We start from the raw sequence: 115,343 nt of genomic DNA, 5'->3' as shown, positions 1-115,343 counted from the left end.
CAGTAAGGGATGATTTAACATTTGAATATTTTTCACCAAATACATCTACACTTTTAAGTAATATAGAAGTACCGTTTCCCCTATATGTACCATCTGCATTGAGTTCTGTAGATTTTCCAGTTATGTCATAATCTACTTTTCCTTTAATAGCCGTTGTAATAAATATACCTTCTGCATTACCTGTATCAAATTCTAATTTCATTTTTTTATCCCCAATCATTACAGGAATTGAAGGGCAAGGATTTAAAAAGCCAATCGACATATCGTGCACTTGATTTTCTTCATAGTTTAAATCTTTTATCCAATTAAGGCTTGCACTATTTCCTTTGAGATAAAACCTAAATACTACTATTGTTGTTATTATAACAATAATAGTAACACCTATAGAAAAAACCTTAGATTTCATAATAAAATACCCCCTTAATTCACAATAACTTGCAATTTTGAATTAACCTTACTATACAATATTATCACTTGATTCCATACTTTAGAATAAAAATTTTCTATCAAAAGCTTCTCATTGTTTATATATAAACAACGTTGGAGTTACCAATTTAGACTATATTTATGCATCGAAGTATAGATAACAAATTTATTACTTATTATTATCCTAAATACATCTCATGTTAAGGTTAAATTAAGATGGTATAATGACTAAAAGACTGTATTGGGAATTTAAATACATCTTATGTTAAGGTTCAACACGCGTACTATGGTTGGCGTCCCGTCCTTGAAGTTCATTTAAATACATCCTATGTTAAGGTTCAACCTTCCAGAATGGAGCTAAAACATTAAATCAAGCTATATTTAAATACATCCTATGTTAAGGTTCAACCAGATAACAATATTGAAGCCCAAGGCAGATTATTTATTTAAATACATCCTATGTTAAGGTTCAGCATAAAAATGGGAATGTACTTCCGATACCAGTGGATAAATTTAAATACATCCTATGTTAAGGTTCAGCCTTTAGTGCAGTTATAGCACCTAATTTTTCGGTATAATTTAAATACATCCTATGTTAAGGTTCAGCGAGAAACATTTGGTGCAGCGGCGGCACAACATGGATATTTAAATACATCCTATGTTAAGGTTCAGCCATATACACTGCAGCCCATCTTCTATGATTTCTTTATTTAAATACATCCTATGTTAAGGTTCAGCAGAAATAGCTAGAATTGGCACCGATATGTTTAAGCAATTTAAATACATCCTATGTTAAGGTTCAGCTAGTCCTTCAGGTATAGCTTTAAAGTTCTTATACAAATTTAAATACATCCTATGTTAAGGTTCAGCCAGAAATACTAAAGCAGAGCAGAGAAATTATAAATCATTTAAATACATCCTATGTTAAGGTTCAGCTGGACACCTATAAATAGTGACTATGCTTTTAAGGCATTTAAATACATCCTATGTTAAGGTTCAGCGAAGAGTCGCACCTATTGCTATAACTAGATGGCTTTATTTAAATACATCCTATGTTAAGGTTCAGCTCATAGACATTGCCGTTCATACCCTTGCCACTAGGAATTTAAATACATCCTATGTTAAGGTTCAGCACCTTTGCAGAAACATTTAATGGCAATACTCGTTCATTTAAATACATCCTATGTTAAGGTTCAGCGCATTTTACCTGTGTTAGTAGTTACTGGTATAACAATTTAAATACATCCTATGTTAAGGTTCAGCCGTTTCAAAAGATGGGTAGGAAGTACAGAAAATCATTTAAATACATCCTATGTTAAGGTTCAGCCTAAAGCTATGGCGGAACAATGGGGGACGGTTATAATTTAAATACATCCTATGTTAAGGTTCAGCCATTGTAAAATTAACATTCCTTATTTTTATTATATCCTTAAATCCATTGAAAATAAAGAGATTGCTTGGTTTTTTACCAGGTATCAAGTATTATCTTACTTTATTCAAAAAAATTCCTCTTAAAGCCCTATTTAAAAGGCTTTAAAAGGAATTTAAATTTTTATGAGGCTGGTAAAATTAATTTTTAGCAAAACAGTATTCATATCTGTTGAAATATAAACGTTACTGATATTACCCATCATCTTTAATCACTATTTTAGATTCATTCCTTATGAATTAACCATTAAAACTAAAGTATATCTCATGTTAAGGTTAAATGGTGGATGCTTTTTATATATTTAATTTAAAGGCGGATTTAAATACATCTCATGTTAAGGTTAAAGGAAAAAGTAAATGCCATATCTTCCTCCAAAGAGTCATTTAAATACATCTCATGTTAAGGTTAAAGACAAAGGTAAATGAATTTAGACAATTAAATGGACTGACATTTAAATACATCTCATGTTAAGGTTAAAGTAATGGCTAGAAATTGGCTTAATTACATCTATGAATTTAAATACATCTCATGTTAAGGTTAAAGTTCTTTAATTCATCTCAAAACAATTATCAATATTCTCATTTAAATACATCTCATGTTAAGGTTAAAGACCACCTCCTACTTTTTAGGAGTATTATTTTTAATATTTAAATACATCTCATGTTAAGGTTAAAGAGATGTTGTACTTTAAACTCTTCTAATGTCATACTTATTTAAATACATCTCATGTTAAGGTTAAAGTACTCTTAAAAAGCAGGAACAAAGGGATAAAAGAAGATTTAAATACATCTCATGTTAAGGTTAAAGTGAATTCTAAGGGCGGGTTATAGGGGAGAATAATAAATTTAAATACATCTCATGTTAAGGTTAAAGTTTTCATTAACATACCTTTGCGACCTCTGAGCAAAATTTAAATACATCTCATGTTAAGGTTAAAGGTCTTAAGGTAGATATACATTTTTTCCTCTATATCATTTAAATACATCTCATGTTAAGGTTAAAGTAATTCTGGAGTTAGCCTTTTAAGCATAACCCTTATTTAAATACATCTCATGTTAAGGTTAAAGTATTTAATTACATTGAAAAGTAGGTGTAATAGGCAATTTAAATACATCTCATGTTAAGGTTAAAGATACCAACCATTCAATCATGGTCGGTAAAGATGGATTTAAATACATCTCATGTTAAGGTTAAAGAATCTTTCTCCTAAAGTTGTCATATGAACACCTCAATTTAAATACATCTCATGTTAAGGTTAAAGGATTTAAGTAAAGCAGAAAGAAACGCTAATGGAACCAATTTAAATACATCTCATGTTAAGGTTAAAGATTTGTACAAGCTGAACAAACTGAAAACATGACTCTATTTAAATACATCTCATGTTAAGGTTAAAGACTTGAAAAATAGCCATTCTTTATTATAGATAATATAGTATAAACGTAGTAAAATCAATATATTACAAGAAATTTTACCAGCCTTAATGTGCTCATAAAGCATTTTTTCATTTATTAGCCCTAAGCTTGATTTTTCAAGAGCTTTGCCATACGCAGACAAAATATAGCTGGTAAATCTTATTTATATAATTGAATGATTAATTTTGCTTAAAATAAAAGCAAGTCGTAATTTCTTCTCATAAGATTACAAACTTGCTTTTTTCAGCTTTTAGAAATCTACCTTTTGTGCCTTTTCTAAGTAAATCTTTCTAAACCCCTCTCTATCAGAAACCTCTAACTTTTGATATATATTTTGAATATGTTTCTTTACGGTAGCTTCAGATATATAAAGTTGTTCCGCTATTTCTTTGTTGGATATATTCTCTAGCATTTTTATTGCTACATGACATTCTCTATTGGTAAGCGTAAATTCTCTAAATACCTTATCTGCAACTATTGTATCAAACAAATTCTTCTCTTGAACCTTGGGATTTTCATCAAATTCCTTTTTATTTTTGATTCTTTCTTCTTCAAAAATCAAGTTTAGAATTAAATACAATATAGTTCCATACAAAAGTGGCAAAAAATTCTCACCAAAAGCAGAGATATTGATATTATCCAAATTCTTCGCTGAAGTAAAAGATAGCATAGACATTAAAGTGGTAAGAAAACTTGCAAATAAAACATTCCATCTTAGGCTATGTATTACTTCTTCCTTTGCAAAAGTTTTTTTGTATTGGGAAGCTGTTAGTATTATTGCTCCAATTACTACTGAAAGAAAGGGTTTAGGTCGTATGATAATATTCCAGTCAAACTCTAGGAGCATTCCCATTACCATTAGATATAAAAGAAGTGCTCCTATGTTTTTTAAACGCCTTTTCATAGCATTGCCTATTCTATAGTTAATATTATAGCTTTAACTTTAGCTTTAATAGGTAGCAATATAATGCTAAAGAATATTGAATAGAATAAACTAAGCAAAGCTACTGCCGCCCCTCTTGCAAGCTTAATGTTATCTACTCCAATCCATGCCAAAATTAACACCATACCAATAATAGCTCCTAAAAGCCCAGATAAAATAATTAGTTCTAGCATGAGTTTTATAGCCTTTTCCGTTTTCCTAAGCTCTAGCAAAGAATATTTATTTTCTTTTTGCATCATAATCTTAAATCCTCTTACAAAATCAGAAAAAAGTCCTGAAGCCAGAAGCATGGATATACTAAAAGCTAAAATAAATATGAAATTTGATACATCTATAAATAGAGTAGCAGAAGAATAGTAGCTTGTGGATGCAAACAAAATTAATATAAAAAACATCACACCTAAAAAATACATGATAACCCTCCTAATTTTTTAGTAAGAAGTACTTCTATTACTGATAGCTTATACTATACTCTCACAAACTTCCATACTCCTTTAGGGAGTATTTTAGTATTATAGCTTTAATATAGTGAATATTAAAGCATCTATACTTTGTGATAGATGCTATTAATTACCTTTAATTCACTCTTTCAGTTTGCTTTCAAAAACAGGTTCAGCAGTATAATTCCTCATAAATGCAGGAATACTTTGGGCAAAAAAATCAACGAAGGTATCTTTAAATTTTTGGTCTTCTTGCTTTAAAACACCAAGGGAGTATTGCATTGCAACACCATCTAAGGCTGCTACCAAAATAGAAGCAAGGATTTTTTTACATTCTTCATTCTCAATACCAAAGGCATAAAAGTACATATCTGCTACCTTGTTTATTATTTCATTATAATCCTTTTTAAGCACCTCACTAAGGGTTCCGCCCTTTGATATCACATAACCTATCAACAAAACTAAAAGGCGCTGCTCATCAACCTTTGACATACGCTCCATAACTTTATTGCTAATTTCCTTTAACATATCTTTATTACTTTTCACATTACTGCTTTCATCTTTTTCAGAAAGCTTTTGAGCAAAGTACATAGCTTCCTTTACTGCGTGATAGAATAACTCATCTTTATTCTTAAAATGATGATATATAGCACCTGTAGTAAGCCCAGCAGCGGAGGATATCTCACGCATACTTGCCTCCTCAAACCCCTTTTCTATAAACACACTAATTGCAGCATCTAAAATGCGTTGTTTTCTCTGATTTTGTCCATTAGAATTCACATTCTTCACCTCATTTACAAATAGTATATCATATTTTTACAATAAATGACTAATCATCATAGGTTTAATAGCGAAGGAATGTAATATTGTATAGGAGGATGTGAAAAACATAGGTGTTCTTTTTCACGGGCCGCTCGTGGGGCGCCACGCGCGGTGTAGGGAAACCTATAGAACACCTTTTTTCACAGCCTCCTATATTTTCGGAATATTTTATACTTTTAATTGTTAATTTATTGACAATAGCATAGGGATATTATATGATAAACATAACACTTGTTATCTTTTTTATTATAGCCTAAGACTTACACATAATAGCTAAGTTAGGCATCGTAAAAAAATAACTAGTCAAAGATGCGAAGTATATTTTGCGTAAGACAAGGACACAGGTTCCATTAATAGTGGGGCTATTAGTGGGTCCTATGGACGCAGTATTACGAAAAATAGACAAGTAGACTGACTAGTTATTTTTGGGAGATGCCTTAATATGAAATGGGGGGAATTTATATGGAGACATATAAAATTTTAGAAATTAAACAAAGTGTTTTTGAAAACAATGACCGTCAGGCAGACCTGCTGAGAGAGAAATTGAAAAAAGATGGGGTTTTTCTATTAAATCTTATGTCCTCGCCTGGCTCCGGAAAAACAACCACTGTTTTGAGAACCATCGAAGCTTTAAAAGATAAGATGAAGGTTGGAGTCTTAGAAGCGGATATTGATTCAGATGTGGACGCCCACAAGGTTGCACAGACTGGTGCTAAAGTGATTCAGCTGCATACAGGAGGAATGTGCCATCTTGATGCGGATATGACTAGACAAGGCCTAGAGGGACTTGGAACAGAAAATCTTGATTTTGTAATACTAGAAAATGTGGGGAATTTAGTGTGCCCAGCAGAGTTTGATACTGGTTCTTCTAAAAATGCTATGATTTTAAGCGTACCTGAAGGAGATGACAAGCCTTTAAAATATCCATTGATGTTTTCTATAGTTGATGTGGTATTAGTGAATAAAATTGACGTAGCAGAACATTTTGATTTTGATTTAGAGGTATTAAAAGAGAGAGTGAAAAAACTCAATCCTAATATTAAAGTTATTCCTATGTCAGCTAAAACCGGGGATGGAATTAGTGAGTGGATTCATTGGCTACGTTCAGAGGTGAACAGCTGGAAAGAGAATTGATTTATAAAAACTCTCTGTTTTTGTAAACGTTTTATATAGTATTTATAGTTATTTTTAGGAGGGATATCATTTGGTAAAGGAAAAGGTACTTGATCTTGCAAATCATATCAGCAATAAGAAGCGCGGCTCAAAAAATGAGGTTAAAGCTACTGATCCAGAATATATGATTCTTGAACCCGTTGTCACGGATGAGATGGCAGAAGTAGTTCTTTGTATGAAAATTGGCAAAAGAATTACAGCTAAAGAGGTTGCTCCTTTATGCGGAAAATCTGTAGAAAGAACAACTGAATTATTGTTAGAGCTAGCGGACATAGGTGTTTGCTTTGTTAATGAAATTGATGGAGTAGACACTTTTTGGTATGAAACTTGGGTTCCTGGCATCATGGAAATGATGACTAACAATAAAAAGAATGTTGAAAAATATCCTCAAATTGCAAAAGCTTTTGAAGCTTACGGTAGAACAAGAGGACCCAAGACCGTTGGTAACTTCCCTGTAGGGGTAGGTCTTATGCGTGTTATTCCTATAGAGCATGCTATTGAAGGTGAAACTAGAAGAGCTTCCTATGAGGAGATTTCAAAATATCTCAATGATAATGACATTTTCTCAGTATCAGATTGTTCTTGCCGAACCACAAGAGAGGTTATGGGAGAAGGCTGTGGTCACTTGAAAGAGGACATGTGCATTCAGATGGGACACGCTGCAGAATATTATATTCGTACAAAAAGAGGCAGACAGATCACTCGTGAAGAAGCCTTTGAGATCATCAAAAGAGCAGAAGAAAACGGCTTAATGCACCAAATACCTAACTTAGATGGCTCTGGTAAAACCCATGCTATTTGTAATTGCTGTGGGTGTTCCTGTTTATCCTTAAGAACTGCCAGCATGTTCATTAATGCTGATATGGTGCGCTCCAATTATGTTTCCAAAGTGGATAGGGATAAATGTGTTGCTTGCGGAGAATGTGTTCAAAATTGTCCTGTTAATGCATTGCAATTAGGCCAAAAATTATGTTCAAAAACGCCAGTCACCATGGAAATAAAAAGAACTGAAACTCCAAGGGATACAGAATGGGGCTCAGACAAATGGAATGCTGATTATAGAACAAACAGAAAAAATGTAGTAGATACTGGTACAAGTCCTTGTAAAACTCAGTGCCCAGCTCATATTGCCATTCAAGGTTATATCAAGCTTGCCTCTCAAGGAAAGTACAAAGACGCTCTTGAGCTTATAAAACATGAAAACCCATTCCCAGCAGTGTGTGGACGTATTTGTCCAAGAAAGTGTGAATCCGAATGTACCAGAGGAGATATTGATGAACCCGTAGCTATCGACGAAATTAAAAAATTTATTGCTGAACAAGATCTAAATATAAATCGCAGATATGTCCCTAAGCGTAAGCATGAATATGATAAAAAAATTGCTGTTATAGGTGGTGGTCCTTCCGGGCTTAGCTGTTCCTACTTCCTAGCCGCTGAGGGTTATAAGGTAACAGTTTTTGAAAAAGAAAGAGTCCTTGGCGGTATGCTGACACTAGGAATCCCTTCCTTTAGACTTGAAAAAGAGGTTGTAAATGCTGAAATTCAGATATTAAAGGAATTAGGAGTAGAATTTAAGACAGGCATCGAAGTGGGTAAAGATATAACTCTTAATGAATTAAGAAAGGAAGGCTTTAAAGCTTTCTATGTGGCTATTGGTGCCTGTGCAGGAAGAAAACTGGGTATAGAAGGTGAAGATGCTAAAAATATCATTACCGGCATTGATTTCATGAAAGATGTAAATCTAGGCAAGGACTTAAAGCTTAAGGGCAATGTAATTGTAATTGGCGGAGGTAATGTTGCCATAGATGTGGCAAGAACCGCTGTTAGACTTGGAGATACTGAGGTTAAAATGTACTGCTTAGAAAGCCGTGAAGAAATGCCAGCTCTTCCAGAGGAAATTGAAGAAGCACTATCAGAGGAAATTGAAATTAATAATTCTTGGGGACCAAAGAGAATCATTGTTGAAAATGGTATTGCTACAGCCGTAGAGTTTAAGAAATGTATTTCTGTATTTGATGAAAATAGAAGATTCAATCCTACCTACGATGAAAATAAAACTATCATAGTTAAGGCAGATACTATATTGCTTTCAATAGGTCAAGGAATGGATTGGGGCAGCCTATTAAAAGATAGCAAAGTTCAACTTAATAGAAACAATACTGTTAAAGCAGATTCCATCACATTACAGACAGATGAACCAGATGTTTTCGCAGGTGGTGATGCCTTAACTGGTCCTAAATTTGCCATAGATGCTATCGCCTTAGGTAAAGAAGCTGCAATTTCTATTCACCGTTATGTTCAACCTGGACAAAGCTTGATTATCGGTCGTGACAGAAAAGAATATCATGCATTAAATAAGGAAAATTTAGAGCTTCAAGGCTATGATAATTCTCAAAGACAAAGAATAGATCATGTAGATGGAAGTAAATCAAGACAAACCTTCAAAGACTTGAGAGGAACCCTTACAGAAGAGCAGATGAAGAAGGAAACTGAACGCTGTCTTAGCTGTGGTGCCACAATTGTAGACGAGTTCCTATGTGTAGGCTGTGGTCAATGCACAACTAAGTGCAAATTTGATGCTATTTCCCTTGTAAGAAAATATGATGGTGAAGGGGTAGCCTATGAGGATCTTAAACCAGTGGTAATAAAACAACTTCTTAAACGCAAGGTAAAAATTGCTACTAAAAAAATAACAAGAGTCTTTAGATAATTTTGGAGGTGGATTACTTTGCATGAGCTCGGAGTGGTGATCGAAGTAGTTAAGACCGTAGAAAATTTCGCTGTAAGAAACAAATTAACAAAGATAGACACCGTTGTTTTACAAATTGGAGAGCTATCTTCCATGATTCCTAAATATATAGAAGATTGTTATCCCGCAGCTGTTGATGGTACCCTGCTAGAATCCACAAAATTAAAAGTAGAGATACTTCCAGCAAATGCGATATGCAGAAGCTGTAATAAGGTTTATAACCTTTTGCAAAATAAAAAAGAATGTCCTTTTTGTAAAAATAAAAGCTGGGAATTATTAAGCGGAAGAGAGTTTTTAATTAAGGAGATAGTTGCATATTAATAAAATTTTTAAAGAAATAAGGGGGGAATAAAATGTTTGAATTTAATTATGCTGAAGGAGCAACAATATTTACAGCTTGGGGAATGTGGTTTGTTGTATTTATATCCTTGTTTATATTCAATGAATTTTCTAGAAGACAAAAATGGGCGGGATTCTTTAGCTTTGTAATTTTACCAGTTATTTTAACAATTGTATGGTTCACCGCTTTAAAGGATGTTACTTATACGGACTGGTTTCATTTAGCTAAAGTTTATTCTGCAACAGCAGGCTGCATTGGCTTTTGGTGTATTCGTCATATTGAGAAAAAAGATAAAAAAACTGGAACGGTTATTTGGAGACTAGCGGATAATAAAATCGCTTTGTGCTTTCCACCATTGATTCTTGCCATTAATATTTTAGAAGCGGTGGCAAGAGATATTCAGGTAGGCTCCACCTACTGGATGATGAATTCCGGTGCCATTGAAGGAGAAGCCGTTGGCGTAATGGGCGGTGCATGGAACTATATGAACGCAGCTGCAGGTATACTAAACATCATTGCTATAACTGGCTGGTTTGGAATAGTAATAAGAAGGGAAACTAAAAAGGACAAAAGCAGAGATATGCTTTGGCCAGATATGCTTTGGTTCTGGATTATCGCATACGATTTATGGAATTTTGTATACACTTATAACTGTATACCCACTCATTCATGGTATGCAGGGTTTGCCTTACTTCTAGCACCAACCCTATGTGCTTTTACCCTTGGAAAAGGAGCTTGGCTACAACATAGAGCTCAAACTCTAGCTATCTGGTGCATGTTTGCTCAAACCTTCCCAAGCTTTCAGGATACCGGAATGTTTGTAGTTAAGTCCACCTATAACCCTACTATTTACACAGCTTTAGCTGCTCTATCCCTTGGAAGTAATATAGCTGTATTTATTTATATGATATATAAAATGAAGAAAACAAAGAGGAATCCATATAAAGGTGAACTTTACACTGATCTTGATAAGTTCAAGGAAATCAATATGATGGCATAGAAGTATTAAAGGTAGGGAGTAATATGCTCCCGCTTCTACAGATAATTTAGATATATCCCTATTAAGGTTCTCCGTAACTACTTAAAGTGAGGCTTTCACATTTAATTAAAACTATTCAGAGATAGTAATTCTTTTAATATAAAAGTTTCACTATCTCTGAATACTATAACTATATATTTATTGATTGATTTACTATTGCTTCTACATTTGTCCCAAATCTAGATTTTTCTCTCTTATAATTCCTTATAAATGCGTCTACGTTTCTAATTATATTTTCCTTATCATAAATAAAGAAAAATACATAATCTGCACTATAGTGAAATGCATCTGATCCTAATTCTTCTGTTAAATTTCTTTCAGTCATACTTTTTCGTGTACACTTAACCTCTATTACTATATTATATTCATCGATTTTTATATCATATCTTATAGACTTATATCCTGCATCATCTGATACTTCCAGTCTAGCTGTTGGAAATATAGGGCGTATAAGTGAATATAGAATTCTCTGTACATCATATTCATTACCAATTTGAATTGCATCTAAAGCTTCCTTTTTTATTGTTCCATTACCATGTACATCTTCTTGATACATTGTCTGAATATGTTTATAGAAATTTTGTAATATTCTTCTTATTATAATCAATATGGAGTTTTCATCCAAATAATCACTATCCTCTATATCATTAGTTTTATTATTTTTAATTTCTGCTTTTATTTGTTGAATAAAATCCACACCACTATTAAGAGCTTCTGTCAGTATACCTATAGTATTAAATTTAGAAAATTTGTTAACATCTTTATCTGTTTTAAGTAAAAATATTTTACTTTTTCTATTATCTCCATATATTTCAATTAAAACTGTTTCAGTTTCTCTTCTCCATGAAATGAATGATTTATTCATCTCTTCAATTGAATGATTGCCCTTTAAATAATTAGTAACCTCATACCCTTTGCTTATTTGTAACTCTAATTTTTTGTTAACATCATTATTATTTTCTAGCCAATTACCACACATTTTATTTTACTCCCCATCTAATATAAAACAAAAACAATGGTTCAACAATATAAATTTGATCATCCTTCCATTCAAACACTTGATATATCGCTGCACTATTAGTCATAATATCCTGGATTGCCTCTAATGTTGTTTTAAGTTTATTTTTATCAAGCTTATCATTAGAATTTTCTATCAATTCATCAACTCTATCTTTTAATTCATCAATTGTTATACTAATTAAAGGCGGATCTAATGCAATTGCCTCTAATACAATTCCATAGACATCAAGTTCATCTCCACTATTAATTTTATATTTCTTTCTTTTCTGCCCTCTAGTAGACGGCCCTGCTTGAAGCTTATTAATAACATCTTTATACGGTAAATTAACAGTAGTAGCCTTATAACTTCTTTCAATCAAAGTAGTGTCTAATTTATTAGCTTGATCTATGTTTGATAGCAATGATAAGTTTAAACATATAGACTGCATAAGTTGTGGTGATGTAAGGCTTTCAACTGCTATTCTTTCTGCAACTAAATCCTCTATCTCTATGCCTAACTCTTTAAACCCGACTACCGCAATTTCTTTTAACTCTTCCATTTTCCATGGCTCTATATTTATTAAGTTTAATCTTCCACTTAAATCTGCATTTTTCCTAATTGCATCATCTGCCCTGTGCGGTAACGAAATTACTATTGCCTTAAATTCTTTTCTAATCGCATCTTTCAATTGATATGCTATATCAAATTGTAATTCTTCTGATGCATAATGAAAGTCATCCAAAACTAAAACCAAATTATTACCCTTAAAATAATCAATAACCAAATCCTTATTTGATACATATTTTTCTCTAGATGCTGAGCTTTTTATTTGAATATTCTCATCATTAATACTTTCTTTTAAAGTATTAACCTTTGAATATTCCCCTTCAATTGCCAACCCAACTTTTATTGCTACTATATTCCAAAAATCTGTCGATTTTTTAAAGTCACTTCCTGTTATAGATACAATATTATCTATCCCTATAACCTTTTCACATAAAACAGTTTTTCCAGTTTTAGATGGTCCAATAATTGAAGTAAGATAACCCGGCGTCTTTAAAGCTTGCTCTAATCTAAACTCATAACTAAACATAACTTCTGATGACATTCTAGATACATAAGTATATTCTGGAAATAATCCTGGTTTAAATACTTCATATGACTTCAATCTATTCATTATTATCACCTCTTTTTATACCTAAAAGCTTTTATACTATAATTATAATCTAAATGTTATAATTTTGATACTTTTTATTTTCATTATTAACATTATAGAGCCTTTTTATACCTTTTAACCCCTTTATATTACTTTTTCTTATGATACAATATTTTCTCTTATAAAAACAGCCTTAACCAAGCAATATCAATGGTTAAGACTATTTTTCGCATTTACTTATGATTTAGAATGCAAAATAGCTATTTATCGATTCATTATGATTTAAATACATCCTATATTAAGGTTAAAGGAGAAGCAGCTCTCTTGGTCATGGGATCAGGATAATTTAAATACATCTCATGTTAAGGTTCAAGCCTACCTTTGCTATTACTTGGTTATAAAGTTCTTCTATTTAAATACATCTCATGTTAAGGTTCAAGCCACTAAAATCATCATCATAATATTCATCAATTATATTTAAATACATCTCATGTTAAGGTTCAAGTATATTGCTATTCTTGTATCACAAAACCTAATTACTATTTAAATACATCTCATGTTAAGGTTCAAGGAAATCTGCTTTAGTAAGTGAAGTAGAAATAAAAAAATTTAAATACATCTTATGTTAAGGTTCAAGTTATTATTATAGAGAAACCTAGTGATAAGAGTGTAAATTTAAATACATCTCATGTTAAGGTTCAAGTTATAAAGATTTAGAATCATCAATGATTATATTTAAATTTAAATACATCTCATGTTAAGGTTCAAGCAATTACTATGATTGCAATTAAAATAATTATTGTTATTTAAATACATCTCATGTTAAGGTTCAAGGGATAGTGAAAAACAATTTACAGGAGAATACTTTAAATTTAAATACATCTCATGTTAAGGTTCAAGCTTTACTGTTATGATCTTATTAACCTCATCTATATCATTTAAATACATCTCATGTTAAGGTTCAAGCAATGGGTCTCAGGCAGTAGATAAAGACTTGTTTGAATTTAAATACATCTCATATTAAGGTTCAAGAAGATAAACAAGCCATTTGAACAGATTACTTCCGAATTTAAATACATCTCATGTTAAGGTTCAAGTTTATATTGCTCCATATTTGCTGCTTGATCTAACATATTTAAATACATCTCATGTTAAGGTTCAAGCAATTACTATCCAGTTTGGATTATCTGCATCTACATTTAAATACATCTCATGTTAAGGTTCAAGAATAAAATAGCACCGACCTTCGCCAGTGCTATCACCATTTAAATACATCTCATGTTAAGGTTCAAGAACTGAAAAATAGCCATTCTTTGTTTTTATTATATCCCTAAATCCATTGAAAATAAAGAGATTGCTTGATTTTTTACCAGGCATCAGTCATTGTTTTACTTTATTCAAAAAAATCTCCCTTAAAGCCATATTTTAAAGGCTTTAAGAAGAATTGAAATTTTAATGAGGTTGGTAAATTTAATCTTCAGCAAAACAGTATACATATCCAAATAAGTTTTCGCGATATTTCCATATCTATTAAAATATAAGCCGTTACTGAGATAACCCATCATCTTTAACCACTATATTCAATTCATTCCTTATGAATTGAATACCAAAGTTTGAATACATACTATGTTAAGGTTAAAGTAGTTTTTGAATAAATTATTGTACAAGCATTTTTAAATTTAAATACATCCCATGTTAAGGTTCAATGAAAGAAGGAAGTTGAAGGCGAAACTAGATATTTATTTAAATACATCCCATGTTAAGGTTCAATTGCCTTTTACTGTGGCAAGAAGAAGAGAATAATTATCATTTAAATACATCCCATGTTAAGGTTCAATATAAACTTTCTGCCCTTCTCTGTCCAACATAAGTCATTTAAATACATCCCATGTTAAGGTTAAAGTATCTGTGCATATAAGCTCTACATTATTCAACCGAATTTAAATACATCCCATGTTAAGGTTAAAGGTTATAAACCTTGTAGAATAGAGCGTTGTGTTGTATTTAAATACATCCCATGTTAAGGTTAAAGGTTGTTATCCCTTTCTCATTAAGCATATTCCCTTGCATTTAAATACATCCCATGTTAAGGTTAAAGTTCCACCCAAACATGCACTTGTTGCAATTATTCCTTCATTTAAATACATCCCATGTTAAGGTTAAAGAGTATATATAAAAAGAGCAAAGATTAGAAAATACTCATTTAAATACATCCCATGTTAAGGTTAAAGCAATACAATGTGCTTTGAATAGAGACTTGCTTCTATTTAAATACATCCCATGTTAAGGTTAAAGTGGCAAAATACAAATTCAAAATGAACTCGAAGAAGTATTTAAATACATCCCATGTTAAGGTTAAAGAGCCAATCCGGCATTGGGAGATTTCAGAAAGGTTGAATTTAAATACATCCCATGTTAAGGTTAAAGTATTAGTATCTTTTTCACAGTTATTTAATGACCAGGATTTAAATACATCCCATGTTAAGGTTAAAGATTGGTAGGAAGCTTTATATATCTTTACAAAACAAAATTTAAATACATCCCATGTTAAGGTTAAAGGCTTGAAAAATAGCCATTCTTAATTATACATGATATAGCATAACCTAAGTAAAATCAATACAATATGATTTTTTTTACCAAGTGACCTCGAGAAAAAAATCTTTTTTAAATATCCTTTATGAGCCTTGTGTTTTCAAGACTTTCCACACTTTTCTTCTATAAGCCACTTGGTAAAATTAAATTATTAGATCTTCTCCGGTGTTATTGCTTTGATTGCCTATTATTTCTTCTCCGAAGACTTCTCCATTTATAAGTTTTACTATGCATATGAAATCTTCATCCTTATCAATTACCTTGTTTAGATCTTTTCTTAGCAGTATAAGCTTTGAGGGTGATATTTCTCCCCTAAACACTGACTTTTGGAAGTGGGATAAATATTTTTTGCATACTTTAAAAACTCTTTGTACCCTTTGTTCCTTTACATCATAGAATAGAAAAGCATAATTATAATTCATGTCCTTCCCCATATTACATACCATCCTTTAAACTAAATGGGATAAATTCTTTATCCTCTATAATAAACTTTATCAATTTGTAACAATCTAGTTTAATTGCCGTTCTGTAGGATAGCTTTCTCTTTAACTTCGGATGTGAGAATACCGATTCCATTCTTTCTTCAAAGGCTTCTATAAATATGTTTCTTCCCTCTTCATTCAATAAGCAGTAATTCACTTTTTTCTCAAAGTGCTTTTCTACTTTAAGTTTTTTATTATTTACCAAGTCAAAAATGGTTCTATAAACTATTACAGGCTTAAATACCTCGCTTATGTCCAAGCTTAATGAAAACCTTCCTTCTGAGGGTTCATGCAAAAAGCTTATTCTTTGATCTAGATGAGTTCTATATATAGCAGATATAGTCTTTGTATATAATAGTGTATTTCCAAAAGATATTAAGGCATTTATCGGATTGTCTGGTGGTCTTTTTACCCTTTTATTCATTACAAAATCTTCTGGTAGTATATACTTAAAATCCGAGTAGAATCTCTGCCACACTTCTCCCTCTACAGCCATAAGTTCCTTTATATTACTACTTCCATCCACTCTATTAAAAAACTCATTTTTAATCCAATCAATAGTTTCCTTTACCTCTTTTTTATTATGTTTATAGTAATGATATAAAACCTCGCAAATATTTACTCCAATACCTTTTACTATAGCCTTTGCTATATCTAATCTCTTTTCGCTGAAAGCTTGTACTTGTTTTACCAATAACCTTCCGCTGTTATACTTATCCCTAGGGTAAAAGGTTCCGCTATACCCCTCATGGTAATTAAAAAAGTGCACTATAATATTGTTTGAAGATAAAAAATCTAAAAGCTTTGTGTTTATAGAAACTTCATTTAAGCAATATATTTCTTTTGTTCCTTCTATGGGTATATATACATTCTTACCATCTTTTCTAAAGCACAGTGAATTATCCTTCCTTGTTAATTCGCCCATGGACGCTATATATCTCGTACTCCCCATTCCTACCTCCTAAATATAACAGTATTCATAATAAGCGCACTTCTTGCACTTAGGCTCATTTAAAACCTCTGGAATATCCTCTTCAAGCAACAAGTTCTCAATATTTTTTACATGAACTTCTAATTCCTTCAGAATATCTTCTGTGAGTTCAAAGTATAAAACCTTATTTTTTGTTTTATTCTTCTCAACAAATTCCAGCTTACCTTTTCTCTCTATGCCTTTTTCCTTTAAAACCTTTAAGTAATAAAACAACTGCCACTTGGAAGCTTCTACATCTGCATCAGATTTTTTTACCTCAACTAAATATTCACTAGTAAGCTTGTCTAGCTTTATATTATCTATGCTTATTTCTGTATTATCAGATTTCTCTTGTCTTTCCTCGTGAATGGCCTTGCCTATCTGAACAATCTCACTGTTGTCCTCAAGGTTAAGCCTGTTTCCATGAAGATAGCATTGCCTCTTACAATGGAAATAATAGTTTATTAGCGTACCGTTTACTTTCATATTAAATAAATTCACCTATCCCCTTAACAAATTTTTCTTTATTAAGTTTTCCATCTTCAAAATAAGCATCTCCGTTTTCAATAAAATATAGTTCTCCTACTCTATCGTTATATACAAAATCTTTCTTGCCTTTTATTTTATATATGAAGTTATTCATCTTTGCCCTTACCTTGGATAGCTTTACTTTCTTTTCTGCATATTCCATGTCATCCTTCATCAGCAAAGTTTTATATTCCTCCCAGATTTCACTACCATCTAGCAGCTCCCCGTCTTTCCTTGTTATTGTACTGCTTAGATAAATGGATATCTCATTTTTGTCCTCATCAATTAATTTCATCTTCTCTTCTATTGATTTAAACTCTAGGTTACCCACATCTTCACTAAAAAAGTTGACCATATTATACTCATTGGGATTGCTTTTTAAGACCTTTAATCTATCAATAACTAGCTTATAGAATAGATTAAAATCTTTTTCTTCCAATATTTTTATCATAGCTTCGTTAACTAAAGTGAGGTCTTGATCCATTCTCTTGTCTTGCTTATAAATGCTGCTAGCCTTATCTAAATTAAAAAAGAACACCTCTGCTTCTGGTTTTAAACAGGATCTGTTTATTCTTCCTAAAAACTGCTCTTCACTATCTATCATGGATATATCCTTATACCCTATATCCATATCAATATCTACCCCTGCTTCAATAACTTGGGTGGCCACTAAAATGATGTCCCCTGTTGAGGAAACTAGATCCAGTATCCTTTCTCTTTCTATGGGATTATCATCTCCCGTCATGAGCTGAATCTCTGATATTATATCTTCATCTTCTTTTAGCCTTCTATAAAAATCGTAAGCACTATTTTTGCTAATAAATTCTATAAAAAATATAGATTTATAGAAAAAGGTTTACTAGTAAAAGACCGTACTCACAAAGACGGAAACTACTATAATACAGTTATAATGAGAAGATTTGTAGATAAATAGATATTTAACATCTAAACTATTCTATTATTATTTAATAGAACTCTTATAAAAGCATCGTGTCAAATTTTTACATTGCTTTTACGCCTTAATTCAAGGGCTATTTTGTCAATTACTTTAAATACATCTTATGTTAAGGTTCATCAATGGGCTTCGTTACTCACTATCTTTGTTCCTAAGGTATTTAAACACATCCTATGTTAAGGTTCATCCATTGTAAATCAGTATTCCTTATTTTTATAACATCCTTAAATCTACTGAAAATAAAGAGATTACTTGATTTTTACCAGGCATCAAGAATTATTTTATTTTATTCAAAAAAATTCCCCTGAACCCCATATTTTAAAGACTTTAAGAGAAATTTAAACTTCAATGTAGTTGGTAAAATTAATTAGAAAATAACCGCTATAGAAATTTTACAAACCTTATGGCAAATATATAGTTTCTGGGCTGGTTTCATAAAGCTTTTTTCATAAAAAACTTTCCTTAAAACTATATAAATACATCACTCTAGCTTAACTGAAATTATATTTCATAGGTCTATAAGATGCCATTTAATTTGTGTTTTTCTCCAACCATATTTATCCGCTAATAATTTAATTTTTCAAACTCACGTTAATTATATAAATAGCTCAATATCCTCAATAACTGCGCCTACCTCATAAGTATATTTTAAACTTAAAACATCATAGTAGATTCCTTGTTTGTAATTTTTCCCCTTATACAAATGTTTCCCTTCTCCTAAATAAGCTGGTAATGATATCATATTTTCATAATCGAAACTGTCAGCCTCGTAATAATCCTCAATCAGAATATAATCCTTTTTAGGAGAGTCGATATCTCTTAAATCATACAAATCCTTACTTTGTGCTATTCCATGAAGTTTATAGATATTCTTATCAAACTCTTCATATCCTTCTTTAAATTTACACTCCAATTCATTAATAATATTCTTGTCATTAAACAAAATATCATATACTCTATTTAACCACTTTGTATATTCGCCCAAAGTGAATAGACCTTCTTCAATTGTTTCATAGGTTACTTCCAACATTCTTGAGTAATATGGCTTTATATCTGTATCTCTAAATATATATATCTGTCCTAATCTATCAATATTTTTCTTTCTGTTTACTCTTCCAAATCTTTGTATTAATGAATCAATAGGTGCGTTATCTGTATACATTACATCAAAATCTATATCTAGAGAAATCTCTACAACTTGAGTAGCAACAAGTACGAAATGTTCTTTATTTGCTAGTTTTTCATATATTTCATTTTCTTTTTCTACTCTATCTTTCTTTTTAAATTGCGAATTATAAAGTATTATGTTTTCTATTCCACTATTTTTAAGGTTTTTAAAGGTTTCCACTGATTTCTTAATATTGTTTCTAACTATTAATATATTTTTCCCCTTATTAAACTTATCAATAATTTTATCAATATTATCTTCTAATGCTTCATCAATCTTATATATATAGTTTGCTTTCTTTTCAAATAGCTTTTCTTCACTGATAACAGATAACTTATTTATATTCAATAGTTCTTTCATTTTATTTGGTATAGACGCACTCATTAAACACACAGGAATATTATAGTTATCACAAAGCTCCAAAAATCTCTTCATAAATCCCATGAGTTTAAAATCATATGAATGAACTTCATCTATTATGATAATGGACCTTAAGAAATTGAGCATTACAATATTATATCTTCCTATATTCAAAAAATATTTAAACAAGCTATCTATTGTTGATACTGTAAAGCCTTTATTAAAGGTTACGCTAAATAAAATATCGCTATCAAAATTATCATCTATTTTTCCATTCTCCAATTCATACTTTTTTTCAAGATAAATTTTAGAAGAACTATGTAAGAGGCCTGAATTATCTTCAAATATATTTACAGCCCTCTCATAAAGTTTATTTGATGTAGTCTGAGTTGGCAGTGTATATATTATTTTGCTATATACACTTTTCATATTATTTATTGCCCAGAGAAATGACCCCTCCGTCTTGCCTTCACCGGTTGGTATTTCAACCAGAACACTTCCTTTATGATTTGATAATTGTTCTTGAAAGACCTTTGGCGTAAATTTATTAATTCCAATTGCTTTAGCAAGCTTATCGCATACATCCTCTTTATTGATTAAATAATCAAACTTAATTGAAGGCATAGTATTATTAAATTTGGCCGATGCTATCCAATCTGCCAAATTAACAATTCCTAAAACGTAAGAGTACAGCAATCTTAGCGATAGATACTTCTTTTTGTTATCTACGTTGTTGATATCATCGTAAATAGTTTCAATTTCATCGCCTAAATCTTTTAAACTAATTACATCATATTTAAAATTATATTCGCATTCTTTTTTGATATATTTTTTATAAGCTTCCTTATAGCTGTAAAAAAATGTTTCTGCATAAGGCAGAAACCTAAAATTGTGCTTCTTGCTATCACCAACCGTCTTAAATGAACTTTCTTCATTAAATACAGAGTGATGCGTTAGTATGCACAGCATTAACATATTAATTCCAGATTCTTCATTAAAGTTAAAGTCTGATACACTAGAGAATAAACTTGCAGAATAAAGGGAATGAAAGCTTTTACCATCATTTTCTATGGTATTTAAAAACTCAACCGTTGCTTTACCTATATCGTGAAAATACGTACAGAAAAATATTAAATCTATTATTTTTTCTTTATTCCACCCTGTCTCATGAGAGATAAACTCTAACTCCTTATCATCAATTAAATTAAGAGCCTCTTCTATCACCTTAAATGTATGATCATTTAAAGTTTGCTTTTTTCCGTCTTTTCTTCTTTTGGCAATCACTTCATTCATCTAAACTCTGTATCTCCTTTAATAAAAAACTATTTTGTTATTTTCGCATACAAAACTTTCAACTTCCTTAAGCTCAATACAACAATTTATATATTCAACTTGTTTGTATTCATCCATAGATTTTCTCGCTACTCTAAAATCCTTGCTGCTATCTATAATGTACTTCAAAGGTACTATATTAGAGGTCGGCATTTCTACATCAGCCTCTAAATCATCCACCATAGCTTTATACTCATATCCTTTATCCATAAATACTGAATTAATAACATATGAATCATTGATATCTACTTTCAAATCTGATTCAACATCATATATCTTTACTAGCTCATCATCTAATCCGAGTGAAGGAACAGCCTTAGGACAAACAAGACAATTATAAATCTCTTCACTTAATGATTTATCATTAATCATTAAATATACTGTATATTTTGCATTAAATAATTTATCTCTTCTTATTACACTTCTACCATGCATATCACTTTTACTTTCAAAAGTCTTATATGCCCATAAGTCTTTTGCTTTCCCTTTTATTGAATCTATCACAACAGAAACTTTTATTTTATCTTCATTTAGTAATGAATAATAAAATTCTTCCGATTTACCCATTATATTATTAAGCATTCCTATAATAGTTGTTTTCGGCGGTGCTAAAAAACTTTTATGATAAGTTCTAAAGAAAGGCATCCTAAAAGAGTTAAAAATCCCTTCAACTCTAAATCTTATAACACCCATTTTACTTAGCTCCTACCTTTATAGAGTCAAATGCCTCTGTTATTGTGGAAACTTTAATGCCAGCACTCGTAAAAACTTCCTTGATTTCATTTTCATTTGCAAATACATTTCTAGAAACACCTATCATAACTTTATTAATAACAGCTTTACTATCATTAATTTCATCTATGATAGCTTTGCAATCTAGTTTATTGAATCTATCAACATAAATACTGTTTAATAAGAATGGATTCCCGGTTTTTTGTTCTACTATAACAGCAAATTTAGGTGATATATCTTCTAAATTTCTCGCTTGCTTAGCTCCACCATTAAAAAATCTTATAGCATCTATCAGATTATTAATTCTAATATTTCTCTCCTCTGCGGAAAGCATAGGCGTAACTTGGTATGTATATTCGTTTATTTCATTTCCAATTTTATTTACGTCAATAACTATATTTCCTCTCATATAATTTAGTGTATCTATTTCTATCTGTACAATATTTCCGCTTTTCTTAGACTCATTTTCAACATACTGTTTTCTTGTTAGATAATCGTATTCTCCTTTGTATGGATGTATAGAAACCATAGGGGCAACCTTAACTGGCGACCATCTTCTTCCACCCTTTGGGAGCATATATCCGAATAAGTCAAGATCACAAAATTCTCTATACATCAGTTTCTTATCTTGAAACTTTTCCCTATTTTTATCATAAATTTTTTCATTTAATTCTAAAAAATTTGGTTCACCTTTTTCATTGACAGCAGATATTTTCTCCCCAAGTTGCATCAAAGTTTCCTTAAGATATCTTCTTTGAGCCTGACCTGATATATAGGCATACTCTTCACCTTTGTTATCAGAAATCTTTTTTATTGGTGTTATATTCCCGCCCATGCCCTCGCTTCCATTTAACGAACCTAAATTTACTTTAGATATATACGAAATATTATAAAACATATTATTTTCCTCCCTTTTGTACTTGTTTTGCATATGATACAGACCTATATTTATCTATTGCGTAAATAGCAATATAATCTCTTACAACTTCCCAATTATTAGGATTGTTTTCAAGCTCTACAAGTATCTCTTCCATCACATCATTAAATTCATTGGTGAATTTTGCATCATTTTGCTTTCTTAAAACAGTAAACTTTAAATCTTTAAAATATGTAACCATCTGCCTCTGATTTTTTATGTTTCTTAGCTTAAATAATAAATCCTTATCATCCACATTAGCTGAAAAACTTCCAATTTCCTTGCCAATTTCCTTTGACTTGCTATGCAAATTCATTATCCCTTCACCTCTTTTTGTTTCTTGTAAGTATATATTTTCAAAATCGTATAAAAAACTGCCTAATCCTCTTTTGTTGTTTCTTAAAATTTTAAATGAAACTTCATAATATACTTTTCTCAAGTCCGAAAATCTAAGAACGCTCTCGCAAAACCTTTTAATATTTAAATTAACCTTTTCCTGATCATTTTTGGACAAAGTTATAGAACTAATCAAATCCGAAAAATATTTAAACAACGTAGACTCGTTAACTTCAGTCTCTATAAGTTTTTTTAAAAACATACTAATCTTATAGGTTTTTGTATACTCATCGAGAGTTGATTTCATGCTTCCATCTTCTGTATAGGTTACAAAGCTGATTTTAGATAAGCTATTATACAGTTTTTCTTTCCTTATTCTGATTCTTTCTTTGCCCTCCTTTTCATACATTCTTTCTATATGATAAATATAAGATATCATATACATTAAAAACTTTAATTGAAATTCACTTATGCTTCCTGATATATAAAAGTTATCATTTTCTATCCCATCAAACTTAAGCTGCTTAGATATTTCAACATTAGTGGGAATTGTTTTTACAGTACCTTTCTTTTCATCTTTAATCCTAACAGCTTCATCACTTATTCTATTTGGAAAGGATTTTTTCATTTCATATAGTGCATTTAAATCAAAAGAATTTAAATAAATAAAGTACGATAAATTATAAAACCTCTTCATCTTAGAGCCATACCAATATATAAGTGCGTCCCATTTATCAATAAAGTTATCTTTGTTAGAAAGCATATCTCTGAAGCAAAAACCACCATCTTCAAACTGATGTATCTTAGAATCAATATTAAGTAAATCACCTTTTGCAGAATACTGAATATAGCTTTCAACAAACTCTGATTTAGTCATAAAAATAGGTATCTTACATTGATTATTCTTTTTAAATTCAAAATCCTTTTTGAAAATTTCAGTATCCCCTTTAATGCTTACTTCTTTTAAACAATTCCTTTTAGAAAATTCCGTGTAAATATTAAACATTTCTTCAGTAGTTTTACCTAACTCCTCAGGAGTGATATATTTGTATGAATATTTAACATCATTACCAGATGATTTTCCTTGAATATCATATTTTCTATCACAAATAAAACAACTATTATCTTTATCCCAATACAACCTATCATTATCTGTTTGAAACACTATATCGTTATTAACGATGTATCCCTTGAGCAGCTCATTATAGTAAATTTCTTCTTTCTCTTTAGGAAACTTTAGAATTAACTTGTTATTTTCTAACTCATAGCAAATTTCCTTAGTTCCATATTCATCTAAATACATTTTTAGATTAACTAGTCCATTATTGTAAAAAACATCTTTTGTTTTAAATTCTTTTAAAATCGTTCCATCATTCACCCTTTAAATTCGCCTCCAATCTGGTATACAATAACCTGCTCCTAAAGCTGAATTTTTCTCTGCCAGCCCTGCTCCTAAAATTATAAATGCAAGCTTTTGTGATTTTTCATCCTCATTTACTTTAATTTTAAATTTATTACCAAGTAAACGTTTTCCCTTGAATTCGTAATACATAGGCTTTTTATTTAGAATTTTTAATTTCTCAATAAAATAGTCATCCACATGCCCTATTTCTTCACCAAAGAAAAACTTGTATTTTTTTTCTGCGTTGCTATGAATTCTCTTTACTAAAAGCAAAATATCGCCACTAGAAAGCCAAGGCTTACCATTAACAGTAACTATAGCTGGTGTTATAGTCTCGATAAATTCTATAGGCTGTTCATTTATCTCCCTAACATCCATTGCTATTATATTAAAATCATTACTCTCATAACCTTCTAAGCAAATTTTAATTTTAGATATAAAATCGTAATTGAAACTTCTTATGCTAAAAACATATACTCTGCTTGCTTTATAGATACCATCTCTCTCAGGTGGAAAAAAATTCCCGAACACATATTTGTAATTTTTTTCCTTATGATACGCTTTAAGTTCCTCATCTTTTAGCATTGCATAATTAATATTATTTCCAATTATTTCGCTGCTGCTTGTAAATATTATATCTTTTTTCAACAGAATTGTAACCTTTATTTCCCAGTATTTCATAAAATCACTCATTCCTACTTATTTTTCAATATGATTTATTTACATTATATCACCACTAACCATACTTTCAAACAGTTAATATCTAAATATTCTGTTATTTCGCCAAGGATATGCCCCTACATCTTTTATTAACGAATTTGATATAAATGCCTATATATTCTAGATCACTTATATATTTTAATACATCTCCCTTTTTTAATCTTATTAATATTATTGTATATGATATTATTATGACATATAATTAGAAAATCTATGCATTAATATATTTTCTAATTATAATTTTCTTAAATATGTTCACACATATATTTGGTTTTTATATACATCTTATGTTATGGTTAATTTTAAATTTATCTAATTAAAATGATAGTATAATTTAAATACATCAAATGTTACAGTAAAAAACTAAATATATGTGCAGAAATATAGTAATACCATTATTTTTCCCAATATAATCCAGCATTAATCATGTTAAATATTATTATTTAATAGAACACTTATAAAAGCACAGTATCAAAGCTTTATGGTGCTTTTAATTCCTTAATTCAAGGGGCTATTTTGTAATTACTTTAAATACATCCTATGTTAAGGTTCAGCTTCTTAATAGATCTATGCTAGAAGATATATGACACCAAGGCAAATTACAGAGGAAAAAATTTTACCTAGCATTGAATCATATGAAAAAAAAGAAGGGATTCATCTAGTAGCCCAAGTTGACGGCAAAGTGATCATGGCACTTCCACTTATGAGAATATATTCACACCCAGTTGGTTTTTTATTTGATAATAATTTTATGCTTACAGGAGCTGATGATGATATAATAATGGAAAAAATGCTAGATGAAATGAAGAGACAAGCTAAAATGATGGGAATGTCTTCTCTTGAAATGTGGCAGCATGAAAATAGCAAGAACACCGAAGCATTTGAGCATTTTGGCTTTACTAAAATCTTTACATCTGGTGTCATGGATTATCTGATGATGGCAATTTAACAAAATACATAAATCGAATACCGTGAGACTAATAGATTCTTCATATATCTTTAAATGAATTTTATGTAATATTTTAGTTCAGGACATTCTTATTTAATATCATAACTGAAAAATGAATAATTTACTAAAACACTGTATTATTCAAACCTGAATTTTACGGTGTTTTTGCGTAGTATTACAAAGATATTTTCTATTATTATTCTAAATACATCCCATGTTAAGGTTCAGCATCAAAAAATACAAAAGAAGCAGTTCACTCATTATAATTTAAATACATCCCATGTTAAGGTTCAGCAAAGTACGCCAGCATAAGAATTAAGGGTAGTTATTTATTTAAATACATCCCATGTTAAGGTTCAGCTTAAATAAGAAGTGGGGTTTTATAAATAGTAACGGATTTAAATACATCCCATGTTAAGGTTCAGCAATAAAAGTAAATCTGATGAGGCCGATTTAGTAATATTTAAATACATCCCATGTTAAGGTTCAGCGCCTTACTTACTTAAACTTATATATTTAGCACCTTCATTTAAATACATCCCATGTTAAGGTTCAGCGACTTAACTTACTTTATTTCCAGTATCTTTTCTTAATTTAAATACATCCCATGTTAAGGTTCAGCGATAAGGAAGAAATAGCTTTGTGGGCCGGAGATTTATTTAAATACATCCCATGTTAAGGTTCAGCATTTATTATCTAAGAGTATTAAAGATTGAAAGCCAATTTAAATACATCCCATGTTAAGGTTCAGCGAAAGCAAAATACTTCAGACAGTTTAAGAGATTGCAATTTAAATACATCCCATGTTAAGGTTCAGCCATTGCAAAATCAACATTCCTTATTTTTATTATATCCTTAAACCTATTGAAAATAAAGGAATTGTTTGATTTTTTACCAGGCGGTAAGTATTATTTTACTTTGCTCAAAAAAATTCCTCTTAAGGCCTTATGTTAAAAGGCTTTAAGAGGAATTTAAATTTTAATGAGGTTGGTAAATTTAATCTTTGGCAAGGCAGTATCCGTATCCCAATGAGTTTTTCTCTAATATTCCTGTGCTCATTGCAATGTAAGCCATTAGTTGGGACATCTCATCATTTTTAATAATTATTTCAAATTTATTGCTTATGATTATTTCATGTTAAAGTTCAGGAATCTTACCGTTATTTAGGTAAATCAATGTTTAATATTAGGCAAATCTCTTCAATCCTTTTTAATGTTTTATTTTCTTTACCTTTCTTTCCTAAAATGTATTTCCACTGCCCTGCAATTTCTAAATTTTCTTTAATTACTTCTGCTAATTTTATTATCTCTTCTTTATCTAAATTTTCACTTTGTCTATTTGTAAAAAGTCTTTTTAGCTCTTCTATTTTCTTTTCAGGATTGTCTATCTTTTCAATTAAATATAACTTTTTTTGACTTTCAGTCATTCTATTTAGTTTTTGCTTCTCCTTATGTTCCTCTGTTTCTTTTCTTCTATTTTCATCATTTTTTTGTGATTGAGACAAGCATTCCTCTTTTGTTATTTGTTGAAAATATCCATAACCAACACTTGTCTTTGCTCCTACTCCATGAGTGGTGAGCATTTCAACCATTTCTTCTATAATAAAATCTCTAATATTTTTCTCTTCTACTTTAACTTCTAAACCATCATCATTTAAAAAACGTTTTTTGTTTATTCGTAATACAAATCTAAAAGAAGTATTTTCCACTGTTAGGATTTCTATTGGGTTTATACTTCCATCATCTTTATATCCTTGTTGATAATGTGGAGTCATAATATCTCTACATATTTTATATGTACCTTTTGGAAATGCATCCATAAATATCACTCCACCTTGATATGTTTTTTGATTTAAAATGCCACCAAAAATACTATTAAACCATTTTCCTTTTTCTATTTTTTCTATATTTTCTTCTTTGCATTTAAAATACTTTTGAATAATATGTGTTCTAAAACACCCTTTTAATGTAGATCCTGGAATATATGGAACACCATATGTATGATGCAATTTAATATCTGTTTCAAAAACTGTAGATTCACCTAATCCTACTATAAGTCTATTAAGAACTTTAACCTCAAAATCTATATTGTAAAATAAATTTCTACTTTCTTTTAAATATTCGTCGATATTATTATGAACAGCATTTTCTATTTTATTTTCATTCTTACCTTCTCTGCCATTAAATATATTGGACAATTTATCTATTTGCAGCCCATAGTGGCAGCTACTTTCTTTATGCTTTTCCCACTGATCATAAACATCATTCCCATTTCTATCCTTATAAAGCATCCACGATAATACTTTTATACTATCTTGATCTATACTACAAAACACATAATCTTCTTTTCTAGGTCTTTTACCTGCTTTTTTAAATTCTTTAGAGATGTCACCGTATTTTAACAATCTAATCATCCTGCTCATCTCCCTCAATCATTCCATCCGCAAATCGTTTAATCCAGCCAAATAAATTCATTATTTCTTTTGTCACCAATCTATATTCTTGATTTGAGATTGTAGTAATACTTTCAATAAAACTTTGATTATCACAGAATTTTAATTTATCTCTTAAAAATTCTAGTTTAAAATCTTCTTTACACCAGCTTCTTATATGTTTTAGAATAAATTCATGGCTTTTTTCCTTATTTGCTTTAGATAATACAAATACCAATGTTCCTATCAATCCATTTTTTTGTATTAAAATAGTCATTTTTTTTGAAACAGTTTTATACTTTTTAGAAATTAATTTTTGCTTATCTTTATTATCGCTCTCAAGTTCTATATCATACTCTAAAATTTCTTTTACACTTTTTAAAGCAAATCGAGCCACCTGAAGGTTAACATTCTTAAAATCACTCATTATCTGCTACCCCCTCTAACGAAGCATAATTAATAATCTTTACGATACCTTTTCCTATTGTTTCATTTCCACCAACTTGAAATACTTTTCCAATATTCTTATTAAAATATTGCTTTGCGCTAGTATCTTTTCCTTTATTTTTATAAAAGGCTGATTCTAATACCGAAAAATACATTATTGTTTCTGCTGGCAAATACTCTTCTGAAAATAATCCTGTTCCCTGTGCTGTTCCTGTCTCAACATCTATTCTATTTCTAGTAATAATTTCAGTATACATTGTCACCATGTCTATAAAATCACTATCAGATAATATAACTATCTTCTTTTCTATAAAATCCTCTTCAATAATTTCCTTAAACAAAGTACTTAAATCTTCTTTATTTGTTTCAAATATATATTCTTCTAACATCAACCTACCATCAGTTAATAGGCTTGATTTTGTATCTATAATACATTCTCCATCTTCCACATTAATATCTTCAAAAGTTTGATTTGTTTCTTCTTTCCATCTCTTAAGTATATAAGGGCATGTTACTAATTTATATATATCCGTTGCTGAACGCATAGGAAATAATAATAATTTAGCATCTGTGATAGCTATAGCACTAGCTGATTTTTCACCATTTTCCTCTGACCCAAATATTTTTTCAAATATTGTATATTCTTGTTTCTTCTCTCCTTCTATAGCTTGTTTAGTAAACCCTAATTTATGATAAATGTGATGTTTAATAGAACCCTTTAAACTTGATCCTTCAATCTTAGGTATATTGCTATGTCTCTCTCTTTGAATTGGCATATCTACACTAGTTAATGATTGTCCACTTCCTGAATGAATTGAACTAATTGCCTTGATGTATATTGTCTCTATATCTTTATACATATTAATCCCTCCCATTATCCTATTAACTTTTTAATTTCACATTCTATTTTTTCTAAATATATTATTTTTATCTTTGCTTTTTTTGCTGTGCTACAAGCAGCAATTAGTTTTTTATCTGTATCTCCTTTTAAATCTTTTTTTATTAAAGGAGTCATAAAGATTGGTGCTCCAAACACACCTGAAAGCACATAAGTAGTAAAATGATGGCTTTTAGCATTGTCTCCTCCTAGACTTCCAGATTTACACTCAAAGTTTAATATTCTACCTGTATTAGTTAACAAAACAATATCTAATTCATCAATACAATGATTAGATTCATCCTTAAATACTTTCAAACTCATCTCCATGCCTAGGATTTTATGATTATCTTTTATAACATCATATATTTTATATCCAACTAGTTTCTCAAAAATATATCCTGCTGGAAAACCCATTTTCATTTCTCTTGAATTTTTAATATCATATTTACCTAATTTATTACACTTGTTTTTCACTTCATCAAATAGATTGTTTAAAAATTCTTGTCTTATTTTTCTGCTTTTATTTTTATCTTTTTTATATTCCTCTTCACTAATAAACTTACTTGTTGAATTTGATAATAATAATAGTTCTTTAAAAGTTCCCTTTTCTGAATCTATTTCAAATTTTTCATTTTCCCCCTCATTTAACATCCACTGATATAAAGCATTATAGAAGTTTACTTCATCTAAATTAATATTTTCTGCTTTTATGCCTTTTTCCTTTAATTTTTGTGTGCTTCTAATCTCTTTAGTATCATAGCCCATCAGTTGAAATGCTATTTTAAAATCCAAATCTCTTAATTCATATTTCACTTTTGAATTAAATTCATCTTTATCTTTTCCCTCAGAAATAATTTTTTCACTATTTCCTTCAAGATAAAATAAAATATCATTAGGGCGATTTTTTACTATGTCATATATAGCCATAGCAAATACTCTCTGTCCCCCTGTAATATGCCAATATATAGGAGTGCTTTCATCAATATGTTTTAAACGTTCTAAAATGAAACTTTTAAATTTTTCTAAATCTCCATACTCATTCTCCGTAATTTTTAAATCATTTATTTTCGCATCTATATCCTTATCAATTTTTAATACTGCTTCTAAGTTTTCATCCCATTCACATGGTTTTATACCATATTTGAAATCCTCACTTAATCCTTCACTAAAAGTTATATTATAAATATTTTTAGGCTTTAATGATTTAATTGCTATATAATTAGTAATTTGATTTAATGTTGAGAATATAACTAAATGTTCTATATTGTTAAATTCCATTTTTATTCTCCTTTTACATAAATATATTGATTAAATCCATTGGTAAAATCAGCTGTGATTTTTTTAGATAAATATTCATTAATGTTTACATCATTATTTGATGTGTTTTGCAATAAAATTACAGTTCCAGCAGAATAGCCTTTATACATAACTTTTTCTTTATTCTTTACTAAATCAAATCCTCCTATGTAAATAGGCTTATCATTAACTAATGCTTGGATTTTTATTTCATCATTAAAACTTTTCTCGAGACATTCCTTAAAATAGCTATCACTAGTAAGTACTACCTTTACCTTTTCTTCTGGTTTTAAAATTTCATCTCTTTGTTCTAATCTAAAACTGGCTATACTTTTGTTGTCTATAATTTCATAGCTGCAAACTTTTGACTCTCCTCCAAGTTTTAAATGTCCCTTGTCTAAATTTTTTATTTCAATATTATCGTAATATTCCCTTACGAAATCATTATTTATGTCATATTCAACAACAAAATTCCAATGGTTTTCTTCTGAATCTTTAAATTCAGTTTGTTCAATAGTATATATACAGCTTTCTCTCACAGTGCCTGTACCTTTATCTAGTGCTATACCTGTTTTAAGGTTTTTTATAAATATATCATTCTCATGTTTTAAATCTCTCTTTTGTAAAATCTTATATCTATACTTTGGAAAAAAATCTTTTATATTTACATAATAATTATCTGTACGTTCTAATTCATCACCTTCTGGCTCTTCAAGATAAGATGAATATAAAATGGATGCCTCATTTTCTTCTAATCTTTTAAAACTACCATAGCTTATATTGTTGCCAATAAATAAATCTTTTGGTGCTGAAATATATGCTGTCCTCTGTTTTTCATCATATAAATAAATTTGTTTAATACTTAGTATTTTGAAATGGTCATTATTAGCTTTTTTGCTTAAAAATTTTTCTCTAAAAACATCATTATTAGCTAAAATTGCAGTGAAAATAGCTCCAAAAAAAGTTGAAGGATATGCTATATTTTTACTTTGTATAACAGTACTTATCCTCATTTCAAAATTATTACCTAATCTAAAAAAAGTATTATCATAAGGCTTTATTTTTAGCAGTTTCATTACTTTCACCACCTTTGCTACTAAAATCAAACTCTGTTAGTTTCTCATAAATTCTATAGCAATTAATAATATTTGAAAAATCAAATTTTTCATCAATGATATTTTCCCTAATAATATTTTTAAATAATTCTATGTGCAATTTAGAGTACTCTTCAAAATCTTCGGTATTATTTTGGGGTTTATTTTTACTTAAATATCTTTTGAATTCCAGCTCCATCATCTCTATTATAGACATTGATTCCTCTATTTCTAATTTTTCAAACTTAATTTTGCTAAACTCATTTTCTATGGCATCAATATAAGCAAATGATGTGTTATCCTTTATATTTCTCCAACGCTCAAGATTGTTTACATATTGTTGAAAATAAGGCTTTGATAGGTACATATTCACTATCTTATTGCTATTAACTATATAGCTTATACCTATACTATTTTTAGAAGGTTCAATATCTTTAAATCGTTCTTTTGCCTTTTCTAAAGTCATACGATTTTGTCTTAAAGCTAATGCCATATCATCCTTACAGCTTATCAATGTTATTCCAGCAGAATAAGTTATTTTCTTTTTATAGTTATTAGATTCTTCTAGCCTATCTTGCACTATTTCTTTAAAACCTTTTTCTATAATTCTTAATGCTTCTAATAACATTTCAACAGGTAATATTGCAAGAAAATCATCTCCGCCAGCATAAATAACAGCGATTTTACTATCTTCAAACTTTTGTCTTATCTCATATGCAAATTTAGATAAAGCTTGAGAAATTTCTTTCTGTCTATCTCTTAATTCACTATTTTCTATATTCCATTTACCACTCATCCATTTTCCTAAATCATCTACATCCATTTGGAAAAAACAATATTTATAGTGTGGTTTTATAACTGGAGTACCTTTCCTTAAATAAATTTCTTCTAATTTAATTTTGATATCCCTTAATTCTTCAATCAATTTATGATCATCCATTTCATAATCTATCAAGTCTTCATTAATTTCCTTTTCTTCTCGTATCCTTTTAAATATATTTGGCTCTGAAAGGTTAATCAAATTTGATACTGTATCCAAACTGTAATATTTTTCAGTATTTTTAAATACACTTTCTAATTTCTCAGTTACATCATTTAATTCATTTTTATTTTTGTCTTTCCATGGTGCTATGGAAATTTCATAAACTGATTTATACCTTAGATTTTTATAACTTCTTTTAAAATTACATAAATCACATAATTTATCTTTATCATTTATACGAACACGTTCACCACATAAACTGCACTTCTTCCCAGTATTTGTTTCTTCATAGTTTTTGAATTCATAAGTATTTTTAATACTTCTTAATTTTTTAACTAATTTATTATAAGTTCTATCATATGTTTCTAAAGGCTCCACTGCCCAAAACATAAAATATACCTCTTCTAAAGTTATTTTTTTAGGTTCAATTTTAAACTCATCGAAAACGGCTTTTTTCATATTGCCTAAACCCTCTTTGGTATGAATTTCGCAGATTAAGTAATTTGTTAAGTCTAAATTTATATCATTATTTATATCTGGATAAATAATTTCTATTTGTTTATCCACATTGTTTTTTAAATATTCTAACACTTTTATCATTATGTCAGAAATAATCCTACTGGAATTACGTAAATCTATTAGTTTTTTAGACTTTTGAATATTAGACTGCACTGGTCCAACTGTTACCCCCAATAGATATGTCATCATCTTTTCCCCCCGCAACATTGTAGAATTTCATTAATATATCCCGCAATATACTTTGAGTCTAGGTCTAGTTCTTTTTCCTTTATTTGTTCATGTTCATATATATATTTATAGTTTAATTCCTTTATAATGATATAGGGATCGTTCCCCTCTTCATGTAGAGTTACATAAACAGGTGATGCAAATCTTAGCAGTTTACCTCCCTTAAAGTTTCCTAATACTTCTTTATTTAAGTTTTCCTCTTTTAACTTAAAGTTAGTTTCTTTTGATATGAATCCTTCACAATCTTCCAATCTTTTATGAGTTAATTCGGAAATATTTTTTAATATATTCATTATGTTCTCATTCTCAATTTTAATTTTATGTAGATACTTTGCATAATGAATATTAGGCATGTTATTGCATTCTATTATATATTTAACATAACTATCTTTCTTAAGTTTATCTATTGAAAATTTTCTTATTTTAAAAGCATAAGTCTTTTTAAATCCTTTAGAATCTGTTGTTTCAAACTTTCTTTCTTCTGATAATTCTTTTAAATTTTCAAAGCAATTGGTACTAATAATTTCTCCATCTATACTTTTAATTTTAAATGAACCCATACCTTTTCTAGAACGCTTTCCCAAACCACCTGTAATAGCAGCTAACTTTAGAATATCTATGTATAATTCTAAAAATTTTATATTTCTACATTCAAATACAATATTTATTTCTGTTCCACTTAAAAGCGCTGGTATTTTTTTTATATTTTCTTTATGTAATACTAATTTTTCTTCGATATTTCTTCTAATATTTCCTCCTGTCATCCTCATCATAACTGGCGATTTCCTCTTTGTACTACCAAATAATATAGCTTCTTTCTCATTTAAATCCTCTAAATTAGTATATTCAAAAAATTCCCTAAAAGTTGAACGCATTAATGCTTTTAATTCTGTAATTCTGAATTCAGCTGTATGCCCATCTGCTCCTGCACTAAACATGTTGGTAATTAATTCTAGTATTATATTTTTTCTATCCATAAAGTCACCTCTTGTTCTTAAATCTCTTAACTCTCAATAATTTTGTTACATTATAATCTCATTTTCAAATAGCAACCTACTTTCGAGTTTACTCAAAAACTCACATTTATTTTACTTACAAAATCCCGCTCCTATTGCAGAATTTTTCTCCCCTAGTCCAACAGCTCTAGCTAAAAAGGCTGCTTTCTGAGCTGCTTCATTATCTTGAACTTCTATACTTACCTTATTAGCCAACAACTTTATCCCCTTATAATTAAACTGCATTGGCTTTCTATTTTTAAACTCTATACTTTTAATGAATTTATCTCTCACATCTATATCTTCATTAAAGAAGCTTTTATACTTCTTCTCTATGTTATCCTCTAACCTATGTATAAATAAATCTAAATCTCCACCTTCCTGAAGCCAAGGTTTATTGTCTACAGTTATTATCAATGGAGTTTCAGTGTATAATCGTTCAATATTTTCTTGTTCTATTTCCTTTTTAGAAATGGATATAATATTAAAATCATCACTATTCAAATTTAAAATGCAACTCTCTAATCTTTTAATAAACTCACCACTTAAAGATCTAATATTGAATACATATACCCTATCTTTTTTATAGAATTTATCTTTTTCTATAGGATAAAAATTATTGAATATATAACCTTTATATTGCTTTTGGGGATGGATTTCCTTCAAGTGATTATCTAATAACATGCTTTTATTTATATTTTTTCCTATTATATATCCACAGTCTTGAAAATATATATCTTTTTTCAACATTACTGTTATAGTCATTTCCCAAAGTTTCATTTATACACCTCTTTATACAATTTTATCTATATTATAACATATATATGTATAATAAAGAAATTATATACAAATTTCGATGCGATAAATTAAAAATAAATTTATACGAAATACTTATATTGTTTGGAGTGCTTATTTGAAAATGCTTCTATTTTTATGTAATAAAGAATTAAAAAAGAAGGTCAACAGTAGAGAAGCTCTTTACAGAATTGATAAACATAATATGCTAAAACTCAATAGAGTTATTAACTCAATTAGGTCCTAAATTTAATATTATTATAGCTATTTACTTACTACCTATACTAAGCTTTGGAGAACTCTCTTAAGACAAGGAATCATATCTAAAATTAATGCACATTAATTACTAGCTAGCTACTGTGTAGTGAATTAAGAATATTTAATATAGGAAGGTGGTCATAATTTAATCAGCTTAATCAACATTAATGGACATCCCATGTTAAGGTTCAACCAGGCTAATGATATTTGATGGAACAATAGTATGGTTATTTAAATACATCTTATGTTAAGGTTCAACTTCCATTTCCATTGTTTCTCCACAATACCCTTATTATTTAAATACATCCTATGTTAAGGTTCAGCTCCTGTTGAAACTATAAAAAAGTTATTGCTTCCTGGATTTAAATACATCCTATGTTAAGGTTCAGCGTTATTATTTTATTCTCGGTCATACTACTTACTTTAATTTAAATACATCCTATGTTAAGGTTCAGCTAATGTTTTATTTATCTTAATATATTCTCTACTATATTTAAATACATCCTATGTTAAGGTTCAGCCATTGGAAATTATAACTTTCAGAAAGGTATTGAAATATTTAAATACATCCTATGTTAAGGTTCAGCCCACTATAAAATCAACATTCCTTATTTTTATTATATCCTTAGACCCGTTGAAAATAAAGAGATTGCTTGATTTTTTACCAGGGGCCAAATACTATTTTAATTTGTTCAAAAAAATCCCACTTAAACCTCTATTTTAAAGGCTTTAAGTGGATTTCAAATTTCAACAAGGCTGGTAAAATTAATTTTTAGCAAGACAATATCCGTATATCAATGAGTTTTTTCTAATATTTCTATGCATAACTGAGATGACTCATCATCTTTAATCGCTATTTTAAATTTATTTCTTACGAGTTGAACACCAAAATTTAAATACATCTCATGTTAAGGTTCAGCGCTAAAAGTGCAAAAGTTGGACAAGCAACTATAAGATTTAAATACATCTCATGTTAAGGTTCAAGGAAATTACCCATATATTATTAGAATCTCCCTTTTGAAATTTAAATACATCTCATGTTAAGGTTCAAGTTAAGTAGTATTTAACTTTACCTTTGGACCTACTTATATTTAAATACATCTCATGTTAAGGTTCAAGTAGTTAAGCTTCAGGAAGATGAAGCTCTTATTGAATTTAAATACATCTCATGTTAAGGTTCAAGCACATGATGAGGCCTTGGGTCAATACCCTTACTCCCATTTAAATACATCTCATGTTAAGGTTCAAGTCTTGCCGTTCAGTTATCGTGTAACAATACCCATATTTAAATACATCTCATGTTAAGGTTCAAGAATAATTGTCCAGGGAACATACACAATTACACACAAATTTAAATACATCTCATGTTAAGGTTCAAGACTATTTGAAGTGCTTGGATTTACACTGAAATTTGCATTTAAATACATCTCATGTTAAGGTTCAAGATCGTAAGAATAAAAAAGGAAAAAGATTATTCCAGATTTAAATACATCTCATGTTAAGGTTCAAGTCATCAACTCCCTATTAAACAATATTCCACAGGATAATTTAAATACATCTCATGTTAAGGTTAAAGAAGGGAAGATAAAGGACTCAATCAAGACCAATTGGCATTTAAATACATCCCATGTTAAGGTTAAAGATTTCAGAAACTCTCTTTAACGAAGCTTCCAGGCTATTTAAATACATCCCATGTTAAGGTTCAACAAGTTTAAAGAATTAGCCATAGACACTAAATCTGTACATTTAAATACATCTTATGTTAAGGTTCAACAGGCTAATGGGGGAAGAACTAGAAACCTTCCTGAACAATTTAAATACATCTTATGTTAAGGTTCAACGAATGGTGCAGAAAAAACAAGTGCCTGCCTTATGTAAATTTAAATACATCTTATGTTAAGGTTCAACAAAGAACCCAAAAGACTAAGAGAAGCTCTAACAGAATTTAAATACATCTTATGTTAAGGTTCAACCCTGCTTAGCCCTTCCATTGGCGTCCTCCTTCCCTTCATTTAAATACATCTTATGTTAAGGTTCAACCATCTCTAGCTTCATTTAGTTTTTTTATGTTCTCATTTAAATACATCTCATGTTAAGGTTCAACGTCTGTCTCTATTCCTAAATCTGCGGTTTTTATTGGATTTAAATGCATCTCATGTTAAGGTTCAACGTAATAGCTTGTATAGAGCTGTAGGAATGACCCAATTTAAATACATCTTATGTTAAGGTTCAAGAATAGCATTGGGTAGTTGCCTTCACTTCCACCCTTTAGATTTAAATACATCCTATGTTAAGGTTCAAGCGGGATAAATCGGTAACCCGCCGAGATGTAACTTTATTTAAATACATCCTATGTTAAGGTTCAACTGTAATTAACAATTAAATTATATGGAGGTTATTACAAATTTAAATACATCCTATGTTAAGGTTCAACCAGACGGTAAAGCGACGGTCTTGCACTCAGTAGCATATTTAAATACATCCTATGTTAAGGTTCAACAACTTCTTCAGATTCTTCAGAGGAAGAGTATGAATAATTTAAATACATCCTATGTTAAGGTTCAGCTGTTGCCTAGTTATAGGTTTATTTGCACCTTTCTTATTTAAATACATCCTATGTTAAGGTTCAGCACAAGTTCTAGAAAACAGATCTACTGAGCTAAATGAATTTAAATACATCCTATGTTAAGGTTCAGCTTTCGATTATTGCGTTTTTACCTCTACATATGTCGATTTAAATACATCCTATGTTAAGGTTCAGCGTTTTACACCTACTGTAATGCAATTAGCAATAGCATTTAAATACATCCTATGTTAAGGTTCAGCTCGTAAAAGAATGGCTATAGGGGAAGGCGGAAAACTATTTAAATACATCCTATGTTAAGGTTCAGCCATATTCTGAAGACATAACAATAAAAGAGAATGATTATTTAAATACATCCTATGTTAAGGTTCAGCTTTTATTCGCAAAAATATTGTCGTAAAATGTAATTAATTTAAATACATCCTATGTTAAGGTTCAGCAGAAAACAAAAGTCATTTATTGATAGTATAGCTGAATTTAAATACATCCTATGTTAAGGTTCAGCGAAGCGATTTGACACCGGTTGGGGAGGGATAATCTTATTTAAATACATCCTATGTTAAGGTTCAGCGTGCTTTAGACTTCAAGGGTGGTCAGATGAATACTTATTTAAATACATCCTATGTTAAGGTTCAGCCATTGTAAAATCAACATTCCTTATTTTTATTATATCCCTAAACCCGTTGAAAATAAAGAGATTGCTTGATTTTTTACCAGGAACCAAGTGCTATTTTAATTTGTTCAAAAAAAATCCCACTTAAAGCTCTATTTTAAAGGTTTTAAGTGGATTTCAAATTTCAACAAGGCTGGTAAAATTAATTTTTAGCAAGACAATATCCGTATCTCAATGAGTTTTTTCTAATATTTATATGCATAACTGAGATGACTCATCATCTTTAATCGCTATTTTAAATTTATTTCTTACGAGTTGAACATCAAAATTTAAATACATCCCATGTTAAGGTTCAACAGCATAGCAACTTACACCAGGGAGTGCTAGTAAATAATTTAAATACATCCCATGTTAAGGTTCAACCATGAGAACCTCTGAACCTATTAGCATGGGAACAGAATTTAAATACATCCCATGTTAAGGTTCAACTTAATGCTATCATGAATGTATAAACCTTAATATAATTTAAATACATCCCATGTTAAGGTTCAACTTAACTTTAATTTCTTCTTGGAGTTTCTTTTCTTCTATTTAAATACATCCCATGTTAAGGTTCAACACGCAAATATATGCAAAGACTAGCAGAGAAAACAATTTAAATACATCCCATGTTAAGGTTCAACTATATGAGCCTGTTATAAATAGATATTGTACAATTCAAGCATTTAAATACATCCCATGTTAAGGTTCAACTGTGTCCATGTCCTCAAGCTCCAGCACCTGATTGGGATTTAAATACATCCCATGTTAAGGTTCAACTAGCAGCCATTATTATGAATTATGAAAACCTGTAATTTAAATACATCCCATGTTAAGGTTCAACTCTGAAGAAGATAAAGAGATAGCCCAAAATGTTGCTAAATTTAAATACATCCCATGTTAAGGTTCAACGAAACTTTGAATTTCTATAAGGGAATATTAAATAATAATTTAAATACATCCCATGTTAAGGTTCAACACTTATAGAAAAACAAAATAGCTTAATTAATAATAATTTAAATACATCCCATGTTAAGGTTCAACTAAAAATTGTATTTATATCAAGTGTATGTTACGTACATTTAAATACATCCCATGTTAAGGTTCAACAAAATAATAAAATACTGCAGCTTAAAACTTATATGAATTTAAATACATCCCATGTTAAGGTTCAACGGATGGATTATAGACTTTGATTGGTTATTCCAAGAATTTAAATACATCCCATGTTAAGGTTCAACCACTGTAAAATCAGCATTCTTTCTTTTTATTATACCTTTAAACCCATTGAAAATAAAGGGATTGTTTGATTTTTTACCAGGCATCAAGTGCTATTTTAATTTATTCAAAAAAAATTCCCTTAAAGCCCTATTTTAAAGACTTTAAGAAGAATTTAAGTTTCAATGAGGCTGGTAAAATTAATTTCTAGCAAGACAATATTCGTATCCTAATGAGTTTTTTTCTACTTTATTAATAACATTTTCAACCCTTTTTCTTTTAATTTATCTGATGCTTTATATACGAGCTCTACTTCAGAACCTGATTCCATGGGCATTACGTTCGATGTTTCCTTTTCAGAGTCTTTGAGTATATAAGCCCCTTCACTGCTTATCTTCCTGAGTTTTCATATAGCGGCAGTGCCTGTCTTGTACAGGTTAATATCTTAAGTTACTTATATCTAACTTATCATATTTTTTTAAAAATGGTTTTAACTTATTTAAAATTGTTTGAACTCCGCCTTTTACATCTGATTCAACGTTTAGGGGTAGCGTTGGCTCATGTAATGACAGTCTTAGCAAAAACCAACCAGTGCCATTTTCAGTGTTACAGGATACCCTAATTCCTTCAAAGTTATTGGGTACTAGACTCCAAGATTTTTCTTTTCGCACAAGCTCTATTAGGTCATTTAATATAACTGCTCCGTATTCCTTAAAGTCTTCAGCAAGAATTTTAATTCTGTATTCTGAACTCTCATAAGGAACTTTTAAACCTTCGATCAGACTTTCAATAGTTTTTCCCTGGCCATGAAGCTTAGCCATTTTTATTAGTATTTTTGCAATTAGGCATGCACCATCATCCAAAAAGTAGTTTTCTTTTAGTGCGGCGTGTCCTGAAGTCTCTATAGCTAAATAACATTCCTTACCTATACTATTAAGCTTAAGTGCTTCATTTATAACATTTCTATAACCTCTCTTAAACCTATGATGAATTCCGCCCAGCTTTGTTTCTATAAACTCTTTAAGCCCTGTTGAGGTTACTGAATCAGTTACAATTATTGAATTTGGATGTTCTTCTAAGACAATAGAGGAAATTAAAGCTATCAGTGCATTACGGTTGATTTCAATCCCATTTAAACCCACGATGGCTGCTCTATCCACATCTGTATCAAAAATTATCCCTAAATCTGCATTATTATTTATTACAGCATCACGTATTGATTCCATAGCCTCTTTATTTTCAGGATTAGGAATATGATTAGGAAATCTACCATCTGGATCAGTAAATTGACTTCCAGAAGTATCTGCTCCCAGGCTTTTTAGAACTTTATGAGCAAAAAATCCACCTGCTCCATTACCGGCATCAATAACAATTTTAAAACCCAATAGCGGCTTATCATAATTGATATCTGAATTAACCCCATGTCGTATTAATTTTATCAATAAGTCCGAGTATTCTTTAATAAAATCAATTTTAGATACTTTTCCTTTTATATCTAAGTAATTAAAGTCTTGTTTACCCGCTATAGTTAATATATCTTTTATGTCTTCCTTTTCGCAACCGCCATCTTCTGTAAAAAACTTCAATCCATTATAGTAGTATGGCAGATGGCTGGCTGTAATCATAATTGCTCCATGGCATTTATAGTTCTCCAATACAGTAGTCATAAACATTGCTGGTGTAGTGCACATACCGCAGTCATATACATCACAGCCCAGGCTGGTTATTCCACCTATTACTGATGATTTTAAGCTCTCACCAGATAGCCTGGAATCCATTCCTACAGCAACCTTAATACTCCCTGTTTTAATATCTTTTTTATTTCTTAACCAAACTGCAAAACCAGAAGCTATGGCGTTTACGGCCTCATTTGTCAAATTAGCCTTAAAATCTGGTTGTTCAATTGCAACGCCCCTAATATCAGTACCATTTTGCAATTGAAATAATTTAAAATCAATATTCTTTAAATAGTCTCTGACTTCTAGCAAATTGCTACATATTTTATAAGCAAGTCTCTCAACTTTCTCATCCGGTTCCTTTAAATCTGGAATATTAATGCTCATCATTCCTCCATTATGGGCTGCTTCTATACCTACTGGAGAATCTTCCAAAACAATACACCTTTCAGGAGCTACCTTTAATTTTTCTACAGCTTTTAAAAATATCTCAGGATCAGGCTTAGAATTTTTCACATCATCTCCACAGATTATTGCATTGAATTTGTCTCTTATACCAGCCCTCTCCAATAAGGCAACTGCTCTTTCCCTGTGTGTGCAGGTTGCTACTGCTATTTTATATTCCTTTTCAACTAAATAGTCTAACAATTCATATACCCCTGGTTTAATAGGTGGACCATTCTTATATATAAATTTAAGCGTATCCATATCTTTTTCTGCATAAATATTTGTTATAGGTAAGTCTTGTCCATACTTATTAATAAGTATTTGGCTAATACTTTCACGAGTTCTACCTATTAATGAGCAATAATCTTCTTTATTCATGTCATATCCATACTTTTTTAAAACTTTCCTATAAGATTCAAAGCCTATCCTCTCTGTGTCAAATAATATTCCATCCATATCAAAGATAACAGCTTCTATTTTTTCCATAATATCCTCCTCAGTATTTAATCTATTTTGAATAGTTCTAGTAAAGATAAATTTTTTTATTTTAGGATGTAGCTATAATTCAGTAACAGATATCGCTGGCATGCTGTTTGAGAAGCTCGTCTGATATTGGATTTATTAAATCATAAAGATTGGGGAAAAAGCTACTGACTATCGTTAAGGATGTGATGATAGATGGCAGTGTTCTCACTCTAGAATTGGGAGGCAGCGCTACTACAAGTCAAATAAATGACCTTGTTTTGATCCGCTTAGGCTAATCACAAAACAGCAAGCCCTTTTCGCCTTAAAACTCTAAGAGCTTGCTATTTACCTTAGCAAATCGCAATTTATATAGTCAAATTTTATTTTGTAAAAACTGAATACTCTTTATTATCTAATGGTGCTGTTTGAAAAAAAAGTTTAATACCTTTATTTTGAATAAAGCGTATGCATTCAATTTCCTCTTCATTAAAGAAATCCGAAAGCTTCTTAATCACAATACGGCTAGCTGGATAAGGTATTTGAATCTCTCTTGCTTTAAATCCTGCTTCCACTGCCTTTTTAGCTATGGTTAGATTTTTAAAGATAACCATTAAATTGCGCTTTGTTGTACTATCTTCATTTATGAAAGCTATTAATTCTTCAACAGAGAAAATTTTAACCTTCATAGGTTCAGGGAGACATAATTGCATCACTTTAGTAATAAATGGATCATTACTATAAGTTGGATCCACTATTATCGCATAATTAGCATTTACAAATTGATTCCAATTTAAGGCTACAGTTGCATGCAATAATCTTTTATCAACACGTGCGAGCTTAATTGTTGTACTCATACTTTTTCACCAACCTGTTTCTGTCTTTGATATTCGCTTAAGGTACTAGCAATCAATGCCAATAAAACTTTTCCTTGAAAGCTTCCTCTAATATCGATATTGAAAATCTCTTCATATTTCTTGAGTTTATAAATTAAAGTATTCTTATGCAAATATAGATCTTCAGCAGTCTGTGTAATATTGTAATCATTTATAAACAATTGATTCGCAATAGTAGTAAGCTCATCAATATCAATACCTTTGCTTCGATCTTTATAAAAATCAAATATATTTCGAACATCATCACTAGGGACTTTAGAAGCAAAATACTCAAATAAATAATCCATGAAGAACAATGGTTCATCAATAGAAAACTGCACATTATTTTTTAACCACAAACAATTCTGATAACTGATAATATACTGCTTTAATTTATTCTGCATTGAACCTATCAGATAGGAACAGCTTTGCAATCCCCAGTCTTGTAAACTTCTAATATATTTTCGAAAGTACCTCTTTATCCCAGTATTTTCTAAATCATCAGGTATATCTTTAAATAATAATAAACTATTATTGTCTAATAAGGAATATATCAACTCTTTACTATCAGGTTTTAATTTTAAACGCACAATTTCTTCTGCATTAAATCCTTCATTATTAACAATATATATAGCTACTCTGGTCTTGTTTTTATCAACACCTAATTGATTTATTAGATCTAAAATATGATTCAAATCAAAATGCTCGGCGTTAAGTAAATACTTGATTAGTTCATCATCCTTCGTTACCTTTTGTTTTAAAGAACTCGTGTTTATCTCATACATTAATCGTGTTTTTAAAGAATCAAGTAATAAACTACTAATCATTTTAAGATTTTCATCATCACCACTAACCCATATATATCCATAATCTTGATTTCTAACTCTGATTTCATAAAACATATTATCAGCGTGACAATCTTTAATATCAAATTTGTATCCTATATATTCTTCTTTACTACAAGAGATAACATATCCATCTTGATTCAACAAACCAATAATATATTTTTGATTTTCTTTTACAACATTAATGAATTCTTTAAAAATCTCAACTAACATCATATTTTTACCTTTCCTGTTCTGAACAACTAGAATTTTAATACACTTACTAAAATCAAAGTAATATAAGTTATTAACACTATTTATATAGTATGTGTTCACAGGGGCTTGGACTAACCGTGTGCAATTATGCAGATTTTATCGATTAGTTCCCCTTCTATATCAATGAAAAGCAGACTTAAAATTCCACTAAAGTTCAATTAAGAACAGCCTTTCTACAATATACTTTTTCAAAGATTTTGTTAATAACAGTATAGGGTTTCTAACTCAACTATTAACTTATACATGCGCCATAATCACTTAAAGCCGTAATTTTGGAACACGTATAAGCTAAGTTTCGATACAGAAACCCTATAGTTAGCTATCACACAACAAGAACAGTACCTTGCTAGATCGCAAATACTCTGATGCATTAATTATTGTCCATTTTTAACTTTATCTTATCATATCGTGTAATAAGCATACAACTTGCTATAGCATACCTATAGAGCTACTTACTATAGGAAAAAGAATTATAGATATTCTGCTGATATTAAGTTAAGATTATTATTTTTTATTTAATGTTTATATTAATTGATAATGCTTAAGCATTTCTTTAATCTTTTCATCAACCTCGAGCGTTGTTTCTCTAACCGGTTTTCTAGCAGGTCCCACAGTTGCAATATTAGCCAATTCTAATGATCTCTTTATGATTGAAGGAACCGTACCATATTTTAAGACACCTCTCAACACATCAATATCTGCTTGTAAAGCACTGGCAGTTTCTGTGTCCTTTGTTTTGAGAGCTTTATTCAATTTTACTAAAACATCTACAATAACATTACTTGTGCCGGCGATTGCTCCTACTGCTCCTAAGCTATAGCCAATAGAAATTTTAGAATCTGAACCAACCAATACACTTAAGTTCTTACCCCTGCCAGCTTCAATATAACCCTTTAAGTTATCTACATCACCGCTGCTATCCTTAATGGCTTGAATATTATCAATCATGGCTAAACGCGCCACAACTTCTTTAGGAATATTGCAGCCAGTAGATTTAGGGATATTATACAAAACAATTGGAATTTTAACGCTGTTTGCAACTTCTTTAAAATGCTCAAAAAGCTCCTCATCCGTAGGTTTAATGAAATATGGAGTAATAACAGATAATGCATCTGCACCTAATGCTTCCATTCTTTGAGATAAACGCACAGTTTCTTTGGTTGAACATGCACCTGTTCCTACAAAAACCGGAACGCGATGATCAACAATCTCTATTACTTTTTTAGCAAAAGCAACCTTTTCATCTTCATCAATCACATGAAATTCACCATTGCTACCTAGGATAAAAATACCACTAACACCTTTTTTAATTAAATGGTTGATTAATTGCTCAGCAGCTTCATAGTTAATAGATTGTTCCTCATCACGATTAAATGGTGTAACAATGGGTGTAATAATTCCCTCAAACATAATATTCCTCCTTGATTTAATCATTTAAAGCTAATATATTATCGCACTGACTCCCTAATTATCTATTTTTAACTGGTAAGTGATAATACTACTGATGAACTATTCTAGCATCATATTCGTATGCACTCCACTTGCTTTCAAGCTATCAATACAGTTTTTAATTACCTCATCCATATCTAACGCTTCATCATTAATACTATTAAGGTACAGATCTACCAACATAGGTAAATTCACACCAGTTATTACATTATGATGATATTTCTTGGTTAAAGCTGTAAGCACATTACATGGTGTACCACCATACAAATCCGCTAAAGCCAAAACCGGGCCTTCCAAATCACTAAATATAGCATCGACCTCATGCATAAATTCTTCAAAAGACATCACTGGTAATAAGGACACTGATTTAACATTTTCCATCTTTCCAACGATCATTTCCGCCGACCTAATAAGTTCTTCACCAAACCTTCCATGGGTTGCAATTACAATATTTAACTTTGACATAATATTCCTACTTTCTATGCATTTCTTTTATACTTTTACCAAGACTTCCTCCTGGATGCCATTTCACATATTGATTCAAATTCAATTTTTTTTCATTCTGTAAGACAACACTCAAACATTGAAGGATTAAAATCTCAGATAAAATTGAAGCACGTGGAGGCTTGTTTAAATCATCCCCTTCAACATCTACATGGGCCAGCAAACATACTTCAGAGTGTTTTGCCAACCATGATTCAGCATTACTTGTACAACTAATAATACGCGCTCCGTTAGTTAATAGAGTTTCTAAAGTCGCTTTTAATTCTACTGTTTCGCCACTATTGGATATGGCAATGACCACATCCCCCGGCTTCACTTGACCACTTGAACCATGCACAGCTTCTGTTCCATGCAGTTCATAAGCACTAGTACCTGTACTAGATAATAAAGAAGCAATATATCCTGCCACATGCCCTGGTTTACCAATTCCAGTCACATGAACACGACCACCTTTTTTTTCGCTGTCTAATATGATTTCAGCAGCTTTTTTCACACTTTCTATATCAGCACTTTCAATATTTTTATCAAGTTCTTCCTTAACATTGCTTAAAAAGCTTTGTAATTCTTTATCCATAATATTACCTACTATCCTAACAAATGTTCAACAATAATTTCTGTTGACATTTGGCAAGTTCTTTTTTCTGATTCTATCGTTCTTGCGGCAGTATGAGGTGTTAAAAAGAAATTATCTAACTTAATTAGTCTATCATCAGCTGCTGGTGGTTCCGAACTGTAAACATCAAAATATGCTGAACGGATATCTTTGTTAACCAAAGCTTCATATAAAGCTTCTTCATCAACAATGCCTCCTCTTGCTGCATTAATCAAACAAGCATCTTTTTTCATTTTTTTGAATTCCTCTGTGGAAATCATATTTTTAGTAGAGTCTAGTAGTGGTACATGCAAAGAAATATAATCACTTTCACTAATAATTTCTTCCAAGGACTTTTTCTCTACATGATATTCTCTGGCAACTTCATCAGTAATTTCAAAAGCATCATATGCGTATACTTTCATAGACAACCCATTTGCAAAAGTTGCAATATCTTTACCAATCATTCCAAAGCCGATAATACCTAATGTCTTACCGCTAACTTCTTGTCCTGTTGGCTTATTCCATTGGTGCTCTTTAACTTCTGTAATAGTACTATAGACATTCTTTGCATCTGCAAACATTAAAGCTACAACATGCTCTGCAACTGCTTTAGAATTAGAGCCCACTGTCCTGCCAACAAAAATCCCTTTTTCTTTTGCACAATCTAAATCAATATTATCTGTCCCGACGCCAAATTTACAGATAACTTTTAACTTAGGACATTTGTCCATCAACTCACGGTCAACTATATCAACACCTACAATAATAGCATCTGCATCAGCAGCCAATTTGTGAAATTCTTCTTTTGAATATGCCTTACCAGTATTGTTATAATGAACAGATATCCCTTTAGATTCCATATATCTAACTTGTTCTAACCCATAATTTGCAAATCCTCTTGGTGTAATTAAAACTTTCAAATTCTTCCCCTACCTTTCTAATAATAGCCATTATAATATAAGGTTATACAAAACAAATCCATGACTCCCCATGGATTTGCCTTGTATACAATACAGATTTATATAATACCAAGGAATGTTAAAGCTAAGGCAAAAATCATTGTATAAACAATTATGCGTAAGTATTTTGGACCTTTCTTTGTAATATATAAATACATTCCCATAACTAAAGCGAAAGGCAACATTTTAGGCAACATACCGTCTAGAATGCTTTGCAAAGCTACTTTCGACGCTGTACCTGCATTAAAGACCCAAACAGTTTTAAATGAAACATAGGCTGATGATAAACATCCAATCATGAATAGGCCGACAATACTGGCAACATCAACAACTTTCTTAATCTTACCAGAATGTAGAATTTCTAGAACAGCGTTCTTACCTAAGGAATAGCCTTTGTTCATCAAGAACCATGAAAATCCAAATGACCATGCTAAATAAATTAGAGCTGGCATAAAGGCGGCAATAACTGATCCTTTAAGCGCCATGGGAACAAAGATTGCAAGTGGAATGGTGGCCACAATCCCCTGGTCAACACTATCACCAATACCAGCTAATGGCCCCATAAGACCAATTTTTAAGGATTGAATAACTTCAGGCGTAATATTCTTATTACCTAAAGCCCTTTGCTCCTCAAGTGAAATTATAATACCGTGAATAATACTTCCCCAGTCACAGTTCGTATTAAACATTGAAGTATGACGTTTCATTGCTTCTTTCAACTCTTCTGGATCATCTTTATAAACTTTTCTTAGAATTTTATTCAATGAATATCCAAAAGCCAAAGCTTGCATTCTATCAAAACTTACAGGAACCTCAACTGCTAAACACCATTTCCACCAAGCTTTAAATAAATCAAACTTAGTTACAATATTCCCTTTTTCTTCTACTGCTTTTTCACGAATTTCTTTTTCTGCAATTTGACTCATGATAATTCTCCCTCCTGATTTTGTTTAAATAGCGAAACTATTAAAGCTATACATAGGGCAATAACTGCGCCAGTTAACATTGAGAATCCTGCAATAGCATGGAAGAAGAATCCTAAAACAAAGAACGGAATATACTGTCTCTTACCAATAACTACTAGTGTTAAAGCAAATCCTAGTGCTGGCAGCATTCCTCCGGCACTTGCAAGTCCATTCATAAACCAGGTTGGAATAACCTTAATGAAAGCTTGTACTACACTTGGTCCATATAAAGTAGCAATAAACACTGGAGTGAAATATAACACCCCGTTTGTAAGCCATGGTAATAAAAATGAGAATGTAGATAATTTATCGTATTCACCTTTTTCCACAAATGAATCCGCTTTTGTGTTGTAAAAAGAATTAATTGTACGACGAAGGTTGTTAATTAAAACACCTAACACTCCAAATGGAACAGCAATTGCTACTGCTGCCGCTGGATTAAGATTGTTAATCATAGCAGCTGGAATAGCAATACAAGCAGCTAATGCCTGGTCACTAGGAATATTACCACCCGCTTCAATTCCTCCCATATACATCAATTGGATTGTTGCTCCATATATTAGGCCTGTTGTGACATCCCCAAAAATTAGTCCAACAAAAACACCTATTACAACTGGTTTACGAAATGCAAATGAGAAATAATATTGCGCTCTACCCATGGTAATCCAGTAAAGCAAACCGACTAATGCAGCTTTTATAATCATTTCTTATCCCCCTTATTTTATTAAAGTTTTGCAACAGCTCTTTGTAGTGTTTCGGATGGGTAATCAGGAGTTGTTTGAAAATAAATATTAATCCCCATACTTTCAAGAGCTAATAGAGTATCCGCATCTTTACGATCTAACGTAATCGCATTATTAACTGCTTTTCTTCCAGGACCTCCTCCTAAACCTCCAATTTGAACTTCCTCAAGTTTTAAACCAGCTCTTACAGCATTATCTAATTCTTGAACACTCTTGAACAAAATCATTACTCTGCTATTTTCAAACTCATTATTTTGTTGTGCCTTAACTGCCCCCTCTACGGATACAATTCGGATTTTTACTCCTTTTGGTGCAGCCATCTTGAATACATCTTGCATAAAATCATCGTTACTTAATGCTGTATCCACCGTAACGATTTCATTGATATGACATTGAGTGAGCCATCTGGTAATTACCTGCCCATGAATTAATCTAAAATCTACTCTTGTTAAACCGATACTCATTGTATTCCTCCTCTCTAGTATTTATAAGCAAATTATAATATAACCGTTTTCAAATAGAAATGTTCGAGGGACACAAAAAAAGGAACACATTTTCATTCAAACTACTAAATGACTTACGTTAACTGGCTTGTTATCTACATACATAAAGCTTTTGCTAATACCTAGATTCTTTGTACATACTACTATTCCAAGGTGTTTATGATCAAAATAGTATTTTACTTCGTCCTCTTTAAATTCTTTTCATGAATAAAAGAATTCCTTCTAACTGCAAGTATTCATGACAATACCTGCATTAGAAGGAATCTATAAGATATTTTTTTACGATGCCTAATTATTTTTACTACGATACTCAGTAATAATTTTTCGAATTTTAGCAGCATTTTCTGCAATCTCATCAGAACTACCTTTAGTTAATAATCCACCAAAACCACAAATGTCAACACCATTTTCCAACCATTTAGATAAGTTATCTAAATTAACCCCACCACTAGCTAAAATAGGCATGTCTGGGATTGGGGTTTTAAAAACCTTAGCTAGCTTTGGTCCATAAAAATCAGAAATAGGAAAAGCCTTTATAAAAGCTGCCCCCATACTTAATGCATTAACAGCTTCTGTAACAGAAGTACATCCAGGCGCATATGGAATTTGATATCTATTGCAGATTTTAGCAACTTCTGGGCAATAGGTCGGCGCAATAATAAATTTAGCCCCTTTCAATATGGCATATCTAGCAGTTTCACTATCTAAAACCGTACCTGCACCTACACATAGATTATCACCATACTTTTTAGATAAACCATCAATAATGTCAGCTGCATTGTTTAATGTAAAACTCATTTCCATTACAGGAATACCGCCCTTTATGCATCCTTCCGCAATCTCACAGGCTCTTTCAAAGGTTTCAACCCTAACAATTGCAAGCGCACCTGATTCATACATTCTTTGTGTAATATTCATCTTTTTCATCATTTTCACCTCTTACTTATTATTCTATAGTTTTAATTAAAATTCTCAATGGTACAGTGGACTAATAATTTCTCATTATTTTGTTATAACAAACGAATCATTACCCTATGATTAAAATTGCCCTAAAGAAATAATACTTAACTATAGAAAGACCTGTTCCGTCTAAAAGTTTCATTATAAATTAGTAATAAGATTAGCTAAAGATACGTCTTTAGCATGTGGACTAAATCCGCGATAATAAAAAATTTGCATTGTATTTTTAGAGAGCAACCGTTAAACCGCTAGATGATGATTATGGAATAGAGGCTCTTTTAGAAGTAGTTGAAAGAAAAGAGGTAAAAGAAAATTTAATAAAACATCAGGAAAAGATTCATTAAGAATAGAGTTATTAGACCAAGAAACGAGTGTAGAGAAAATTCAATTGATTTCTTCGGCCTATCAGTATTAGTCTAAAAAACTGAGCCATAAAAGTGCCCACATAAAAACCGAATGATCTAAAATTAAAGTACCACTAAGTGAAAAAACAAATTCTTTGCAACAGTCAATTATATTACACTCTCACTTTAGAGGAATGTAATTTAAATACATCCTATGTTAAAGTTCATCGATAAATGTTCTTAACACTATAAAGACACTAGCTAGATTTAAATACATCTTATGTTAAGGTTCATCGGGGGATGTTGGTATATGAGAATAAAGGTGGTTATAGTATTTAAATACATCCTATGTTAAGGTTCAACTAAAAGAAAAATACAACTCGAATGGACACAAGTAAGATTTAAATACATCTCATGTTAAGGTTCAACATTTTCTAAGAACTTATCAAGTTCTGCTGGTCCTCGATTTAAATACATCTCATATTAAGGTTCAACATAAGAAGCTGTAAATTGTCAGATAAAGAGTGGAAATTTAAATACATCTCATGTTAAGGTTAAACAATATATTTAGCAGTTAAGAAACTAGATGGATTGAGATTTAAATACATCCCATGTTAAGGTTAAACTATTTTATTCCTTTCTAGTACATAACCTTGGTGCAAGATTTAAATACATCTCATGTTAAGGTTAAACTCGGGCAATATGCTTCGAGGCGAAATATACAACAACATTTAAGTACATCCTATGTTAAGGTTCATCCAACTTTTCATTTACAAATAGGGATTTAGCAACAAAATTTAAATACATCCTATGTTAAGGTTCATCGGCAATTAAAGCATACTCAAAACTCATTAAAAAGTAATTTAAATACATCCTATGTTAAGGTTCATCTCATCTATAGCAGTAAATATTTTATTTAATTCCTCATTTAAATACATCCTATGTTAAGGTTCATCATTAAACTTTCTCAAAAGGAGCTTGCCGAAAGGGTATTTAAATACATCCTATGTTAAGGTTCATCGGTAAATATTGATTGCACATTTGAAACTATCTACGGATTTAAATACATCCTATGTTAAGGTTCATCAAAGCGCAATAATTCTGTTGGAAGTGGTTTAATGGCATTTAAATACATCCTATGTTAAGGTTCATCAAGAGCATAATGGAGCAATACCTAAAAATTACAATGATTTAAATACATCCTATGTTAAGGTTCATCAAGCAGTGCCATAAGATACTCTCCTTTTCTCATGATTTAAATACATCCTATGTTAAGGTTCATCATAAATTACATCATTCTTTTTAAAAAGAACTATAATTTAAATACATCCTATGTTAAGGTTCATCCATTGTAAAATCAACATTCCTTATTTTTATTATATCCTTAAACCCATTGAAAATAAAGAGACTGCTTGATTTTTTACCAGACACCAAATGCTATTTTAATTTGTTCAAAAAAAATTCCACTTAAAGCTCTATTTTAAAGGCTTTAAGTGGATTTCAAATTTCAATAAGGCTGGTAAAATTAATTTTTAGCAAGATAATATCCGTATCCCAATAAGTTTTTTCTAATATTTCTATATACATTAGGAATAAGTCATTACTGAGATGACTCATCATCTTTAATGGCTATTTTAAATTTATATCTTATGAGTTGAACACCAAAATTTAAATACATCCCATGTTAAGGTTAAGCCACTGTAAAATCAACATTCTTTCTTTTTATTATATCTTTAAACCCATTGAAAATAAAGAGATTGCTTAATTTTTTACCAAGCACCAGGCATTTCTTTACTTTATTCAAAAAATTCCTCTTAAAGCCGTATTTTAAGGACCTTAAAAGGAATTTTAATGAGGTTGGTAAAATTAATTTTTATCAAGACCGTATTCATATATTAATGAGTTTTTTCTAGTACTTATATATATTAGAATGCAAGCCATAGCTGAGACGACTCACCACCTTTAAGTACTATTCTAAATTTATTTCTTATGAGTTAAATACCAAAGTTTAAATACATTCCATGTTAAAGTTCAGCAAAGATGGACAAGAATAGAGCCAGACCATATAAACACTTTAAATACATCTCATGTTAAGGTTAAACTGGTGCTATAAAAGTAGACAACTCAGCATTAAATGGATTTAAATACATCCTATGTTAAGGTTCAACATAAAGTAATACTTGAGGCTTTTAGCATAAGAAGAAAATTTAAATACATCCTATGTTAAGGTTCAACCCATTGTAAAATCAACATTTCTTATTTTTATTATATCCTTAAGCCCATTGAAAATAAAGAGACTGCTTGATTTTTTACCATGCACCAAATGCTATTTTAATTTGTTCAAAAAAAATCCCACTTAAAGCTCTATTTTAAAGCCTTTAAGTGGATTTCAAATTTCAATAAGGCTGATAAAATTACTTTTTAGAAAGACAATATTCGTATCCCTATGAGCTTTTTTCTAATATTTCTATATCTAATATTTCTATGCACATTAGGAATAAGTCATTACTGAGATAACTCATCATCTTTAATCGCTATTTTAAATTTATTTCTTACGAGTTGAACACCAAAATTTAAATACATCCTATGTTAAGGTTCAACATTTGTTGAAGGGCTGCTTCTACATTCATTGCTTCTTATTTAAATACATCCTATGTTAAGGTTTAACTGGTTAAGAATGTTTGTATAAGTATATCCCCTTCTTATTTAAATACATCCTATGTTAAGGTTCAACTTAAAACAGTATGGTCAAATGCTAATAATCTCTTTGGATTTAAATACATCCTATGTTAAGGTTCAACAGGAAAAGCTTGGGTTAACGGTTATTTTTATGTTAAATTTAAATACATCCTATGTTAAGGTTCAACTATAAAAGATTCTTCAAACTTATTAAAAGCTTTTACATTTAAATACATCCTATGTTAAGGTTCAACGATAGAAACACAATATCTATCTAAAGAGAAATGCGAATTTAAATACATCCTATGTTAAGGTTCAACAAAACATCAAAGGTACCGCCATGATGAAGTTACCTGATTTAAATACATCCTATGTTAAGGTTCAACTGACTTAAAAGAAAAAATAGGAGAATGTACTAATGAATTTAAATACATCCTATGTTAAGGTTCAACGAAGAGATACAAGCAACTGGAGAAGGATTTAATACTATTTAAATACATCCTATGTTAAGGTTCAACGCATGGAAAGAAGAATGGGTAAAAGTAAAAGATATATTTAAATACATCCTATGTTAAGGTTCAACAATTGCAGACCTGGTTATCCCTAACATATACGCTAATATTTAAATACATCCTATGTTAAGGTTCAACGCTTAGTTAAAATAGGTTTATAGCAGAGGTGAAGAAAATTTAAATACATCCTATGTTAAGGTTCAACAAGGAGCCTTTAGAAAAACATATAAGTAGGTGTGAATTTAAATACATCCTATGTTAAGGTTCAACTAGAACTTAAGAACACTTAGAAAGGAAGTATTAGCAATTTAAATACATCCTATGTTAAGGTTCAACCACTGTAAAATCAACATTCTTTATTTTTATTATATCCTCAGATCCATTGAAAATAAAGAGATTGCTTGATTTTTTACCAGGCACCAAGTGCTATTTTAATTTGTTCAAAAAAAATCCCACTTAAGCTCTATTTTAAAGGCTTTAAGTGGATTTCAAATTTCAATAAGGTTGGTAAAATTAATTTTTAGCAAGATAATATCCGTATCCCAATAAGTTTTTTTCTAATATTTCTATATACATTAGGAATAAGTCATTACTGAGATGACTCATCATCTTTAATCGCTATTTTAAATTTATATCTTATGAGTTGAACACCAAAATTTAAATACATCTCATGTTAAGGTTAAACTCTAAGTCAATTAGATACAGTCATGTTTCTGCAATATTTAAATACATCTCATGTTAAGGTTAAACCTGTAATAATTCTATAGGTTGAGCATTTCTACCCAATTTAAATACATCTCATGTTAAGGTTAAACCCTTCGCTTTTTTTCACTACTTATTTTTACAGCAACATTTAAATACATCTCATGTTAAGGTTAAACTTATAAAGTAATATTCTAATGTTAAATACTTTTCGTAATTTAAATACATCTCATGTTAAGGTTAAACTTAAAAACAGAATTAAAGACTAGAGCTGAAAATGAATTTAAATACATCTCATGTTAAGGTTAAACGATCTTTAGTGCTTGAAGCTAAAAGAATGATGGAATTTAAATACATCTCATGTTAAGGTTAAACCGGAGCGAGGATATAATACCTCATTAGTAAATATAGAATTTAAATACATCTCATGTTAAGGTTAAACACACTGAGCAGGTACTGCACCAATCATTAAATAAAATTTAAATACATCTCATGTTAAGGTTAAACATTAGAACAAATAAAAAATAAACAATAGTATAAAAAATTTAAATACATCTCATGTTAAGGTTAAACGTACTAATTCATCACCTTATTGCTAAAGGTACCGTATTTAAATACATCTCATGTTAAGGTTAAACATTTTGGTCTATATTTACTTATTAAATATCTTTCTAATTTAAATACATCTCATGTTAAGGTTAAACATGGCGGGGGAACTTTAGAAGGCCCCAATAACTGCATATTTAAATACATCTCATGTTAAGGTTAAACCCTTTATCTAAGCTGCAAGAAATGTTAGGTGGAGGATTTAAATACATCTCATGTTAAGGTTAAACAGCTAGGCTAAGCGAGATAGTAAGTGTTAATAAAGAATTTAAATACATCTCATGTTAAGGTTAAACAAGATACCAACCATTCCATCATGGTTGGCAAAGATGGATTTAAATACATCTCATGTTAAGGTTAAACTATCTCAAGGTAGTAAGAATGCTGGCAAGCTATACAATTTAAATACATCTCATGTTAAGGTTAAACTACTGAAAAATAGCCATTCTTTATTATAGATAATATATCATAAACCTAGTAAAATCAACATAATATAAAAACTTTTACCAATCACAACGCATTTTCAAGAAATTTTTCTATTCATTAGTTGAAACCTTGATTTTTCAACTACTTCAATCTATCCCCCACAGAAAACGGCTGGTAAATTATATTTACATATAGCTACACCTAATTTAATAAAATAAAAACTATTTAAAGCTTATTTACTATATCTATAAAAGTGATTATCTTGGTTATATGTAAATCCAAATTTTTTATAAAATTTATCAAGTTTGCTTATGGCAATAAGACCAATGATAGCATCATCTATACAATTATCATCAATGTAATACATCAACTTTTCCATAATTAGTGTTCCAATATTTTGTTTTTGGTATGATGGTTTAACCATTATGTCTTGTATATAGAAGACCGTTCCTCCATCTCCAACAATTCTACCAAACCCTATCAGTTTACCCTGTTCCTCTACGCAAACACAGTAAATCGAATTATCCAACCCCTTCTTAATTTTATCGTATTGAAGTATTTTCCAACCAATAGAATTTCTTAATTGAATATATTCTTCTACTAAGGGTTTTCTTTCAGTTATTATAATATCCTTCATATTTTAATCCTCTCCATATAAGGCTTCAATTTATAAACTGGTTAATGCATATTTCGTAATTTCATATGAACTAATACCAACATATCTATGTACTAATTATTTGTCAAGCTATGTGCTTTAAAACTAAATAATATAATGTTTTAAAATTATTATAGTTTTATAATCATCGAATATATGTAAAATATGGTATAATTTTTATATCCATTAAATCACAATAATAAATATCGTGATGCAACCTAAATATCTACCTAAGAGTTATTAATTTCAAGGAGGAGGACTAAGTGTTAATACAGGTATTATCAACTTTGTCAGTAGTAATTGCTTTTATTTTTATTTATAGGAAATACAGAACTGATCATGAAGATTTTCTACTACTCAAATTAATTAGTTATTACTTATTATGTAGTTTTAGGTTTAACTTTAACGATCTAGCATTACCAGCAGGGTTTATTATTTATTTAGCTTTCTTAAAGCCACAGATTAACAAGCCTGTAAAAAAAGCCATAGCGCATTTAGGCTTATTCGTATTTATTTGGGGTGTATTAACTCCTATTATTCAAAACTCTTATTTCGAAAGGCAAAGAGTAGTAAATGCCTCTAGTAATAATATATATACAATTGATTTAAACGAAGATCATAATACAATAAAGCAAAAGTTAGGAATCAGTGAATATACAAAGATAGAAAATTTTGCTGCTAGCTTTGAGGATTCAGGAGAAATAAAGGAATTAAAATATTCGTTTCTAACTAACGATAATAAAGGAATAGTTTTATATAAGATAAACTTCTCTTCTAATAAAAATAAGTATATTATAAAGCCAATGAAAGTTAGTGAATGGATGCATTATGATGATGGATTAATCAATGAGGATCAATTTTTTTATGCTCTAAGCTATTTAGATTTAGAGAAAGCAAAACCTCAAGAGGAATATCCATATTATACTGTTAAATATGATGGAGGTTGCGCAAATTGGGGAGTAAAAGATTTTGAAAACTTCTTGATTACAGACAATGGATTTAATAAGCTTAATAACGATGAATTGCCCGTTAATGGATATGTTTTTTGGATTTTTGGTAATAAGAGAACTGGTGAAAGCAGCTACTATAGTAATAGTAACAGAGCATATATTCTACCTATCCATAAATAATGCAAAACATTATATAATAAAAAGTCTCCACCACTCTAATGAATTATCCAAGCATGTATCACAGAAGGTATTTAAAAAAACAAATATTATAAATCACGGAGGTTACTATGACAATTAGAGAGAAAATGAAGAATGGTATGCTATATACAGATATGGGAGAGGGCCTTGAAGAGGAGCGTAGAAGGTGTAAAGAATTATTATATGATTATAACCTTACACGTCCAAGTGAAGAAGCAAAAAGGAAAGATTTATTAAAAAAACTATTGGGCCATATGGGTGAGAATACTTGGATTGAACCGCCATTACACATGGCATATGGTACAAATGTACATATTGGCCATGATTTTTATGCTAACTTTAATCTTGTAATTGTAGATGATGTTGATGTTTATATAGGCGATCATGTAATGATAGCACCTAATGTGACAATAACACCTACAGGTCATCCTGTTGACCCGGAGCTTCGCAAACTTGGTACTCAATTTTCAATTCCCGTAAGAATTGGTAACAATGTGTGGATAGGTTCTAATGCAGTGATTTTACCTGGGGTTACCATAGGCGATAATTCGGTTATAGGCGCTGGAAGTGTTGTTACTCACGATATTCCTGCAAATGTAGTAGCTGTAGGAAATCCCTGCCGTGTACTAAGGGAAATAAATGAACATGATAAAAAATATTACTATAAAAATAGGATGGTTGAATAATTTTATTTTTGAATCATCAATAACTCAAATAAAATATTTGATTATGTAGGAAAATACATCGTAAAAATAATTTATATTTGGATTATAGCCTAAAAGTTGGGAGTGTCGCAAAACTACTTTAAAAAGTAGTTTGCTCCACTCCTTTTTTGTATTCAGATAAAAATCGATTATAAAAACGGGGCCATTACTCCAAGTTTTCATGAATTCTTGATTTTTTGACGCACTTAAATAAGCCTAACACTTTTTTGAGAAATTTTGTCTTACTCTTAGGCTATTTTTGCTTCATGAAGATGTTTTTTGCACCTATCATTTTGTATTTTTGAATGCAATTTATTTATATTGAAACCAAAACAAAGAAGAAGGAACTCATTCTTAACACTATTTTTGCCACGTGTTAAGAAACGATTGAATTGGTAGTCATTTTTTAGTACTCCAAAAGCTCCTTCTACTTGAATTGAACGGTTTATCCTTAACATAATACCCTCTGAGGATGTTATGTTTTCAAGGGATATCTGACGCTTTGCTACAAATGTTTTAGATACCTGCATTTTCCTATTTCCTCGTGCTTTTGTACATTTTGCTTTAAACTGGCAGTTACTGCAATCTTCACATTCATAAACAGTTGTCTCTGAACTATAGCCAGTAGCTGAAGTTCTATGGGCTATACCTATCTTTTTCAAATGCTTCCCATTATGGCAGGTATACTCATCTTTTTCTTCGTTATAGGTCATATTTTCACGCTTGCTAATATCCTTCTTAAAGCTTTTCTTCTTCCACTTTTCATAGGTCTGAGGTTTTATGTAGTATTTTTGCCCTTGATTTTCTAGGTAAATATAATTCTCTTCACTTTCATAACCAGAATCAGCAATGATATTTTTATATTTAACTCCTAAGTTTGATTTCATATCATCTAGAAATGGTATTAGTGTAGTAATATCAGCTCTATCCTGAAATATACCAACACCAGTTACATATTCACTTTCTACTCCTATTTGAACATTGTAACCTGGTTTTAGCTGTGAGTTGCGCATATGATCATCTTTCATGTGCATAAAAGTTGCATCATGGTCAGTCTTCGAATAACTATTTCTTCCATTGAATATCCCATTATGCATGTTGTATTTCTCTTGACGCTCATAGTAACATTCTAGCTCCTCTTTGAATTTCTGAAGCTTTGATTTGCGCTTACCAATACCATGAACTAGCTCTATATTTTCTTCATTTATCTTTTGATTAATAAAGTCAAGTACTTTCTTAATATCCTGAGCAGTGTTATCCTTTGCGACAGCAAAGTTTGTCATAAAGCTTAAGTTAACAGCTTCAATGCAAGACTGTATCTTCTCAAACATCTTGCTTTCATTTTTATTAACAACTTTTTTCCATACAAAAGTGTAGCGATTAGCATTTGCTTCAATTTTCGTTCCATCTACAAAAAGATTCTCAAAATTGATTTCTCCTATACTATGAAGATATTGAACTAGCTGATAAAACAAGTCTTCCACTGCTTCTGATAAATATTCTTTTCTAAACCTAGCAATTGTAGCGTGATCCGGTGCTTTCGCGCCTTGAAGTAACCACATGAAGTTAATATCCCTTCTGCATGCTGTTTCAATCTTTCTACTCGAATATATGTTGTTTGAATAAGCATATGTTAATACCTTAAATAGGATTTTAGGTTCCACTGCCGGTTTTCTTCCAACGGAAGAGTACGCCTTGTATAATTTTTCGTAACTTAATCCCTCCAATATTTGGCTAAGCAGGCGGACTGAATCATCCTCAGGTATCAACATTTCAAAATCAAATGGAAGAACCAGTTGATAATATCCATTTGATGAAGTATAATTTTTATGTTGATAATTTGGTTTTTGCATACTATAATTATACAACATTTGCGGGGCTTTCGAGCCCCGCATTTTCTATATCTGAAATAAAACAGGGCTGCTACACAGCTAACTATTTAGTTAGTTGTGCAACAGCCCCATCTATATTTGTTTTGGATAACTTGTTAGTAACTATGTTATAATTTTTTGATTCGTCATATAAGAAAATGGTGTACTAATTCTGATAAATAATTAGGTTATTTTGTATCTTGTCAATAGTTATAACAAAATGATTACATTTTAATAAGTCTGAATTGATTGCTAATCTTAAAGGATATTCAAATTTATATTTAAATCCAATTTTATCATGTTTTAAATTCTTAAATTTATATTTTTTATCTCCTAATTTTACTTCTACAGTAGTAGCCTTATTATTATCTTCAAGATTGATAAATGAACGATTTGAACCAGTATCTAAATATATAGTACTTTTTTTCCCATTTACTTCTCCTTGGAAAAACAATAAATCCTTATCATTACACATATTGAGACTTTCAAGTGGTAATAATGTATATTTATCATTTTGTAGTTTACTATAATCTATAGGTTTATCACTTATTGCTATCTTTTTATTCTTATAATCTAAAGTTACTACCTTGTTCTTAAAATATTCTAAGCCAATTGTTCCATTAATTTTGAAAAATCCATACATTCTCCAATCAGTAAGGGATGATTTAACATTTGAATATTTTTCACCAAATACATTTACACTTTTAAGTAATATAGAAGTACCGTTTCCCCTATATGTACCATCTGCATTGAGTTCTGTAGATTTTCCAGTTATGTCATAATCTACTTTTCCTTTAATAGCCGTTGTAATAAATATACCTTCTGCATTACCTGTATCAAATTCTAATTTCATTTCTTTATCCCCAATCATTACAGGAATTGAAGGGCAAGGATTTAAAAAGCCAATCGACATATCGTGCACTTGATTTTCTTCATAGTTTAAATCTTTTATCCAGTTAAGGCTTTCACTATTCCCTTTGAAATAAAACCCAAATACTACTATTATTGTTATTATAACAATAATAGTAACACCTATAGAAAAAACCTTAGATTTCATAATAAAATACCACCTTAATTCGCAATAGTTTACGATTGCGAAGCAACCGTTTTATAAATTATACCAATATCTACTATATATTTATATATATTTATATATTTTTATAAATATCGGCATAACTAATTTTAACCTTCACAACTGTTTACATCTATATAACCCAATTCTTAAAAACTAATCAGTTACCAGCATTAGTTTAAAACAAAGCCAAAAATAAAAATCTGCCACTAAAAGGTGGAGCATATCATCTTAATTTTATGGTGCTTTTAAATTTATATATTTTCTATCCAACTATAAAGTATATAGAAAATATGGTATAATTTTGATATTAATTAAATTCTTCAGGAGGTATTATATGTTAGGTCATTTAGGATTTTCATATGTAGGTCTCATATATTCATTGATGTTATTTATTCCAAATATCATTTGGAGCAAGAATCAGCCAATAGATTATAACACTACCCAAGAAAACAAAATATTATTATTATTTGAACGTGTTGGACAGGTATGCTGCACATGCAGTGTATTGATTTTTAGTGATTTTAACATTGGTGCCTTTTCAGCCTGGAGTTTGTGGCTAATAGCATCATTTTCATTGATGATTCTTTATGAGATTTGTTGGATTAGATATTTTACTAACGAGTATACAGAAGAAAATTTTTATCGTAGTTTTTGTGGGATTCCCGTGCCTCTTGCCAGTCTCCCTGTCATGGCTTTTTTACTATTAGGCATTTATGGTAAGGTTATTTGGCTGATTGCATCTGCTATCATAATTGGTATAGGACATATAGGAATACACCTTCAGCATTTAAAAGCCATAAAATAAATTTAGTATGTAAAGGAAGGTAGTAGAATGGAAGCATCAAAGTTTAAAAAAATTAATCTATTGATTAACATCCCTCTTATGTTAATATTTTTTATATTATTTATAACACCATTCTTTATTGGTAAAGGTATTGAAGTATATTATATTGGTATAATTTGTAGAATAATTATGGGAGTATGGTGTATTTTTAATGGCATATGGAATGCATTTACTGATTATTATTCTATTTTAAAGAATAATATATTTCAGAAGAACAAAAACACTCCTAAATGGGCATGGCTTATACTTTTAGTTTTAGGTGTCGGATGTATTATTACCGCTTTTATGGGATATGGCTTTAATAATGTTAAAAAACCAATGTGAGTAAATACCTATAGATAAACAATACGTAAACTTAACTTATACATGTTCCAAAATGGTATCTTCAAGCCATTATGGTGCATGTATAAGTTAATAGTTGAAGTTGTTTATCTATCTTCTCTTGATAAGAACTTTTATTTATTGGAGGTTACTAAATGGAACTTTGGGACATACTTGATGAAGCTGGAAACAAAACAGGAAAAACTATTGAACGTGGAAAACCTATGGGAAAAGATGAATACCATCTCCTTGTGCATGTTTGGATAAAAAATAGCAATGGAGAATATTTAATCACAAAACGTGCAGCAAACAAGGCACACCTTCCCAACCTGTGGGAACCCACTGTTGGTGCAGCAGTCATTGGAGATGATAGTCTAAAAGCTGCATTAAGAGAAGTAAAAGAAGAAATCGGTATTAACTTATCCCCTACAAAGGGTAAATGTCTCTTTAGGTTAAAAGGACAACACTATGATTTTCATGATCTTGTTGATGTGTGGCTGTTCAAGGAAGAAGTAGATATTTCAGAAGTTATTTATCAGCCTGAGGAAGTATGTGGAGCGAAATGGGCAACCCCAGAGCAGATTAAAACATTAATAGAATTAGGTGAATTCGCTGATACATTTTCTTACCTTGGGGACCTATTTAAAATAGCATAGTTGTCTAAATATAAATGTGAGGTATAACATCATGGATAGATTTAGAAAAACGGAAATATTATTGTTAGGGAGTTTTCACTTTTTTGAACAAAAGGATATTGATTTTTACTCTACAAAAGTTCAAGGGGAAATACAGGAATTAGTTTATAAGCTTTCGAAGTTTAATCCAGATAAGATTATTATTGAAGCTCCCATGGACTCACAACAAGCTATCACGGAAGCTTATGCTTCTATCTCCTTGGAAGACTTCTCAAATTATGAAAAAATGAAAACAAGTCTCCTAGGTTATATTAACTTTGCTGGAGATAAGTATCCAATAACATACAATAATGAATCAATTCAAATTGGGTTTAGGCTTGCTAAAATGCTGAAAAAGGACAATGTATATGCTATAGACTATATAACATTATCTGAAAACAATACAATTCTTGAAATAGCCCAAAAAGAAATCCCTGGATGGGCTAAGATAAACTCTGAATTTTGCAATAGCCTTAATAATGACGTTTCTAAAGTCAAAAAGACGGGCACCATAACTGACCTATATAAATATTTTAATGGTGATTGGTCACTAAAACAACATAATATATGGTACCTACTTCCTAATCAGCTTGGAGCCGGCAATGATTATATTGGTTCTGAATATTTATCTCGTTGGTATGAAAGAAATATTAGGATTTTTGCTAATCTACAGAAAGTTAGTATGGGTTGTGAACGAGTTTTTGTACTTTATGGTGCTGGTCATCTACCAATATTGATGAATTTAATCAACCAATGTGAAGATATGAAATTAGTGAATGTTTTTGATTACTTATAATATATAACAGATACTGTGTTATTAAATACACAGCATTTTTAGTTTGTCTTTGTAGAGTATGGTTTTTTTATTAATTAATATATATGGAGGGTATAAAATGGGGTTATGTACTATTAAGGAAAGTACAAAAGATGAGGAGGATTTAGTGTGGAAAGGAATTATTAAATATAATTCTGCAGTAATTCATTTAAAACAAGATGTCCCCTCAATTCCAATTAATAGAGTATTGAAGGATACAGAGGATAATGTCATAGGAGGCATTAACTGTATTTTATATTATTGCTGGAATACTATGTACATAGATATGCTATGGGTTAGTGAAAACTATAGAAAAAATGGACATGGTTCAAAACTCCTAAATGAAATAGAGAGGATTGCAAGAGAACAAGAATGTACTCTTATTCATTTAGAAACAATGGATTTTCAAGCAAAAGATTTTTATATTAAAAATGGGTATGAAATATTCGGAGAATTAGATAACGTTCCTGCTGGGCATAAACGATATTATATGAGAAAGATTTTATAGAATGAATTAGCATCTAAATATATTCAAGTTAACTATCAAAAATCCATGGAGGATATAGTATGAGCACATTTAGTGGTGTTAATAAAATTAAAATTGCATTCTTTTCTGGTACAGGCGGCACGGCAAGAGTTGCCAATACTTTTGAAAAATCTTTAGAAGCAAAAGGCAAGATTGTTATAAAGCATGAATTAAATAGTAGAAACAAGATAATAAACGACTCAGAAGATATGCTTATAATTATATATGCTGTACATGCTTGTAATGCTCCTGAATCAGTTTATGAATATATCGATGCTATTCCTAAAGTGGATAATAAACTAGCTGTGGTAATATCTGTATCAGGCGGTGGGGAGATTACTCCTAATACTGCTTGTAGATTACACTGTATTAAGCGTCTAGAGAAGAAAGGCTTTAATGTCATATATGAAAAAATGCTTATAATGCCATCTAACTGGATCATTCCCACTATCGATGGCCTCGCAGTAAGATTGCTGGAAGTACTCCCTACTAAAATTGATAAGATAATTGATGACTTATCCTCAGATATTACTTTTAGAACGAAGCCAAGTTTACTAAATAGATTTCTTTCTTATATTGGCGAATTTGAAAAAGTTGGTGCTAGATCCTTCGGTAAAAGGATTAAGGCTAATGAAAACTGTAACGGATGTGGATGGTGTGAAAAAGCTTGTCCTAGATCAAATATTACATTAGTTAACGGTACTCCTGTCTTTAATAATAATTGCTTACTTTGCTTAAAATGTATTTATGGATGCCCACAAAGGGCCTTAGAACCTGGTATTGGAAAATTCATAGTTATTAAGCAAGGATACAATTTAAACGCTATTGAGAAAAACAATCAGATAGATAGATTAGATTCTGTGGAGAAGCTTGCGAAAGGTTACCTATGGAAAGGTATAAAGGAATATTTGTTGAATGATAATTAAAATAATTGTTTTAGAATATCGTATTATTCAGTAGTTGAAAATATATTAATATTTATAGGGAAGACCTTTTTTTGGCTTCCCTATATTCACTTTTTAAGAATATTATTACTGATTATTATATAATTTATAATAATTAAACTTACACATATTACCATCATATGGTATTACCTTGGTATCAACATATTCAAAACCAAGTTTTTCGATTGTAATTTTAGATGAAACATTTTCTGGTTTTACGATTGCAGTTAGGGACTTTAGCTTAGTATTCTTAAAAACCCACTGAATTAGTGCTTTAGATGCTTCAGTTGCATATCCTTTCTTTTGATAATTATCAGAAATACCATAAAGGATTTCAAATTCATTATCTAGTTCAGCTTTCGGATGAACACCCACAACACCAATACATGTACCTTCAATTTTATGTTCAATTCCTAATATTATAAAAGGCTCAGTAGCATCAAATCTTTCATTCACCCGATTTATCCAAGAAAGTGCCTTGGACTCGTTATGTAACACCATATCAGACATCCAGTATGCTACATTAGGTTGCTGACTATAATATGCTACATCTTTTGAATCGAAGGGTGAAAACTTTCTGAGAATTAGATTAGGTGTTTCAATACGAAAATCTTTCAATTTTATATCCCCCTTATATTTTACAAATGTGTATTAAATTACAGTTTAACTATATACCAATTATAACATTAATTACAATATGATTTTACCTCTCTTGAAAGATTATCTCGGCATTTTAGAAGATCTTGTACCTTTGAAACTCTCTGTATTCTGTCAATATTTTGCTATTTTTTTAATCCAAACATAAATCTTGCCATTGGTACTGGCCTTATAATCTCATAGGTTAAAACACTTGCTATAAAAGTTAAAATCATAATAATGCTAAACTGTATTAGACCATTATTAATGACATTTATAACATAATAACCAATTGCTACTAACCAAGTTTGATGAAAAATGTATATGGGGAAAGAAGCTTTAGAAAAGTAATCTAAAATACTGTTAGAAAAATCTAAGTAGCATTTTCCTAAGCCAAAGATGGCTAAGATTATAACCCATGTAGTTAAATGATTAAATGCCGAAGATAAGAAATTAATTGCAAATGAAACATTCTTAAAATTTATCCTATAAATCATAACCATACGGATAATCGAAAACATAATTGCCAAAGTAGTTAAAATTAAGCGTTTATTTTCTAATAGTTTTATAGCTCCATTGGTACTTAAAATTAAATAACCTAATAGAAAAAATGATAGATATTTACCAAAACCTTGTCCACCAATTTCAAAAGCACTTAGAAAAAAGTTAAACAAAAATAATGAAAGTATTATCCATAGATTAAACTTGCTTTCGTTTATTTTTTTGTGTGATTTTTTATATAGAATTATTAGAGGTAATGATACTAAAGAAATAACAAATAAAAATAGTAAAAACCATAAATGTGCAGGAGTAAAGCCACCACTATATCCAGTTAAGTCAGTTCTTTTAGTAAAAAATAATATGTACTGCTGAAAATAGTTTCCCGTGTACCCATTATGCTGTTTTTCTGCAAAAAAAGTTTGAATAGGAACTGTTAAAATAACTCCAAAGATAAATGGAATAAAGAGTTTTAAAAAACGTTCCTTAATGAATTGTTTGATCGAATATTTCTCCATGGCTAATGAAGCACTAACTCCTGCAATCGCAAACAATAGTGGCATAAACCACTCTGAGGAAATTCTTATAAAATTATCACAAATAATATTTGGTTTCCCAACTACATAAAAGCTTTCAAATGAGTTAAATATACGAGAGGTATGAAATGGAAATAGTAATAAAATCCCTAATGTTCGTATATTGTCAATATAATGTTTTCTCAAATAATGTCCTCCTTTTAGATAAATTTATTTTCATAGTCAACAATTGCAATAAATAATAACTACATGCTAAACTCTAGCGTTTTAACATCCTGATTATAACATTAATTGTAATATAATGTATATAACTAAACAAATATCGGCTCTCTTTCTTAAAATCAGTTGTTTTTGTATAAGTATCGGTGAAAGTCTTATTGTAATACTTACAGATATATTGGCTTTCCTTTGTACCTTACGTTTCTTAATAAAATTTTAGCCTTTAAAATTTGTAAGTTTTCTATATAACTATAGGATATATAGAAAATGTGGTACAATTTTGATATTAGTTAAATCACACTTGTTAAATGAGTCCAAACACAGGTTATTCATATGATGTTTAAGAAATTGGAGGAGTAATAATGTCAATTCAGCGAAATAAAGATGGAAGTGTCACGATTAAAAGCAATGATGGTGTAACTACTATTGGGAAAATAATAAAAGTTTCTGTTGATAAACAAGAAGAAAGATTTCAGCAGTGGGTGGATGACTGTGCTAAGCTGGTAACCGCTTGTGCTCATACACTTAAGGAAACAGAGCAATATTTTTTAAATCACTGTGATGCTCTACCTCTTAAATCGGATGATAAGCGTATGAAGAGTTTTCAGTGTAATGTGATTATGAACTATTGTAAAGATAAATTGGAACATCAGCCATCACAATTTTCATTTGATATGACAGATGAGGAAATAGAAAAATGGCACAAAGAAGACAATGCCATGCATGAGGAAGCAATGAACTCTTCTCCTGAACATTTTGGGCTAAATATACGTGGATACTATCTACCTCATACTGAACGCAACTCAGTTTTTTATGAGCAGGCTTATATAAAAATACAAAAATTCATGGAACGTAATAATTCCGCCCCCGAGCAAATAAAAATGCAGGATATTTGCTTATTTTTTGAGGAAACTACAGGACACTGGCAATGTAGCGGCGGTGGAGATAGTCTAATGAATCAATTATTAGTTTTTAGAGGTATAAGCCAAGATGATATAGAAAAGCGCACCCCACGATTTCTCCAATATATCACTACATTGCGTGACATGGGGAATTTATCCAGCATCATAGAGGAAGGATAAACTTCAATATAGCTTTCGTAATTATAAATACATGTAGCATACCTATAGTTGGTTCACATTTTGAAGAAAAAGCTAAGTAATTATTAAGTTTAAAATGTGAATGATGATCTTTGAAAATTGAATAATGCAGTATTAAACGATAAAGCTAGTTCTATTCATTCTACAGGAAGAACGCATATATATTTTCAATGTATGAAATAATTTCACATTATAGTATAATTATCCTTAAGTTAAGCAGAAATTGTATAATATGGAAACATACAAATTAATTTTAACTAGGAGGTGGGATTATGTGTAACTATTACAGACAGAACTTAAACTCTACGAAACTCTTTCAGGTTTACCAGACAAAGTATCCAAGGATTAAGCGTTATTTGGATAAAGAAATCGATTTTGTGTGCCGGAATTTGCATGGCAGCGAGAAAGTGCTGGAGGTTGGAGCCGGATACGGACGTATTATCAAGAAATTGGCCCCTTTCTCAGCCAGCGTTGTAGGAATTGATATCTCAGAGTCAACAGTGAATCTTGGCAAGGATTATATAAAAGAATGCCCGAACTGTAACATTCAAGTGATGGATGCCTATAACCTTGCGTTTGGTGAAGAATTTGATGTGGTATTGTGTTTGCAAAACGGTTTATCAGCGATGAAGGGACAACCTATTCATCTGATTGAACAATGTATGAAGGTACTGACTCCTAGGGGAAAGGCCTATTTCAGTACATATAGTCCGAAATTTTGGAATCATAGGCTGACCTGGTTCCATGAGCAAGCGAATAATGGTTTACTTGGAGAAATTGATTTGGAAAAAACGAAGGATGGCACAATCGTATGCAAGGACGGGTTTATTTCTATTACCTTTTCAGAGGATACACTTAAAAAACTAGGAGAGGAGTCAGGGTGTTATTATCGCATTGAGGAAGTAGACGAGTCAAGTCTCTTTCTTATCCTTGAAAAGGCAGAATAATATCTACAAAAATACTCCCCTTTATAGTGACAGCTCTTTCTTATTTAATGTAACAACTAAAGAGCGAACAATTTTCCAGTGCACTGCATTATTCAAACTTGAATTTTGTGATGTTTTTTATGTCGCATTTCAAATATATTACCCGTCACTAATTTAAATACATCAAATGTTAAGGTTAAACCACAATCTTCTAAATATTATAAGCTTAAAATACTATATGTTAATATTTCCACTAATAAAGTAGTTTGCATCTACAAAAGCTTAAAAGTGTAAGTGTTACTTATTAAAGGAGTGGATTTATTATGAAAAGTATTTATAAATTTGCTACAGCCATTTTTATTACAATATCATTAAGTAATATAAACTTAGAGCACTTTCAAACACAAGCATATTCATCTAAAAGCAATACGCCTTCTAATGAATTTCTAGATTATTATGCAAATATAACAGATGAACAAAGAAAAAGTCAAATTCTTTTTTTTCAACAGGCTTTAGATGAATTAGGAGCAACGTCACCTGAACAAGTTGTTAAAATTTGGGCTAAAGCAGAACTTACAAGAAATGGAATCTTTCATTATGCCGTTGCTTGTGACGAATTGAAAAGTGACCTTATCAGAAAATGGGGCAACCCTGAAGAGAATTTTTGGAATATTGGCGCCTCAAGTCCTTGGCTTGATAAATACGAAATAATTTCTAATAAAAAACTAAGTGTCTCTGCGTTTGAAGTGAAAATAAAATTTTATTGGGCTACTTCTTATACCCCTATAGAAACTACAGAAACTACATTGACAATTATTAAAAACGGAAATATTTGGTGTGTAAAAGAAGTAAAATAAAATTTAGTTTTTATCTATCTTCCATTGAAAAAAGGCTCAAGTATCACCACTTAAGCCCTTATAATAATTAACAATTACGTTCAAGAATTTGGAAAGCCCTAGCAACTTTTTCAGCAAATGAAATTGGATTATCTATAGATTCAAAATGAATATACATTAATCTTGGTCTATCAAATAGCCAATGATTATGAAGTGCAGTAACTAAAATGCCTTCTGCTCTAAGTGCACTGATAAATGGGTTAATTTCCTCTTGAAGAATGACAGTTTCACCTAAATTTAATGCTTGACCTCTCTCGTCTATATCTTCAAAAGAGAATAGAGCATTGAGAGCAAGAGGACTTCTTGTTGGTCTTCCTAAAATTTCAGCATTAATATTTCTCATACGGGTAACTGCACAAAGATTTCTTTCTGATTGAAGAATTTGGCTTTTAAGAATAGTAGCAAATCTTTGGCACAAATTACAATCATTAATATTAGTATTAGCGTTAGCATTATTCATCGAGTTATAGCTATCATTATCATACATCGAATTGTATGGATTATTATCATACATTGGATTATAGGGATTCTTATCATACATATTGAACACCTCCATAGTAACATTGTATGAAAATCATCGAAAAATGTTCTTGTTTAAATGCATATTTCTTACATGAATCATGATAAAGCAACAAATTATATAAATTTTCAATTAAATACTACATTAATATGAAACAGAATATTAAATTATTGTGTCACAATACAAAGATATTGCCTATCACTAGTTTAAATACATCTCATGTTAAGGCTAAAATGTTTAAATAAGAAGCTTATGTGAAAAATAATACAAAATATGGATATATAAGGAGTAATAAGATGAAAGATTATTTTGATAATGTAAATTGGCATTTTGATGATGCCTATAATGAATATTGCAAGCGCTTTAATTTTGAAGAGGATAAAGAAAATAGCAAGCATATTAAAGCTGGACTAGTGTATGCCGCGGCTCATATGGGAATGTATATAGCATGGATTATTAAACATAACTTGGAAGGAAGTATTCATAAAAAATATTCTAAGGAAGATTTGGAGAAAGTAAGAAATGAACAGATGACAGGAGTGGAATTTTTACTTAAAGATTGTGATGGCAAGCTGTGGGGTGAAGATTTTAATCAGGAGGGACTCGAATTTACAAGGAGTTATTATGAGCACTATTTAAGAGATTATTCAGATTTGGTTTTATGTGAGTTTGATATAGAAGACAGCATATATGAAGTAGAAGATAAATGGAATAACTACAAAAGTATTACCATCATGTTAGATACTGCTTATAGTAACTTTAAAAAAGGAAAAGTAGGACGTGTGAGATAGAATAATTAATATCTATAATTATTATTTAACGTAGCAACTGAAAAAGCAATAATTTGCGTGGACACCGCGTTATTTAATGTTTTGAGTTCTGCGGTGTTTTTTGCGTCTCAATGCATTAATTTTGATATAAATCAACTCATTATAGTAAACTAATCTAAAGTAAAGATTATTTATATAGCCTTCACTAGTTAAGGTGAAGAATGCTCTTAAAAATTCTCGGCATTTTATTCCATATATGTTTATACTATAATTTAATTGTAAGTAAACGGCCGCTGCTTAACTCTATGTGAAAGGTGATTTTACTATGAAAACTAAAAACGAAAAACTACTCAACTGGGCGATTGACAAAATTCTAAAAGAATATAAAGAAGATGTATGCTTATTGATAGGGACTGGGCAGTTTAAACTTGAGCAGGATAAAGATGTCGCATCCTTTGACTACTTCATCCCAGCAAACGAAAAAGCACATAATCTTGCCAAAACATTTATCGTTGAGGGAATAGGTTACGACCTGTATCCCAGGTCCTGGGAACGAATTGAAAAGATGGCGAACTTAGATGATTATAATACCACTTGTTTAGGCTATGCACAAATTCTTTATTATCGAAATGAAGAGGATAAAAATCGTTTTCTTGCTATGCAAGCAAAGTTACAGGCAAATCTTAAAAACCCGGAATTCATGTTCAAAAAAGCACTTGAAAAGCTTAATATAGCCATGGAGATTTATCAAACAATGATGTTCGAGGATAGGTTGGGCAAGGTTAGAATGGCTTCTGGATTTATCGCTGACTACCTCTCTGTTGCAGTTGCTTTTGTAAATCAGACATATTTTAAATACAGCCAAATCAATCAGATATCCGAGCTATCAGTTATGAAAGAGATACCCCAAAATTTTATGCAGTATTATACGGCAATCATCCATGCTGATTCTGTTGATGAACTTAAAAATTTGTGTCATGTAATGATTCTTTCTACACGTAAATTCATGAGTAATAGGAAACCTAAAAATGAAAATAAGATTTATAATGAGGATTTTCATGATCTGGCTGACTGGTATCAGGAACTTTGTTATACTTGGAGAAGAATTTATTACTGGTGTGACCAAAGAGATGCTGAAAAAACCTTTGTTTGGAGCTGTTATTTACAGCGTGAGCTCGATATTGTAAAAGAAGAATTTGGGCTTAAGGAAATGGATTTATGCGGCAAGTACAGTTCAGAAAATTTGTTAGATTTCCGTAAACGTGCTGAGGAGTTGGAAAAGTACATTATAGACGAAATTCATAACCATGGTGTAGCCATAGATGAGTATAATTCTATTGAAGAGTTCATGGCGAAAAATTCATAGGAAAGGTCGGATTTCCTATGAAATGTAGAAATGCATCAGATATTCTGCCTGACGAGCTTTTAAAGGAATTACAGAAGTATGTTTCCGGTGAGACATTATATGTTCCATCAGATAAAGAAAGGAAAAAGTGGGGAGCCGATTCTGGAGCAAGAAAATTCTATGCACAGAGAAATGATGAAATCAGATATAAGTTTTTTCATAAGGTGAGTATTGAACAACTTGCTGAGGAATATTGCCTTTCAACAGAAACAATTCGAAAAATCGTTTATAAATAATTTTATTGGATTGTACTAACTCCTATTTAAGTTCATAACTAAAAAATAATAATTTACTAAACACTGTATCATTCAAATCTGAATTTTACGGCGTTTTTAAATTTGTATGCTTTCTATCCAACTATAAAATTTGTAGAAAATATGGTATAATTTTGATATTAGTTAAATGGCACTGATTTGAAATTGCATATTTTCCAGCCTCTGCATTTGAATTTGCAGCGCTATGGAGTCAATCAATATATCTGGGGATTGTAGTTGTTCTCTTTGCAATCGGTCATTTTACGAATAGTTGGTTCACTTATAAACTCACAACATGAACATAAACTTTATCGTATAGTATAAGTGTTTCGCAAATCTCTTAGTATAGTAAGCTAAGAGCTATGTTAGTTTTGTAATTTATTCTGAATGCATAGACTTAAAGGCTTTTCAATGTAAATAGAAGGAAGGTTAGTTCTTATGAATTATTTTTATGCTTTTTTAGCAGTCTATTTAATCGTTTATTTTATTACTCCATTTTTAATAAAATTAGCTGTTAGATTTGATTTTCTTGATAAACCTACTAAAAGGAAAAATCAAGAAAAGCCTATGCCTTTAGTAGGTGGAGTCGGCGTATTTATAGCATTTTTTACCGGTTATCTTATTTTTATACGACCCATTCAGAAAGAGTTCACATACATATTAGTCTCATCTCTTCTTGTTTTTATAATTGGTATAGTTGACGATTGGTATAAAAGTAAAGGTAAAGAGTTTGCTGTACTTCCAAGATTAATAATACAAATGATATCAGCTTTCATGATTTACCATTCAGGAATTGTTTTTAATGGATTTACTAATCCATTCACAAATGAGTACATTATATTATCAAAAGGAGTAGGTCTTTTGCTAAGCATTACATGGATTTTGGGCGTTACCACTGTAATAAATTGGTCGGATGGTGTAGATGGGCTTGCAGGTAGTTTATCAGCTATTGCAGGTTCTACTCTTTTTGTAGTTGCCTTAGCAAAAAATCAAACTGATTCAGCCATGATGTCTATACTACTTGTAGGTTCATTGATAGGATTTCTAAAATATAATAAATATCCTGCTCAGACTTATATAGGCGATTCTGGCGCAAATTTTTCGGGATTTATTTTGGCTATAATTGCACTGGAAGGTGTCTTTAAGCAGGCTACAATTATTTCTCTCGCTGTCCCCATATTGGCTTTAGGAGTGCCAATCTTTGATAATGTTTATGTAGTCATTAAAAGAATTATAAAGGGTAAGCCTATTTATGAGGCAGATGCAAGTCAAATACATCACAGACTATTGTCTACGGGTTTGAATCAAAAGCAGGTTGTTATGTTTATATCTTTAATAAGCGTATGCTTAAGTCTTTGTTCAATTATTATATTGTTATTAAAAGTTTAAGATTAAAGAAAAATTCTCTTATTTAACTTTACACTAAAAAGAGAAATAAATTCTTAGGGCACCGTATTATTCAAATATGAATTCTACGGTGTTTTTGCATGATAGTACAAAAACATTTCCCATCATTAGTTTATTATTTTAAAAATGTCCTAAAAAGCAACACCTCATATTTATAATGAAAAAAATCTTAGGTACTTATATCTACAACATATAATTCAAAATCAAAATTAATTAAATTAATATATACAAATATTTCATTTTTCTACATTTTTCTTCATTTAAACCTGTTATAATTGTATCTGGAAAAAATATATGACAATGTAACCTAAATACTAGATAGTTAAAATTATATAAAAAAAAGGGTGAATTTAATGGATATAAGCTCAGAAGAGTATCAGGCTAAAAATAATATTCTATCCTTTAAAGGACTAATATTTTCTTTGTTAGCTACTCTTGGAATTTTAGTAGTTCAAGAGATTGTAAATATATTTATGGAAGTTAGATATTTAGACGTTTATTTTGTTATAGGTTGGGGCGTTTTCCCATTTGCTTCATCTGTCATATACTCAAAATTTGCTACAGGCAGAGAGAATTTTGCATGTATATTATTAATTGCATTTTTAAACTTTTCATTGCCTCATATCTTCTATTACTTTGCAGATGTATTTATGTTTTCAATGAACAGTGGAATTAGTTATTACGAGGCCTTATTATCAGTACCTATTTATAGTTATATGTCTATATTATTTTACTATGATGTCATAACTATTGCTGGCTCAGAACTAACTACTATTACTCTTTTAGCTTTTAGATTATTAGGTTTTTGTTTTTACATATATTTTACCAAAAGAGAAATTTATAAAGTTAAGTATAGTAAAATGGAGAATTTTAAAGCAATCATTGAGAAAATGGGCGACAAAATGACACTATAAATCTGAGATATTAATAAAATTAAAGACTGTTAAGTTCAATACATAATACAAGTAGGGGGAAATAAAAATGTCAGAAGATACAATTTTAAGAGATGGTATGATTAGAAAAAATATTGAGACAAGTATCAAGAGAGGTGCAAAGTCATATAAGTACTTAATTTTTATATTTATTGCACTTTTAGGAGGAGCAGCATATATTAACTATTTACAAGATCCAGAGTTTTTCATTAAGCCTACTTTGTTTGTAGCAATAATTTTTGCACCCTTTATAATTTTCGCAATAGTTTCCATGGTTAAAAACAAAAAATATTCAATGGATTTTGAAACTCATCCAAAATATCTAGGTTTAAAGGAAAGATTCAATTTAAAGGATCTTAATGATTTTGACGCTTTTGATAGTAAGATTTCTAAAGAATATAAAGAAAATAAATTGTTTGAAGATAAAGCACTAAACGTTGTTGGTACTGACTCCTACATTATTGAAGGAAAACTAAGTACCCTTAACTTTAGTGTTTATGATGCAAGTAAGTTATTGCTAGTGGTGTTTAAACCAAAAAAGATCACTGAGACATTGGTGCTCTTAGCCTTTAAAAAAAGAAGATCAAACTACATTGCTTTATATTTTGAAGATCATGTAACTGCAATTGAAGTGCTTAGCAAAAAGAATGGTAGAGAACTTACTAATAAAATTGCAAGCACCTATAAAGTGATAAGTGGTGTTGATGAAAATCTTGTGGGTTTCTATGATACAGACAGAGATAAATTTATTGAAATTTGCAGAGCGGAAGCTAGAAAAGTTTACGGAAATACTCCAGCTTATAAATAAATTAAATATTAAAGAAATGACTATTAATTTCTAATGAAATTCTAATGTTTCCCTAAAGTTTCTCTAATAATTGCCTCCTATAATAAAAACATAAGATAAGTATTAAATTTTAGGAGGAATTAAAAAATGAATATAACTTTAGAACAAATTGAAGAATTAAGAAAAAGAGTTAATGTGAGCTATGGAGATGCAAAAGAAGCCCTTGAAAATTCTAACGGAGATATGCTTGAAGCACTAATCTATCTAGAAAAGAACCACAAGTTTAAAGAAGATAAGGCTGAGGGAACCTTTGAGAGCCTATGGGATAAGATTAAAGCCCTAGTGAACAAGGGTAATAACACAAGATTTATCATAAGGAAAAGAGATAAGGATGTTATTAATGTTACGGTTACTTTAACCGTCATAGCTGCTGTACTAGCTATGCCCGTATTCCTTGGCGGCTTGCTCATAGCCCTTATTACTGGTCACAAGATTAGAATAGAAGGAAATAACGGAGAGGATATGAAGATAAACGATACTTTGGATAAGGTATCTACCGCGGTTACTACCGCTAAAAGAAAGCTTGCAGAAACTGAATAGGCATAAATACACAAAAAATAACCTACTAAAATAGGTTATTTTTATTTACCGCTATTGTATAATTAGAAATATAACTAGTGTTAAAGACATGTTGGATTAGGCATCGTAAAAAAAATAACTAGTCAAAGATGCGAAGTATATTTTGCGTAAGACAAGGACACAGGTTCCATTAATAGTGGGGCTATTAGTGGGTTCTGTGGACGCAGTATTACGCAAAATAGACGAGTAGACTGACTAATTATTTTTTTGGAGATGCCTTATAGGGATTTTTATCCTATATCTAACATGCATACATTGCTGAGGAGGAATCCCTATGTCCACTAAAAAAATACTCATAGTTGAGGATGAAATAAAGATAGCGAGGTTTATTGAGCTGGAGTTAAAGTATGAGGGCTATGAGGTTCATCAGTGTCATGATGGCCGTGAAGGTCTTAATACTGCCTTAGAGGGTGATTTTGATCTAATCATTTTAGACATAATGCTGCCTTCTATGAATGGTATAGAAATATTAAGGAGATTAAGGCAGCATTCTGAAGTGCCTGTAATTATGCTAACTGCCAAGGATCAGGTTATGGATAAGGTCATGGGCCTAGATATGGGTGCAGATGACTACTTAACAAAACCCTTTGCCATAGAAGAACTGCTAGCTAGAATAAGGGTTGCCTTAAAGAAAAATAAAGCAGTGATAGATACTTCTAATCTCTTAATTATGGGTGATTTAAAACTAGATTTACAAAAGTACACCCTAACCTATAGAGATGAAGCTATAGACTTAACTAAAAGAGAATTTGATCTTCTTAAATACTTATTAGAAAATAAAAATATCGTCTTATCCAGAGAGAAGCTTTTAGATAAGGTTTGGGGCTACGAGTACTTAGGTGATACCAATGTGGTAGACGTGTATATAAGATATTTGAGAAGCAAAATAGATGACAAATATAATATTAAGCTCATCCATACTGTCCGCGGCGTGGGCTATGTATTAAAAAATGAATAATAAGGATATATTAAATGACATCATAAAGCTTCTATCAGAATATCTTAAGACCTTACCTCAAACCGCAATTGAGCTTTATAAAGCCTTTGTTAAAAAACTAAGATTCTCTATTGGCTTTAAGATAACTACTTCTTTTACTCTTTCCATTATATCTTTTATATTTTTTATATGGCTTGTATCGCTTTCAGGATTTTCTTACTATCTTGTACATAATTCAAAACTGGATATGCTTAAGGATAAGGACCTTATAAACTCTTATTTAAAGGGCAATATAGATTCTACCTACGAAACCATAGAAAAGCTTTCTACAGTTAATGAACGTCAAATTTCCATATTTGATGAGAAAGAAACCCCTCTATTTTCTTCTGAAAAAAGCAAAGAGAATGTGGTTTATTTTGAGAATATAAAGGAAAAATATATACTTATTTCTGAAGACAAATTATCCTTTCACAATGTGTCCATAAATAATGCTGCAAGGTTTATTATGATTTTAGAGCATAAGCTTCAAGTGGATGGCAATAGCTACACTCTCCAAATAGTAGACCATCTTAATAAGGAGTTCTACTATGTTTCCATATTGATTATTGCTCTAAGTGTAGTGACTATTCTAGCTATTTTAAAGGCCTTAGCTACAGGAAAGAAAGCTAGCAAGACGGTTCTAGAGCCTCTAGATGAGATGACAAAAACCGTAAAAAACATCACCATAAACGCTTTAGACACTAGGCTTAACTTAAGCGGTTCTCAAGACGAGCTAAAGGATCTAGCTCATACCTTTAACAGCATGCTAGATAGGATTCAACAGTCCTATGAGCAACAAAACCAATTTGTTTCTGATGCCTCTCATGAGCTAAGGACACCTATCTCTGTGATTCAGGGCTATGCAAACCTCTTGGATAGATGGGGAAAAAATGATAAAGAGGTATTGGAAGAGTCTATTGAAGCCATTAAGTCCGAGGCTGAGAACATGAAAGCCCTTATAGAGCAGCTTTTATTCTTAGCTCGAGGTGATAAAAACACCCAGACTATAAAAAAGGTCAATTTCTATTTAAATGAGCTTATAGATGAGTTAATAAAGGAAACAAAGCTTATAGATGATAAACACAATATAAGCTGCTGCGAAAATCAAGCTGTTGAAATAAATGCAGATAGAGGACTTATTAAAGAAGCTCTTAGAATCTTTGTTGATAACAGCACCAAATACACCCCTGAGGGCGGCCTAATAAAAATAAATTCCAATGCTTCTGATGCTAACGTGATTATTTCTATAGAGGACAATGGCGTGGGGATTTCTAAGGAGGATTTACCTCATATTTTCGATAGGTTTTATAGAGCAGATAAATCTAGAACAAAGCAAAGTGGCGGAACAGGCTTAGGCCTTGCTATTGCCAAGTGGATTATTATGAAGCATAGAGGTAATATAACTGTTGAAAGCATGATTGGGGTGGGAACTAAGATAATAATTACCCTACCCAAAATATAAAGTCGCGGCTAAAGCCACGACTTTTACACTTGTTTCCCATGAAGTAAGTTTTTTAAAATCCTACCTCTTCACATATTATTATAATGGTATATCTACTCGAAAATTTTCCGCCATTATAAACCATAAGCAAATATTTAAATTTTTAACTTGTGGACTTTTTTCGCTTTCTGAAATATACTACTAAACCTATGCAAAGTATTAATCCTGTTATAGCAGGCTTTATAATTGATAATCCTGAATCCCCAGCAAACATTGCACTCCAGAGAATTTTTAGCACCGCAGCAGCAACAATCACTACTAAAAGATATTTCCAGCTGTGCTTCCAAGCAGAATAAATCAATGCTGCAAAGAAAATTGGTACAGATAATTGAATAAAGATCTTACTGGCATCCCAACTTCCTTTCAAATACTCTTGCTCAAATTTTAAAAATTCTATAACTTGAAGATTAACATTTTGGGGAGCTGGAAACCAAAACATGCTGGTGAACAAAGAAAAAATAGATGCCATAACGCCTGTCCAACTACGTTTATAGGCAAAAAATGCAATTGATATAATAAATAGTGGTCTAATATACCAGCTTAATACATTATGATGCCTATTAAATGCCCATTTGAAAAATGAATCGTTGGTGAAAAACAGCACTAAAAATAACAATGTAAAGGCACCAAAAGCCATACCAATATAGAAATCTAGTCTCTTATTGAACTTAAAATTCTTTTCCATATACCCTCCATCTTTAATCATTATATGTTTTGATAATTAAATATATGACCACCTAGTCACTTTATATTTTCATTATATGACCACCCAGTCATATTGTCAAATAGTTTTTGAAAGTTATATGGAAATAATTATTTTATTTATGCATGGATATGATTAAATTCCATTTTTAAGAATGCTAAGCAGCTCATCAACAAAACCATATAAAGCTGTCTTTCCAGAAACATAGTCCATAGCACCAAAATTTTCAATCATATAGTCATATACTGCATTATTTAGCGCATGGATAAGCATAGCAAGTGCTGCTGTATTTGTGGTTATTTTAACTGTTCCATTGGCCTTTGCCTTCTCAATTAATACTTCATAAAACACTTGAGCCTTTTGCTCATTTCCTTTTAGAATTGCCTGTCTAACCTCAGAATCCTTTTCCTTGGCAAATTCACGAGCTAGATTTGAAAGCTTAGGATTTTGGAGCGCAAACTCTACCCCACTAATATAAAGCGCTTTAATCTGTTCAATAAATCCAAGTTGATCAAGTTTATTAAGTGTTTCACTAAAATACTGCAGCTTTACTTCATTAGCCTCTGTTAATAGATAAGTATAAAGATCTAGTTTATCTTCAAAATACTGATAAAAACTTCCTTTTGCGATTTGGCAAGCTTTGCATATTCGATTAATGCTAGCTTCTGCATAGCTATTAGATGAAAACTCATCTAGAGCTGCCTCCATAATCTGCTCTCTTTTTTCTTTACCCAAATTATTAAAGGTAGATTTTGGCATACTATTCCTCCATTTCTAACCCTATAACATTACAAAAATCTCTTGCAATATCTTTCTTTATATTATCCCTAAATAATTTTAACTATTCTTTTATCATGGTAAACTATGGGTATATCTACAGGCATAAGATACTCTGTGAATTAAATAAACTCTTCCCTCAAAAGCCCCATGACATATTCATCATGATACTGTCCATTTCTAAATATCTCCTGTCTTAAGGTTCCTTCTATCTTAAAGCCGCATTTTTCATAGCTTTTTACCGCTCTTTTATTGAAGGAATAAACATTGAGCTTTATTTTGTTTATGTTCATCTCATTAAATATGAAATTAATTAGAACCTTCATGGCATCCGTGCCATAGCCCATACTCCAGTAATTCTTGTCCCCTATAAATATACCCACGGTGGCTATGCTGTTCTTCCAATCTAAGGCATTTATACCGCAGCCCCCTATATACTTATTATCCTCTAGAGTTTCAATAGCAAAGCTATACTCATTTTTGCTGGATACATTGCTCATTACCCATTTTTCCTCTTCTTCAAAGGTGATAGGAAAGGGTATACCTGGTGCAAGAAGCATCTTAATTTCTGCATCATTCATATATTTTTGTGCTAGGTATGCATCTTCCCTTCTATATTCCCTCAATCTCACTTTACTTCCTTGATACATCTTAATCCCCCTCATAACATTGTTGTAAAAATATATTTTAATATCCATTATATCTTAATAAGAAATCATTTCAACATTTAGTTTATTTTTTCTGATTTAAATTTAATAAGCATGAGCTGTTTCGCTCATGCCTATTATACTTATTTAAATTCTGGCCAATAGCCCTTATTAGCTTCAATTAAAGCATCTAGTACTTCTCTAGCCTTTTTAGCTGATACTATGGTTCTATTTAAGGTTAGCGCTTGAAGAGCTTTTTCATAGGAGCCTTCAAAGTACGCATCTACAGCTAATTTTTCATAGGCTAATTGAGATTCCATTAATCCTTTATAAAAGGTTCCTATGGTTCCCACAGCTAAAGGTCTAGGTCCATTGGAGGTTAACACTGCTGCTACCTCTACCATGGCATCATCTTGAATATTAGATATTATACCATTGTTCTCTACTATTACTATATAGATTCTGCCTTTGTTAAAGGCTATGGATTCTGCTACCTCTACTATGAATTCTCCATGAGCATCATTATGCACCATATGGCAATCCTTAGCACTACCTGCCTCTGCTACACGTCTGCATTCATCAAAGACTCTCTTTTCTCTTCCATCCATAACCTCGTTAGCACGAGTATAATTAGGATTTAAGTGAGCTACCTTATAGTCTGGGTAGTAGTAGTATTGTAAGTAGGTGTTTGGTAAGTAATCCGGAAAGTCCTTTACCATATCTTGAACCATAGCATAGGTATCTAACCAAGACTTGTCCCTTTGCTCTGCATCTACAGGTATAAAGCCTCTTTCATTTATTACCTCTTTTAATTTTGGAAGTAAATCCTTGCCTTCATCGTCATAGAGATTTGTAAACCATCCGAAGTGGTTTAATCCAAAATAAACAGGCTCAAACTTACTGGAATCCATACCTAGTACCCTTCCATAGGATCTTAATAGATTTACTGGTTGGTCACAAATGTTTAATATCTTTTTATCCTCTGGAAATACTCTTCTTAGGGCTTCTGCTACTATAGCTGCAGGATTGGTGTAATTTAGTATCCATGCATCCTTTGAGTGTTTTCTAACATCATTAACTATTTCAATCATATCTCTTATGGATCTAAGTCCATAAGCAAAACCACCAGCTCCGCAAGTTTCTTGACCTATAACTCCTAGGCTTAGAGGAACCTTTTCGTCCTGCTCTCTCATCTTATAGCCGCCAGTTCTTATTTGCATAAATACAAAATCTACATCCTTATATGCTTCTTCTTTGTTCGTAGTATAGGAAAACTCTAAGCCTGGATACTCTTCCTTTAATAATACCTTTGCAAACTCCCCTATTACTGCTTGACGCTGCTCTACTATATCGTACATCACTAACTTCTTTATAGGAAATCTGTCCTTCATTTTGCACATACTCATTAATAAACCTGGGGTCCAAGTGCTTCCTCCACCGACTATTGTCACATTAAAGCTGTTTTTCATGTTACATCTCTCCTTAAACTAAAGTTTTTTTAATGCCTTTACTACTGCCATTTTTACTTGTGAAACGGAAGGGCCATAAATAACCTGTATGTCTGTATTGCTTGGCTTTATAACACCTTTAGCTCCAGTTTTTCTAAATCCAGTTTCATCTACCAAAGACATATCTTTTATAATTACTCTTAAACGAGTAATACAATTATTCACTGATTCAATATTCTCTTTTCCACCTAAGTATTTAATGATTTCAAAAGCCTTTGACTCCATATCATCTTTTTCGCTTTCTTCTTTCTCCTCATAGGTCACATCTTCCTCTCTTCCTGGAGTTTTTAAATTCATTTTCTCTATTATAAATTTGAAAGAGAAGTAGTATATTAAGGCGTAAGCTATACCTATTAATACTGTTATAATCCATTTAGTATGAGGCTGCATCATTCCAAAAACCACTAGGTCAATGATTCCCCCTTGGGTATTTCCTATGGCTACTCCAAGCAAGTGATTTAGCATAAAGGACAACCCACTTAATACAGCATGAACCACATATAAAACTGGAGCTACGAATAAGAAGGAAAATTCAAGAGGTTCGGTTATTCCCGTTACCAAGGAAGCTAAGGCTCCAGCTAGCAGCACACCTTTTACACCTCTCTTGTTTTCAGGCTTAGCCGTTTTAAACATAGCATAGGCTGCCGCTGGTAATCCAAACATCATTACTGGTATTTTACCTTGAGCTAAGAAACGGGTAGCTTCTGTAGAGAAGCTTACGGTATCTGGTGAAGCAAGCTGAGCAAAGTATATGTTTAATGCTCCTGCAATGCTCTTTCCACCTATTATTGCTTCTCCTCCTACAGGAGTAAATCTAAACATGGCATTTAATATATGATGCAATCCAAAAGGAATCAATAAACGTTCTAAGAATCCAAATAAGAAGGTTCCAAAATAACTTAGGTTTGCAATACCATAGCCCACAGCCTGTATAGCTCCGCTTATTGGAGGCCATACTATTGGCATCGCTAATCCTAGCGCAGAAAAAACTACTGTAGTAATGATAGGAACAAAGCGAGTGCCTCCAAAGAATCCAATATAATCTGGCAGCTTTATAGTGTAGAACTTATTATGAAGAGCCCCTGCTATCATACCCACTATAATTCCACCGAATACTCCAAGTTCTAGAGTTTGAATACCCAGAGTCATACCTTGTCCTGCTTGCCTCATCAAATCAGCTTTAACTATCATCTTATTTGAGGTTAATACAAAGTTTATGGTAGTATTTAAAACTAAATACCCTACAAAGCCCGAGAACCCAGCTACTGCGGTCTCATCCTTAGCTAAGCCTATAGCAAGGGCTATGGCAAATAGTACAGGAAGATTACCAAAGATAGCTCCTGTAACAGTTTTAGAAAACTGAAAAACCATCTGTAAAATACTGTTTCCTAAAAAGGGCATCTTTACTATAACATTAGGATTAGAAAAAGCTGATCCGATACCAAGAAATATACCTGCTATGGAAATCAAAGCTATAGGAAGCATGAAGGCTTTACCTAATCTCTGAAAGTAATTGTTCAACTTTTTAACCATTACAAATCCCCTCTCCTTATGAATATAATTTTTTCAGATTATTAACTATAAATATGACACTATTTATTAAAGAGCTTGCAAAATTTTAATACTGGCCAATATTTTTGAAATTGCTGTTAGGTTTAAATCTAAGTTTATTATATAGACATTTTTCGAGTTTTGAAACCGTTTTGAAGGTTTTAGTAAATAAGTTTGCAAGTTGAATTTTTTTCAAAAATGAAATATTTTTCACTTTTCTATAACACCTCTTAATCTACTATAAAATCTATGCTTACCTTAGCTTTATCCTTTTTACAATTATTTATCAGTGTAAAAATATTCAGCCAGTGCTATACTAAGACTATCTCTAATACAACTACTTTATTTTATGGGGGTGGAACCTTGGACTTCTTTACTATAATTGAAAAGAACAGAGTTAATTTAAATAAAAATGAGGGAGAGCTTCTAAGATATTTTATTGAAAATGCTAAAGATATAAAGAAGATGAGAATACAAGATGTAGCTCAAAACACATATATGTCCACTGCTGCTATCATAAGATTTTGCCAAAAGCTAGGTTTTACTGGCTACTCGGAACTTAAAAATAATCTGGCTCTTACTATAGAGCATCAAAATAAAAAACAAACTATAGACAACAAGGTTACTACCTTTGAGGATATAGAAAAAACAAAAAATCTAATCAACGAAGCCCTCATTGATGAAATAATCTCATTGATTTTTAGCGCTAGGAGAATTGATTTTTATGGGGAGGGCTCCTCTAGATCCGTATGCAGAGAAATGGCAAGACGCTTTCAGCTTATAGGAAAGCAGTGTTATTACTTTGATGATACTACTATAATGTATTCTTCAGCCAGTACCTTACAACCTGTAGATTTAGTTTTTGCCATATCTATGTCTGGAGAGACTTCTCAGGTTATAAAAGCCTGCAGTATTGCAAAAACTCAAGGAGCCAAAATTGTTTCTATTACTAATATGAGTATGAATACTTTATCAAATCTTTCTGATAAATGCCTTTTCATCTGCTCCACAAAATATTCCTTAAAAAGCATGGATTTCATATCAAGAATTCCCGCTTTAATAGTTATGGAATATATGTTTTATAGATACATGGATAAATTTATAACTCAATAATACATATAAAAAGCTAATAGATCAAAAGCTAATGATTTATTGGCTTTTTGTTTTGCTTACAAACTGAATAATCTAAAAAATGTAGATAATAATATACTTATCATTAGAAATAATGAATTTATAAAAGAATGAGGAGTTAGCATGTTAAGCAATATATTTAGAAAGGCTAAATATTTAAAACTACTAAATGATAAGAAAATTCAAAAACCTTCCAATGCTAAAGAAACAGTCACTCCAATTTCAAAAGATATAAAAGAAAATCTAAAAGAAATTCAACAGATTTTTAAAGATAATATGGATATAAACCTACGCCAGTTTATGGTTGGTAAAAACAATATAGAAGCCTTCATTGTTAGCATAGGAAATCTAAGTGAAAAAAATGTAATCAACGAAAGCATCCTTGACTCCTTAATGTGGGATTTACGTAAGACTACCATTGATTATGATATTAACTTAGAAAATATCAAAAAATTTGCCATCAGTGGAAATGAAGTAAGGGAAATACCAACTATTGAAGAGGCAGTAGATGGAGTATTAAATGGTAATACAATTTTATTTCTTCAAGGAGAAGAGAAAGCCCTTGAAGTGGGGACACAAGCCTGGGAGCATAGGGCAGTGGAGCAACCTCAGGTTGAAAGTTCAGTAAGAGGTCCTCGAGAAAGCTTTATAGAAACCTTAAGTGTTAACACAGCTCTTATTAGAAGAAAGATAAAAGATCCTAACTTAAAAATAGAAGATATGATACTCGGCAGGCGAACTAGGACAAAAGTTTGCATTGTATATTTAAAGGGAGTTGTAAATGAAAAAATTCTAGCCGAAGTTAGATATAGGCTAAAGTCTATAGATATTGATGCTATTCTTGAATCCGGATATATTGAAGAATTTATTGATGATGCACCCTTTTCTCCGTTTCCTACTGTTGGCAATACTGAGCTGCCAGATAAACTCGCAGCTAAAATATTGGAGGGAAGAGTTGGAATTCTCACAGAAGGTACCCCCATAGCCTTAACTGTTCCTTATCTTTTTGTTGAAAGTTTACAAGCTACAGAAGATTATTATTCCGCTCCTTTTTTAGTATCTCAAATTAGATTATTAAGGCTATTAGCCTTTCACTTTACAATCTTTGCCCCAGCCATATATACAGCCATAACAACCTTTCACCCCAATGTAGTACCCGAAAGGCTTTTGCTTACCATACATGTAACCAGAGAGGCTATTCCTTTCCCTGCTTCTGTAGAAGCTTTTATTATGTTAGTTATATTTGAAGTGCTTAGAGAGGCAGGTGTACGTATGCCAAGAGCCGTTGGTCAGGCTATAAGCATAGTTGGTGCATTGATTATGGGAGAAGTAGCTGTAAATGCAGGGTTAGTAAGCCCTATTATGATTGTAATAGTATCTCTAAGTGGAATGCTGAGTTTTCTTTTACCTCCCCAGTTAGATTCCGTTACCATACTAAGGTTTCCCATACTAATATTTTCATCTATATTTGGTTTGTTCGGCGTCCTATGGAGTTACATATTTATGATAATACATGTTGCTTCACTGCGCTCTTTCGGCACTCCATACTTTTCTCCAATTATGCCCTTTAATTTGAAAGGCATGAAGGATTTTATAATAAGATTTCCATTATGGCTAATGAAGACAAGACCTAGCTCTATAACTTGGAGAGAATCTCAAAGGGTTACAGATAATAAGGATGATGAACAAAATGAAAAATAAGATTATTTTATTAATAATACTAATTTTAGTTTCAATAAATATAACAGGCTGTTGGGACTATGTTGAGCTTAACCAAAGAGAAGTAATTACGGCTATTGGTATTGACAAAGGAGAGGAACCAGGAACAATAGTAGTGACAATGCAAAGTATAATACCATATCGCATATCCACTCCTCTAAAACCTTCTACTAGTGAAACTGCCACCCATGTGGTTTCAGTAACAGGAAAGTCCTTTAGCGATGCCTTAGTACGATATAAACAGATAACTAGTAAAAATCCATATTTTCAACAAAGCAGAGTTTTTATCATAGGAGAAGAAGCTGCCAGAGATGGAGTTATTTCATTTATGAACCCTATACTTAGAAGTATTGAATATCGCACAAGAGGATGGCTTTTAGTAGCTAAAGGAAAGGCTTCGGATATTCTTCAAAGACAGGTTGATGTTTCAAAAATCTCAGCAGATTATATCCTAGATCTGATGAATTCTAGTAATTATATGGCTACTGTACCAGTAGAAACTGCCCATGAGTTTATTAAGGATGTTTCTGTTAAAACATTATCCCCAGTAACTGCAAAAATAGAAGCAATAAAAAGTGAGGATAACCATTTTGATATTGGTTATAGCGGGAGTGCTGTTTTTAAAAAAGATAAACTTATTGGCTGGTTAGATATGCATGAGACCAAAGGACTCTTATGGATTACTGGTAAATTTAAGAGAGGAATTATGGCGACTGGGTATACTAAAACAGCTAATGGAATTTTGACACAGAAGGTAATAAAGGGTAAAGCTAAAATAATACCTAAAATAACAAATGGGAAAATTAAAATTATTATAGATATTTATGAAGAAGGATTGATAGGAGAAAATGATAGCAATATAGAAATGAACTCAACGGAGGCAATTAACTCCTTCGAAAACCAGTTCGAAATGGAAATTAAAAAACAAGTAGAAGCATGCCTTAAAAGAGTTCAACAAGAGTATAAAACAGATGTTTTCGGTTTTGGAGAGGAAATTCATAAAAAACTTCCAAGGCAATGGAAGGAGATTAAAGATAGTTGGGAAGAAATATATCCAGGTGTAAACATAGAAGTAAATGCTAAGGTTAAATTAAGAGCAACGGGCAAGATTATTGATCCTATTAAACCTTAAAAGGAGTTGGGTTTTTTGTTTCAGAATGAGGAAAGAATATCTGGTCATCAGGCACTGATGCTAATAATTGCAGCTGGCTTAGGTAATATATTTGTAGTTATACAAGGACCAGCAGTTCAATATTCAGGAAGAGACGGCTGGATTTCAGTGCTTTTAGCTTATATTTTAGCTATAATAGATGGCTTGTTTCTAATAAATTTAAATCTCCGCTTTCCTGAAAAAACCTTTGTGCAATATCTTCCTATAGTCCTTGGTAAATTCCTAGGAAAAGTCGCATCCCTTTACTATATTTTAGGTTTTTGGATAATGGCCCCATTGATTATGAGAGAGATTATAGAACTAATGCGCTTTTTTCTTCCCTACACTCCGGCAATGGCTGTAAATATTTTAATGTCTATACTAATTATCTATGTAATGAGAAGTGGCTTTGAAGTATATGCTAGGACAGCAGAATTATTTTCCCTGCTTATAATTATCTTTATAGTTTTATTGATGCTTATGATTAGTCCAAATGTAGACTTTTCTAATATATTGCCACTTTTAGAAAATGGCCCTATGCCCATTTTAAAATCTCAGCTCATACTATTTCCTTACGCCGTAGAAACTGTGCTTTTTATGGCCTTATGGTTTCCTTGTTTAAGGGACAAAAAGGAAGGTAAAAAGGCATTAATTATAGGTTCCTCCATATCTGGAGTGCTGCTATCTCTTTTAGTGATTATAGGTTTAGGCTTTGCAGGAATGGATATTATAGTTAAGCTGGTTTTCCCCGTATTTTACATGTCTAGATACATCTTAATCGCTAACTTTCTTTCAGGTCTTGAAGCTGTATTTATGCTGCTTTGGATGTTATCAAGTTATTTAGAACTATTAGTTTTTTATTATCCGCCGGTTATTGGTCTAGCTCAGTGGCTAAACTTAAAAAACTATAAGACTTTAATCTTACCCGTGGTGATTATTAATATTATCCTAGCCACCTTACCAGATAATATAGTTCAAATTATAAAATTAGACATAATGAAAAATCCAATTATAATTCTACCTCTAGCTATTTTAATTCCAATTACCTGGCTTGTAGCATCAATTAGGAAGCTATAGATGTTATAAATAAAAATTACTAAGGTAATTTTTATTAAAAGGCTATTCTTTAGCCTTTTTTTAATGCACAGTGCACAATTGAGGAAATTTTTTCTCCACTGGCGCTGCGAAAAAATTGAGAATTTATAAAGCGTTGCTAATGCTTAGCTACGACTTTTTTCTAAACGGCAAAGCCACTTAAAAAATACAATTTCAGATTTTTCATAGAGAAGCGTAGAAAAATCCTCCTTCATTGTGAACTGTGCATTGAAAGATCTACTTCAAAGCTATATTTTCACTCAAAGTCTTTATAGTATATTTATCATTAATACATTGTAATTCAACATAACAATAGTTATCCTTTTTCCAATTAAATAAGGAGTTTTTCCCATTGGCCTTAATCCATTGACTATCCATTATGTCTGTTCTAACTGAATATTTAACGAAGAAGCTAAAGGCATCGGGGTAGTTTTCTAAATACCTTATCTTTTCTATTTTATCAATCTTAAAGTCCTTTAGCCTCAAATTATCCTTCACATCTTTATTTTCATAGCTTTTTAGATATTCTTCAAATACTAATCTGGCTACTTTAGAGGCCTCTTTTTCCTTAGTAATAATCTTTACGTCCTTGTAATTAGGATCTTTTATGCCTTTGTTATAAGTAACGCTTTTAAATCCCGTAAACATAAGTACAGCAAAAGAAATGGCTATAATACATAGAAGCAATCTTTTCCCTTTCATATCACACTCTCCCCTTTTGTTTATATATAATAGGATGCGAAAAACATAGGTGCTCTTTTTCACGGGCCGCTCGTGGGGCTCCACGCGCGGTGTAGCTGAACCTATAGAGCACCTTTTTTCACAGCCTCCTATAAAATATTATATTTAAAAGAGATTTGTTTTCCAATATTTTCTATATGACCTTTTATTATATATTTCTTAATATAAGAAATATGCTTACAATTTATGATTATATTTACTATAATGAATATTATAAATACAATTTTTGAACCTTTAAATTGTTGTTTGGTGTTTTAGTTTGTAATATTGTTTATATTATGGAAGGTGATACTTTGCTTTTTGACTTATTTACTAATATCTCAATTATATCCTCATTACTTTTTGTAGCAGCACAGTTTTTTAAAGATAGAGAGCTAGATAGTTCAAAGACTATTTATAAAATTTTAGTTGGTGGTGGTTGTGGTGTATTAGGCATGTTTCTAATGATTTACACCGTGCGCATAAATGATACTATTATTGTGGATTTAAGACATATTGCTATAGTTATATCCGCTTTTTATGGAGGGCCTATTTCTTCACTTATAACTGCAGCTTGCATAGCTATCTATAGAATTGCAGCCTTTGGAATTAGTAAAATTTCCTTTATCGCTGCCTGTAATGCTATAATTATGGGAACTTTATGTGCATTTTTCTGTAAATTAAAGTTAAAACCTATGTTAAAATATATTCTTCTTAATTTTATAACTCTCACTTCAGTAAATCTAAGCTTCTTAATTGTCATTAACGATAATTATAAGCTAATAAAAATAATAGAATATTTAAATTTAGTATCCATTATAGGTGCGGTGTTTACCTACTTTCTTTGTTCTTATGTCCATTCTTCTAACACCAGTTATAAAGCAATGAAATATTATCGTTTAGTTACAGATAATTTGGCAGATTCAATCTCTACCCACGACCCAGAGGGCAAGATCATATATGCTTCTCTCTCCTGCCAATCCTTATTAGGATATGACCTAAAAGATTTGCGCCAAATGGATTTAACGGAACTTATTTTTAGTGAAGATATTGAAAGAATTAATAAATTGTTTATGAGTACATCTTATCAGAAGGATGAAAGTTCCTTGGAATATAGAATAAAATGTAAGAACAACGAGTATAAGTGGATTGAAACCAGTGTAAAAACTATAAAAAATAAAGACAACTCTTTAAAAGAGTATATTTGTGTTTCTAAAGATATTTCACCAAGAAAACACATGGAAGAAATATTAGAAAAATCAAATCAAAGATTGTCTTCTCTGTTTAACTATGCTGGTATGGGCATTGTTTTAAAGGATATGGAAGGCAACATAATAGAGCATAATCCTACTTATAAAAGATTGTTGGGCAATGAAAAACTAGATTCTTTAGAGGAAAATTGCTCTCCTAGTGATCTAATTAAAGAACTGAAGGCTATAGAAAAAATAAAATCTAATGAAGCAGACCATTGCAGCTTTGAAAAAAAATACTTTACAGCTAGCGGTGAAATTATTTATACCGAAGTAACTGTGACAAAGATGCCTGCTACCATAAGCGAGCCTGCTTATTTAATCTATATGATAAGAGATATAACTCAATCAAAAATAGCAGAAATTCGTCTAGCAGAAAGTGAAGAAAAATTTAGATCTCTTGTGCACTCCATAAATGATATAATCTTTACTCTTGATGCTAATCAAAGGTATACTGGTTTATATGGGCAATGGACAGATAAGTACGAATTATCTACTAGCACTTTTCTTGGGAAAACCTCAACAGAGATTTTTGGCGATGCAGCTGGTAAAGTACATGAAGAAGCAAATGAAAAGGCTCTAAAAGGCGAAAATGTAGTTTATGAATGGAACATGGATACTAGTAAAGGTAGGTTCTCCTTCCAGACTTCTTTATCCCCCATATGTAATACCTATGGAGAAGTGTTGGGTTTAGTAGGAGTTGGAAGAGATATAACAAAGCAAAAACAGTTAGAAAGCGAACTAACAGAAGCTAATGCTAAGTTAAAGAGACTTTCTTTCATGGATGGCTTAACTAGAATCCCCAATAGGCGCTATTTTGATGAATATCTCATGGAGCAGTGGGAAGCTTGCAAAAATGACAAAAGAAATTTTTCTATGCTGCTTCTAGATATAGATTATTTTAAAGCTTATAATGATTCCTATGGCCATTTAGAAGGGGACGAGTGTTTAAAGCTTGTAGCAAAAACTTTGGTACAGTGCTTAGAAAGCAATTCAAATCTTGCTTTTAGGTATGGAGGAGAAGAATTTATTATAGTGTTACCTGGAATTTCTGCAAAAGAAAGTCTTTTTATAGCAGAGAAAATACGCAGTACCGTAGAAGCCTTAAAAATACCTAATATAAATTCTAAGGTTAATCCCCATGTCACCATAAGTATAGGTGCCTCTACCATAGTGCCCATGAATGGCCATAATTCATTAGATTTTGTGGAAAAAGTGGATAAGCTCCTATATGAAGCAAAAGCTCAAGGAAGGAATAGAGTCTGTTCTTAAACATGCACAATTATATAAGCAAAACTGTAAGTGAAATATCTTACAGTTTTTATTTTGCATATTTCTTTGATTATTGCTAATAATTTTTGTATGTATATATAAAAAATAAACATTGGGAGATGAAGCTATGAAAAGAGTATGCATAAAAGATATTGCTATGGGTAAAAAAATAGAATCTACCTTTATAATAAAGAAGATACTTAGTAAGGAAGGTAATAATGTACTTATTTACATGGGAGATATTACGGGAGATATTAAAGCTTTAGTTCCCGATCCAAAATTCCTTTTAAAGGTTGGAGATGTAATCAAGGTCATAGGGGTGTTGAGCAATTTATTCGAAGCTTCCTTCTGTTCTAAAATTAGTGAGTATAATATTGAGGATTATATTCCTACAGTGGAAAGACCTATAGAGGATATTATGAGAGAACTTGATACCATATCCAAAGAAGAGTTTAATTCTATAGAATGTATAACCTTGAATGATTACTTCTTTAAAAATGAAGCTTTTTTAAGTAAATTTAAGAAAGCCATAGGTGGTGTTAGGCAGCATCATAACTATATAGGAGGCCTGGCAGAACATACCCTAAATGTAATGTACCTAGCTAAGGTTTTAGCTCATAGATACAACTGCAGAAACAAAGAAATTGCTATACTTGCTGCTAAACTCCATGATATTGGAAAGATTGAAGAGATGTATTATGATGGGCCCTTTAATTATACTCTTAGGGGAGATATGGAAGGTCATATTGTTATAGGCATAACTATGCTAGAAGAAGCCTTTAAGGCTAACACTGATCTATATACCGAAGATTTCAAATTAAGATTAAAGGGCTGCGTAATCCAGCATCATGGCAAACCTGAATTTGGCTCACCCAAAGCACCTAATTCTGAAGAAGCATATATAGTACATTATGCAGACTATATAGATGCCACTATGAATAAAATAGAAATCATAAAAAAAGATGTACCTCCAAATAACTGGAGTGCTTATGATAGAAGGATTGAAGGCAGGATATATGTGTAAAATCCTCTAAATATTTTTTAAAAAAATTAACTTGGCTATAGGAAGATGTGAAAAACATAGGTGCTCTTTTTCGCGGGCCGCTCGTGGATCTCCACGCGCGGTGTAGCGAAACCTATAGAGTACCTTTTTTCACAGCCTCCTGTAGGAGGGGTTACTTATAATTATCTTACCATGCAAACGGAGTAATTATAGTATCTCTCTAACAACCAAGCTAAAATTATATCTTTATTATATTAAAATTTTATTATAAAATATATAGTAATTTTATTTTTTACTTTTTATATACTATATTTTGATACTATTTCTCTAAGCTTTGAAACTGCTTCTTCACTTTCATCCATTTCACCCTTTACCATATCCACATCTTTTGTTATTCCATTCATCTGCTCTACTATCACCTGGTTACCTCTAGCCCCTTCATTTACTGTAACATTTATTTCATTAATAAAGCTTACTATAGATTCTATAGAAGCAGATAGCTCTTCTGAAGCTTGAGCGAAGTCAGACATCAATGAATCAAGGGTCACTGCATCCCCTGCATATTTTTCTCCAGTTTCTAGCATAGTATTATAATCTTTAAATACTTCCTTCTCCACAAAATTAAGTATAACCTCAGAACTATCTGTTAATTTTTCTACTGCACCATATATAGTTTTCGTCACATTTTGTATTTCCGAGGCCGCCTTTTGTGAATCCTCAGCCAATTTACGTATTTGTTCAGCTACTACAGCAAAGCCTTTACCAGATTCCCCCGCTCTTGCCGCCTCTATAGCAGCATTTAAAGCAAGTAAATTGGTTTGAGAGGTTATATGCAATATAGAATCTGATAGTAAGCTTATCTTTTCAACAGCTTTAGACTCTTCTAGAGCTTTATAAAGCTTTTCCTTAACCTCTTCATATAGCTTTTCTGTTCTTTGCTTTGCTTCAAAGGCTGTACCTTGAAGTAAAATACCCTGCTCTTTTATATTTTCTGCTGCCTTAGAGGTGTTCTCTGTCTTTTCCATAATAACACTAACAGATTTTTCTATATCCTGAGCGTAAGCACTGATCTCCTCTACATGGGCCGCAGTTTCTTCAATACCTGCTGAAACCTCTTCTACGGTAGCATTAGTTTCCTCAGTATTTTGATTTAAATGAGCCATTGCTTCATGTACTTGAGAATTAGCATAATTTATCTTATCTGCACCTTTAATTACATCTCCTAAAGATTCTCTTAAAGATTTTTGCATCCTATCTAGAGCTCTTGCCAGATCTCCGATTTCATTACGAAATTTCATAGCTCTATCAGGTACTTCCTTAGAAAAATCCCCTTCTGACATATTAACAATGAAGCTTGAAGCCTCAGCTATGGTTCCAGTCATTCTCTTTAATATAAATCTTAATATACCTACAATTACCACCAGTGAAATCAATGCAATTATGGCATTGGTTTTTAGAGAAGCATAAAAGTTTTCAAATATAGCGCTCTTAGGTATAACAGATACAAAAGTCCAATAGTCATCAGATTCACCCAATTTTATAGGTTCTCCCACCCATAGCACATCCTCTTTCAATCTATTTGAATAACCATATTCTGTTTTTTCTTTACCCTTAGAGGTTTCTTCGAATAAGCTCCCTAATCCTTTATTTATATCTAGAGCCTTTTTGCCTATGTTGCCCCCATCTACTCCATCTGCCACAAATACTCCATCTTTATCAAGTAACAGCCCATAGCCTCCCATGGGTTTTATGCTCGATATACCATTTTGAAATATGTCTGAAGGCATGTCTAAAGCTACTACACCTAAAAACTCACCTTTGTCTAATATAGGCACTACTATAGAAATAATACTAATACTTTGTCCACCTATTTTAACTTCCATAGGATTAGTTATATGTACTTTTTTACTATTCTTAGTTTCCTCATACCACCTAGAATCCTCTAAAGCTGAATTTTCTTGTCCAAATTCTTGGGGAGATTTTAAAAATACGTAAGGCATAAACTCTCCATTAGGTCCGTACTCAGCTACACCTACAAATTCTTTGTCCTTCCCATCAAATTTATTAGGTTCATAGGTTATGGCTACCCCTAATATTCCTTGATGATTTTTCAAAAATTCCTTTTGCATTTCTATTACTTTATTTCTATCAACTAAGTTATTTTTTCTAAGCAGTTCTACTGACTCTGCAAGCTTAGAAGCTGAAAGCGCATCACCTTCAAATAAGCTCTGTACCGTATAAGCACTAGATTTTGATACTTCCTTTGCTATGTTTTCGCTTTGTTCAACACTGCTTTTTAGCTGAAAAATAGAACTTGCTGCAAGTAATGTTATGAACCCTAGAGTTACTACAATACCTACAGCTAAGCTCAACGCATTAGCGATTTTTAATTTTTTGAACATTATTTACCCTCCATTTATCCCATACAAATCGATTAAACTTTATACCCTTATAATATGTTAAAAATTATACTTCTTAAATTTTTAAATTTATTATATATAGTTTCATAATGCACATATCAGAACATTCCAAACAAGCATAATTTTGCACAAAAATGATTATAGCAGTATGATACACCAAAAACAAGAAGAATTACCTTAATTTAATCTTAATTATTTCTAAATTAATGGTTACAGCTATTTTTTATGAAATCAAAATTTTTAGGATAAATTTAGTAATAATTACAAAAAAATCTTGATTACCCGTTAAATAATTAACTATTTTCCAAAAAACAAGGCCTCCCTCTATGTTAATAGTCTAATTAAAATTAGAATACTAAATAAAGGGAGGCAAAATCTATGGATTGGGGGAATTAGAAATATCTATTTAGTTCTCCATTTGTATCAAGCTTATAAAGCTTGTCTGCATATCTAACAACTCTTTCATTTTTAGAGAATATAACTATAGCTTTTCCTTCCTTAGAAATACTCTTTAGAAGGGTTGCTATGCATTCTTCTTCCTCTGGCTTTAGCTCCTGAGCTGCATTATCAATCAATAATATTTCAGGATTTTTAATAAGTGCCCTTGCTAAAGACAATCTCTTTTGCTCTTCTTTTGTTAGCGCATAGGCAAAATCACTTTTTTTCCATTTTAGGTTTAGCTTATCCAATATATCTTCAATAGTTTTTTTCTTCTCATCATATCCTAAATCTCTTTCTATGTCTAAGGCCATTAAAAGGTTTTCATAAACAGTCAGATTATAAAAGAAATCTCCATTCTTATTAACAACACCTATCTTATAATTTCTTAATAAATCCTTGTCCCAAGAACTTAGAGATTTTAAGGGCCTATTAAAAAGCATAACTTCTCCTGAGCTCTGGGTCTCAGATGCTGATACAATATTAAGCAGCACTCTTCTATTAGGATTTTCACCCATTATAACTATAAATTCACCTTTATCTATATCTAAGTCCACATTCCTTAAAATCTGGATACTTTCATGCTGCACACCTATAAACTTATTTACATTTTTCAAGGTTACAATACTATTTTGCATGAAAATTCCTCCTTTATATGTATATGGAATAATTCTTTCTTTACACTAATTATGTTATAAAAAAAATTTTTATTCAATATAAAAGGTATTAATACTGATTTTAAAGGTATTAAAATACAATTTCTTATTTTAATGTCCCAAAATCACGTTTTCATGCACTTTATATTTACATTAATATGATTATATGTTATTTTTTATCTATAATTTCTAGCAAAATAATTAAAACTAATGAAGGTGATTAAATATGGTGGACAGATTAGCCTTAAAATTTACTAATTATATAGAACATAATAGCAGCATTAAATCTAAAGAGGATTTAGAAAAGATAAACTATTCTCTACGGTCCTTAATAGGTGAAGCTATTAAATTTATTCTACTATTAGTAATATTTACGCTGCTAGGTAGGACAAGCCTCTTTTTATTCTCTATGTTAATCTTTTGTTCTATTAGAGCTTTTTCTGGAGGGTTACATTTTAATTCAGCTTTTAAATGTTTTATATCATCTTTGATCATGTTTTCTTTAAGCTGTATAATAGTACCTTCATTAAATCTTTCTTTAGCAAAGCCTTATTATTGGCTCATTGGGCTCTTAAGCTTGATAATAATATTTATTCAATCGCCACGTCCAAGTCATTATAGGCCAATAAATGATGAAAAAAGAAGATGGACAGTAAAAATAATATCCACCTTTATAGCTACCTTTCATTTAGTAGCAATGTTATGCTTTATGTCCGACGTGAATTACATAAACTGCGGAATTTTCTCAATTGCTCTACAAGCAATTCAATTAATAAATTTAAAAAAGGAGTGTATTTAAATGAAAGCAAAATTATTCTTTAAAAGATCAGCATTAGACATTATGGGATTATTATTAATAGGTGTAGCTAGTTTAGTAGCTATAATTCCATCTTTCTTATTCTGGGGTGAACCAGAACCACCAAAGTCTCTTTTAAAATAGTATTTTAAAAGTAGTTTGATTGTTTTCTAATGAAATTTCAATTTTACCACCATAAAAATCCACTATTTTTTTTACATTATATAATCCAAAACCCCGTGAAAGGCTTCCTTTAGTAGAGAAGCCTTTTTTAAATATCTTGTTTATATTCTCAGGCTTAATTGTCAAACTGCTGTTAGTTACTTCTATGAGGATAGAAGATTCATCTCTAATTATACTTAGAACCACTTTCTTATATTCATCCTTTATCTCTAAAACTGCATCAAAAGCATTATCCAATAGATTGTAAATAATTTCTGAAAGCTCATAGTCTTTAACTATAATTTCTTCAATATTTCCTTGTATTAAATATTGAAAATCTATGCCTTTATCATAAGCTTCCTGAAGCTTACAAAAAATAATTCCTGATACTATTTTGTTTTCTACCTGAATGATCTTATCCATACTATGAAAAGAATAATTAAGACTCTCTATGTATTTACTTATCTTATCTTTTATTTCCCTTTCATCCGTTACCTGAGCCATGCCATAAATAGTATTTAAATGATTCTTAAAATCATGCTGTCTCCTTCTAACATCAGTAAGTAAATTTTCAGCAACCTCCGAATACCGTTCATACAATTCAATATTCTTTTTATCTTCATTTATTCTTATTATATCTTTTAGGAATAGTACGCTTAATATAAACACAGCAAAAAGAAAAATTAAAAAGAAAGCTATATTATTTAAAAAGAGTTCATTATTATATTGCCATATGAACCTAGACAAAATTATATATGCAACTAAATTAATTACATAAAAATATATTATTCTAAACTGAAGCTTATTTTTCTTATATATGTCTTCATAAGAAATATACTTATATATAAAAGAACTAAATATGAACAATATTAAATTTATAATAAATCCGCTTTTTATTTGTAATTGATTATCTGGTCCAGTATAAACCATCCCCATAATATTAGCGAGCAAGGTTAGTATTAATTGCATAAGCATTGTAATTAATATTACTATACAAAACTCAATAATACTTTCGTTTAAATCTTTCTTAAAGACGAAAAAAACAGAAAAAATTAACAATAAATAATTTATAACGAGCCCAGGTAATAATGGTAACTTTACATTTGTTGACACCACCAAAGCTATCCCCAAAATTATACCTAAGCTTTTTAATAAAACCTTTTCCTTATCCTTATGAAACTTACTCCAAAGAAGCATTACTGAAGATAATTCTAAAAAAGTAAATATAAATGTAATAAATCTATCCATACTTCAACAACTCACTTATCAATATTTTTATACGGTTCTATTTAACTTACAAAGTAGATTTTCCTTAAATCTTGGACCCATGAAAGCAATGTCTTTAGTATCTCTAAAGCATATCTTCCAACTAGTAACGGTATAGGGTTCTATCTTTTTTATATAATTTATATTTACTGCAAAGGCTCTGTGACATTGAACTATGTCTTTGTTATTTATCATATCCAAAGCTTTCATTAATGTCATTTTTGTTATCTCATAATTTCCTATGGTGGTATGTATTGTGCAATTTCTTAAGCTCACTTCTAAGAAGATAATTTCATCTACATAAATTTTTACCATTATACCTCTGCTATTAAAAACCACATGATCTCTTTGATTTTCTTTTTTGCTATTATTATTAAAAGCGTTCTTAGCCAAAAGCTTAGTCATTTCTTGCAGTTCAGATTTTTTAAAAGGTTTTATTATATAATCATAACAATGGATTTCCTTGAAAGCTTCTAGCATAAATTTTACATGAGAGGTTATAAATATTATCCAGGATAGCTTGTACTTTTCGATTTTTCTAAGTTCTTGAGCCAGTTGTAGCCCTGAAGAATTTTTTAATTCTATATCTATATAAAAAAAGCTTATATCCTGCTTATTTGCTATAGCCAAGGCTTGTTCTTGTCCGTCTGCTTCATATATATTTATATCTAACTCCATTTCTTTGATCATTTTAATAAGATTATTTCTTTGATTTATGTCATCTTCTATTACAAGTAAATTTATCATAGCTTCCTCCTGACATGTAGGCAAACATACGTAAACTTAACTTATACATACATCAAAATGTTGATCTTCAAGGAATTTTGGTGCATATATAAGTTAACAGTCGAAGTTGTTCCCTTATTATATATATTATTACAAATGTTTCCTCGATGTAAACTCCAATTATTTTAAAGTAAATGAAAATTTGTTTCTATAGAACTTCGATACCATTCCTATCTTTAAAATCAATATATTATATATTCATAACCTATTTTTCAATAATCAATTATTGGAAATTAATATTACATACAATTATACTAATATTTTGAATTCTCTTTCATCAATTCATCCATACCCTCATCATAATCTCTTTTGCTTATTAGTATTGCTAGCACTAATATTCCAATAGTTAATATTAAAGATACTACTAAGCCGCCTTCTGGGCCAAAGGCTCCACCAGTGATTATATCCGATCCAGTGGTTCTAAAAGCTAACAGGGTACCTCCTGCAGGTTCAGCTCCACTCACTTTAAAGCCAAAGATATTTCCTTGAGCCCAATTCCATGCACTGTGTAATGCACATATACCCCATAGGCCTTCTTCCCATATAGCATAAAGAGCAGCGAAAACACCGAAGAGCACCAAATTAACTAAGGATAGCTTAGAAACACCAGGATTAAAAAGATGCATAGCTCCAAATATGGTAGACGATATTATAATTCCTAAGGGCATATTATATCTTACTCCTATAACTTGCATTAACCAACCTCTAGTCATTATTTCTTCTGCGGCTCCTTGTATTATCCATCCTAAAAGTAAAATCAGCACTCCCCAAAGTACCTTCCCCCCACCTGCAGCAATCTCATCATACTCCACTGCTCCTAAAAAAACATAGATTATAGAACAAATGCTTAACATAAAAATTCCAATTAGAAAACCTCTAAGATATTTTTTTATCCATTGTTCTTTTTCAAAGCCCAAGGAGCCTATGTTTCTTCTCTCAACTAGAACCACCCATATAAATATAGATAATGTAGTAAGACCAAGGGGAATTATTAAATTCTCCAGAGAAAATATCAGGTCTCCATTTTTTAACCCCCTGACATTTAATTTAAATATATATCTCAAAACGCTTTGCAGAACATAGGGAAATACTCCTGTGAAACCAATAATAAGCAGAAATATAGAAATAAAAAAATCTGGTATAAACTTACTTTCACTAGCTAAGTAAAAAAGCCTGTTTTTCTTAGAAAAGATTTTCCTAAACACTTCCCCTTCCCCCTCATATAACTTTAAAAATTCACCCTACAATAGAGATTATATCAAATTTATCATGATTAATGTATAAAAAAATAAAATGCCACGTGCTAAGCACGTGACATTTTATTTTATAATTGTCTCATATCAAATTTTGATACATTCTTTTCAACTATTTGAGCTGAATCCTTTATCTTTAGTTCCCCGCCGCTGGAGTTAAAAATATTCTTAGCTAGGATTAAATCCATAGCTTGAGATATTTCCGCTTCAGTTAAGTTCTCCTTAATATTGTCTATTCTTAACCCTACTTTTTTACCCTCTGTATTTACAAATGTCATAAGCAAACTTTTATCTGCCATATTATTCCCTCCAATTCATAATTTTATTTTACATTGCTTTCCTCATCACTATTCATTTATTAAGTGACTTTCGTTTTCTCTGGTTACTTGAAGCACTGGATATTTAAGAAGAGTTCCTAAAGCTTCACCTACTGCAAACAGATCTTCATCAGCGGAGTTTAGTTTAATCTTATTAAACCTTCCACTCTTTATTACGTCTTTACCGTTCTTGTCCACCCCTGTCTTATACTTAATTACCATGGCGCTTTCTAACAATATTGATTTAACTGCCATATTTATCAACTCCTTTCAAGTATTAAATATGCAGCTAAAACTATTGTTGCAAAAAAAGTTTTTAAAAAACTAAAAGATTTTTCTCCGCTGCTCTATGAAAAATCTATAACTTAATAAAAAACAAAACGCGGCTAATTCTTAGCCGCGATCTTTATAATTTTCCATTTTTTCGTAACAATAGTGAAGAAAAATTTCCTTTATTGTCATTGTGAATTGAATAAAAATTACTCCATAATTTTCATTCTAACTTCCTATTTTAAAAGCTCTAGCCAGTATACTATATATGGTGATTAAAATAGTAACTATGGAAGATATTATTATAATCAATATAAATGGCCAGTTAACCACACTCTCTTCTAAAACTTCTTCATGTACTTCACTTCTGCTATAGAAGTTGTCTTTCTTTAAAGCTCTAAATAGCAGAAGCGTTAGAACTATGGATATTACTGCCATTATAGCTAAAGTTATTATAAGTCCACTACCCCCAGCCTCTTCAGCTACCTTTGAAACGTTTCTCGAATAATACATTATTAATGCTGAAGTTCCATTGTTTATTAAATGGATAAGTATTCCCGCGTAAAGGGAATTTGTTATATATACGGCGTAAGCTAATATTATTCCCATAAAGAAGGTGTATGCAAATTGCTGTAAATTCATATGAAATAATCCAAATAAAAGTCCATTGAGCAAGATCATCTTTTTATAATTTACATTTCTATAGCCGTCCATTATTACTCCTCTTAACAAGGCCTCCTCACAGATAGCCGGAGTTATAGCTATAGAAAAAAATAACATAAACAAGGACATATTAGAAGAACTTTGCTCTATGCTATCTACTACTGCAGTACCAAATAATTCTGCGGCTATAGTTGATATTAATCCCAAAAAGGGTTTCATAACCAGTGAAATACCTACCAGTATTAGTATGCTCTTTAGGCTTATTTTATTTAGCCTTAGACTTTCCTTAAAACCTCTTTTAGTAGTGATAGCATATATGATGCAAGGCAATAATATAAACAAATAATGAGGTGCTACATTTTGTAAGCTCTTTGGTACTATTTCTAAAATAACTCCACCAAAGATCATGAGTAATACGGATACAAGCATTGTAAGATTAGCTCTAAAAGTATTAACATTCCTCATAAATAAATAATCCTTTCATTCCAAGTATTTTATAACATATGTATAAAATATCATATATTTGCTTAAATTTCTATTGGAAGTTTTTGAATATACTTTAATAGGAAATACATTTTAATATATAATAAAGTATATCTTTTTAGTACTTAAGGGAGGGTATTATGGAAAATATATTTTTATTTGAAGACTTTTCATCAGAGAATCTAAGCGATGATTTTCAATGGTTTAATGAACCCCAAAATTGGGAACTCCATTCTCATCACTCAGAGCTTTTAATAAAACCAGAAGCAAAAACAGATTATTGGCAGGAAACTCATTATGGCTTTAGGGTGGATAATGGTCCTTTCCTGTTCACAAAAATAAAAGGAGACTTTGCAATCACTACAAAAGTAAGATTTAATCCTCTTCACCAATATGACCAAGCTGGACTTATGATAAGGCTATCAAGTGACTGCTGGCTAAAGACTTCTGTAGAATTTGAACCAGAGGGCTACAGCAGATTGGGCGCTGTTGTAACTAATCATGGTTTCTCCGATTGGTCCACTCAAAATTTTTTATCGGAAAAAAATGAGCTATATTTTAGAATCAGAAGAGAAGCCATGGATTACATAGTAGAATATAGTCTTCATTCAGATTTAACAAGAAAAGAAAACTGGACACAAATAAGAATGGCTAGATTGTTAGAAGACAACGGAAAAGATGAGGTTATGTGTGGAATTTATTGTTGTAGCCCCATAGGGCAAGGCTATGAGGTTTATTTTGACTTTATAATGATAACGGAAGGAAGAATTTAAAAAATACGAAGTCTTTTTAATGCACAGAGCACAATGCACAATTAAGGATATTTTTCTCAGTTGTACTGAGAAAAATTAAAGAATTTAAAACTATATTGATTTTTCGCTTTGCGAAAAATTCTCCTTCATTGTGCACTGTGAATTGTGAATTGAAATTATTGTTTGTGGCGTTTTTGCATGGCATGAAGCACCAGAGATAATCCTATAACACCATAGGATATAAACACTCTAAAGAATTCTCCTATTTGTGCATCACCAAATAAATTGTTCCCTGCCTGTGGAGAAACTATGAACAAGGTATGGAAGAGTATTACTCCTATGAAGGCTTCTCCTATAGTGGCTTTGGTTACAGTGGCTCCCCCTATGAGAAGCGCTGCTATAGAGAACATTCCTACCTGTTCGTGACTAGCATAGGTATTTAAGGTTCCTAGATTTTGAAGGAATATAATCTGCCCATAAGCTGCAAGTACTATGGAAATTATCATGGCTGTTATTCTCTTCTTGTCTGTATTAATTCCTGCTACCTTTGCTATATTTAAATCCTGCCCAAGAGCTCTAAAGTCTTGTCCAAGCTTTGTTTTTACTATATATTTTGTAGCTATAGCAAAGATGACTACTACTACCAAGGTTACCACTGGCAGCTTTATGCCCATAATATTTAGCTCCCAAATTCTATCTAAGGAATATTGAACGAACTTTAAATCTATGGCATTTTTAAGTCCGAAGCCTCTTTTTAAGATTATTTCAGGATTATTTACAGGGATGATACTTCCTATAAAGTTTAAAAATACTAGCTGCCAAAGTCCCATAGCGAAAAATCCAAGTATCATGCTAGTAATCATTTCTCTTCCCTTAGTTTTATTTAATATCTTTCCAGTTAAATATCCAAATAAAATAGCAAAGGGAGTGGCCAAAGCACAGGCTAGCAGGAATCCTGGAAATGCTCCGATATCTAATATCTTTATTATTATTAAGCCTATCTGTCCTGCCATAGCTCCTAATACTATAGCAAAATTCAGTCCCATGCCAGCAATGACAGGTATGATAAGCGAAAGAACTAATAATAGATTTCTGCCTATTCTCGTTATTATCTCATTAGTTACATAGCTTATGCTTAAATCAGAATAATAAATTCCCAAAATACAAAGCACTATAAATAGGATTGGAACGGAATTAGCTCCTATTATTCTTTTAATTTTACTTTTATTATCTAATTCTTTATCCATTGACCTCTCCACCTCCAACCTTTGTTAACGCGTATAGAATAACTCCATTACTAACTATAATCCTTACTATTTCTGATAAATTAGCACCTTCAGGTATCATTTTATTAAACACTGGCATAGAAATAGTAAGCAAAGTTTGAAATAAAACCACACCTGAAATCACATGGGATATTTTCGCTTTCTTAGCAGAGGCTCCTCCTATGAGTATGGCTGCTATAGCAGCGAAGGGCATCATAAGCGGTGCCTGATATAGCTGAAGAAAGCCAAAGCTTTGGGCATATACTAATATACCTATCCCTCCTAATACAGTAGACACTATAGTTCCTATCATTCTATACTTATTTACATTAATGCCTGAGGCCTCCGCAAATTTAGCATTATCGCCAGCGGCGGTCATGGCTACTCCAGTTTTAGACCTTAAAAATAACCACATTAAAACACAAAGTAAACCAAAGAATAAAAGAGTTCCTACAGGTATTCCTGCGTCGAAAAGCTTTATGGCTAAAAAGTCATCTAATACTTTAGCATAGCTATCAGAAAGGGCTATGGTAGTTCTTAGTCCTCTTCCTTTTATGGCCCAAACCATATAAGGGCTCTTAAAGGGTAATATGAGCCAAAAGATAGACATCAAAGATACTATTGAAAACCCAAGGTAAGTTCCTACAGTCATTTCATCTCCCTTTACCTTATTTAAAATCCATCCATATAGGTAGCCTACTAGGGTGGATATAGGTATGGATATGAGCACTGCAATAAAAAATGCACTCATTCCTTTTAAATTCATCTCTATGCTTATGCAGCCAGCCAAAAGCCCTGCTAATATTCCTAGGGAGATTCCAAAATTCAGTCCTGTACCGGATACTATGCCTGGCACCATGGCTAATACAAGTACACCATTCATGCCTATTCTTACTAATGAATCTATAATTAAATTAGGAACACTCTGTCCCTTTTGTCCAAAGGCAATACTTATTAATATTATGAGTAAAATAGCTATAGAAACCTTTGGATAACCATACCTATCTATTAGATTTTTCCAAAATTCCTTTATATTCTTCACATCTTTCACCTCTATCCACTATTAAGGGTTATATTTTCCTGCCATAGCAAGACCAAAATCTAGATCTGACCCTCTAGGGTCTAAAATTCCTTGTATCTTCCCCTCATAGACAATGGCTATTCTATCGCAAACAGCTCTTAATTCACCTAATTCGCTAGAGGTCATCACAATAGTCATACCTAACTCCCTGTTCAGCTTTACTAGCATATCTAGTACTAGCTTTTTCGCACCTATATCAATACCTCTGGTAGGCTCTGAAATAAATAATATCTTAGGCTCTAGGGTCAGCGCTCTTGCGAGGCACACCTTTTGCTGATTACCACCGCTAAGCCTTCGTGTTATTTGAGTAGGGCCTGTACACCTTATATCTAAATCCTTTATCAGCTTTAAGGAATGTGTTCTTATGGCTCTATCATTCTTCATCTTTAGGAACTTCAAATTTAGTAAAGGCTTTAAAAACTTACTCTGTATCTGCATACTTGTCATCACTATATTCATCTCTATGGAGGTATCTAATAAAAGTCCTACTCCTCGTCTATCCTCTGATAGGAAGGCTATACCACTTTCTATGGTTTTTCTTGGATTATTTAGCTCTAAGGCTTTATCTTCTACTAATACTTGCCCTTCGGCTTTAAATAATCCAGCAATGCCATTAGCTAGTCCAACTTTACCATGTCCAGCTAATCCACCTATACCGATAATTTCTCCTTTTTTAATATCTAAACTTATGCCTTTAACTAATTCTCCAGGCATATCTACCTTTAAATCCTTTATGGATAACATTATAGGGTTGTCCTTAATCTCTTCCTCATCCTTTTGATAAATTCTTTCAATTTTTCTGCCTACCATCATTTCTGCAATTTTTTCAATACTAGCCTCTTCTCTAGCCATAGCTCCCACTACCTCTCCATCTCTCATGACGGTGATATTATGTGCTACAGCTAACACTTCATCTAATCTATGGGTAATAAACAAAATTGATATCCCCTTAGCTGCCATGTTCTTCATAGCCTCTAATAGTTTATCTGCTTCGCTTTCCGTTAGTACTGCCGTAGGCTCGTCTAGGACTAAAAACTTAATATTCTTCTTATCTATCTCTCTTGCAATCTCTACAAACTGCATATAACCTACAGGTAGTCCAGCTATGGGCAGCCACTCTTCTACATTCATACCCAAGGTATCTAAGGATTTTTTAGCATCCCCTCTCATTTTAGACACATTTAAAGTTTTAAGATTTTTTCCAAGAAGTTTACTAAATATATTTTCCTTAGTATCTTCCCTATTTAGCTTTATATTTTCAGTAAGAGTAAAATTAGGTAAAAGCATAAACTCTTGATGCACCATGCCTATACCTAAATCCATAGCTTCCTTTGGAGATTTTATATCTACCTTTTGTCCCCCAAAATATATCTCTCCCTTTATGCCTCCAGTATTATAAATTACAGGCATTCCAAATATTATGTTCATAAGAGTGGATTTACCTGCTCCATTTTCTCCCACTAGAGCATGGATTTCTCCCTCTTTTATGCTTAAATTAACTCCTTTAAGCACCTTATTTCCGAAATACTCTTTCTCTATATTTTTAAGCTGAAGCACATTATTATCTCCCACTTAAACCCCTCCTTTTTTAAGGAACTCTATCTTTAAAGCCGTTCTCCTATGACTTAGGCATCTCCAAAAAATAACTAGTCAGTATACTCGTCTATTTTGCGTAATACTGCGTCCACTATTAATGAAACCTGTGTCTTTGACTAGTTATTTTTTTACGATGCCTTATTAAGAAGAACGGCTAAAACTAAAAATATATTAATAGATTATATAGTCACTTAATATCATATAGAAATTCTTAAATTCTATATCCTTACCATTCTTATCTTTTCCTTTATAGGTTTCAAATTTCATTTCTTTTCCATTGGCTATCTTCGTGCATATTCTCTTTAAAGCTTCCACATCATTTTTAGTGGTTATCTTACCCTCGCAATATTCCTTCGCATACTCTACTCCCGCCTCAACAAACATCATATTCATAGGCACTGGCCAAGTTGAAAATCTTCCCGAGCCGTTCTTAGCAGCTATTTTCTCCTTTGTTTGAGCTACTATATAATTAACATCTCCAGCGCTGTCACTAGGTATTTCTATACCTAATGCCCCTGGATATCCATGGAAAGGACTTGGACAACATTGCTGAGCAAAGATTCCTCCATTTTCTAAGGTAGCTTTTATTAAAGGTTCCTGCATAGAACAGTTAGTGCTAAAGAAGTTTACATCCTTACCGTATTCTTTTATTACTCTTGGTACATCTTCAAGAATAAATTGTTGTGCACCAGGCACTCCAGCATCTCCTAGTGGATCTGGAGCTGTAGCATCTATAAATTTCATACCGAGCTTTTCACATTCCGCCTTCATTAAGTCTCTTCTCTGTGATAATAATGGATAAGCCATATGCCTTGGGAAGGAGTAGTGTACAAATACTTTTGCTCCTAATTTTTTTGCCTGCTGAGGAATAGTATTACCCATAGCAAGCTCGTCTCCTTGCATAACTATATCAGCTTTACCGCCTATCATATCAGGGTCTTCTCCTGGAACTCCACCTATGAGAAGTATGTCAGGTCTTTTTTCCCTAACCTTTTCAAAAGCTGCACTTGCCCCTGGCACAGCTTGAACCATAACTATAGCCTTTACATTAGGATCTTCAGCTAACTGCATCATATTTGAAACAGTGGTTTCTTGTTCTTTCATAAAATTATCTGGATAGGTCTTAAATAGGATCATATCCTTGCCATACTTTTTAACCATATTTTCTGCCGATCTATATTCCTCTTCTCCTTGAGCTACAGTTCCTGTCATTACTCCTATTTTAAATTTTTTATTGTCTCCTGATGCATTATTTTTAGGTTTACATCCCGTAAAGCTTAAAGCCAGTACTCCTGCAAGCATTAATGGTATAACCTTTTTCACTATAAATCTCCCCCTTCAAATATTAATGCTTAATTATATGCTGCAATTTTATGATATATGAATTTCATTATTTTACCATCCAAAAAACCCCTTTAAACATTGGACTTTCGACGTATTTAAACGTATAATATATTATAGTTAATGAAATACAAAGATATATGTAATAAAATGCAAATTATTATGGTTTTATTACAGATATGGGGGGAACTTGATGAAGCACAAATATTACCGTTCTTTTGCACTACTTGTTGTAACACTATGCTTTATTTTTATTGGCATCACTAGCGTACAAGCCTCCTCAGCGGTCCTGAATAGCAATAATTCTCAGCAGCTCACTGTAGAAGCTAAACAAATAAACACGGATAAGGCTTCTCCTCAGGTAATAAATTCTGAAATAAACATAACCACTGAAGCCTTAGGAAATAACTTGCTATATAGGTTCTGGATTCATGACGGTATATCTTGGAAGATTGTTCAAGGCTATTCATCAAAAAATAGCTTTAAGTGGACTCCAAATAGAGTGGGAATCCACAGAATTTGGGTGGATGTAAAAGCTTCTAGCTCTTCAAAGGATGTAGACTCTTATAAAGAAATAACCTATAACATAATAGATAGTCCTAAGATAAAAGCTTTATACACTAATATGTCCTACCCTCAACCTCTAGGAAGTACCATAAAAATCACTGCTGAAGGCACTGGAGGGTTAGATCCTTTATATAGATTTTGGATAAAGGATTATACTGGTTGGAAGATAGTGAAGGACTACTCCAAAGAAAACTTTTATAATTGGACTCCTGTAAACACTGGGGATCATTCTGTATGGGTAGATATTAAGGATAGTTCTTCAAAAAATGGCTACGATAGCTATAAAGAAATTTATTACTACATAGGTCCTGGAATAAAGAGTATAAACACAGATAAACCTGCTCCTCAGGTAGTAAACAGCAGCATAAACATTACCGCAGATACCGGCGGTGGAAATCTACTTTACAGGTTTTGGATTCATGATGGTATATCATGGAAGGTGGTAAAACCCTATTCTACAAGCAACAGTTATAGTTGGAAGCCTACAAGAGTAGGAAATCACAGGATATGGGTAGATATTAAAGCCCCCAATTCTCCACGAGATGTAGATTCCTATAAAGAAATCACATATGAAGTTAGAAATTATCCCATAATAAAGGGCATAATCACTAGTCTTCCTTCTCCTCAGGGCGCAGGAAGCAATATAACCATAACTGGAGATGGTTCAGGAGGAGTAAATCCTTTATATAGATTCTGGATAAAGGACAGCAGCGGCTGGAAGGTTGTAAGAGATTATGCACCTGAAAAAACCTTTAATTGGGTACCAGAAGCAGCAGGAAACTATATTTTATGGATTGATATTAAGGATAAAAATTCTCCTAACTCCTATGACGATTACAAGGAAATGAATTATACCGTAAATCCAGCAAAGGTTATTATAAAAACCGATAAGCTTTCTCCACAAGTCATAAACTCACAAATCAACATTACAGCTAGCTATGCAGCTCCTAATACTCTATATAGATTTTGGATTTATGACGGTGCAAACTGGAAGGTGGTAAAAGATTATTCAAAGGACAATAGCTATCTATGGAAACCGACTAAAATAGGCACTTATAGGCTTTGGGTGGATGTAAAGTCCACAAATTCTACTAAAGACTATGATACCTATCATGAAATATATTATGATATAAAAAGTGAAAGCATAAAAAAGACCATAGTAATCGATCCTGGCCATAATTATGGTGGAGACGATGGCGCTTATGGTTATCATGGTGATAAGGTCTACTCTGAAAGAGACTTAAACATGCAAATTGCTACAAAGCTTAAGAAATATTTAGAGGCCTACGGCTTTAATGTAGTGCTCACCAGACAAGAAGGGGAAGTATTAAAAGATGATTTAAAGACAAGTCTACAAAAAAGAGTAGATATTGCAAATAAATTAAAGGCAGACCTCTTTATAAGCCTTCATCACGATAAAAGCTCCAATGCTTCTACCGCTGGCATAAGTGCTCACTATAGCTCCTATAGACCTACTATAGATAATGAAGGTATAGTAAATGGTACGGACCCAGGTGGTTGGAGCTATGATGGCCTAAAAGTAGACTCTACTCCTTCTATACAAGCTAAGACAAGCATGGAACTAGCTAATAAATTAGTAGAAGGCCTAAGCACTTCCCTAGGCTATAATAACCTTAAGGCTCATGACCACGGACTATTTGTCACAAGACAAATAGATGTACCAGCAGTACTTCTAGAATCTGGCTTCCTAAGCAACGTCAGCGAGGCAGAAAAATGTGCTGATGCAAATGCTCAAGAAGCTAAAACTAAGAAAATTGCAGATATAATAAATGAATACTTTAAGAATAGATAAATTAAATTGAATTGAATAAGAACATCCCTAGATTTTTATAAATCAAATCTAGGAATGTTTTTTATTTTATCACATATTCTTATCAATATAGCAAATTAAAATCATATAAAAGCAATGGCAATATATTTAAAGGGAAGAACATTTTATACAATAATTACGTATACTTAACATATATTTGAATTTACATTATTAAAATTAATCTTCCTATAACTCTATTCTTCCTGCAAACTCACTCCTGCTACATACTTTCTGCTCATAAGCTTATCCTTTTTTCTATAATCCTTGCTTTTTAATACTATATCCATATCATATTCCTCTGGGTATAGCTCTTCCTTCTCAATATAGATGGATAGTCTTTTCTTATTCACCTTTAGCTTCTTTTTCATCACCATAACCCCTACTTCACCCTTGGAGTTTTCTAGCTCGCATACTATTCCTGTTCTGTCCATGTAGCTTATATATACGCAATCTCCTATATTAAAGCTAGGCTTTGCCTTCTGCTTTTCACTTATAGCATTTTTAATATTGGCTTTTTTAAATTTCTCTACTTGAGACTCATGGCTAAGCTGAGCCTCCTCCTTAAGCTTTTGCTGTGCTATAAGATTGTCTCTTAAGGCCTTCATTTCCAATTCATAGTTTGAATAATCTTTTTTAGTCTTATAGGTTATCTCATGAGCTCTTTCTATGATATTCTTATTCATGCCTAATCTAAGAGAAATTAGGAAGGCATTGCTCTCTCCAGCCTTTCCAATACTTAATTTATATAGAGGCTTTAAGGTATTGATATCAAATTCCATGCAGCCATTGGTAAATCCCTCATGAGTTCTTGCGAAGTCCTTTATCTCATTATAGTGAGTGGTAGCAAGCAAGGTGGCGCCTTTATTATATATCTCCTCTAGCACTGCTACGGCTATACCCATGCCTTCCCCTGGTTCAGTACCAGAGCCTATTTCATCAATGATGACTAAGGTATTAGGGTCTGCACAGTCTAATATAGATATTACATTTTTTATATGAGAGGAGAAGGTGCTTAAACTTTGTTCAATGCTTTGACCATCTCCGATATCTGCAAGTATATCTACAAATATAGAAAACTCACTTCCCTTTTCTACGGGTACATGAAGGCCTGATTGTATCATCATTGTCAAAAGTCCTACGGTTTTTAAGGCTACAGTCTTTCCTCCAGTATTGGGACCAGTTATCACCAAAGCTCTATAAGCTTCTCCTATCTCAAAATCTAAAGGCACTGCACTCCTTCCTAATAGAGGATGCCTTCCTCCTAGGATTTTTATATAATGATTGGTATTTAATTTCGCTCCTCTTCCATCTATGCCCTTACTATATTTGGCTTTTGCAAATATAAAATCATAATGAGCCATGGTTTCTATATTGATAAGCAAATCCCTTTCATAGCTTATTACCATATTAGTGAGATTTGATAATACCTTAAACACCTCTTTTTCCTCTTCGATTCTTAGCACATTTAACTCATCTTGAGCCTTCTTTACTTCCTCTGGCTCTACAAAAACTGTAGACCCACTGCTGGATTTATCCTGAATAGCTCCAGAAACAGAGTGCCTATGCTCATTCTTTACAGGTATAACATATCTTCCGTTTCTCATGCTTACTACTGAATCTTGAAGGTAGCTTCTATATTTATCATTCTTCAGTACGCTATCTAATTTAGCCTTTATTCTGTCTTCTAAAATCCTTATCTTCTTTCTTATTTTTGATAAATCTGAAGTAGCTTTATCCTCTACTCTTCCTCTTAAGATACATCTTTCAATCTCCTCTATTACCTCTTGCATTTCGCATATGGATAGAGCATAGCAGCTTATATTAGGAGCTACATCCTTTTTATTATTCATGAAGTCCCTAAGCTTTCTTCCTTCTACTAAGAAGGCCGCTACAGCTTCTAGCTCCACGCCGTTTAAAACTATACCCTTCTTAACCTTTTGTACTATATTATTCATGCCCAGCAAGCTATGAATAGGTATGCTTGAGGTTATATCTGCAATGGCTCTTCCCTCATCTGTCTCTAATAGATAGCTGTTGAT

95 protein-coding genes and 11 CRISPR repeat arrays (2 of these 106 running past the window's edge) are annotated in these 115,343 nt (G+C 31.3%); of the genes, 35 read left to right on the top strand and 60 right to left on the bottom strand.

Annotation, left to right across the window (positions count from 1 at the left end; all coding sequences use genetic code 11):
• From BN2665_RS05085 to BN2665_RS05070, 4 genes are all read right to left on the bottom strand, one after another.
• Nucleotides 1-406, bottom strand: the start of a protein-coding gene (locus BN2665_RS05085; protein WP_055666037.1) for a hypothetical protein. It extends 485 nt beyond the left edge of the window; the window shows 406 of its 891 coding nt (coding positions 1-406); the start codon lies at nucleotides 404-406; the stop codon falls past the left edge of the window.
• A gap of 267 nt (nucleotides 407-673) precedes the next feature.
• A CRISPR array of direct repeats spans nucleotides 674-1,818; the repeat unit is 30 nt; unit sequence ATTTAAATACATCCTATGTTAAGGTTCAGC.
• A gap of 352 nt (nucleotides 1,819-2,170) precedes the next feature.
• A CRISPR array of direct repeats spans nucleotides 2,171-3,249; the repeat unit is 30 nt.
• A 268-nt stretch (nucleotides 3,250-3,517) separates the two neighbouring features.
• A complete protein-coding gene (locus BN2665_RS27715; protein ID WP_055666036.1) occupies nucleotides 3,518-4,171 on the bottom strand; it encodes a LuxR C-terminal-related transcriptional regulator in 654 nt (217 codons plus the stop codon).
• Between the two features lie 8 nt (nucleotides 4,172-4,179).
• Nucleotides 4,180-4,623, bottom strand: a complete 444-nt coding sequence (locus BN2665_RS05075; RefSeq protein WP_055666035.1) for a MotA/TolQ/ExbB proton channel family protein — start codon at nucleotides 4,621-4,623, stop codon at nucleotides 4,180-4,182.
• Between the two features lie 168 nt (nucleotides 4,624-4,791).
• A complete protein-coding gene (locus tag BN2665_RS05070; RefSeq protein ID WP_055666034.1) occupies nucleotides 4,792-5,430 on the bottom strand; it encodes a TetR/AcrR family transcriptional regulator in 639 nt (212 codons plus the stop codon).
• A gap of 504 nt (nucleotides 5,431-5,934) precedes the next feature.
• Between BN2665_RS05070 and hypB the strand changes: the two genes are divergently transcribed.
• The 4 genes from hypB to BN2665_RS05050 all read left to right on the top strand — a co-directional run bounded on the left by hypB (nucleotide 5,935) and on the right by BN2665_RS05050 (nucleotide 10,734).
• The gene (gene hypB / locus BN2665_RS05065; protein WP_055666033.1) at nucleotides 5,935-6,606 is read left to right on the top strand and encodes a hydrogenase nickel incorporation protein HypB; all 672 of its coding nucleotides are present in this window, start codon (nucleotides 5,935-5,937) and stop codon (nucleotides 6,604-6,606) included.
• 70 nt (nucleotides 6,607-6,676) lie between these two features.
• Entirely contained in the window at nucleotides 6,677-9,355 is a 2,679-nt protein-coding gene (locus BN2665_RS05060; protein WP_055666032.1) for an FAD-dependent oxidoreductase, read from the top strand.
• 18 nt (nucleotides 9,356-9,373) lie between these two features.
• A complete protein-coding gene (locus BN2665_RS05055; RefSeq protein WP_055666031.1) occupies nucleotides 9,374-9,715 on the top strand; it encodes a hydrogenase maturation nickel metallochaperone HypA/HybF in 342 nt (113 codons plus the stop codon).
• 32 nt (nucleotides 9,716-9,747) lie between these two features.
• Nucleotides 9,748-10,734 (top strand): DUF5692 family protein, encoded by a 987-nt coding sequence (locus tag BN2665_RS05050; RefSeq protein WP_055666030.1) that lies wholly within the window; start codon nucleotides 9,748-9,750, stop codon nucleotides 10,732-10,734.
• A gap of 169 nt (nucleotides 10,735-10,903) precedes the next feature.
• On the opposite strand, the gene BN2665_RS05045 is transcribed toward BN2665_RS05050, so the two are convergent.
• The 11 genes from BN2665_RS05045 to BN2665_RS04995 form a co-directional block, all read right to left on the bottom strand.
• On the bottom strand, nucleotides 10,904-11,752 hold the full coding sequence (locus BN2665_RS05045) for a PD-(D/E)XK nuclease domain-containing protein (RefSeq protein WP_055666029.1): 849 nt from the start codon (nucleotides 11,750-11,752) through the stop codon (nucleotides 10,904-10,906).
• Between the two features lies 1 nt (nucleotide 11,753).
• Nucleotides 11,754-12,950 (bottom strand): hypothetical protein, encoded by a 1,197-nt coding sequence (locus BN2665_RS05040; protein WP_055666028.1) that lies wholly within the window; start codon nucleotides 12,948-12,950, stop codon nucleotides 11,754-11,756.
• A gap of 259 nt (nucleotides 12,951-13,209) precedes the next feature.
• Nucleotides 13,210-14,222: a CRISPR direct-repeat array (repeat unit 30 nt; unit sequence ATTTAAATACATCTCATGTTAAGGTTCAAG).
• Nucleotides 14,223-14,539: 317 nt separating this feature from the next.
• Nucleotides 14,540-15,488: direct repeats of the CRISPR family, unit length 30 nt.
• A 176-nt stretch (nucleotides 15,489-15,664) separates the two neighbouring features.
• On the bottom strand, nucleotides 15,665-15,955 hold the full coding sequence (cas2, locus tag BN2665_RS05035; protein ID WP_055666027.1) for a CRISPR-associated endonuclease Cas2: 291 nt from the start codon (nucleotides 15,953-15,955) through the stop codon (nucleotides 15,665-15,667).
• Between the two features lies 1 nt (nucleotide 15,956).
• Nucleotides 15,957-16,955 (bottom strand): type I-B CRISPR-associated endonuclease Cas1b, encoded by a 999-nt coding sequence (cas1b, locus tag BN2665_RS05030; RefSeq protein ID WP_055666026.1) that lies wholly within the window; start codon nucleotides 16,953-16,955, stop codon nucleotides 15,957-15,959.
• A gap of 9 nt (nucleotides 16,956-16,964) precedes the next feature.
• A complete protein-coding gene (locus BN2665_RS05025) occupies nucleotides 16,965-17,459 on the bottom strand; it encodes a CRISPR-associated protein Cas4 (protein ID WP_055666375.1) in 495 nt (164 codons plus the stop codon).
• Between the two features lies 1 nt (nucleotide 17,460).
• A complete protein-coding gene (locus BN2665_RS05020) occupies nucleotides 17,461-18,246 on the bottom strand; it encodes a hypothetical protein (protein ID WP_055666025.1) in 786 nt (261 codons plus the stop codon).
• A gap of 805 nt (nucleotides 18,247-19,051) precedes the next feature.
• Nucleotides 19,052-21,277, bottom strand: coding sequence for a CRISPR-associated helicase/endonuclease Cas3 (locus BN2665_RS05015; RefSeq protein WP_055666024.1), 2,226 nt, complete (start codon nucleotides 21,275-21,277; stop codon nucleotides 19,052-19,054).
• A gap of 18 nt (nucleotides 21,278-21,295) precedes the next feature.
• Entirely contained in the window at nucleotides 21,296-22,009 is a 714-nt protein-coding gene (gene cas5, locus BN2665_RS05010; protein ID WP_055666023.1) for a CRISPR-associated protein Cas5, read from the bottom strand.
• Between the two features lies 1 nt (nucleotide 22,010).
• On the bottom strand, nucleotides 22,011-22,946 hold the full coding sequence (cas7i, locus tag BN2665_RS05005; protein ID WP_055666022.1) for a type I-B CRISPR-associated protein Cas7/Cst2/DevR: 936 nt from the start codon (nucleotides 22,944-22,946) through the stop codon (nucleotides 22,011-22,013).
• Nucleotide 22,947: 1 nt separating this feature from the next.
• Nucleotides 22,948-24,678: a hypothetical protein gene (locus tag BN2665_RS05000; protein WP_055666021.1), complete on the bottom strand. Its 1,731-nt coding sequence runs from the start codon at nucleotides 24,676-24,678 to the stop codon at nucleotides 22,948-22,950.
• A gap of 3 nt (nucleotides 24,679-24,681) precedes the next feature.
• Entirely contained in the window at nucleotides 24,682-25,383 is a 702-nt protein-coding gene (locus BN2665_RS04995; RefSeq protein ID WP_055666020.1) for a CRISPR-associated endoribonuclease Cas6, read from the bottom strand.
• 622 nt (nucleotides 25,384-26,005) lie between these two features.
• Between BN2665_RS04995 and BN2665_RS04990 the strand changes: the two genes are divergently transcribed.
• A complete protein-coding gene (locus BN2665_RS04990; protein WP_055666019.1) occupies nucleotides 26,006-26,371 on the top strand; it encodes a hypothetical protein in 366 nt (121 codons plus the stop codon).
• A 199-nt stretch (nucleotides 26,372-26,570) separates the two neighbouring features.
• A CRISPR array of direct repeats spans nucleotides 26,571-27,189; the repeat unit is 30 nt; unit sequence ATTTAAATACATCCCATGTTAAGGTTCAGC.
• A 341-nt stretch (nucleotides 27,190-27,530) separates the two neighbouring features.
• On the opposite strand, the gene cmr6 is transcribed toward BN2665_RS04990, so the two are convergent.
• From cmr6 to BN2665_RS04890, 21 genes are all read right to left on the bottom strand, one after another.
• The gene (cmr6, locus tag BN2665_RS04985; RefSeq protein WP_242865898.1) at nucleotides 27,531-28,784 is read right to left on the bottom strand and encodes a type III-B CRISPR module RAMP protein Cmr6; all 1,254 of its coding nucleotides are present in this window, start codon (nucleotides 28,782-28,784) and stop codon (nucleotides 27,531-27,533) included.
• On the bottom strand, nucleotides 28,777-29,229 hold the full coding sequence (cmr5, locus tag BN2665_RS04980) for a type III-B CRISPR module-associated protein Cmr5 (protein WP_055666017.1): 453 nt from the start codon (nucleotides 29,227-29,229) through the stop codon (nucleotides 28,777-28,779). The genes cmr6 and cmr5 overlap by 8 nt, the downstream gene beginning before the upstream one ends.
• On the bottom strand, nucleotides 29,222-30,109 hold the full coding sequence (gene cmr4 / locus BN2665_RS04975) for a type III-B CRISPR module RAMP protein Cmr4 (protein WP_055666016.1): 888 nt from the start codon (nucleotides 30,107-30,109) through the stop codon (nucleotides 29,222-29,224). Before cmr4 ends, cmr5 begins: the two co-directional genes overlap by 8 nt.
• A 14-nt stretch (nucleotides 30,110-30,123) precedes the next feature.
• Entirely contained in the window at nucleotides 30,124-31,407 is a 1,284-nt protein-coding gene (locus BN2665_RS04970) for a hypothetical protein (RefSeq protein WP_055666015.1), read from the bottom strand.
• 2 nt (nucleotides 31,408-31,409) lie between these two features.
• Nucleotides 31,410-32,501 carry a type III-B CRISPR module-associated Cmr3 family protein gene (locus BN2665_RS04965; RefSeq protein WP_055666014.1) on the bottom strand — a complete coding sequence of 364 codons (1,092 nt, stop codon included), beginning with the start codon at nucleotides 32,499-32,501 and terminating at the stop codon, nucleotides 31,410-31,412.
• Nucleotides 32,473-34,206 (bottom strand): Cas10/Cmr2 second palm domain-containing protein, encoded by a 1,734-nt coding sequence (locus BN2665_RS04960; RefSeq protein WP_055666013.1) that lies wholly within the window; start codon nucleotides 34,204-34,206, stop codon nucleotides 32,473-32,475. The genes BN2665_RS04965 and BN2665_RS04960 overlap by 29 nt, the downstream gene beginning before the upstream one ends.
• Entirely contained in the window at nucleotides 34,206-35,225 is a 1,020-nt protein-coding gene (cmr1, locus tag BN2665_RS04955) for a type III-B CRISPR module RAMP protein Cmr1 (protein WP_055666012.1), read from the bottom strand. Before cmr1 ends, BN2665_RS04960 begins: the two co-directional genes overlap by 1 nt.
• A 111-nt stretch (nucleotides 35,226-35,336) precedes the next feature.
• On the bottom strand, nucleotides 35,337-36,023 hold the full coding sequence (gene cas6 / locus BN2665_RS04950; protein WP_055666011.1) for a CRISPR-associated endoribonuclease Cas6: 687 nt from the start codon (nucleotides 36,021-36,023) through the stop codon (nucleotides 35,337-35,339).
• Nucleotides 36,024-36,459: 436 nt separating this feature from the next.
• Nucleotides 36,460-36,883: a CRISPR direct-repeat array (repeat unit 30 nt; unit sequence ATTTAAATACATCCTATGTTAAGGTTCAGC).
• A gap of 302 nt (nucleotides 36,884-37,185) precedes the next feature.
• Nucleotides 37,186-39,517: direct repeats of the CRISPR family, unit length 30 nt; unit sequence ATTTAAATACATCCTATGTTAAGGTTCAGC.
• 302 nt (nucleotides 39,518-39,819) lie between these two features.
• A CRISPR array of direct repeats spans nucleotides 39,820-40,773; the repeat unit is 30 nt.
• Between the two features lie 221 nt (nucleotides 40,774-40,994).
• Complete coding sequence (locus tag BN2665_RS27860) at nucleotides 40,995-41,123, bottom strand: hypothetical protein (protein WP_423229847.1); 129 nt, start codon at nucleotides 41,121-41,123, stop codon at nucleotides 40,995-40,997.
• Between the two features lie 64 nt (nucleotides 41,124-41,187).
• Nucleotides 41,188-43,359: an HAD-IA family hydrolase gene (locus tag BN2665_RS04945; RefSeq protein ID WP_082435800.1), complete on the bottom strand. Its 2,172-nt coding sequence runs from the start codon at nucleotides 43,357-43,359 to the stop codon at nucleotides 41,188-41,190.
• Nucleotides 43,360-43,718: 359 nt separating this feature from the next.
• The gene (locus BN2665_RS04940) at nucleotides 43,719-44,192 is read right to left on the bottom strand and encodes a PTS sugar transporter subunit IIB (protein WP_055666010.1); all 474 of its coding nucleotides are present in this window, start codon (nucleotides 44,190-44,192) and stop codon (nucleotides 43,719-43,721) included.
• Complete coding sequence (locus tag BN2665_RS04935) at nucleotides 44,189-45,271, bottom strand: PucR family transcriptional regulator (protein WP_055666009.1); 1,083 nt, start codon at nucleotides 45,269-45,271, stop codon at nucleotides 44,189-44,191. The genes BN2665_RS04940 and BN2665_RS04935 overlap by 4 nt, the downstream gene beginning before the upstream one ends.
• Nucleotides 45,272-45,832: 561 nt before the next feature.
• On the bottom strand, nucleotides 45,833-46,720 hold the full coding sequence (gene dapA / locus BN2665_RS04930) for a 4-hydroxy-tetrahydrodipicolinate synthase (RefSeq protein WP_055666008.1): 888 nt from the start codon (nucleotides 46,718-46,720) through the stop codon (nucleotides 45,833-45,835).
• Nucleotides 46,721-46,819: 99 nt separating this feature from the next.
• The gene (locus tag BN2665_RS04925; protein WP_055666007.1) at nucleotides 46,820-47,224 is read right to left on the bottom strand and encodes a PTS sugar transporter subunit IIA; all 405 of its coding nucleotides are present in this window, start codon (nucleotides 47,222-47,224) and stop codon (nucleotides 46,820-46,822) included.
• Nucleotides 47,225-47,231: 7 nt separating this feature from the next.
• A complete protein-coding gene (locus BN2665_RS04920; protein ID WP_055666006.1) occupies nucleotides 47,232-47,837 on the bottom strand; it encodes an SIS domain-containing protein in 606 nt (201 codons plus the stop codon).
• A gap of 11 nt (nucleotides 47,838-47,848) precedes the next feature.
• Nucleotides 47,849-48,778: a phosphoglycerate dehydrogenase gene (locus tag BN2665_RS04915; RefSeq protein WP_055666005.1), complete on the bottom strand. Its 930-nt coding sequence runs from the start codon at nucleotides 48,776-48,778 to the stop codon at nucleotides 47,849-47,851.
• A 98-nt stretch (nucleotides 48,779-48,876) separates the two neighbouring features.
• Nucleotides 48,877-49,743, bottom strand: a complete 867-nt coding sequence (locus tag BN2665_RS04910) for a PTS system mannose/fructose/sorbose family transporter subunit IID (protein WP_055666004.1) — start codon at nucleotides 49,741-49,743, stop codon at nucleotides 48,877-48,879.
• The gene (locus tag BN2665_RS04905; protein ID WP_055666003.1) at nucleotides 49,740-50,486 is read right to left on the bottom strand and encodes a PTS mannose/fructose/sorbose/N-acetylgalactosamine transporter subunit IIC; all 747 of its coding nucleotides are present in this window, start codon (nucleotides 50,484-50,486) and stop codon (nucleotides 49,740-49,742) included. The genes BN2665_RS04910 and BN2665_RS04905 overlap by 4 nt, the downstream gene beginning before the upstream one ends.
• A gap of 20 nt (nucleotides 50,487-50,506) precedes the next feature.
• Nucleotides 50,507-50,989, bottom strand: a complete 483-nt coding sequence (locus tag BN2665_RS04900; protein WP_055666002.1) for a PTS sugar transporter subunit IIB — start codon at nucleotides 50,987-50,989, stop codon at nucleotides 50,507-50,509.
• A 327-nt stretch (nucleotides 50,990-51,316) separates the two neighbouring features.
• The gene (locus BN2665_RS04895) at nucleotides 51,317-51,955 is read right to left on the bottom strand and encodes a beta/alpha barrel domain-containing protein (protein WP_055666001.1); all 639 of its coding nucleotides are present in this window, start codon (nucleotides 51,953-51,955) and stop codon (nucleotides 51,317-51,319) included.
• Nucleotides 51,956-52,665: 710 nt separating this feature from the next.
• Nucleotides 52,666-53,679: a CRISPR direct-repeat array (repeat unit 30 nt; unit sequence ATTTAAATACATCCTATGTTAAGGTTCAAC).
• Nucleotides 53,680-54,902: 1,223 nt separating this feature from the next.
• Nucleotides 54,903-55,859: a CRISPR direct-repeat array (repeat unit 30 nt; unit sequence ATTTAAATACATCCTATGTTAAGGTTCAAC).
• A gap of 318 nt (nucleotides 55,860-56,177) precedes the next feature.
• Nucleotides 56,178-57,260: direct repeats of the CRISPR family, unit length 30 nt.
• 229 nt (nucleotides 57,261-57,489) lie between these two features.
• Nucleotides 57,490-57,894, bottom strand: a complete 405-nt coding sequence (locus tag BN2665_RS04890) for a GNAT family N-acetyltransferase (RefSeq protein ID WP_055666000.1) — start codon at nucleotides 57,892-57,894, stop codon at nucleotides 57,490-57,492.
• A 281-nt stretch (nucleotides 57,895-58,175) separates the two neighbouring features.
• Between BN2665_RS04890 and BN2665_RS04885 the strand changes: the two genes are divergently transcribed.
• Together BN2665_RS04885 and BN2665_RS04880 are read left to right on the top strand one after the other, a co-directional pair.
• Nucleotides 58,176-59,042, top strand: coding sequence for a hypothetical protein (locus BN2665_RS04885; protein ID WP_055665999.1), 867 nt, complete (start codon nucleotides 58,176-58,178; stop codon nucleotides 59,040-59,042).
• 107 nt (nucleotides 59,043-59,149) lie between these two features.
• Nucleotides 59,150-59,746 carry a maltose acetyltransferase domain-containing protein gene (locus tag BN2665_RS04880; RefSeq protein WP_055665998.1) on the top strand — a complete coding sequence of 199 codons (597 nt, stop codon included), beginning with the start codon at nucleotides 59,150-59,152 and terminating at the stop codon, nucleotides 59,744-59,746.
• Between the two features lie 266 nt (nucleotides 59,747-60,012).
• On the opposite strand, the gene BN2665_RS04875 is transcribed toward BN2665_RS04880, so the two are convergent.
• A complete protein-coding gene (locus BN2665_RS04875) occupies nucleotides 60,013-61,617 on the bottom strand; it encodes an IS1182 family transposase (RefSeq protein ID WP_055665997.1) in 1,605 nt (534 codons plus the stop codon).
• A 184-nt stretch (nucleotides 61,618-61,801) separates the two neighbouring features.
• Nucleotides 61,802-62,692, bottom strand: coding sequence for a hypothetical protein (locus tag BN2665_RS04870; RefSeq protein WP_055665996.1), 891 nt, complete (start codon nucleotides 62,690-62,692; stop codon nucleotides 61,802-61,804).
• A gap of 352 nt (nucleotides 62,693-63,044) precedes the next feature.
• Between BN2665_RS04870 and BN2665_RS04865 the strand changes: the two genes are divergently transcribed.
• The 6 genes from BN2665_RS04865 to BN2665_RS04840 all read left to right on the top strand — a co-directional run bounded on the left by BN2665_RS04865 (nucleotide 63,045) and on the right by BN2665_RS04840 (nucleotide 66,815).
• Nucleotides 63,045-63,515 carry a hypothetical protein gene (locus BN2665_RS04865; protein WP_055665995.1) on the top strand — a complete coding sequence of 157 codons (471 nt, stop codon included), beginning with the start codon at nucleotides 63,045-63,047 and terminating at the stop codon, nucleotides 63,513-63,515.
• Between the two features lie 27 nt (nucleotides 63,516-63,542).
• Nucleotides 63,543-63,878 (top strand): hypothetical protein, encoded by a 336-nt coding sequence (locus BN2665_RS04860; protein ID WP_055665994.1) that lies wholly within the window; start codon nucleotides 63,543-63,545, stop codon nucleotides 63,876-63,878.
• A gap of 152 nt (nucleotides 63,879-64,030) precedes the next feature.
• Nucleotides 64,031-64,531 carry an NUDIX hydrolase gene (locus BN2665_RS04855; RefSeq protein WP_055665993.1) on the top strand — a complete coding sequence of 167 codons (501 nt, stop codon included), beginning with the start codon at nucleotides 64,031-64,033 and terminating at the stop codon, nucleotides 64,529-64,531.
• 31 nt (nucleotides 64,532-64,562) lie between these two features.
• Nucleotides 64,563-65,345 carry a DUF5694 domain-containing protein gene (locus BN2665_RS04850; RefSeq protein WP_055665992.1) on the top strand — a complete coding sequence of 261 codons (783 nt, stop codon included), beginning with the start codon at nucleotides 64,563-64,565 and terminating at the stop codon, nucleotides 65,343-65,345.
• Nucleotides 65,346-65,442: 97 nt separating this feature from the next.
• Nucleotides 65,443-65,871, top strand: a complete 429-nt coding sequence (locus BN2665_RS04845; protein WP_055665991.1) for a GNAT family N-acetyltransferase — start codon at nucleotides 65,443-65,445, stop codon at nucleotides 65,869-65,871.
• Between the two features lie 59 nt (nucleotides 65,872-65,930).
• A complete protein-coding gene (locus BN2665_RS04840) occupies nucleotides 65,931-66,815 on the top strand; it encodes an EFR1 family ferrodoxin (RefSeq protein WP_055665990.1) in 885 nt (294 codons plus the stop codon).
• 105 nt (nucleotides 66,816-66,920) lie between these two features.
• Here BN2665_RS04840 and BN2665_RS04835 read toward each other — a convergent pair whose 3' ends face one another.
• Together BN2665_RS04835 and BN2665_RS04830 are read right to left on the bottom strand one after the other, a co-directional pair.
• On the bottom strand, nucleotides 66,921-67,451 hold the full coding sequence (locus BN2665_RS04835) for a GNAT family N-acetyltransferase (protein WP_055665989.1): 531 nt from the start codon (nucleotides 67,449-67,451) through the stop codon (nucleotides 66,921-66,923).
• Nucleotides 67,452-67,615: 164 nt separating this feature from the next.
• The gene (locus BN2665_RS04830) at nucleotides 67,616-68,689 is read right to left on the bottom strand and encodes an acyltransferase family protein (protein ID WP_055665988.1); all 1,074 of its coding nucleotides are present in this window, start codon (nucleotides 68,687-68,689) and stop codon (nucleotides 67,616-67,618) included.
• A 395-nt stretch (nucleotides 68,690-69,084) separates the two neighbouring features.
• Between BN2665_RS04830 and BN2665_RS04825 the strand changes: the two genes are divergently transcribed.
• The 3 genes from BN2665_RS04825 to BN2665_RS04815 all read left to right on the top strand — a co-directional run bounded on the left by BN2665_RS04825 (nucleotide 69,085) and on the right by BN2665_RS04815 (nucleotide 71,605).
• Nucleotides 69,085-69,804, top strand: coding sequence for a hypothetical protein (locus BN2665_RS04825; protein WP_055665987.1), 720 nt, complete (start codon nucleotides 69,085-69,087; stop codon nucleotides 69,802-69,804).
• A 290-nt stretch (nucleotides 69,805-70,094) separates the two neighbouring features.
• On the top strand, nucleotides 70,095-70,769 hold the full coding sequence (locus tag BN2665_RS04820; protein WP_055665986.1) for a class I SAM-dependent methyltransferase: 675 nt from the start codon (nucleotides 70,095-70,097) through the stop codon (nucleotides 70,767-70,769).
• A 302-nt stretch (nucleotides 70,770-71,071) separates the two neighbouring features.
• Nucleotides 71,072-71,605 carry a hypothetical protein gene (locus BN2665_RS04815; protein ID WP_055665985.1) on the top strand — a complete coding sequence of 178 codons (534 nt, stop codon included), beginning with the start codon at nucleotides 71,072-71,074 and terminating at the stop codon, nucleotides 71,603-71,605.
• 67 nt (nucleotides 71,606-71,672) lie between these two features.
• On the opposite strand, the gene BN2665_RS04810 is transcribed toward BN2665_RS04815, so the two are convergent.
• Nucleotides 71,673-72,104, bottom strand: a complete 432-nt coding sequence (locus BN2665_RS04810) for a DUF1259 domain-containing protein (protein ID WP_055666373.1) — start codon at nucleotides 72,102-72,104, stop codon at nucleotides 71,673-71,675.
• A 356-nt stretch (nucleotides 72,105-72,460) separates the two neighbouring features.
• Between BN2665_RS04810 and BN2665_RS04805 the strand changes: the two genes are divergently transcribed.
• From BN2665_RS04805 to BN2665_RS04765, 9 genes are all read left to right on the top strand, one after another.
• Nucleotides 72,461-72,955 carry a DUF7832 domain-containing protein gene (locus tag BN2665_RS04805; protein WP_055665984.1) on the top strand — a complete coding sequence of 165 codons (495 nt, stop codon included), beginning with the start codon at nucleotides 72,461-72,463 and terminating at the stop codon, nucleotides 72,953-72,955.
• Between the two features lie 304 nt (nucleotides 72,956-73,259).
• On the top strand, nucleotides 73,260-74,300 hold the full coding sequence (locus BN2665_RS04800) for a DUF2065 domain-containing protein (protein WP_055665983.1): 1,041 nt from the start codon (nucleotides 73,260-73,262) through the stop codon (nucleotides 74,298-74,300).
• Nucleotides 74,301-74,317: 17 nt separating this feature from the next.
• Nucleotides 74,318-74,575, top strand: coding sequence for a CD3324 family protein (locus BN2665_RS04795; protein WP_055665982.1), 258 nt, complete (start codon nucleotides 74,318-74,320; stop codon nucleotides 74,573-74,575).
• Between the two features lie 456 nt (nucleotides 74,576-75,031).
• Nucleotides 75,032-75,982, top strand: a complete 951-nt coding sequence (locus BN2665_RS04790) for an MraY family glycosyltransferase (protein ID WP_055665981.1) — start codon at nucleotides 75,032-75,034, stop codon at nucleotides 75,980-75,982.
• 371 nt (nucleotides 75,983-76,353) lie between these two features.
• The gene (locus BN2665_RS04785) at nucleotides 76,354-76,914 is read left to right on the top strand and encodes a hypothetical protein (RefSeq protein ID WP_055665980.1); all 561 of its coding nucleotides are present in this window, start codon (nucleotides 76,354-76,356) and stop codon (nucleotides 76,912-76,914) included.
• A 67-nt stretch (nucleotides 76,915-76,981) separates the two neighbouring features.
• Nucleotides 76,982-77,740: a hypothetical protein gene (locus tag BN2665_RS04780; protein ID WP_055665979.1), complete on the top strand. Its 759-nt coding sequence runs from the start codon at nucleotides 76,982-76,984 to the stop codon at nucleotides 77,738-77,740.
• A gap of 126 nt (nucleotides 77,741-77,866) precedes the next feature.
• Complete coding sequence (locus BN2665_RS04775) at nucleotides 77,867-78,319, top strand: DUF4342 domain-containing protein (RefSeq protein ID WP_055665978.1); 453 nt, start codon at nucleotides 77,867-77,869, stop codon at nucleotides 78,317-78,319.
• A 313-nt stretch (nucleotides 78,320-78,632) separates the two neighbouring features.
• Entirely contained in the window at nucleotides 78,633-79,316 is a 684-nt protein-coding gene (locus BN2665_RS04770; RefSeq protein ID WP_055665977.1) for a response regulator transcription factor, read from the top strand.
• Nucleotides 79,309-80,796, top strand: a complete 1,488-nt coding sequence (locus tag BN2665_RS04765) for a sensor histidine kinase (protein ID WP_074042223.1) — start codon at nucleotides 79,309-79,311, stop codon at nucleotides 80,794-80,796. The genes BN2665_RS04770 and BN2665_RS04765 overlap by 8 nt, the downstream gene beginning before the upstream one ends.
• Before the next feature lie 142 nt (nucleotides 80,797-80,938).
• Here BN2665_RS04765 and BN2665_RS04760 read toward each other — a convergent pair whose 3' ends face one another.
• From BN2665_RS04760 to BN2665_RS04740, 5 genes are all read right to left on the bottom strand, one after another.
• A complete protein-coding gene (locus BN2665_RS04760; protein ID WP_207643671.1) occupies nucleotides 80,939-81,520 on the bottom strand; it encodes a hypothetical protein in 582 nt (193 codons plus the stop codon).
• Nucleotides 81,521-81,673: 153 nt separating this feature from the next.
• Nucleotides 81,674-82,297, bottom strand: a complete 624-nt coding sequence (locus BN2665_RS04755; protein ID WP_055665976.1) for a TetR/AcrR family transcriptional regulator — start codon at nucleotides 82,295-82,297, stop codon at nucleotides 81,674-81,676.
• 140 nt (nucleotides 82,298-82,437) lie between these two features.
• Nucleotides 82,438-82,965: a GNAT family N-acetyltransferase gene (locus BN2665_RS04750; protein ID WP_055665975.1), complete on the bottom strand. Its 528-nt coding sequence runs from the start codon at nucleotides 82,963-82,965 to the stop codon at nucleotides 82,438-82,440.
• A gap of 140 nt (nucleotides 82,966-83,105) precedes the next feature.
• Complete coding sequence (locus BN2665_RS04745; RefSeq protein WP_055665974.1) at nucleotides 83,106-84,431, bottom strand: 6-phospho-alpha-glucosidase; 1,326 nt, start codon at nucleotides 84,429-84,431, stop codon at nucleotides 83,106-83,108.
• 18 nt (nucleotides 84,432-84,449) lie between these two features.
• Nucleotides 84,450-86,003, bottom strand: a complete 1,554-nt coding sequence (locus tag BN2665_RS04740) for a PTS transporter subunit EIIC (protein WP_055665973.1) — start codon at nucleotides 86,001-86,003, stop codon at nucleotides 84,450-84,452.
• 381 nt (nucleotides 86,004-86,384) lie between these two features.
• Here BN2665_RS04740 and BN2665_RS04735 point away from each other — a divergent pair, with 381 nt between their 5' ends.
• The 4 genes from BN2665_RS04735 (at nucleotide 86,385) to BN2665_RS04720 (ending at nucleotide 91,098) form a co-directional block, all read left to right on the top strand.
• Nucleotides 86,385-87,134, top strand: a complete 750-nt coding sequence (locus BN2665_RS04735) for a MurR/RpiR family transcriptional regulator (RefSeq protein ID WP_055665972.1) — start codon at nucleotides 86,385-86,387, stop codon at nucleotides 87,132-87,134.
• Between the two features lie 141 nt (nucleotides 87,135-87,275).
• Entirely contained in the window at nucleotides 87,276-88,853 is a 1,578-nt protein-coding gene (locus BN2665_RS04730) for a spore germination protein (RefSeq protein WP_055665971.1), read from the top strand.
• A complete protein-coding gene (locus tag BN2665_RS04725; RefSeq protein WP_055665970.1) occupies nucleotides 88,843-90,003 on the top strand; it encodes a Ger(x)C family spore germination protein in 1,161 nt (386 codons plus the stop codon). The genes BN2665_RS04730 and BN2665_RS04725 overlap by 11 nt, the downstream gene beginning before the upstream one ends.
• Before the next feature lie 15 nt (nucleotides 90,004-90,018).
• The gene (locus tag BN2665_RS04720; protein WP_055665969.1) at nucleotides 90,019-91,098 is read left to right on the top strand and encodes a GerAB/ArcD/ProY family transporter; all 1,080 of its coding nucleotides are present in this window, start codon (nucleotides 90,019-90,021) and stop codon (nucleotides 91,096-91,098) included.
• Between the two features lie 255 nt (nucleotides 91,099-91,353).
• Here BN2665_RS04720 and BN2665_RS04715 read toward each other — a convergent pair whose 3' ends face one another.
• Nucleotides 91,354-91,818, bottom strand: a complete 465-nt coding sequence (locus BN2665_RS04715) for a hypothetical protein (RefSeq protein ID WP_055665968.1) — start codon at nucleotides 91,816-91,818, stop codon at nucleotides 91,354-91,356.
• A gap of 332 nt (nucleotides 91,819-92,150) precedes the next feature.
• On the opposite strand from BN2665_RS04715, the gene BN2665_RS04710 reads away from it, so the two are divergent.
• Together BN2665_RS04710 and BN2665_RS04705 are read left to right on the top strand one after the other, a co-directional pair.
• Complete coding sequence (locus BN2665_RS04710) at nucleotides 92,151-94,358, top strand: diguanylate cyclase domain-containing protein (RefSeq protein ID WP_055665967.1); 2,208 nt, start codon at nucleotides 92,151-92,153, stop codon at nucleotides 94,356-94,358.
• 127 nt (nucleotides 94,359-94,485) lie between these two features.
• Nucleotides 94,486-95,382, top strand: a complete 897-nt coding sequence (locus tag BN2665_RS04705) for an HD domain-containing protein (protein WP_055665966.1) — start codon at nucleotides 94,486-94,488, stop codon at nucleotides 95,380-95,382.
• Between the two features lie 278 nt (nucleotides 95,383-95,660).
• Here the strand turns inward: BN2665_RS04705 and BN2665_RS04700 are convergent, their stop codons facing one another.
• Nucleotides 95,661-97,763 (bottom strand): methyl-accepting chemotaxis protein, encoded by a 2,103-nt coding sequence (locus BN2665_RS04700; protein ID WP_055665965.1) that lies wholly within the window; start codon nucleotides 97,761-97,763, stop codon nucleotides 95,661-95,663.
• Nucleotides 97,764-98,173: 410 nt separating this feature from the next.
• Entirely contained in the window at nucleotides 98,174-98,857 is a 684-nt protein-coding gene (locus tag BN2665_RS04695) for an ATP-binding cassette domain-containing protein (RefSeq protein ID WP_055665964.1), read from the bottom strand.
• A gap of 244 nt (nucleotides 98,858-99,101) precedes the next feature.
• Here BN2665_RS04695 and BN2665_RS04690 point away from each other — a divergent pair, with 244 nt between their 5' ends.
• On the top strand, nucleotides 99,102-99,674 hold the full coding sequence (locus tag BN2665_RS04690; protein WP_055665963.1) for an accessory gene regulator ArgB-like protein: 573 nt from the start codon (nucleotides 99,102-99,104) through the stop codon (nucleotides 99,672-99,674).
• Nucleotides 99,675-99,815 carry an AgrD family cyclic lactone autoinducer peptide gene (locus BN2665_RS26645; RefSeq protein WP_082435794.1) on the top strand — a complete coding sequence of 47 codons (141 nt, stop codon included), beginning with the start codon at nucleotides 99,675-99,677 and terminating at the stop codon, nucleotides 99,813-99,815. It abuts the gene before it with no gap.
• Here BN2665_RS26645 and BN2665_RS04685 read toward each other — a convergent pair.
• The 6 genes from BN2665_RS04685 to BN2665_RS04660 form a co-directional block, all read right to left on the bottom strand.
• Nucleotides 99,807-101,081 carry a sensor histidine kinase gene (locus tag BN2665_RS04685; protein ID WP_055665962.1) on the bottom strand — a complete coding sequence of 425 codons (1,275 nt, stop codon included), beginning with the start codon at nucleotides 101,079-101,081 and terminating at the stop codon, nucleotides 99,807-99,809. The two genes, BN2665_RS26645 and BN2665_RS04685, sit on opposite strands and share 9 nt — an antisense overlap.
• A 27-nt stretch (nucleotides 101,082-101,108) precedes the next feature.
• Nucleotides 101,109-101,846 (bottom strand): LytR/AlgR family response regulator transcription factor, encoded by a 738-nt coding sequence (locus BN2665_RS04680; RefSeq protein WP_055665961.1) that lies wholly within the window; start codon nucleotides 101,844-101,846, stop codon nucleotides 101,109-101,111.
• 293 nt (nucleotides 101,847-102,139) lie between these two features.
• Nucleotides 102,140-103,090 carry a CPBP family intramembrane glutamic endopeptidase gene (locus tag BN2665_RS04675; protein WP_055665960.1) on the bottom strand — a complete coding sequence of 317 codons (951 nt, stop codon included), beginning with the start codon at nucleotides 103,088-103,090 and terminating at the stop codon, nucleotides 102,140-102,142.
• A gap of 119 nt (nucleotides 103,091-103,209) precedes the next feature.
• On the bottom strand, nucleotides 103,210-103,437 hold the full coding sequence (locus BN2665_RS04670) for a DUF2922 domain-containing protein (protein ID WP_055665959.1): 228 nt from the start codon (nucleotides 103,435-103,437) through the stop codon (nucleotides 103,210-103,212).
• Between the two features lie 48 nt (nucleotides 103,438-103,485).
• On the bottom strand, nucleotides 103,486-103,710 hold the full coding sequence (locus BN2665_RS04665; protein WP_055665958.1) for a DUF1659 domain-containing protein: 225 nt from the start codon (nucleotides 103,708-103,710) through the stop codon (nucleotides 103,486-103,488).
• 243 nt (nucleotides 103,711-103,953) lie between these two features.
• Complete coding sequence (locus BN2665_RS04660) at nucleotides 103,954-104,853, bottom strand: CPBP family intramembrane glutamic endopeptidase (RefSeq protein WP_055665957.1); 900 nt, start codon at nucleotides 104,851-104,853, stop codon at nucleotides 103,954-103,956.
• A gap of 158 nt (nucleotides 104,854-105,011) precedes the next feature.
• On the opposite strand from BN2665_RS04660, the gene BN2665_RS04655 reads away from it, so the two are divergent.
• Nucleotides 105,012-105,644, top strand: a complete 633-nt coding sequence (locus BN2665_RS04655) for a DUF1349 domain-containing protein (RefSeq protein ID WP_055665956.1) — start codon at nucleotides 105,012-105,014, stop codon at nucleotides 105,642-105,644.
• Nucleotides 105,645-105,799: 155 nt separating this feature from the next.
• Here BN2665_RS04655 and BN2665_RS04650 read toward each other — a convergent pair whose 3' ends face one another.
• The 4 genes from BN2665_RS04650 to BN2665_RS04635 all read right to left on the bottom strand — a co-directional run bounded on the left by BN2665_RS04650 (nucleotide 105,800) and on the right by BN2665_RS04635 (nucleotide 110,888).
• Nucleotides 105,800-106,870: an ABC transporter permease subunit gene (locus BN2665_RS04650; RefSeq protein WP_055665955.1), complete on the bottom strand. Its 1,071-nt coding sequence runs from the start codon at nucleotides 106,868-106,870 to the stop codon at nucleotides 105,800-105,802.
• Nucleotides 106,863-107,930, bottom strand: a complete 1,068-nt coding sequence (locus tag BN2665_RS04645) for an ABC transporter permease subunit (RefSeq protein WP_242865897.1) — start codon at nucleotides 107,928-107,930, stop codon at nucleotides 106,863-106,865. Before BN2665_RS04645 ends, BN2665_RS04650 begins: the two co-directional genes overlap by 8 nt.
• Before the next feature lie 21 nt (nucleotides 107,931-107,951).
• Nucleotides 107,952-109,541: a sugar ABC transporter ATP-binding protein gene (locus tag BN2665_RS04640; RefSeq protein ID WP_055665954.1), complete on the bottom strand. Its 1,590-nt coding sequence runs from the start codon at nucleotides 109,539-109,541 to the stop codon at nucleotides 107,952-107,954.
• 195 nt (nucleotides 109,542-109,736) lie between these two features.
• The gene (locus BN2665_RS04635; protein WP_082435793.1) at nucleotides 109,737-110,888 is read right to left on the bottom strand and encodes a DUF3798 domain-containing protein; all 1,152 of its coding nucleotides are present in this window, start codon (nucleotides 110,886-110,888) and stop codon (nucleotides 109,737-109,739) included.
• A gap of 211 nt (nucleotides 110,889-111,099) precedes the next feature.
• On the opposite strand from BN2665_RS04635, the gene BN2665_RS04630 reads away from it, so the two are divergent.
• The gene (locus tag BN2665_RS04630) at nucleotides 111,100-113,286 is read left to right on the top strand and encodes an N-acetylmuramoyl-L-alanine amidase (RefSeq protein ID WP_055665953.1); all 2,187 of its coding nucleotides are present in this window, start codon (nucleotides 111,100-111,102) and stop codon (nucleotides 113,284-113,286) included.
• A 212-nt stretch (nucleotides 113,287-113,498) separates the two neighbouring features.
• Here the strand turns inward: BN2665_RS04630 and BN2665_RS04625 are convergent, their stop codons facing one another.
• A protein-coding gene (locus BN2665_RS04625) for an endonuclease MutS2 (protein WP_055665952.1) crosses the window boundary here: on the bottom strand, nucleotides 113,499-115,343 show its 3' portion. It continues 126 nt past the right edge of the window; the window shows 1,845 of its 1,971 coding nt (coding positions 127-1,971); the start codon falls outside the window, past its right edge — the gene reads right to left on this strand; its stop codon occupies nucleotides 113,499-113,501.

The organism is Desnuesiella massiliensis, from assembly GCF_001403615.1.
Taxonomy (GTDB): Bacteria; Bacillota; Clostridia; order Clostridiales; family Clostridiaceae; genus Desnuesiella; species Desnuesiella massiliensis.
The sequence above is the reverse complement of the archived record's forward strand: the minus strand, read 5'-3'. Positions and strand labels throughout refer to the sequence as shown.

Coding starts and splice junctions, on each gene's coding strand:
- BN2665_RS04935 (WP_055666009.1), bottom strand. CDS start 45,271: ATGATGTTAGTTGAGATTTTTAAAGAATTCATTAATGTTGTAAAAGAA.
- BN2665_RS04815 (WP_055665985.1), top strand. CDS start 71,072: ATGAAAAGTATTTATAAATTTGCTACAGCCATTTTTATTACAATATCA.
- BN2665_RS04940 (WP_055666010.1), bottom strand. CDS start 44,192: ATGAGTACAACAATTAAGCTCGCACGTGTTGATAAAAGATTATTGCAT.
- BN2665_RS04685 (WP_055665962.1), bottom strand. CDS start 101,081: ATGGATAGATTTATTACATTTATATTTACTTTTTTAGAATTATCTTCA.
- BN2665_RS04790 (WP_055665981.1), top strand. CDS start 75,032: ATGAATTATTTTTATGCTTTTTTAGCAGTCTATTTAATCGTTTATTTT.
- hypB (WP_055666033.1), top strand. CDS start 5,935: ATGGAGACATATAAAATTTTAGAAATTAAACAAAGTGTTTTTGAAAAC.
- BN2665_RS04680 (WP_055665961.1), bottom strand. CDS start 101,846: ATGATAAATTTACTTGTAATAGAAGATGACATAAATCAAAGAAATAAT.
- BN2665_RS04700 (WP_055665965.1), bottom strand. CDS start 97,763: ATGTTCAAAAAATTAAAAATCGCTAATGCGTTGAGCTTAGCTGTAGGT.
- BN2665_RS05025 (WP_055666375.1), bottom strand. CDS start 17,459: ATGAAAGTAAACGGTACGCTAATAAACTATTATTTCCATTGTAAGAGG.
- BN2665_RS04785 (WP_055665980.1), top strand. CDS start 76,354: ATGGATATAAGCTCAGAAGAGTATCAGGCTAAAAATAATATTCTATCC.
- dapA (WP_055666008.1), bottom strand. CDS start 46,720: ATGTTTGAGGGAATTATTACACCCATTGTTACACCATTTAATCGTGAT.
- cas7i (WP_055666022.1), bottom strand. CDS start 22,946: ATGTTTTATAATATTTCGTATATATCTAAAGTAAATTTAGGTTCGTTA.
- BN2665_RS04810 (WP_055666373.1), bottom strand. CDS start 72,104: ATGAATAATGCTAACGCTAATACTAATATTAATGATTGTAATTTGTGC.
- BN2665_RS04630 (WP_055665953.1), top strand. CDS start 111,100: ATGAAGCACAAATATTACCGTTCTTTTGCACTACTTGTTGTAACACTA.
- BN2665_RS04795 (WP_055665982.1), top strand. CDS start 74,318: ATGAAATGTAGAAATGCATCAGATATTCTGCCTGACGAGCTTTTAAAG.
- BN2665_RS05050 (WP_055666030.1), top strand. CDS start 9,748: ATGTTTGAATTTAATTATGCTGAAGGAGCAACAATATTTACAGCTTGG.
- BN2665_RS04670 (WP_055665959.1), bottom strand. CDS start 103,437: ATGGCAGATAAAAGTTTGCTTATGACATTTGTAAATACAGAGGGTAAA.
- cas6 (WP_055666011.1), bottom strand. CDS start 36,023: ATGAAACTTTGGGAAATGACTATAACAGTAATGTTGAAAAAAGATATA.
- BN2665_RS04695 (WP_055665964.1), bottom strand. CDS start 98,857: ATGCAAAATAGTATTGTAACCTTGAAAAATGTAAATAAGTTTATAGGT.
- BN2665_RS04825 (WP_055665987.1), top strand. CDS start 69,085: ATGTCAATTCAGCGAAATAAAGATGGAAGTGTCACGATTAAAAGCAAT.
- BN2665_RS04775 (WP_055665978.1), top strand. CDS start 77,867: ATGAATATAACTTTAGAACAAATTGAAGAATTAAGAAAAAGAGTTAAT.
- BN2665_RS04920 (WP_055666006.1), bottom strand. CDS start 47,837: ATGGATAAAGAATTACAAAGCTTTTTAAGCAATGTTAAGGAAGAACTT.
- BN2665_RS05040 (WP_055666028.1), bottom strand. CDS start 12,950: ATGAATAGATTGAAGTCATATGAAGTATTTAAACCAGGATTATTTCCA.
- BN2665_RS04880 (WP_055665998.1), top strand. CDS start 59,150: ATGACAATTAGAGAGAAAATGAAGAATGGTATGCTATATACAGATATG.
- BN2665_RS04850 (WP_055665992.1), top strand. CDS start 64,563: ATGGATAGATTTAGAAAAACGGAAATATTATTGTTAGGGAGTTTTCAC.
- BN2665_RS04910 (WP_055666004.1), bottom strand. CDS start 49,743: ATGAGTCAAATTGCAGAAAAAGAAATTCGTGAAAAAGCAGTAGAAGAA.
- BN2665_RS04755 (WP_055665976.1), bottom strand. CDS start 82,297: ATGCCAAAATCTACCTTTAATAATTTGGGTAAAGAAAAAAGAGAGCAG.
- cmr6 (WP_242865898.1), bottom strand. CDS start 28,784: ATGATTAGATTGTTAAAATACGGTGACATCTCTAAAGAATTTAAAAAA.
- BN2665_RS04750 (WP_055665975.1), bottom strand. CDS start 82,965: ATGTATCAAGGAAGTAAAGTGAGATTGAGGGAATATAGAAGGGAAGAT.
- cas5 (WP_055666023.1), bottom strand. CDS start 22,009: ATGGGTGTTATAAGATTTAGAGTTGAAGGGATTTTTAACTCTTTTAGG.
- BN2665_RS04845 (WP_055665991.1), top strand. CDS start 65,443: ATGGGGTTATGTACTATTAAGGAAAGTACAAAAGATGAGGAGGATTTA.
- BN2665_RS05075 (WP_055666035.1), bottom strand. CDS start 4,623: ATGTATTTTTTAGGTGTGATGTTTTTTATATTAATTTTGTTTGCATCC.
- BN2665_RS04865 (WP_055665995.1), top strand. CDS start 63,045: ATGTTAGGTCATTTAGGATTTTCATATGTAGGTCTCATATATTCATTG.
- BN2665_RS04740 (WP_055665973.1), bottom strand. CDS start 86,003: ATGGTTAAAAAGTTGAACAATTACTTTCAGAGATTAGGTAAAGCCTTC.
- cmr1 (WP_055666012.1), bottom strand. CDS start 35,225: ATGGATAGAAAAAATATAATACTAGAATTAATTACCAACATGTTTAGT.
- BN2665_RS04660 (WP_055665957.1), bottom strand. CDS start 104,853: ATGAGGAATGTTAATACTTTTAGAGCTAATCTTACAATGCTTGTATCC.
- cmr5 (WP_055666017.1), bottom strand. CDS start 29,229: ATGAGTGATTTTAAGAATGTTAACCTTCAGGTGGCTCGATTTGCTTTA.
- BN2665_RS04665 (WP_055665958.1), bottom strand. CDS start 103,710: ATGGCAGTTAAATCAATATTGTTAGAAAGCGCCATGGTAATTAAGTAT.
- BN2665_RS04970 (WP_055666015.1), bottom strand. CDS start 31,407: ATGGAATTTAACAATATAGAACATTTAGTTATATTCTCAACATTAAAT.
- BN2665_RS05020 (WP_055666025.1), bottom strand. CDS start 18,246: ATGACGGGAGATGATAATCCCATAGAAAGAGAAAGGATACTGGATCTA.
- BN2665_RS04765 (WP_074042223.1), top strand. CDS start 79,309: ATGAATAATAAGGATATATTAAATGACATCATAAAGCTTCTATCAGAA.
- cmr4 (WP_055666016.1), bottom strand. CDS start 30,109: ATGTATAAAGATATAGAGACAATATACATCAAGGCAATTAGTTCAATT.
- BN2665_RS04780 (WP_055665979.1), top strand. CDS start 76,982: ATGTCAGAAGATACAATTTTAAGAGATGGTATGATTAGAAAAAATATT.
- cas1b (WP_055666026.1), bottom strand. CDS start 16,955: ATGGGGAGTACGAGATATATAGCGTCCATGGGCGAATTAACAAGGAAG.
- BN2665_RS04925 (WP_055666007.1), bottom strand. CDS start 47,224: ATGTCAAAGTTAAATATTGTAATTGCAACCCATGGAAGGTTTGGTGAA.
- BN2665_RS04960 (WP_055666013.1), bottom strand. CDS start 34,206: ATGACATATCTATTGGGGGTAACAGTTGGACCAGTGCAGTCTAATATT.
- cas2 (WP_055666027.1), bottom strand. CDS start 15,955: ATGGGGAAGGACATGAATTATAATTATGCTTTTCTATTCTATGATGTA.
- BN2665_RS04875 (WP_055665997.1), bottom strand. CDS start 61,617: ATGCAAAAACCAAATTATCAACATAAAAATTATACTTCATCAAATGGA.
- BN2665_RS04890 (WP_055666000.1), bottom strand. CDS start 57,894: ATGAAGGATATTATAATAACTGAAAGAAAACCCTTAGTAGAAGAATAT.
- BN2665_RS05015 (WP_055666024.1), bottom strand. CDS start 21,277: ATGAATGAAGTGATTGCCAAAAGAAGAAAAGACGGAAAAAAGCAAACT.
- BN2665_RS04945 (WP_082435800.1), bottom strand. CDS start 43,359: ATGGAAAAAATAGAAGCTGTTATCTTTGATATGGATGGAATATTATTT.
- BN2665_RS04705 (WP_055665966.1), top strand. CDS start 94,486: ATGAAAAGAGTATGCATAAAAGATATTGCTATGGGTAAAAAAATAGAA.
- BN2665_RS04800 (WP_055665983.1), top strand. CDS start 73,260: ATGAAAACTAAAAACGAAAAACTACTCAACTGGGCGATTGACAAAATT.
- BN2665_RS04895 (WP_055666001.1), bottom strand. CDS start 51,955: ATGAAAAAGATGAATATTACACAAAGAATGTATGAATCAGGTGCGCTT.
- BN2665_RS04900 (WP_055666002.1), bottom strand. CDS start 50,989: ATGAGTATCGGTTTAACAAGAGTAGATTTTAGATTAATTCATGGGCAG.
- BN2665_RS26645 (WP_082435794.1), top strand. CDS start 99,675: ATGAAAGCAAAATTATTCTTTAAAAGATCAGCATTAGACATTATGGGA.
- BN2665_RS04690 (WP_055665963.1), top strand. CDS start 99,102: ATGGTGGACAGATTAGCCTTAAAATTTACTAATTATATAGAACATAAT.
- BN2665_RS04995 (WP_055666020.1), bottom strand. CDS start 25,383: ATGAAATACTGGGAAATAAAGGTTACAATTCTGTTGAAAAAAGATATA.
- BN2665_RS04770 (WP_055665977.1), top strand. CDS start 78,633: ATGTCCACTAAAAAAATACTCATAGTTGAGGATGAAATAAAGATAGCG.
- BN2665_RS27715 (WP_055666036.1), bottom strand. CDS start 4,171: ATGAAAAGGCGTTTAAAAAACATAGGAGCACTTCTTTTATATCTAATG.
- BN2665_RS04840 (WP_055665990.1), top strand. CDS start 65,931: ATGAGCACATTTAGTGGTGTTAATAAAATTAAAATTGCATTCTTTTCT.
- BN2665_RS04730 (WP_055665971.1), top strand. CDS start 87,276: ATGTTAAGCAATATATTTAGAAAGGCTAAATATTTAAAACTACTAAAT.
- BN2665_RS04820 (WP_055665986.1), top strand. CDS start 70,095: ATGTGTAACTATTACAGACAGAACTTAAACTCTACGAAACTCTTTCAG.
- BN2665_RS04805 (WP_055665984.1), top strand. CDS start 72,461: ATGAAAGATTATTTTGATAATGTAAATTGGCATTTTGATGATGCCTAT.
- BN2665_RS05045 (WP_055666029.1), bottom strand. CDS start 11,752: ATGTGTGGTAATTGGCTAGAAAATAATAATGATGTTAACAAAAAATTA.
- BN2665_RS04965 (WP_055666014.1), bottom strand. CDS start 32,501: ATGAAACTGCTAAAAATAAAGCCTTATGATAATACTTTTTTTAGATTA.
- BN2665_RS04655 (WP_055665956.1), top strand. CDS start 105,012: ATGGAAAATATATTTTTATTTGAAGACTTTTCATCAGAGAATCTAAGC.
- BN2665_RS04725 (WP_055665970.1), top strand. CDS start 88,843: ATGAAAAATAAGATTATTTTATTAATAATACTAATTTTAGTTTCAATA.
- BN2665_RS04860 (WP_055665994.1), top strand. CDS start 63,543: ATGGAAGCATCAAAGTTTAAAAAAATTAATCTATTGATTAACATCCCT.
- BN2665_RS04745 (WP_055665974.1), bottom strand. CDS start 84,431: ATGAAAAACAGCTTTAATGTGACAATAGTCGGTGGAGGAAGCACTTGG.
- BN2665_RS04855 (WP_055665993.1), top strand. CDS start 64,031: ATGGAACTTTGGGACATACTTGATGAAGCTGGAAACAAAACAGGAAAA.
- BN2665_RS04870 (WP_055665996.1), bottom strand. CDS start 62,692: ATGAAATCTAAGGTTTTTTCTATAGGTGTTACTATTATTGTTATAATA.
- BN2665_RS04715 (WP_055665968.1), bottom strand. CDS start 91,818: ATGAAAGGGAAAAGATTGCTTCTATGTATTATAGCCATTTCTTTTGCT.
- BN2665_RS04760 (WP_207643671.1), bottom strand. CDS start 81,520: ATGGAAAAGAATTTTAAGTTCAATAAGAGACTAGATTTCTATATTGGT.
- BN2665_RS04650 (WP_055665955.1), bottom strand. CDS start 106,870: ATGGATAAAGAATTAGATAATAAAAGTAAAATTAAAAGAATAATAGGA.
- BN2665_RS04905 (WP_055666003.1), bottom strand. CDS start 50,486: ATGATTATAAAAGCTGCATTAGTCGGTTTGCTTTACTGGATTACCATG.
- BN2665_RS04990 (WP_055666019.1), top strand. CDS start 26,006: ATGACACCAAGGCAAATTACAGAGGAAAAAATTTTACCTAGCATTGAA.